Here is a 114460-nt window from a genome sequence, read left to right as displayed (position 1 = left end):
TCTATGCAACAAAGCGTTTGCTGCAACTTCTGGTCTGCGAAATTGGTGGGATTGTTTTAAGACAATACGTAGTGTCGGTTATGTCTGCTTTGGACAAACTTGCCTCAAGAAAATACTTTGCTCCTGCAGCAATTCTATTGCTGCGAGCGCGCGCAGTGAAAAATACCAATTCACAGGTAGGGCTCAATGCCGACATTCTCCGCATCCACGCGGCCCGATCAACATATACCCCAACCGGCCCGCTTAAGCGTACACCACTCCCCCTTCCCCTCCCCTGCCCCGCTGGCTAGATAGGATCTCCAACCTATCTGGGAGAATTCTTCTTGGACCGTATCGCCCGCACCATCGCCGCCGAAATCAATGCCCGCCCCGAACAGGTGGATGCCGCGGTCAAGCTGCTGGACGAAGGCGCCACCGTGCCCTTTGTCGCCCGCTACCGCAAAGAGGCGACCGGGGGGCTGGACGACACCCAATTGCGCACGCTGGCCGACCGGCTAACCTATCTGCGCGAGCTTGAGGCGCGGCGCGAGACGATCCTGGGGTCGATCCGCGATCAGGGCAAGCTGACCGACGAGTTGTCGCTGATGATCGCCCGGGCCGAGACCAAGGCGCAGCTCGAAGATATCTATCTGCCCTACAAGCCCAAGCGCCGCACCAAGGCGATGATCGCCCGCGAGAACGGGCTGGAACCGCTGGCCGAGGCCATACTGGCCGACCGCAAAGCCGAGCCCGAGACGCTGGCCCAGGCCTATCTCTCCGAGGGGGTGCCCACGACCAAGGACGCGCTGAACGGGGCTCGCGATATCGTGGCCGAGCGCCTGACCGAGGATGCAACCCTGCTGGGCGAGCTGCGCGCCTTTCTGCACCGCGAGGCGATGCTGAGCGCCAAGGTGATCGAAGGGCAGGAACAGGCGGGCGCCAAGTTCTCTGACTATTTCGCCCATTCCGAGAAATGGGCCACCACACCGTCGCACCGGGCGCTGGCCATGCTGCGCGCCCAGAAAGAGGGCGTCGTGACGCTGGATATCGCCCCCGATGCCGAGGGCGCGGCGCGCGCCGAAACCATGGTGGCCTCGCGGCTGGAAACCCGTGGGTCCGGCCCCGGAGACGCGTGGCTGCGCAAGGTGGCCGGCTGGACCTGGCGGGTGAAACTGTCGCTGTCGATGATGGTCGACCTGATGGGCGATCTGCGGGCCCGCGCGCAGGAAGAGGCGATCCAGGTCTTTGCCCGCAATCTCAAGGACTTGCTCTTTGCCGCCCCGGCCGGGGCGCGGCCCACGCTGGGGCTTGATCCCGGCATCCGCACCGGGGTCAAGGCAGCGGTGGTCGATGCCACCGGCAAGCTGGTGGCGACCGACACGCTCTATCCGTTCCAGCCCAAGAACGACCTGCGCGGGGCGCAGGCCAGCATCGCGCGGCTGATCGCCCAGCACGGCATCGAGCTGATCGCCATCGGCAATGGCACCGCCAGCCGCGAGACCGAACGGATGGTGGCCGACACGCTGAAACTGCTGCCGAGTTCGGTGAAGGCCCCCACCAAGGTGGTGGTGAGCGAGGCCGGCGCCTCGGTCTATTCCGCCTCGGAACTGGCGGCGCGCGAATTCCCGGGGCTCGACGTCAGCTTGCGCGGCGCGGTGTCGATCGCCCGGCGGCTGCAGGACCCGCTGGCCGAACTGGTTAAGATCGAACCCAAAAGCATCGGGGTCGGCCAGTATCAGCACGATGTCGACCAGCACCGGCTGGGCCAGATGCTGGAGGCGGTGATCGAGGATGTGGTGAACGCGGTCGGGGTCGACCTCAACACCGCCTCGGCGCCGCTGCTGGCGCATGTCTCGGGGCTGGGGCCGGGTCTGGCCGAGGCCATTGTCGCCCATCGCGACATGAACGGCGCGTTTGCCGCGCGGCGCGACCTGCTCAAGGTGGCCCGCCTCGGGCCCCGCGCGTTCGAGCAATGCGCAGGCTTCCTGCGCATCCGCGACGGCAAGGAACCGCTCGACGCCTCAGCCGTGCACCCTGAGGCCTATGAGGTCGCCCGCCGCATCGTCGGCGCCTGTGGCCGCGATATCCGTCAGATCATGGGGCATGAGGGCGCTTTGAAAGGTCTGCGGGCGGAACAGTTCGTGACCGAAAGCTTCGGCCTGCCCACCGTGCGCGACATTCTGGCCGAACTGGAAAAGCCCGGCCGCGACCCGCGCCCCAGTTTCGTGACCGCCTCTTTTGCCGACGGGGTCGAGGACATCACCGACCTGCGCCCGGGCATGGTGCTGGAAGGCACCGTGACCAATGTCGCGGCCTTTGGCGCCTTTGTCGATATCGGGGTGCATCAGGACGGGCTGGTACATGTCAGCCAGCTGGCCGACCGGTTCGTCAAGGACCCGCATGAGGTGGTCAAGACCGGCCAGGTGATCAAGGTCACGGTGACCGAGATCGATGTGCCGCGCAAGCGGATCGGGCTGAGCATGCGCAAGGATGGCGGCGCCTCGGCCCGGCAGGAGAAGCCGGCACGCTCGGGTGGTCCCCGGGACCGCAGCCCGCGCGGGCCGATGCAATCGGGCCCCAAGGGCGGTGGTGGCTCTGGCGCGCTGGGGGCGGCGCTTCAGGACGCGCTGCGCAAACGCTAGGCGCCCGCTCCTCCGCCCTGCGGGCGTCCTCGCTGCCCCCCTACCCCGCCGCCTCGATCCGGATCGACCGGATCGAGGGGTCGATGCGCGAATAGGCGGCCAGCAGCCGCCCGCTCCACTGAGCGGCGATGTAATCGGCCATGAACCGGCTGGGCGCCATCAGCACCGCGCGCCCGCCGCCGCGCTCGACTTCGCTGAGATGCTGGAACCAGCTCGACCAAAGCTCGGGGTCGCGCCCGTAGAGCGCGGCCTGCACCTGCGCCCAGACCGGATCGTCACTGCTCTCGCCAAGCGGAGGCGGCACATGCAACGGCACCACATTGCCCGCCGTTTCGGCTTGCGGCGTCTCGTCCAGCCGTGCCTCGAAATCGGGGCCGATCACCGCCCAGCTGGTGCGCGTGTCCAGCAGCATCTGTTTCAGATCGAGCTCATAGACGCTGACCCGGCCTCGCACCCCGGGACGTTTCACCGTGACCCAGCCCAGCGTGCGCAGCCGCGCCATTTCGCGTTTCACGGTGCGTTCGTCCACCGACCACAGCCGCGCGATCTCGTCCCGGCCCATGGACAGCTCGTTACGTTGCCAGTTGTACCGGGTGGTGATCAGCGCCGAAAGCCGCAGGATCAGCCGTTGGCGATGCTTGTCACCGGCCAGGGCATGCACCGCCAGCGCCGACAGTATATCGTATTTCAGGGCCGAGGCATTGCGCCCGACCGGTTTTGCGATCTGCATTATCCAACTCTCTGCTCGTCTGCCTCGACGATGGGATCTGCTGTCCCGTGCCGTCGGTCCGGCGTCTTCCCAACGCTTTTCCCGATCTTGTGACAATTAGCGTCCAAAGCTTCGATTCTGTCAAGCAGCTTGGCGATCGGCCCCCTCCCCTTCCCCTTTTCAAAGAAAGAAAAAAGGTGAAGTACTGGTGAGGGGGGACATCCTGGCTGTCCCCGTATCGGCTCCTTTTGTCCCCCTATCAGGGGTATTCCGGCGACTAAGTGACCCCATATCTTGCGGAGCGCTACCAAAGAGACTCGGTCGAATCGCGGCGTTCTGTCTGCCCCGGCCCCGAATCGGAAGCCCCCTGTTTTCAAGGGCTTTCTTACCCGCGGGTAAGGTCGCATCCTCATGATATTTCCTTTTGCCATAAATGCAAATACAGCGTAAATGGGTAAGCATAGAAAATTAGCGTCCTGAGACAAAGGAAGCCCGAGGCATGTATACACACGAAGACCTGAGTCACCTGCGCAACCAGTCGCTGAAGCTGCAAGGCTGGATCCGGCAGCAGACCTTCAGCCCCGAGATGGAAAAGACGCTGCGCCGCTTTTCCAGCTGGGAGGTGAGCGAGCTGATCTTCAACGTCAACCAGTCGACCTTTCGTGGCAAGCTGGTCGCCGACCCCACCCTGCCCGGCGGCGAGGTCGAGCCCGATGGCCGCCAGCGCTGGTTCAGCCTGGAAGAGGTGAACGAACTTCGCCGCCGGCTCAAGATCAACCGCAAGTCTCTGATGCCGCCGCGCCCGGCGGGCAAGCGCGCGATCCGCGCGGCGGTGGCCAATTTCAAGGGCGGCGCGGGCAAGTCGACCGTCGCCCTGCATCTGGCCCATGCCGCCGCACTGGATGGCTATCGGGTGCTGGTGGTCGATTTCGACCCGCAGGCGACGCTGAGCCATTCCATGGGCCTGACCGATGTGGCCGAGGATTACACCGTCTGGGGCATCATGGCGCGCGACCTGATCCGCGAGACCGAGCGGATGAACAACCGCGCCGCCGCCGCCGAAAGCGGCACCACCCTGCCCCGCCGCCAGTTGCCCGCCTCGATCACCGGCATGGGGCTGGGCGATCTGCGGGTGGGTGATTTCATCAAGCCCAGTTCCTGGTCGACGATCGACGCGATCCCCTCCTGCGCCAACGCGGCCTTTGTCGAATTCGCCAGCGCGCAATACCGGCACCTGAACCCGGAATGGTCCTTCTTTGCCGCGGTGTCGCGCTATCTCGATCAGATCCCCGATGACGCCTATGACCTGATCCTGTTCGATTGCCCGCCCGCCATCGGCTATCAGTCGATGAACGCGGTGTTTGCCGCCGACATGCTCTATATCCCCTCGGGGCCGGGCTATTGGGAATACGATTCCACAACCTCTTTCATCGGACAGCTGGCCGAGGCGTTGGAGGATCTGTCGCACGGGTTCGATGGCGTCTTACCCACGGGTAAGATTGGCCTGCCCAAGACCTTTGCCGAGATCCGCTTTATCCTGACCCGGTATGAACCGGGCAACGCCCTGCACCAGGCGATGTACGAGGCGTTCCGCAAGGTGTTCGGCCATCACGTCACCGACCACCCAGTCGAGATGACGCGGGCGGTGGAACAATCGGGCCGCTTCCTCAATTCGGTCTATGAAATGGATTACCGCGAGATGACGCGGGAAACCTGGCGCCGCGCGCGCGGCACATTTGACAATGCCTATCGCGAGTTCCGCGAGGTGATGTTGTCGGCCTGGTCCAAGCTGGAGGATGACGCATGACCCGCAAGCGCAGAATCTTCGATATCGACATGCCGGCGATGGAGGACATTCCGGTCGGCAAGGTGCCCGACAAGGTGCTGGACAAACACCGGCGCGGCCCGATGGCAACCGCGATCTCGGAAAACGCCGACGCGCTGCGCGACCGGCAAGAGACCGAAGATCGCATTCGCGCCGAGAACGACCAGCTGGCGCATGAGCTGGTGCGGCTAAAGAAAGAGGGGTTGATCACCGATCTGGTGCCGCTGGACGCGGTTCATGCCGAGCGGCTGACCCGCGACCGCGCCGCCGGGCCGGACCCGGAGCTGGACGAGCTGAAAACCTCGATCCGCGAAATCGGGCTGTCGAACCCGATCCGGGTCGAAAAGCGCGCCGATGGCGGGTACGAGCTGGTGCAGGGCATGCGGCGCCTGTCGGCCTATCGCGCGCTTTACGAGGAAACCGGGGATGAACGGTTCGCGCGCATTCCGGCGGGCATCCTGGCCAATGCGCCGACGGATGATCAATACCGGCGCATGGTGGACGAGAACCTGATCCGCAAGGATATCTCGTTTGCCGAAATGGGCGCGCTGGCCCGCGCCTATGCCGAGGACCCGGCCAATGACTGCGCCGATGTGGACAAGGCGGTATCGGTCCTGTTCAAATCCGCCAGCTATACCAAGCGCAGCTATATTCGCGCCTTTGCCAGCCTGCTGATGATGCTGGGCAAGTCGCTGGAACACCCCAACGAGATTCCGCGCAATGTGGGTGTCGATCTCAAACGCAAGCTGGATGGCGATCCGGGGTTGGTCCGGGCAGTCAGTTCCGCCTTGCTGGCGCAGCCGGGGCGGAGTGCGGCGGACGAGGTGGCGATCCTGCGCGGGTTTGCCGAAGGGGCAGGGGTGCCGGAACCGCAGGCGCGCACAGCGGCGCCCAGCGGCGACAAGACCCGCCGGGCCAAGACAACCTTTCAGATCAGCCGCCCGAGCGGGATCGCGAAATGCTCGGCCTCGAACGGGCGGATTGACCTGCGTTATAACCTGGATTTCACCCGCATCGACCGGCAGAAGCTGGAACAGGCGGTGGCAAAACTGATCGACAGTCTGCAAGAGGACTGACGATATGCGGTCTTACCCACGGGTAAGACCGCCTTACCCCAGCAGATCGGTTGCGGGGTTTTCGACAATCTCAACATCGTCGTAATAGCGCTGCGCCTGCGCCACCGAGCGATGCAGGCTAAGCCGCATCGCCGCCTGGATCGGCGCGCCGTCCAGCGCTGCCTGGGTCAGAAAGCCCGAGCGCAGCCCGTGCGGCGAGGCGAAATCCTGCGGCAGCCCGGCAAGCTGCAACCGGTGGCGCACGATCTGATAGATCGCGTCCGGGGTCAGGCGGCGGGTCAGCACGCGGTCGGATTTCGACACCGGGCGGAACAGCGGCCCGTCCTCGATGCCCGAAACCTCGAGCCAATGCACCAGCGCCTGCGCGGCGCGGCCCTTGAGCACCAGGCGCGGGGTGGCGCCGCGCCGGGTGGTCTTGGTCTCGACCAGCATCAGCCAGGCGATCCCGTCGGCGGCGAAATCCCTGAGCGAAACATCCTCGACCCGAAGCGAGGCAATCTCGGAACGGCGGCGGCCGCCACTGGCCCAGCCCAGCATCAGCAGCGCCCGGTCGCGGCAATCGCGCCGCGAGCCACGGCAGGTTGCGAGCAGCTGTTCCAGAACCGGCCGGGTGATCGGGTTGCGCGACTTGGGCGCCGTGGGCCGCGCCGCAGCGCGCCGGGCCTTGGCGCGGGCCTGTTTCAGCAGCGGGCTGTCAAACGGGCTGTCGAGGTTCTTCATCCGGTGAAAGGCCTGCCACGAGGCGATGCGCCGGTTCAGCGTTGCGGGCGCCGGGCAGGCCAGCGAGCGGCGCAGGCCGCGCGCGATCAGCGCCTCGGCCACCTCGCGGGCGGGGCCGGTTGCGTCGCCCAGATCGCGGCTGTGGTCGAGAATGAAGCGCAGGGCGCATTCATGCTGTTCGGGCCAGGCCAGCGGCGCGCCAAAGCTGAGCTGTTTCCAGGCGGTGAGATAGAGCAGGTCCCGCTCGTAAGCGCGCAGGGTGTTTTCGGGGGTGCCACGCACATAGAGATCGTTGAGCGCCTGACGGTCGTTTTCCGAAAGGGCAGGGGGCGTGGCCGGTTGTGGTCTGACGGGTTTCATGGGCGTCAGAGTGGCATATTTTCGAGCATTCTCATAGACACATGATAAATGAAAGTTATCAGAACTAATTGTCGAAACCAGGCGAATCACATGTGGTGTGCAAAAGAGAGAATTTATGATCATTACGATTTCGAACCTCTGTGCAAAAAGAAGAATTCGAACTTGTAATCCGTTCCGGCACGGACCGATTGAACCGGGATTGATGAGCTTGCCGTTGTCTTGTCAGGATGTGGCGGGTCTGCTCGCAAAGCGCGGGATCACCGTTGACCGGCCCGTGGCAATTGTGACCGACAAGGCGCACTCATATCGAGGCGTCATTTGCGAAATCAATCATCGCTATGATCCGCATCTTGACCCTATCCGCCACGTCGGCAGAAAGTGGCGCAATAATCCGATCAATCCGATCCGAGAATCGCCGCCAAGTCATCCTGGGGCACCTGGCGCATGTCCATATCAAGACCGTTTTGAATGTGGTTGAGATGAGAAATAAGCAAGGTCTCGGCCATTTCCGGGTCTTGTGACTGGATCGCTTTCAGGATGTTGTTGTGTTCATCATCCGGGCAGCTGGCGTTTTCTGATGATCCAAACAGGCCGACGATCAGTGAAGTGCGCGTGACGAGCTCGCGCATCATGCGGAAGATGAACTTGTTTCCGGTCGCTTGGGCAAGCTTGGTGTGAAACTCACCAGACAGCCGAATGATCTCCGTGCGCTCTTTTCTCTCGCGGGCGGCATCTTCCAGGGCGATGTGTTCAGTCAGGATCGTCAGATCAATGTTGCCTGAGCTCTGAGCAAGTTGCCGAACGAGCGGTGGTTCGATCAACATCCGGGCCGCAAACACTTCGTTTGCCTCTGCCGTGTCGGGGCAGGCGACATATGCGCCCCGATTTGACTGCAGCTCGATGATGCCCTGACTCGACAACAGCAGAAGTGCGCGCCGAACGCGCATGCGGCCAACGCCGAATGTCTCGCAAAGGCGCGCCTCACTCAGTTTGGTCTTCGGTGCCAAACGTTGTTCCATGACGGCCTTATAGATCCGTTCAACAATGACACTTTCATCCGATCCCGACGGCCGGTCCGGTGTGGCTCTGCTGCTTTGCTGCGGATTGGAGGGCACAAGTACACTTTCTAGACGGGTGAGTCTTTCGACGATCTCTGGCTGCTAACGCTTAAACTCCGGGCAGTCTAAGGCCAAGTGCAGGAAATTGTCGACCCATTCGAAATTTTTGTTGACAAGAATTGTTAACAATCGTGAACTGACCCCACGGCATGTATGGGGATTCCATCGAGCTGCCGGACAAGAACGGCGCGAAAAGTGCCAGAACTGAATTCAACGGGAGTTTGAACATGCAACGAAGATCACTCATGAAAGCAGCAATGACGGCTGCAACACTGACCGCATTTGGCACAACTGCTGCTCTTGCGGAGAACCCGGTCCTGAAAATCGGCTTTGTTGGTGTGACCAGCGGCCCGGCTGCGGCATGGGGCATATCGAACCAGCGCTCGATGGAAACGCGGGCGGCCTGGATCAATGAAACCGGCGGTTACACCATTGGTGGCACGACCTATGACATCGAAATCGTGTCCTTTGACGACCAAAAGGACCCCAAGCGCGCGATTGCGGGCATGGAACGGATGGCTCAGGAAGGAATCCACTATGTCGTGGGCCCGAATGTCGACGACGGCGCCGCGGCTGTGCGCCCGGTGGCTGAAGCCAACGGGATCATGTACTTCCCATACGCCTTCCCGAAAGAGCTTTATCAGGCGCCTGCTTCGAACGCGGTTCTTGGTATGGTTGCCAACTACCAGTCTGGGCCGGCGATCTACAAATACCTGATGGAAAAAGAAGGTGTGGAAACGGTTGCGTTCATCGCGGCCAACGAATCTGATCCGCTGAGCCAGCGTGATGGCGGCGTGGCTGCGGCCGAAGCTCTTGGTCTGAAGGTTGTTTCTTCCAGCGTCACCTATCAGGTCGATACCACGGATTTCACGCCAGTTCTGACCCCTGTGATGCGCACACAGCCGGATTTGCTGGTGTTGTCGGGCGTGTCGCCGGCCAACGCCCCGCAGCTCATTCGATCTGCGCGTGAGCTTGGGTTCCAGGGCCTCATCTCGACAGAAACAGCACAAGATGCCGGTGTTTTGGCCGAAGGCGCTGGTGATCTTGCAAACGGCTTCATCTCTGTCGGTGGTGCATCCACACCAGAGCTTGCGTCGCCGATGATGAATGAATTCGTCAAGCGCTACACCGAGATGTTCGGGGAGTACAACGACGAGTCCAACACCAAGGTCTATGCGTTGGAATACATTCTGGAGACGCTGAAAGCCAATCCTGCCGCGATCGAGGATGTGGCCGCTTTCCAGGCCACCATGGACACATTCGAGGCGCCAAATCCCTACATGAACGGTGACGCAACACTCCGCTATGTCGGCATGACATCCTTCGGCCAGCGCCGCCAGGTTGCGGTGCCTTTGGTGGTGAATGTCTATCAGGATGGCGCGTTCGAAACGCTGTTCGTCGCCGCAGTCGACTAAAGACACCTCTTTCTGCTTGTGACCAGTCCCTGAGCAGACCCTCCCCGGGCCGCACATGGCCCGGGGCTTTTCCAGGAAAGAACACCACGATGGAACAGATTTTGGCCAATGGCGTCTATCTGGGGTCCCAATACGCGATGATCGCGCTTGGTCTGACTCTGATATTTGCCCTGATGAACGTCCTCAATTTTGCCCATGGGCAGATGTATGTGATCGGCGGCTTCGTCACTTACACCTTCTACGGTCAATGGGGCATCCCGTTTGTCCTGGCGCTGGTGATGTCTTGCGTCACGCTGGCCATCCTTGGTGCATTGATCGAGAAATTTCTCTTTGCGCCGGTGATCAAAGGATCGGCGCGTGAAGAAAGTACGATGCTGCTGGCCGCCGGCATCGCCTTTTTCCTCGATGCGTTGATCCTGCTGATCTTCGGGGAAAAGCAGCGCGGTGTTCCCAAGATCGTCGACGGCGTGTTCAACTGGGATTTCCGGATCATCATGCCCTATGACCGCATTCTGATCTGTGTGCTGGCGATCCTGTCAATCGTCGCCTTCATCGGACTGATGCAATACACGAAGACGGGCCGCGCCTTGCGCGCGCTCGCCCAGGATCGGACAGCGGCCCAGCTGATGGGCGTGAATGTGGATCGGTACTCGATGATCGGTTTTGCGCTTGGCGCGATGCTTGCCGGCCTCGTCGGTGGCCTGCTGGTCACGATCACAGGGGTTAACCTTGGTATGGGCGGGCCCACGTCGATCAAGGCCTTCATGATGGTCATGATCGGAGGCGCAGGTGTGATTTCCGGCGCGATCTGGGGCGGCATTATCCTGGGCTTCATGGAGGCGATCGGCCTCGCTCTGCTCTATCAGTACGGAGATATCACCTATCTGCTGATCTTCGTCTCCCTGATGATTTTCCTCGCCATCAGACCGCAAGGCCTGATGGGCAAGCCCTGGGGTTGACGTGATGCTCGGATTTTCTTCAAAGCAACTGATCGGCACCGGAATATTCCTGTTCGCGATCTTCATCGGCGTTCCGCTCGTCATCGGGGCAACGGGACGCTGGGACTTCTACTTCACCCTGACCTCGGTCGCCCTGCTGGCAATCGCAAGTGCGGGAGTGTGGCTGACATTCTACATCGGCCGGATCAACATCGGCCAAGGCGCGTTTGCGCTGATCGGCGCGTATGTCTCCGCCATTCTGGTGGTCAAGGCGGGATGGTCCTTCTGGATAACACTGCCTGCTGCCGGCTTGTTTGCAGCCATCGTGGCGATCCTGGTCGGGCTGCCGATCTTGCGCCTGCGCGGAGTCTATTTCGCGATGATCACGCTGGTTCTGACCCAGGTGGTGACACTGACAGCCTTGGCGCTGCCCATCACCAACGGCGCGAAGGGCATATCGAACATCCCCCTGCCTTCCGGTCTGTCGATCCTTGGCATCCCGCTGATCCCGGATTTCGGCGCGATGGAAAACACCAAGCTGGCCTTTTACCTGACCGCCTGCATTCTGATGGTCGCGACCTATGCAGCGCTATACCGGCTGGTCAATTCGCGTCTCGGGCACCTGTGCCGGTCGATGCAGCAGAACGAGGAACTGGCAAGTTCCATCGGTGTGAACATCGCCTACATCCGCATCGTGATTTTCGCGATTTCCAGTTTCTTTGGTGGCATTGGCGGGGCGATGTTCGGGGCGATCGCGCAGTCGGTCTATCCCTCCACCTTTGTTGTCGCTGATTCCGTCAACTTCATGCTGAACTGCTTTCTGGGCGGCCTTGGCTATGTCTTTGGCCCCATGCTTGGCACGCTGGTTCTCTACTTCGGATGGGACCTTTTGTTCGAGATCGGCAAGTATCAGATGCTCGTCTATTCGATGATCCTGATCGCCGTGATCCGCTTTCTTCCCAACGGATTGCTGAGCGTCCGCTTTGACAAAGGGGACAAGAAATGAGCCCTCTTCTCCAGGTCAGGAACGTCACCAAGAAATACGGTGGTCTCACCGCGAACAACGACGTCAGTTTTGATGTTGCCGAAAACGAGATCTTGTCGGTTATCGGTCCGAACGGTGCGGGCAAATCCACGCTGTTCAAGATGATCTCATCATTCACATCCACGACATCCGGCGAGGTGCTGTATCGCGGAGAGCGTATTTCGAACCTCAGGCCCCATATCGTTGCCAGAAAGGGTGTCGTGCGGACCTTTCAGGAGACAACGATCTTCAAAAGCATGACGGTCCGCGAAAGCGTCGTTGTCGCGCAGCACCTGCGGGCAAAGGCCTCTTTGGCCGGGTATTTCCTGGGGTCAAAGGCCGCAAAAGACGACGTGTCAGCCTTCGGCAAATACGCCGACGAATTGCTGGAATTCCTCGGCATGTCGGAAATCGCAAATGAATTGGCCAGCAATCTTCCTCAGGGAAACCTGCGGGCCCTTGGCATCGCGATCGGCCTTGCAACGGATCCCAGGGTGCTTCTGCTCGATGAGCCTTTCGCCGGGATGAACCATGATGAGACGATGAACATGGTCAATCTCGTGCGCGCTGTCCGGGACGACCGTGGTGTGACGGTCATGTTGGTCGAGCATGACATGCCGGCCGTCATGACAATTTCGGATCGGATCGTCGTGTTGAACTTTGGCGAAAAGATCGCCGAAGGCACGCCGGCTGAAATCCAGAACAACGAAAAAGTCATCGAGGCCTATCTGGGCAGCGTCGACGATGAGATCGGGATGTAAACCATGACGGCCATGTTGGATTTCAAAGACGTCGAACTCTACTACGACCATGTTTACGCGCTCAAAGGTGTGTCTCTGCATGTGAACAAGGGCGAAACCGTCGCGTTGATCGGGGCCAATGGCGCGGGCAAGTCATCTATCCTGCGCGCCATTACCGGCCTGGCCAAGCCGAAAAGCGGCTCTGTGACATTCGAACAAGCGCGCGTGGACGGCACCGATCCGTCGGCAATCGTCAAGCGCGGCATCGCCATGGTGCCCGAGGGCCGCCGCGTATTTCCGTTCATGTCCGTCAAGGACAACCTGTTGATGGGGGCCTTCACCCGGAGCGATAAGGCCGACATTCAGAAAACGCTCGACAATATCCTGACCCGCTTTCCCCGTCTCAAGGAACGCTATACCCAGGCGGCAGGCACCTTGTCGGGTGGTGAGCAACAAATGATGGTGATCGGCCGCGCATTGATGGCCAAACCCAAGCTTTTGTTGCTGGATGAACCCAGCCTCGGGATCGCGCCCAAGCTGGTGCAGGACATTGCCCGGTCCATCGTCGCCATCAACCGCGATGAAGGTGTGTCGGTGCTGCTGGTCGAGCAGAACTCACGCATGGCACTCAGCATTTCACACCGTGCCTACGCCATGGCGACGGGGAACGTTGTGATCGAGGGCAACTCCAAAGAGCTGTTGCACGATGACCGGATCAAGGCTGCGTATCTTGGCGGTGAGGTGTGATCTGACATGAAAATTCTGGTCGTCAACCCCAACACCACCGCATCAATGACCAACAAGATTGCACGGGCGGCGCGCGCCGTTGCGCGCCCCGACACAGAGATCGTGGCAGCAACCTCACAAGCCGGCCCGGCCAGCATTCAGGGTTTTCTGGACGTCGCAACCTGTGTGCCCGGCCTGCTGGAGGAGGTCGCGCGGCACAAGGACGTCGACGCAATTGTCATCGCGTGTTTTGATGACACGGGGCTGGATGCGGTGCGAACGCTGGTGTCTGTACCGGTGTTGGGGATCGGCGAAGCGGCCTATCATGCAGCCAGCATGATCGCGAACAAGTTCAGCGTTATCACGACCTTGTCCCGTTCGGTGCCAGGGCTGGAAAACAACCTCATGCGCTATGGGCTGGCCCAGAAATGTGCGCGTGTGCGTGCAACAGATATTCCCGTTCTGAAACTGGAAGAGGGCGATCCGGCGACGCTCTCCAAAATCAGATCCGAAATCAGCGCGTCCATCGCGCAAGACAATACAGAAGCAATCGTTCTGGGCTGTGCCGGGATGGCGGACCTTATGGCACAGCTCAGCGCAGAATTCGGACTACCGGTGATCGATGGTGTTGCGGCAGGTGTCACCTTTGCCGAGGCGCTGGTGAACAACCGGCTGGGTACTTCGAAAATCGGGGCCTATTCGCGCAGTTAACAGTGTGGCCAGCAGAGCCTCATCGCATTCGATCCCTGGCGGGCTTGGCAAATGAGGAGCCGTTCGTTCAGCCAAGCAGCCCATGGCGCAAGCGTAGCCAAACGGGCTGTGTCCGCATCTCGGGCATATGGCGGCCTGGTCATCTTCTGGCTATGAGTCCTTACTCTAGCTGATTGTCCGATGTTCAGGGATCGATCCGCCGATCCGCTATTCGCATTTCTGCAGCACGAGGAATGTCATCATACCCATTGGGGGCAGCGACTTTCGTTCGATCACCGTAAGATCGGGTTGCTTGAGAACCGAGCTGATTTCAAAATCCGGGTGCCAGCCAAGCAGGTTGGCAAATGGTGCAGCGAAACGTTCGACCCTGGCGAGCATGCCCGAATCTCTGGCGAAATGATTGGTGATCACGATCAGCCCGCCCGGTTTGCATACGCGTGCCATCTCGGCCATGACGCGCTCGGGCTCGGGGACAACTGAAATGATGTGCATCGCCGCGACGACATCAAATGACGCGTCCGCAAAGTCGAGATCGCGGGCATCCATCTGTCTGAGACTTTGCACATGGCCCAGCCCCAGGCTTTCAACCTTGGCCCTGGCCTTGGCCAGCATCTCTTCGCTGAAATCTATCCCCGTTACCTTCAGCCCCGGGCGATAGTTCGGCAGGGAGAGGCCGGTTCCAACGCCAACTTCGAGAAGCTCTGTGGCGTCATGTGCGTTGATGTAATCCACTGCGGCATGGCGCCCGACATTAGTGATCGCCCCAAACGTTTTGTCATAGATCGGCGCCCAGCGGGCATACGAGGATTTGACAGCATTAAGTTCCAAGAATCTATCCTTTGGTTTTCTTCAGCTTCCGGGAGGAGCGGTACACCCAGACAAGGCAACCGGCATAAGCCAGGATGATGAATGTCAGAGTGATCCATAGATAGGTTAACAGCGCGGCGCTCAAAATTGTCGCACCCAGCAGGAAGAATTTCGCGTTGGAACGATCTATGGCCATGTTCTTAAAAGAATATGTCGGCATTCGGCTGATCATCAGAATTCCGATCACGCAAATGTGCAACGCGACAATGGCGGGCGGGGCGACGGGCATGTCCGAGACTGCAAATGAGACAACCAGCGGCAGCAGGACCAGCAGCGCCCCGGCGGGGGCGGGCACGCCAACAAAGAAATCCGAAGGCGCGCTTTTGGGGTCCAAGCGGCCGCTGACATTGAACCGGGCCAACCGCAGGACGCAGCAGATCGAATAGAACAGAACGGCGATCCAACCGATGCCCGAAAAATCCTGAAGGGCCCAGCTGTGCAGGATCAGGACGGGGGCAACCCCGAAGTTCACAAAATCGGCCAGCGAGTCGAGCTCTGCCCCCACTGCGGTCGAGTGGTTCAGGAAACGGGCAACCCGCCCATCCAGACCATCCAGAACACAGGCCACGAGAACGAGGCGAACAGCCATCTCAAAATTGCCCTCATAGCCGAACCGGATCGCGGTAAGCCCCGCGCAGATCGCAGCAATGGTGAGCAGATTGGGCAGAAGATGGATCAGGCGAACTTTTGATTGCTCTTCATTATCCAACGGATCAGTCATCGTTGAATGCGCCCGGGCTGTTCAAGCGGGTTGTGTCACTGAAGATCAGCAAGAACGGTCTCTCCTGCGATCATGGTCTGGCCAAGATCGACCATCGGCTCGACCCCTTCGGGCAGGTACACGTCCAGGCGCGACCCAAACCGGATCAGGCCAAACCGTTCGCCCGTGCGCAAGGTGTCGCCGGTGGACGAGAAGCAGACGATCCTGCGCGCGACAAGCCCGGCGATCTGCACCACGGCAATCTGGCGGCCATCAGCCATTTCGATACACAGGCTGTTGCGCTCGTTATCGGCGCTGGCCTTGTCCAGCGAGGCGTTGAAAAATTTCCCCGGACGATAGGCAATCGCCGCGATGCGACCGGCGATCGGGGCGCGGTTCACATGGCAATTGAACACGCTCATGAACACGCTGATCCGCGTCAACGCCTGGTCGGGCATGCCCAGCTCGGCGGGGGGAACCGATTTTTCAATCATCGAAACGATTCCGTCTGCCGGGCTGACGATCAGCCCTTCACGCGCGGGTGTGACGCGCTCGGGGTCGCGAAAGAAGTAGTAGCACCAGACCGTCAGGCCGACTCCGATCCAGCCCAGGACGGACCAGATCAGGAACAGGATGACGGTGATTGCCGCAAAGATGCCGACAAATTTGCGCCCCTCGGGGTGCATCGGCTTCAGAAATGTGTCGCGCATCTTCATGGGTGTACCGCAGATAGGTTGTACTTAGGCGCTACCTATCCCGATAGGTGTCGCTCGCGCAACGCGATAGAAAGGGATATGGGCCGGAAACGGCAGAAAAAAGGGCCGAGCCGGCCTTTGGCACGTCAGCAGCGCAAGCCCGCTTTGCCCCACCGAGTTTGCGTTCGACCCATCCTGACTTTGCTGGTGCCGCGATCGGTAGGAATGAGCGACCACCGTGCAACTGACGCTTTCCAACCATGCGCGCGCCGCCTAGGGTCTGGGTCGAATACAGCAGTCAGGACCATCAGATGACGACCCCCCAACCAGAGACCGCGCCGCGCACCACCCATGACGCCGAGGCCGACGCGCGCAACCGCGATATCCTGATCTATGTGGATGGCGATCTGGTGCATCGCGACGAGGCCAAGGTCTCGGTCTATGACAGCGGCTTCATGCTGGGTGACGGCATGTGGGAGGGGATGCGGCTTTATGACGGCGAATGGGCGTTTTTCGACGCGCATATGGATCGTCTCTTCAACTCGTGCAAGGCGGTGGCGCTGGAGATCGGCAAGACACCCGAAGAGATCCGCGCCATTCTGGACCGTACGGCGGCGGCCAATGGCATGACCGGCGATGCCCATTGCCGGCTGATGATCACGCGCGGGCGCAAGGCGAAACCGTTCCAGCATCCGGGCCTGTCGAAATGGGGGCCGACCATCGTGGCGATTGTCGAACATTCGGTGCCCTCCGAGCGGGTGCAGGGAACGGGCATCCGGCTCGCCTCGGTGCCACAGGTGCGCGGGTTGCCGCACAGCCAGGACCCCAAGTTCAACAGCCATTCCAAGCTGAACTGCGTGATCGCCTGTTTGCAGGCCGAACAGGCGGGCGCCGACGAGGCGCTGATGCTGGACCCGCATGGGTTCGTGAACACCACCAATGCCTGCAACTTCTTCATCGTGCGGCGGGGCGAGGTTTGGACCTCGACCGGGGATTACTGCATGAATGGGGTGACGCGGGCCAATGTGATCACGCTGTGTCGCGAGGCTGGGATCCCGGTGTTCGAAAAGAACTTCTCGCTTTACGAGGCCTATGGCGCGGACGAGGCGTTTCTGACCGGCACCTTTGGCGCCCAGACCCCGGTGGCCGAGATCGATGGGCGGGTGATCGGGGCGGGCGGTGGCGCCGGGCCGGTGACCCGGCGGTTGCGCGCACTTTACAAGGCGATGGTGGCGCAGAACGTGGCCGAGCAGAAGGCGCGGCGCGGGTGAGCCGCGGTTTGCGGGCGCGCGCTGCGGCGCTATGATCGGGGCATGACACGCAAGCCCGACCCATATGACGCGGCCGAGGGGATAGCTGGCCCCTATGACAGCGACCCGGTCGAGGAGGACGACCTGTGGTTCCTGCCCGCGCAAGAGCCGGGCGAGGACGAGGTCGATCCGCTGTTTCCCACGCCGCGCGCGGCGCAGCCTTTGTTGTTCGATCCGCTCGAATGGCGCGCGGCGCAGGATGCGCTGTCAGCTGATCTGGCCGATCTGGCGCTGGGTTTCGGGGCGCTGGACGAACGGCTGCGGGCCGGGCCGCGCCAATGGGTGCAGCGGCTGGCACTTTTGGAGGTGGCCGATCTGGGCTGGTGGGCCGGAGACCGCATCGGGGCCGAGCGGCTGGCGCTGTGGACCGGGCTCCGGCTGGGCGCCACCAGCGAGGATGTGCAGGCGCTGGCCCGGGCCGGTTGGGCGGTGCGCCGGCTGAGCGGTGGTCCGGCGCCCGATACCGGCGGCTGGGCCGAGGGGCTGGCCGGGTTTCTGGACCGCTCCGGTGCCGAGGGCGACACGGTGCCCGAGACGGTGGCCGATCTGGGCGATGTGATGGCGGCGGCGGCGGCGCTGCATCCGGCGACGCGGGCGGCGATGCTGTTTCACTGCTGGATCATGCTGGGGCAGGGGCCTTCGGCCGGGCTCGAGGCGGCGGTGATGGCGGCGCGCCACGGTGCCGCGATGGGGCGCGGTGGGGCGCTGTTCCTGCCGCTGGCGCTGTCGGGGCCGGGCGCGTTGCGCGGTGCGGGCGCGGCAGAGCAGAAGCTGACCGCCTGGCTGCGCGGGGCGGCGCAGGCGGTGACGGCGGCATTGCTGCATCTGGACAGGGTGGCGGCCTGGAGCGCGCGGGCAATCGAGAAGACAAGCGATCTGAGCGGGCGGACCCCGCCCGCGCTGATCGAGGTTCTGACCGCCTGGCCGATGGTGACCGCGCCGCTGGCCGAGGCACAAAGCGGCGCCTCGCGCGCGGCGGTGCAACGCAACCTCGACCTGTTCGCGCGCCGTGGATTGGTGCGCGAGGTCACCGGACAAGGCCGATACCGGGTCTGGACGGCTGCGGTGTGAGCCGTTTTCCGATCCGGAAAACGGCCCGGAAAACGCGACGTTTTCCGGCCCCCCCTCAGCCGTTTGCGCGCAGGCCTCTGGGGGGTTGACCGAACCGGGCGCGAAAGGCGCGGGTCAGGGCGCTGGCATTGTCATAGCCGCAACGGGTCGCGATCTCGGATACGGGCAAGTCGGTTTCGGTCACCAGCTTGCGCGCCAGGTTCAGGCGCAGCCGTCGATAGACGGTCTGCGGCGTCGCATCGAAGGCCGCCCGCATCCGGGTTTCCAGCGTCTTTTGCGTGCAGCCGGCGCGCCGGGCGATCTCTGCGATGGGCAGGGGCTGTTCCAGCGTGTCCTGCATCACCATCACCGCCCGGTTCACCTGCCGGGTCCCGCCACCCGCCGGGGCGTCATGGGAACGCGCCGAATCCCGCGTCATGAACAGCTGCGCCACCTCCAGCGCCAGCAATTGCCCATGGTCGCGCCCGATCAGGTGCAGGATCAGGTCAAAGGCCGCCATCGCCCCGGAACAGGTGATGCGCGGCCCGTCCAGAACGAAGCGTTCGCGCAGGGTCTCGACCTGGGGAAAGGTCTCGGCAAAGCGGGTCAGCTCCTCCCAGTGGATGGTGGCGCGGTGCCCGTCCAGCAGCCCCGCCCGCGCCAGCAGCCAGCTGCCGGTATCGAGCCCGGCCAGCACCGGATAGCGCTGCGCCGCCGCCCGCAGCGCGCGCAGGGTGGGCCAGCCATCCAGAGTGCGAAACCCATAGGAGGGCATCACCAGCAGCATCGCGCCCCGGCCCGCCGCAAGCCGGTCATGCGGCGCCACCTGCAGGCCCGAGGAGCTGTGCACCGGCGCCCCGTCCGGGGTCAGGAAACGCCAGGCATAGAGCGGGCGGCGCGACAACATATTGGCCGCGCGCATCGGCTCCACCGTGTTGGCCAGGCAGTGGTTCGAAAAATTGTCAAAAAGCAGCACATCGTAAACCTGCGTCTGTGCCGAAGTATTTGTCCGATCCTGCATGATGAATGACTAACTCTGCATGATATGGGGGCGCAAGCCGGGATTTCCTGTCTGAAACCTCAGCAGGAGCCCGTGCCATGCATTTCGGATTGAGCGAAGAGCAGGAGATGATCGTCTCTACCGTCCGCAGCTTTGTGGAGAAGGAGATCTATCCCCACGAGACCGAGGTGGAGCGCACCGGCGAGGTTCCCAAGGAGATCGCCGACGAGATCAAGCGCAAGACGATCGAGCTGGGCTTTTATGCCTGCAATTTCCCCGAAGAGGTGGGTGGCGCGGGGCTGTCGCATCTGGAATTCGCGCTCGTTGAACGCGAACTTGGGCGCGGGTCGATGGCGCTCAATCACTTCTTCGGACGGCCGCAGAACATTCTGATGGCCTGCGAGGGTGAGCAGAAGGAACGCTACCTGCTGCCCGCCGTGCGCGGCGAGCGGATGGATGCGCTGGCGATGACCGAGCCCGGTGCCGGGTCGGATGTGCGGGGGATGAAATGTTCTGCCGTGCGCGATGGCGGCGACTGGGTGGTGAACGGGACCAAGCATTTCATCTCGGGCGCCGATCATGCCGATTTCATCATCGTCTTTATCGCGACGGGTGAGGACATGACGCCGAAAGGCCCAAAGAAACGCATCACGGCGTTTCTTGTCGACCGGGGCACGCCCGGTTTCACCATCCGAGATGGATACCGGTCGGTCAGCCACCGGGGCTACAAGAACATGGTGCTGGAATTCGACGATTGCCGCCTGCCGGATGCGCAGGTTCTGGGCGAGGTCGATGGCGGGTTCGCGGTGATGAACGAGTGGCTCTATGCCACCCGGATCACCGTTGCCACCATGAGCGTGGGCCGCGCGCGGCGGGTTTTCGACTATGCGCTAAACTATGCGGCAGAGCGGGAGCAGTTCGGGCAGGCCATCGGCAAGTTCCAGGGCGTCAGCTTTCAGATCGCCGACATGATCACCGAGATCGACGCCGCCGACTGGCTGACCCTGGCCGCCGCCTGGCGTCTGGATCAGGGTCTGCCGGCCAATCGCGAGATCGCCAGCGCCAAGGTCTATGCCAGCGAGATGCTGGCGCGGGTGACCGACACCACGCTGCAGATTTTCGGCGGCATGGGGCTGATGGACGATTTCCCGATCGAGCGGTTTTGGCGCGATGCGCGGGTCGAGCGGATCTGGGACGGCACCAGCGAGATCCAGCGCCATATCATCAGCCGCGACCTGCTGCGTCCCTTGGGGGCGTGATGGCGCGCGGTCGGGTTCGCGCCGAAGCGCGACGCCTATGGCGGGAGTATTTTCGGCAAAGTGAAAGGGCAGGGGGCCTGTCATGAGCAAGGGCTTGTCGCGCATGTTCCAGCCGCGCTCGATCGCTGTGATCGGGGGTGGTGCCTGGTGTCGTCAGGTGATCGTGCAATGCCGGCGCATGGGTTACGGCGGCGCCATCTGGCCGGTGCATCCCAAGGCCGTGGAGGTCGAGGGATACCCGGCCTTTGCCCGGCTGGAGGATCTGCCCGGCGCGCCCGATGCGGCCTTTATCGGCATCAACCGGCATGCCACCATCGAGGCGGTGGCGCTACTCTCGGCCATGGGGGCGGGCGGGGCGGTCTGTTTCGCGAGCGGTTTCTCCGAGGCACTGGCCGAGGATGAAACGGGGGGCGATCTGCAGGCCGCGCTGGTGGCGGCGGCGGGTGAGATGCCGATCCTGGGCCCCAATTGCTATGGCTTCGTCAATGCGCTGGACGGGGCGCTCCTTTGGCCCGATCAGCATGGGTGCAGCCGGGTTGAACGCGGTGTGGCGATCCTGACGCAAAGCTCGAACATCGCGATCAACCTGACCATGCAGCAGCGCGGCCTGCCCATCGCCTATGTGGTGACTTGCGGGAACATGGCGCAGACCGGTCAGGCGCGGATCGCCATGGCGCTGCTGGACGATCCGCGGGTGACGGCCATCGGCCTGCATATCGAAGGGTTCGGCGATCTGCGCGACTGGGAGGCGCTGGCGGCCAAGGCGCATGCCCGGGGCGTGCCGCTGGTGGCGCTCAAGGTCGGGGCCTCGGAACAGGCGCAGCAGGCGACGGTGTCGCATACCGCGTCCTTGGCGGGCAGCGATGCGGGCGCGCAGGCGCTGCTGGACCGGTTGGGGATTGCCCCGCTGCGGGCGCTGCCCGACTTGCTGGAGACGCTGAAGCTGTTGCATTGCAACGGTCCCTTGACGGGGGTCGATATCGCCTCGATCAGCTGTTCGGGCGGCGAGGCGAGCCTGATCGCGGACATGTCCGTTGGCTCGGCCTTGCGATTTCCGGCGCTGACGGCGCGGCAGCGGCAGGCCCTGCGCGCCGCCCTGGGGCCGATGGTGGCGCTGAGCAATCCGCTGGATTACCACACCTATATCTGGCGCGATGCGCAGGCGATGGCGGCGGCCTGGTCCGGCATGACGGGCGACGGGATCGCGCTGACCTTTTCGATTGTCGACTATCCGGTGACCGACCCGGCCGACTGGACCTGCGCGACGCAGGCGGCGTTGAAGGTGCGGGCCGAGACCGGGGCGCCCTTTGCCGTGGTGGCGACCCTGCCAGAGCTGATGCCGGCGGATGTGGCGGCCGAGTTGATGGCCGGTGGCGTGGTGCCGCTGATGGGCCTGCGCGAGGCGCTGGCGGCCGCCGAGGCCGCCGCCAGCCTGCACGCGCCCGACCCGGTGCCCGTGTGCCTGCCGGGGCAGGAGGACGCAACGCAACTGCTGGACGAGGGCGCGGCCAAGGCGGCGCTGGCGGCGCATGGGCTGGAGGTGCCGCGCAACCGGACGGCGCGCGCCGATGAGGCTGCGCAGGCGGTCGAGGGGATGTGCGGGCCCTTTGCGGTCAAAGGCGTCGGGCTGGCGCATAAATCCGAGCATGGCGCGGTGCGGCTGGGCGTGCCGGCGGCGGATGTGGCGCGCGTGGCAGCCGAGATCGGCACGCCCGAGGTGCTGATCGAGGAAATGGTGAGCGACGCGGTGGCCGAGCTGCTGATCGGCGTGATCCGCGACCCGGCGCATGGCTTCGTGCTGACGCTGGGGGCGGGCGGGGTGCTGACCGAGTTGATGCGCGATACGGTGTCCTTGCTGGTGCCCGCCGCGCGCGCCGATATCGCCGCCGCGCTGCAACGCCTGCGCATCGCGCCGCTGTTGGCGGGTTATCGCGGCAAGCCCGGCGCGGATATGGATGCGATCCTGCGCGCGGTCGAGGCGGTGCAGGACTATGTGCTTGCCCATGCGGGAACACTCGGCGAGGTTGAGATCAACCCGCTTCTCGTCGCGCCGGACCGTGCGGTGGCGGTGGATGCCCTGATCCGGCTGGAGTGAAAGATGCGCAAACTGGCCGCGGTTCTGTTCGAAGGCTTCGAGATGCTCGACTATTTCGGGCCGCTGGAAATGTTCGCCATGTTCCCCGACGAGATCGAGATCGTGGCGGTGGCCGAGCACGCCGCGCCAGTGCGCGCCTCGGGCGGGCCGGCGGTGATGCCGGACCGGGTGTTCGCCGATGGTGCGGATTACGACCTGCTGCTGGTGCCCGGCGGGAGGGGTACCCGGCGCGAGGTGGACAATCCGGTCCTGCTGGATTGGCATGTGGCGGCCTCGGCGCGGGCCGAGCTGGTCACCAGTGTCTGCACCGGATCGGCGCTGCTGGCGCGGGCCGGGCTGCTGGATGGGCGGGCGGCCACCACCAACAAGCTGGCCTTTGACTGGGTTGCGTCCCAGTCGGACAAGGTCGATTGGCGCGCTTCGGCGCGCTGGGTGGCCGATGGCCGGTTTCTGACCGCGTCGGGCGTGTCGGCGGGCATCGACATGAGCCTGGATGCGCTGGCGCGCCTGTTGGGTCCCGAGGCGGCGGAGAAGGCGGCCCACTGGGCCGAATATGTCGCCAATCGCGACCCCGAGAACGACCCTTTTGCAAGAATGGACAAGATGTGATGAGCGACAGCCCAGTCAGAACCCGCCGCGACGGCGCCATTTTCGAGGTCACCCTGGACAGGCCCAAGGCCAATGCGATCGACCTGGTCACCAGCCGGATCATGGGCGAGGTGTTCCGCGAATTTCGCGACGACACCGATTTGCGGGTGGCGATCCTGACCGGGGGCGGCGAGAAGTTCTTTTGCCCCGGCTGGGATCTGAAAGCGGCGGCCGATGGCGATGCGGTCGATGGCGATTATGGCGTCGGCGGCTTTGGCGGCTTGCAGGAGCTGCGCGACATGAACAAGCCGGTGATCGCGGCGGTGAACGGCATCGCCTGCGGCGGCGGGCTGGAACTTGCGCTGTCGGCGGACATGATCATCGCCGCCGATCACGCGACCTTTGCGCTGCCCGAGATTCGCTCGGGCACAGTGGCCGATGCGGCCAGCGTGAAACTGCCCAAGCGCATCCCCTATCACATCGCGATGGAGCTTTTGCTGACCGGGCGCTGGTTTGACGCGGACGAGGCGCATCGCTGGGGGCTGGTGAACGAGATCGTGCCCGGCACGCAGCTGATGGAGCGCGCCTGGGATCTGGCCCGCCTGCTGGCGAGCGGTCCGCCGCTGGTCTATGCCGCGATCAAGGAGATCGTGCGCGAGGCCGAGGATGCCAAGTTTCAGGACACGATGAACAAGATCACCAAACGGCAGCTGCGCACGGTGGATGTGCTCTATTCCTCCGACGATCAGCTGGAAGGCGCCCGCGCCTTTGCCGAAAAACGCGACCCGGTCTGGAAAGGGCGCTGAGGCGCCTGAAACCGGGACCGGCGCCGACGGGCCGATGAGGAGGCGCTAGGGGCGCGGCCCCTGAAACAGCGTGCAGATCCAGTCGGCAAAGGCGCGGACCTCGTCGCGTCGCTCGCCGCCGTCGCGTTCGACCAGGAAATGCGCCGGGCGAATGGCCAGACGGTCGGGCACCGGTGCGACCGCCGCCCCCCGCTCGAGGAAGGGTTGGGCAAAGCTCTCGAGCACGATGGCCAGACCCGAACCGGCGCTGATCGCCTGCAAGGCCATCAGCGAGGAATCGAACCGTGTCACCCGGGCGGCGACCGGCGGCGCCAGCCCCATCTGGGCAAACAGCCGGGGCCAGTCGGATTCCGAGCCGTGAATGGTAAAGATATGCAGGGCGGCAAGGTGGTCCAGTCTCGGCGCCGCGCCGAAGCCCGTCAGATAGTCCGGCGAACAGACCGGGATCGCGAATTCATGCCCCAGATGGGTCAGCCGCCCATCGGTCCAGTCGCCAAAGCCGAAGCGGATGTCGATATCGCTGATCCCGTCCTGAAACCGGTTCGCCCAGACAAAGGTCGACAGGTCGACGTCGATGTCGGGATGGCTGGCCAGAAACCCGTGCAAACGCGGTGCGATCACCAGCGCCGCGCATGAGATCGAGGCGCGAACCTTGATCTGCCGACGTCGGGTGGTGCCGAACAGGCCCGCGGTGGCGACCTGGATATCGTCAAGCCCCTTGCGCACCGGCTGGGCATAGGCCTTGCCCATGTCGGTCAGCGCAACGCCGCGCGGCAGGCGTTCGAACAGGGTGGTTTTCAGCTGCTTTTCCAACAGCCGCATCTGCTGGCTGACGGCGGCGGGCGTCAGCCCCAGCTCATCGGCGGCGGCCGAGAAACTGCCAAGACGGGCGGCGGCCTCGAAACTGCGCAACCAGGTCGGATTGGGAAGCTTCATCGGTGATCCAGCTGTAAAAATTTTAGGGCCAATGCAGAAATATCCGTTGTTTGATTTAAAAATCAACCTCTGTTCAAGCTGGCCTTGGTTTTGGCGGCCGCAGGGATGGGGCAGCGGGATGGACAGGTTCGATTTCATCATTGTCGGCGCCGGGTCGGCCGGATGCGTGCTGGCCGAGCGGCTCAGCGCGAGCGGGCGCCATACCGTGCTGCTGATCGAGGCCGGTGGCAGTGATCGACGCTTCTGGGTCAAGGTGCCGCTGGGCTATGGCAAGACCTATGACGACCCCTCGGTCAACTGGTGCTATACCGCCCAGAGCGATCCGGGGCTTGCCGGGCGGGCCGCCTTCTGGCCGCGCGGGCGGGTGCTGGGGGGGTCCTCTTCGATCAACGCGATGGCCTATGTGCAGGGCCTGCCGCATGATTTCGACGATTGGGAAACGGCGGGTGCGACCGGCTGGAACTGGCAGGCGGCGCGCGACACCTATGCCCGGATTGAAACCCGCGACCGGCCCGGCACGGACGGGCGCCGCCAGCTGAGCGGCAGCGGGCCGGTGCATGTCAGCGATGTCGGTGACCGGATGCACCCGTTTTCAGAGCATTTCCTGAGCGCGGCGGCACAGGCGGGCTGGCCCCTTCTGGACGATCTGAACGGGCCGGAGCGCACTGGTATCGCCCGCCTGCAAGGCACGGTGCGCAACGGGCGCCGCTGGTCGGCGGCCGACGCATTCCTGCGCCCGGCCCTGAAGCGGCCGAACCTGTTTCTGGTCAGCAACGCCCTGGTCGAGCGTGTCACCCTGCACGACGGCGCCGCGACGGGCGTCGAATACCGCGCGCGCGGGCAGCTGGTGCGGGCCAGCGCGACGCGCGAGGTCATCGTCAGCGCCGGCGCGGTGAACTCGCCGCAGCTGTTGCAGCTTTCGGGCCTTGGCCCCGCCGCCCTGTTGCAGCGCCATGGGATCGCGGTTGCGCGGGACCTGCCGCAGGTGGGTCAGGGCCTGCAGGATCATCTGGGTATCTCGTACCAGTTCACCGCCACCCAACCGACGCTGAACAACCGGCTGGGCAACTGGCCGGGCAAGTTGGCGGCCGGGCTGCGGTACCTGCTGACCCGGGGCGGCCCGCTCAGCGTGCCCATCAACCAGATCGGCGGGTTCGTGCCCTCGACCATCGGCGGCCGTGCCGACATGCAGGTCTATTGCAATCCGATGTCCTACTCGGTCCGCCCCGACGGCAAGCCGGACGTGGCCCCGATGGCGGGTTTCCTGATCTGCGCGCAGCCCTGCCGCCCGAGCAGCCGGGGTGCCGTGACGATCCGCTCGGCTGACCCCCGGACGCCACCCGATATCCGCCCGAATTCTCTCTCGACCAACGAGGATTGCGCCATGGCGATCGCCGCGGGACGGATTGCGCAACGTCTGGCCAGAACCCCTGCGATACGGGCAGTCACCCGCGAGGGACCGGATATCGCGGCGATGTCGGATGGCGATCTTCTGGCCGATTTCCGGCAGCGCGCCGGGTCGGTCTATCACGCCAGCTGCACCTGCCGGATGGGCAGCTCGGCGCGGGATTCGGTGCTGGATGCGCGGCTGCGGGTGCATGGGGTTGCGGGTCTGCGGGTGATCGACGCCTCGTCCTTTCCCAACGTGACCTCGGGCAATACCAATGCGCCGGTCATGATGCTGGCCGCGCGCGGGGCCGAGATGATCCTGCAGGACCACTGACGAGTGATCGCGGCCGTGTGGCGGCAAACCCTCTTTACCATCGTGGCGTGATGGCCCAGAACTGCTGCGATCCGGATCGCTACGCAGGAAAGGGACACCATGGCAAACCCCCTCTATGACCGTCTCTTCGGCGCCCATGCAGGGCAGGACACACCCTTTCTGTATCTTCCCGACGGGCGGGTGATCAGCCATGCGGCGTTTCTGGGGCAGGCGGCCCGGCTGGCCCATGTCGCCACAAATCTGGGGCTGAAGCCGGGCGACCGGGTCGCCGCGCAGGTCGAGAAATCGCCCGAGGCGCTGGCCCTTTATGCCGCCTGCGCCCAGGCCGGGCTGATCTTTCTGCCGCTCAACACCGCCTATACCGCCGACGAGCTGAGCTACTTCATCGACAACAGCGGTGCCGCGCTGATCGTCTGCGACGGGCGCAACCGCGACATGCTGGCCCCGATCGCCGAGGGTCTGGGGGCCCGGATCGAGACCCTGAACGCCGACGGATCGGGCAGCCTGACCGAGCGCGCCGCCACGATGCCCGACCGGTTCGACACCGTTGCGCGGGGCGGCGGTGACCTGGCGGCCTTTCTCTATACCTCGGGCACCACGGGCCGTTCCAAGGGCGCGATGCTGACGCAGGACAACCTGCTGTCCAATGCCGAGACGCTGGCGCGCGAATGGCGTTTCACCGCTGATGATGTGCTGCTGCACGCGCTGCCGATCTTTCACACCCACGGCCTGTTCGTGGCCACCAATATCGCGCTGATCACCGGCGGCAGCATGATCTTTCTGCCGAGGTTCGACCTCGACCAGATCATCGCGCAGATGCCGCGCGCGACCAGCATGATGGGGGTGCCGACCTTCTACACCCGGCTGTTGGGCGATGCCCGGTTCACCCGCGAACTGGCGCAGCACATGCGGCTCTTCGTGTCGGGATCGGCCCCCTTGCTGGCCGAAACCCATGTCGAGTTCGAGGAGCGCACCGGTCACCGCATCCTGGAACGCTATGGGATGACCGAGACCAACATGAACACCTCGAACCCCTATGAGGGCGCGCGCCGTGCCGGCACGGTCGGCCTGCCGCTGCCGGGGGTCGAGCTGAAGGTGACCGACCCCGAAACCGGTGAAACCCTGCCCCAGGGCGAGATCGGCGTGATCGAGGTGCGCGGCCCCAATGTGTTCAAGGGCTATTGGCAGATGCCCGAGAAGACGGCGGCCGAGCTGCGCGCCGACGGGTTCTTCATCACCGGCGACCTGGGATTTGTCGATGAACAGGGCTATGTCACCATCGTCGGGCGCGGCAAGGACCTGATCATTTCGGGCGGGTTCAACATCTATCCCAAAGAGCTGGAACTGCTGCTGGACGATCAACCCGGCGTGCTGGAAAGCGCGGTGATCGGGGTGCCCCATCCCGATTTCGGAGAGACCCCTTTGGGCCTGCTGGTGCCCCGCCCCGGCCAGACCCCCGATACGCAGGCAATCATGGCCACGGTGGAAACCGCGTTGGCCCGGTTCAAGCATCCCCGCAAGCTGATCGTGCTGGAGGAGTTGCCGCGCAACACCATGGGCAAGGTGCAAAAGAACATCCTGCGCGACCAGTTCAAGGCGCTGTTCGAGAAGCAATAGCGCCGATGTGAGGCACCGTCCGGTCAGAGCGCGTTCCATACCTTCTGGCCGGTCTCGTCCAGCCGGTCGCGCGAGCAGAACAGCGACAGGGTCAGTGGCGCCTGCCAGTCCGGGCCGCCGATGATGGTGACGCGCCCGGCGGCCAGTTCCTCGGCAATCACGCTTTCGGGCAGCCAGGCCATGCCGCTGCCCGAGAGCACCCGCCGCTTGATCGCCTCGGTCAGTGCATCCATGTAGCGGATCGCCAGCGGCGGGGTGCGGGTGCCGATGGTCTGGTCGACCACGGTGCCCAGGAAGCTGCTCGGATCGTAGCTGAGATAGGGGATGGGCTGGCGCCCGTCGCCGTCCAGGTCCCAGCCGCCGGCCCGCGCGGCGCCGGTCTCTGCCACCGGATACATCAGTTCGACCCCGATATCCTTGCGCGCGAACTGTTTCTCCTCGAACACCGGCTGCACATCCTGATGCCGGTAATAGAGCAGGAAATCGCAGGTGCCGTCCGACAGCAGCTGACAGCAGGTGCGCAGGTTGTCGGAGTAGACCCGCACCCGCAGGTTGGGGATCAGGTCCTCGAACTCGGCGATGCGCCGGGTCAGGTAATTGACCGAGATTGTGTGCAGCACCGCAAAGCGCTGGAACGCGGTCACCCCCTGTTCCTGCGCGCGCAGCACCTGGCGGATATCGGTCAGGCTGGCGATGGTTTCCTGCGCCACCGGCAGGAACTGCTGCCCTGCCTCGGTCAGCTGCACCGGGTAGGTCGACCGCTTGATCAGCGGGATGCCCAGCCAGTTTTCCAGCGACTTGATGCGGCGGCTGAAGGCGGATTGGGTGATGTTGCGCTCTTCCGAGGCGCGGGTGAAATTCAGCGTCCGGGCCAGGCAAGTGAAATCGCGCAGCCAGTTGATATCCATCATCGCGCCCCTGTTTTCATCATAATTATCTGATTTCGCTTATTTATGCAACATTCGCATAGTTTAATGATGTATTTGAGTTGGCCTTGTCTACCCTCTGGTGGCTAGCCTTTTCCCAGCATCCGACTGTCACCCCAAGGGGGCGCGGAGCACATATGCGGGGCAGACGGCGCCAAGAACCGAACCATCCCCGCCCATCCAACCGGGAGACCCTGAATGTATCTGAACCTGAAAACCGCAACGGCAAGCGCGCTGGCTCTGGCCTGTGGTCTGGCGGCGGGCACGGCCTCGGCCGAAACCACGCTGCGTCTGAGCACCTATGTGAACGAAGCCGATATCCGTTATGCGGGCTTTACCCATTTCGCCGATCTGGTCGCCGAAAAGACCGGCGGCTCGGTCAAGGTCGAGGTGTTCCCCTCGGCCACGCTGCATGGCTGGTCCGAGGGCGTCGATTCCGTCCAGGGCGGCGTGTCCGATATCAGCTGGATCAACGCCGACAACCGGCTGCCCTGTTATGCGGTTACCTCGCTCTATCCTGCCGAGGTGAGCCTGGAGGATCAGACCGGGCTGGACGCCGCCTATGCCGCGCTGATCCGGGACGAGGCCGCCAATGCCGGTCTGGTGCCGCTGTTCAACTCGAACTACTCCTACGATCAGGAATGGTGGTTCGAAGAGCCGGTAGCCGATATCGGCAATCTGGACGGCAAACTGGTGCGCTCGATCGGGCCGCTGGTCAGCATGATGATCGAGACCTGGGGCGGCGAGCCGGTCTTTGTGGCCCCCAAGGAGGTGTTCCAATCCGCCGAGCGCGGCGTGGTCGACGGCATCAACATGGGCGTGGCCACCTATTCCTCGTGGAAGCTGTGGACCGTGATGCCCTATATGGTCAACGCCAACCTGTTCTATGGCAACATCCAGTACATGATGAACAAGGCCAAGTTCGACGCGCTGAGCGCGGATGAACAGGCGGCACTCACCGCTGCGGCGGCCGAGACCGAAGCCTGGCTGCAACCGCGCTACGAGGCCTGGGTCGACCAGCAGGTCGGCAATGCCGTCATGCAAGGCGGCGGGGCGGCCGTATCCATCTCGGACGACCAGCGCGCCAGCCTGATCGCCAGCGTCAAACCCAAATGGGACGAAACCGTGAATGCGGCCTGCGGTGGCGAACTTGCCGACAGCATCCGCGCGCTGCTGGCCAGCCACGCGCCCTGATCGGCGGATAATTCCTGTGGCCCCGCCTGACCGGGGCCACAGTTGCCGCTTATTCAAAACCTGAGAGGTCTGTCATGAATGACGGAATCGACCGCCTGATCCGGGGTGTCGAGCGCGGCGTCGTATGGCTCGCCGGGCTGGGGGCCGTCATCGTTCTGGTCCAGATGGTCTGGATCACCTACGGCGTGTTTGTCCGCTATGGTCTGGGCAAGCCCGACCGGATGGTGACCGAGGCCACGGCGCTGTTGCTGTTCCCGGTGGCCTTTGCCGGGCTCGCCTTTGCCCTGCGCGAGGATGCCTTTCCCAAGGTGACCATGCTGACCGACCAGCTGCGCCCGGGTGCGCGGCGGTTCTTTGACATCCTCAATCACCTGCTGATGCTGGGGGTCGGGGGCTTTTTCGCCTATGCAGGTGTCAGCGCCACGATCCGTTCGTTCAACTCGGGCGTGGCCTCGGAGATCCTGCACTGGCCCCGCTACATGTTCTGGGCGCCGGGCGCGGTCGCGCTGGTCCTGTTCACCCTCTACACCGCATTGCGCCTGATCCGCCTGATCATGCGCCCGGCCCCGACTGGAGACCTCTAATGGAATGGTATGTTGTCGGCCTGGGACTGCTGGGCCTGTTGATGCTCTTCATCTCCATCGGGTTGCCGATCCCCTTTGCGCTGGCCGCCGCGTCGCTGCCGTTTCTCTGGCAGATCCAGGGCTGGAAAACCTCGATCGTGTCCTCGGAGTTGAAGCTCTGGGGGGTCTGGATCGACTATATCCTGCTGGCGGTGCCCCTGTTCGTGTTCCTGGGTGAGCTGATAGGCAAATCGAAGATCGGGCCCAACCTCTATCAGTTCCTGCATCAGGGCGTGCGGTTGCGCGGTTCTGCCGCCTATGGCTCGATCGGGGCGAGCGCCGGGTTCGGCGCGGTCTGCGGCTCGTCCATGGTGGGGGCGCTGACCATCGGCGGCGTGGCCCTGCCCGAGATGCTGCGGCTGGGCTATGGCAAGCGCCTGTCCTCGGGTGTGCTGGCCGCCGGCGGCACCCTGTCGGTGCTGATCCCGCCCAGCCTGATCCTGCTGTTCTACGGCATCGTCACCGATCAGAGCATCGGCGATCTGTTCATCGCCGGTGTCATCCCCGGCATCATCCTGGTGTCGAGCTTTGTTGTCGTGGTGCTGATCTGGGGCATCCTGCGCCCGGAGGATATCCCCGGCAGCGAGGATGCGGCCAAGATGCCGATGCGGATGATCGTGGCCACGGTTGGCCCGGTCATGCTGATCGGGCTGGTGATCACGGTCGCGATCTATGCCGGTATTGCCACCCCGACCGAGGCCGCCGCCGTCGCCGCCTCGCTGACGGTTCTGCTGGCCTTCTGGGTCGGCGGGCTGACTTGGCAGGGGTTCAAGGAGGCGATCTTTTCCACCATGCGGACCATGGGCTACCTAGGCCTGCTCTTGTCGGCGGGGGTGCTGTTCGGCTTTGTGCTGACCTATTACCGGGTGCCGCAGCAATTCACCGAGCTGTTTCTGTCCTTCGATCTGTCGCCCTATACGGTGCTGGCCATCGTGCTGGTGTTCTACATCATCCTGGGGATGTTCCTGGAGCCGGTGTCGATGACCTTCATCACCCTGCCGACGATCTATCCGTTGATGAGCGCTGCGGGCTTCGATCTGATCTGGTTCGGGGTGGTCTACACCATCACCATGGAAATCGCGGTGCTGACGCCACCGGTCGGGCTGAACCTTTACGTGATCCAGGCGATCAGCCGGGATCAGGTCACCATCGGTGATGTGATCATGGGCTGCCTGCCCTTCATCGGGGCGATGATCCTGCTGATCGCGGTGCTGATCGTGGCGCCCGACGTGGCGCTGTGGCTGCCGGAGCAAATGCGCTGATGCCGGGCCTGCCATATCTGCGCGCGGGGTCGGGGCCGGCTCTGGTCTTTGTCCACGGCTATCTGGGCGGTGCCGCCCAATGGGCGCAGGAAATCGAACGGTTCAAGGACGCGTTCGACGTGATCGCGCCCAACCTGCCGGGTTTCGGCGCCGCCGCCGACCGACCGGGATGCGCCAGCATCGAGGAGATGGCGGCGGCGGTGCTGGGTCTGCTCGACGAGCTGGGCATCGCCGAGTTCCTGCTGGTCGGCCATTCCATGGGCGGTATGATCGCCCAGCAGATGGCCGCCGACCGGCCCGATGCGGTCAAGCGGCTGGTGCTTTACGGCACCGGGCCGCTGGGGCTGATGCCTGACCGGTTCGAGCCGATCGACACCTCGCGCGAACGGTTGCTGGCGGATGGGGTCGATTGCACCATCCGCCGGATCGGGGCCACCTGGTTCCGGGCCGGCGCGGCGGCGGCGGCCTATCCGCTGCTGGTCGAGATCGGCGCCCGGGCCAACCCGCAGGCGGCAATGGCCGGGCTGGGGGCGATGGCCGCCTGGGACGGGCGCGCGGCGCTGCCCCGCCTGAGCATGCCGACCCTGGTCCTGTGGGGCGATTGCGACAAATCCTATCGCTGGCCGCAGATCCACACGCTCTGGTCCAACATCCCCGATGCGCGCCTGTCGGTGGTGCCCGGCACCTCGCATGCGGTGCATCTGGAGAAACCGGGTTTCTTCCACTCGATCCTGGCCGATTTCCTGACCGAACCCTGACAACTCTGGCCAATTCCGCCGGTTTGCGCTGAGATGCCCGCGTATCGAACCAAACGGGGGTGGTGATGATCCTGTGCTGCGGCGAAGCGCTGATCGACATGATCGCGGCCCCCACCATCGGTGGGGGTCACGGTTTTCTGCCGCAGCCGGGGGGCGGGGCGCTCAACACCGCAATTGCGCTGGGGCGGCTGGGACAGCGGGTCGGGCTGGTCACCGCGCTGTCACGCGACATGTTCGGCCAGCGGCTGGCCGAGGCCCTGACCGCCAGCCATGTGGACCTGTCGGGCGCGGCGCGGGTGGATCGGCCGACCACGCTCGCCTTTGTCCAGCTGCGCGACGGCCAGCCCGAATATGCCTTTTACGATGAGAACAGCGCCGGGCGCATGCTGAGCGCAACCGAGCTGCCGCCACTGCCCCCGGAGGCCTCCGCCCTGTGTCTTGGCGGGATCAGCCTGGCGTGCGAACCCGGCGCCGATGCCTATGCCGATCTGCTGGAGCGTCACGGGGCCGGGCGGGTGGTGCTGATCGACCCCAATATCCGACCCGCCCTTGTCGGGGACGAGGCGCGCTATCGCGCCCGGCTGGGCGCGATGATAGCGCGGGCCGATATCCTGCGGCTGTCGGACGAGGATCTGGGCTGGCTCTGTCCCGACGCGCCCGATCTGCGTGCCGGGGCGCGGACCCTGCTGGCGCTGGGTCCGGCGCTGGTGGTGGTGACGCGCGGCGCGGCGGGCGCGACCGGCTATCTGCCCGAAGGTGCCGAGGTTTCGGTGCCCGCGCCCCGGGTCAACGTGGCCGATACGGTCGGGGCAGGGGACACGTTCATCGCCGGGATGCTGAGCGCCCTGGCGGAACAGGGCCTGCTGACACCGGCGGCGCTGGCGGGGTTGCGTGCCGAGGCCCTGAAACCGGCCCTGACCCATGGCGCGCGGGTGGCGGCGCTTGCGGTGTCACGCCCCGGCGCCAACCCGCCCTGGGCCCATGAGCTGGCGCCGCCGCCGGGCTGAGACCGGCGCGCCCGATCAGCCGATCCCGCCCAGGCAGAGATATTTCAGTTCCAGATAATCCTCTATCCCGTGACGCGAGCCTTCGCGGCCAAGGCCCGATTGCTTGATGCCGCCGAAGGGTGCGACCTCGGTCGAGATCAGCCCGGTATTGACGCCGACCATGCCACTTTCCAGTGCTTCGGCCATCCGCCAGACCCGCGCCAGATCGCGGCTGTAGAAATAGGCGGCCAGACCGAACTCGCTGTCATTGGCCATGTCGATCACCTCGTCCTCGCTCTCGAAGCGCACCAGCGCGGCCAGCGGGCCAAAGGTCTCTTCGCGACAGACCAGCATGTCGCGGGTCACGTCACGCAGCACGGTTGGCGCAAAGAAGGTGCCGCCCAGCGGCGCGCGGGTGCCGCCCAGCACCACTTCGGCCCCGCCAGCCAGCGCATCGGCGATATGAGCCTCGACCTTGGATACCGCCGCACTGTTGATCAGCGGTCCGGTGGTGACCCCGGTGTCAAAGCCGTTGCCGACCCGCAGCTGGGCGGCCTTGGCGGCCAGCTTGTCGGCGAAGGCGTCATAGACGCGGGCCTGCACATAGATCCGGTTGGCGCAGACGCAGGTCTGGCCGTTGTTGCGGAACTTGGCGATCATCGCCCCGTCGACGGCGGCATCCAGATCGGCATCGTCGAACACGATGAAGGGCGCGTTGCCGCCCAGTTCCAGCGACATCTTCTTGATGGTGGGGGCGCATTGCTGCATCAGCAGGCGGCCCACCCGGGTCGAGCCGGTAAAGGTGATCTTGGCGACCTTGGGATTGGCGCAAAGTTCGGCCCCGACCCCCGCCGCATCTTGCGAGGGGATCACGTTGAACACCCCCGCCGGGACACCCGCCCTTTCGGCCAGCACCGCCATGGCCAGCGCCGATAGCGGCGTCAGCTCGGCAGGTCGGGCCACAAAGGTGCAGCCCACCGCCAGTGCCGGAGCGACCTTGCGCGCGATCATCGCGTTGGGAAAGTTCCAGGGCGTGATCGAGCCGACCACGCCAACCGGCTGTTTCAGCACCACGATCCGCTTGTCGCGCTGATGGCCGGGGATGGTCTCGCCATAGACCCGTTTGGCTTCTTCGGCGAACCATTCCAGAAATGAGGCGCCATAGAGGATCTCGCCCCGCGCCTCGGCCCAGGGCTTGCCCATTTCGGCGGTCAGGATGGTGGCCAGATCGTCGGCATTCTGGATCATCAGGTCATGCCAGCGGCGCAGGATCGCGCCGCGCTCCTTGCCCGTCAGCGCCGCCCAGCCCGGGCCCGCAGCATGGGCCGCATCAATCGCGGCGGCGGTGTCGGCGGCGCCCAGATCGGCCACTTCGGCGATCAGGTCGCCGGTGGCGGGATCCTGCACGGCAAAGCGCGCGCCGCCCTCGATCCAGACCCCGTTCACATAGGCGCGGGTTTCCAGCAGGCCCGGATCGTTCAATGCAAGCGTGGTCATCTCAGCCCCCTTTCACGGCAAGGATCGAGGTTTCGAGGATTTCCAGCGCCTCGGCGAACACATCCTCGGGGATGGTCAATGGCGCGAGGAAGCGGATCACATTGCCAAACACGCCGCAGGTCAGCAGGACCAGACCGCGCGACAGCGCTTGGGCGCGCACCGCATTGGCGAAATCCGGGTTTGGAGCGCCGCCATCGGCGGTGTTGAATTCAGCCGCGATCATGAAGCCGGGGCCGCGCACATCGACGATTTCGGGAACCCGCTCGCGGACTTGGGTCAACCGCTGCTTCAGACGCGAGCCCAGTTCGTTGGCGCGGTGGCACAGGTCCTCTTCGTCGATCACGTCGAGTACCGCATGGGCTGCGGCGATGCCCAGGGGGTTGCCTCCATAGGTGCCCCCGAGCCCGCCCGGCGCGGCGGCGTCCATCACCTCGGCCCGGCCGGTGACGGCGGCCAGCGGCAGACCGCCCGCCAACCCCTTGGCCATGGTGGTCAGGTCGGGGGCGATGTCATACCCTTCCATCGCAAAGAGATGCCCGGTACGGGCAAACCCCGTCTGGACCTCGTCGGCGATCAGCAGGATGCCATGGCTGTCGCACAGCGCGCGCAGCCCGCGCATCAGCGCGGCGGGCGCGGGGTAGAACCCGCCTTCGCCCTGTACCGGTTCGATGATGATCGCCGCCACCCGGCCCGGGTCGAGATCGGTCTTGAACAGTTTGGCGATCCCCGCCAAGGCCTCGTCGGTGGTGGTGCCGTGCAGCTCGACCGGGAAGGGCACGTGATAGACATCCGGCATCATGGCGCCAAATCCCGTCTTGTAGGGCATGACCTTGCCGGTCAGGCTCATCCCCATGAAGGTGCGCCCGTGAAACGCGCCGCCGAAGGCGATCACCGCGGGCCTTCCGGTGGCGGCGCGGGCGATCTTGATCGCATTCTCGACCGCCTCGGCGCCGGTGGTTACAAACACGGTCTTCTTGTCGAAATCGCCCGGCACCCGGTCATTCAGCCGCTCGGCCAGACGGATGTAGCTTTCGTAGGGCAGCACCTGGTGGCAGGTATGGGTAAAGGCCTCCGCCTGTGCGCGCACCGCCTGCATCACCCGGGGGTGGCAATGGCCGGTGTTGACCACCGCGATCCCGGCGGCAAAGTCGATGTAGCGGTTGCCCTCGACATCCCAGACCTCGGAACCGGCGGCGCGTTCGACATAGATCTGGGTCTGCATGCCGACGCCCCGGGCAATGGCGGCGTCGCGGCGGCGGGCAATCTCGGCGTTCTTCATGGGCCTGTCCTGTGCTGGGGCGGCGCCCCGGTTTCAATCTTCGGCGCAGGATAGGGCGTTGCGGGTTTTGCAAAAGTCTGTTTTTCATTTTACGCAAACCATTGTATTAATTGTGTTGAGAAAAAGAATTTTGCGGATAATGAACATGTCCAACAGCACAGATGAAGATGCCGAGCTGGGCCAGCGGCTGCGTGTTATCCGCGAGCGGGCCGGTCTGTCGCAACGCGCGCTTGCCAAGCGGAGCGGCATTCCCAATTCCACCATCTCGCTGATCGAGGGGGGCAAGATCAATCCATCGGTCAGTACCCTGCGCCGGGTGCTTGGCGGCATTCCCATCGGCCTGTCCGATTTCTTTGCCTTCGAACCCGAGCAGGAAAAGGCCAGTTTCTACGCCGCCGAGGATCTGACCGAAATCGGCAAGGGCAAGCTGTCGCTGAAACAGGTCGGGTCCAATCTGGTGGGCCGGGCGATGATGATCCTGTACGAGACCTATCAGCCCGGGGCCGATACTGGCCGGGTCATGTATGGCCACGAGGGCGAGGAAGGCGGCGTGGTGCTGTCAGGCCGGGTCGAGATCACCGTCGGATCGCAGCGCAAGATCCTCGGGCCGGGTGATGCCTATTACTTTGACAGCCGGGCGCCGCACCGGTTCCGGCAGGTCGGGCCCGAGACCTGCACGATCGTCAGCGCCTGTACCCCGCCGACCTTCTGAGAGCAGGGTGGTCCGGCGCCCATCATTCGGGCGCCGGGATTGGGTCAGTACGTGGCTGTAACACCAACCCGCGTTTAGGCTTGAGGCCGAACTTGCGCCGCGCGCGAGAACTGCATTGTCCAGTTGGTCTCCCAGCTCGCGCCGCCATCGGTGGAGAACGCCTGCTCCCATCTGCAGCTGTCGGCGTCCTGACGGAGCCAGATGAATCGCACCTTGATCGGCTTGCCCTCGAAACTGTCATCAGACAGGAACGTTCCCACGCCATTTTCGAAGCGGCCGACCACCGGCACATCGAGGTGATGCGGATTGCGCTGATCAAGCCACCAGATCGCCCATTGTCCCGATGCCTTGTCGAATGACCGAAATGCAACTGCGCGGTAGGCACCGCCGGGAAAATCGATCCAGTTGTCTTCTATATTGCCATTACCGCCCAACACCGGGCGGGTTGAACTGGTACCGTCAAACTCCTCCCATTGGTCGCTCCCTGCCAAACGGACTGTCAGGCGGCGATGACGGACTTTCCAGTCGCCAAGCACAAAATCGAAATCACAGCAGGCCTCATCACGCATGGTTTTCTCCCGAAGATCAGTTGGCACGATCGCCATCAAGTGTTCCTCTCTGATAGCATCAGAACAAAACATGAACACACCTATTTTTGTGTACGCCCCTTCACGGAATTTGATGGATCCACAATAAAGAACGGTCTCGCAACCGCGCGCCATGCCGCGAAACTGAAAAACCGTTCATTATCAACCATAGCAAGCAGATCCGGGATTGAATCCGATCGGAAGGTCATTTCAAAACCCGTTACGTATACATCTTGCGACTCCCGGAGCGCGCAATATCAGTCAGTACACGACGACGGAGCGGATGCTTTCGCCTGCGTGCATCAGGTCGAAGCCCTTGTTGATCTCGTCCAGGCTCAGCGTGTGGGTGATCATCGGGTCGATCTCGATCTTGCCGTCCATGTACCAGTCGACGATCCTGGGCACGTCCGTCCGGCCCTTGGCGCCGCCGAATGCGGTGCCCTTCCACACCCGGCCGGTGACCAGCTGGAACGGACGGGTCGAGATCTCGGCCCCCGCTGGCGCCACGCCGATGATGATGCTCTCGCCCCAGCCCTTGTGCGCGCATTCCAGCGCGGTGCGCATCACACCCACATTGCCGGTCGCGTCGAACGAGTAATCGGCGCCGCCCCTGGTCAGCTCGACCAGATGGGCCACCATGTCGCCCTCGACCTCGGCCGGGTTGACGAAATCGGTCATGCCAAAGCGCGTGGCCATCGCCACCTTGTCGGGGTTCAGATCGACGCCCACGATCTGGTCGGCGCCCGCCAGGCGCAGCCCCTGGATCACGTTCAGACCGATGCCGCCCAGCCCGAACACCACCGCGCGGCAGCCGATCTCGGCCTTGGCGGTGTTGATCACCGCGCCGATGCCGGTGGTGACGCCGCAGCCGATATAGCAGATCTTGTCGAAGGGCGCGTCGGGGCGCACCTTGGCCAGCGCGATCTCGGGCAGGACGGTGTGGTTGGAAAAGGTCGAGCAGCCCATGTAATGCAGGATCGGCGTGCCATCGAGCATCGAGAACCGGGTGGTGCCATCGGGCATCAGGCCCTTGCCTTGGGTGGTGCGAATGGCCTGGCACAGGTTGGTCTTGCCGCTCAGGCAGTATTCGCACTGGCGGCATTCGGGGGTGTAGAGCGGGATCACATGGTCGCCAGGTTTCAGGCTGGTGACGCCTTCGCCCACTTCCAGCACCACGCCCGCGCCCTCGTGGCCCAGGATGGCCGGGAACAGCCCCTCGGGGTCGGCACCCGAGAGGGTGAATTCGTCGGTGTGACAGATGCCGGTGGCCTTGATCTCGACCAGAACCTCACCGGCCTTGGGCCCTTCGAGGTTCACCTCCATCACTTCCAGAGGCTTGCCCGCCTCAACCGCTACCGCCGCACGCGTCCGCATATCCGTGGTCTCCTTAGGTCAGAAATTGTATCAGAAATTGTCGGGTGGGTGGCTGCGCGCCTCGGCCACGAGGCAATCAAGCCCCTCCGAGGTGAGCGCCATAAGAAAGGCCTGGATATCTGCCAGTTCGTCAGGGCTGAGGCCCAGCGGGCGGATGCGCGCATCCTGTCCGGGATGCCCGGCGCCGCCCGCGTTGTAGAACTCCAACACGTCCCCCAGCGTGGTCAGCGCGCCGTCATGCATATAGGGCGCAGTCACCGCTAGGTTGCGCAGGCCGGGGGTGCGGAACGTCCAGCGATCCGCAGGGTCCTCGGTCACCTCGTAGCGGCCCAGATCGGCCTCGCGCGGGGCGCTGACCGAACGGATGCGAGAGAAATCGACCTGATGCACCACGCCGGGCGCCACCTGGACCGGGTGGCTGGCGGGCGGGTTCTGGCGCCGCTCTTCACGCATCCGGCCATAGCCGGTGTCGTGGAAGGCCTGATCGGTGAACAGCGCATGGTCCGTTTCGATCACGTGGCACGAGGCGCAGCCGGCCGTGCCGCTAAAAAGCGCAAATCCCCGCTGCGCCGCCGCATCCAGTGCGGTCTCGTCACCACCGTAGTACCAGCGGTCAAAGGCGCTGTTGCCCAGCGTCAGGCTGCGCTGATAGGCGCCAAATGCCTGACCGATCCGGTCGAGCGAGGCGGGCGCGGCAAAGGCCGCGTCAAAGAGGCGACGGTAATCGGGCAGGCGGTTCAGCTCGGCCACCACATGGCCGATCGAGGGGTTGGCCATCTCGTTGCGCGCCACCAGGGGCGCGACAAACTGGGTTTCCAGCGCCGGATCGCGACCATCGTGAAAGAGCGGGGTCAGAAAGCCCACATTGATCACGCTGGGCGCGTTGCGCTTGACGCTGCGCCCCTCGACCCCGATGGCGGTGGCCAGTTCCCAGTTGGCAAAGCCCTGCTCGGGCACATGGCACATGGCACAGGACATGGTGCGGTTGATCGACAGGCGCCGGTCGAAGAACAGCTTGCGCCCCAGTTCGATCTTGGCCTCGGTCGGCGGATTGTCCGCCGGATGCGGTACCAAGGGCAGGCCCAGCTGCGCTGTCAGGCTGCGCTCGAGCGCGGCCTTGGTCCAGCTTTCGGGGTCCGCCGGGCAGGTCTCGGCGCTGATCGGCGCGGGCAGGGCAGTGCCATAGTCCCCGGCCAAAGCGGCGGGGGCAATCAGGGCCAGCACTGTCGCAAGGGCACGGATCATGCGCCCGCTTCTTCCATCAGCAGGGTTTCGATATCGGTCAACAGCAGGCGCGGGTCGAGAAAGCCCAGACCATAGACATTGCGGATGTCGCCCTGCCGGTCGACCAGAAAGAGGCGCAGCAGGTGGCTGATCGTCTCCTGATCCTCGGACCGGTCGACCACCTGGCCATAGCCATCCAGAATCGGGCGCAGTTCCTGCGGCCCCGAGGTGGTCAGCACCTGCCAGTTCAGCTTGTCACCCGCCTGCTCGTCCGAGGTGATGGGATAGGCAAAGGCCTCGATCGCCTCGACCGTGTCGCGGGCGGGATCAAAGCTGATGGTCAACAGCTGCACATCCTCGTTGAGGCCGGGCAGGTCGCCGCTGGCATCATGCACGTCGAAGAAAACCGACATCGCCAGCGGGCAGCCATTCACATCGCCGCAGGTGAGATAGACGAAGCTGACCAGGGAAATCTTGCCCCGTGTCAGGTCGTGCAGGCTGTGTTCGGTGCCCGCGATATCCAGCACCCGGCCATCGGGCGCGCGCTTGATCCGGTTCAGGCGGTAGCTGCCCGGGGCGGGCGGGTCGAACTGATAGGCATCGCTTGCCTCGAAGACCGAGGACATCGGGCTGGGCCGGGCGGGCGGCACGGGGCTCCAGACCTGCCAGCCGACCACCGTCGCCGCTGCCACAAGTGTCAGCCCGGAAAGGAGAAAGCGCTTGCGCATGGGCCATCCGTCCGTGTCGAGGGAAAAGCCGGGGCAGCGCGGAGCCGCCCCGGAAGTCAGGGAGGGATCAGGACGAATAGAGCGCCGAGCTGCCAAAGCGCATGATATGCGCGCGGCCCAGGCCCAGTTCGTAGAAATCGACGGCGAAATCCTCGACCAGTTCCTTGCCGTCCCAGTTATAGGCCTTCAGGTACTGGGCGTCGTCCTTGCCCTTCTTGTCCCAGTTGGCGAGCAGCGAGGACGAGAAATAGACGCGCTTGCCGTCCCAGCTCTGGCTGACCATGTTGACCTGGCGGTCGATGACCTTTTCGTAGATCTGGAACGGTTTGTGCGGGTCGGAGATGTCGAACAGCCGGGTCTTGCCATCCATGAAGCTGTTGATCCACAGCGTCTGGTCGTCGGCGGCGATCGAGATATCGACCGGCAGCGGGATATCGGCCGGGTTGCCGATATCGGCCACCGCCTTGGCCTGCCACTCGCCCGCGTCATCCTCGTAGATCAGCCAGAGTTGTGAGGTCAGCGCCGTGGTCGAGAAGGCATAGTTGGCGTTCGACCCCCAGGGAAAGCGGATTTCCAGCGGCGCGCCGGGGACGTTGAACACCTTTTTCGGTTGGCGGGTGTGCAGATCCCATTGCACGATGGTATTGCCGAACCGCTTCATCGCCTCGGCGTCCTGCAACATCTGGCCGAAATCCATCATGTAGTTGGACCAGCCGGTGAAGGACGAGGTCAGCATGACGTTCTTGCGGATCAGCGCGCGGATGTCATAGCCGTAACCATCGGCCACCGCATCGCCCACGGCCACCGCACCCTGCATGTCGTCGGCGGTGGGCATCCAATAGGTCGCCACATACTCGCCGTCGTCATTGTACTCGACCAGCGCGGTGCGCCCGCCATGGTCGTCATCGTTGCTGAGGCCGGTGATCATCATGCTGCCGGGCAGGGCAAAGAAGGTATGCGGCCCGACCACCCCGCCGCTGTCCTTGACGAATGTGTCGATGGTCTTGTGCAGTTTCGGGTTCGACGGATCGGAATGCACGTCGAAGATGAAGATGCGGTTGGTATCCAGCCCGCCGGTCCAGAAAAAGCGCCGGTCCGCCGAGAACCCGCCGTGATGCGCCTCGTTGCGGCCACCGACCGAGACCGAGTTGATCACCTGACCACGGGTTGCCGAGCCGGGGCGCAGGTCGATGGTGACCAGCTTGTCCTGTTCGTCGCCCATGCCCTCGACCCCCAGGGTCCAGACATAGACGAATTCCTCTTGCCCGGTGATCTTGGGCATATAGGGCGATTGACAGGTTTCGTCGGCAAAGGCCCGAAACGGCAATCCCATCGCCAGGGCACCGGCGGCCAAAGCTCCAAATTCTCTTCTTTTCATGACTTTCCTCCCGTTTGGATCGTTAATGCGTCTTGTTCAGCCCTTCTCTTGCGTCGGCCAGGGCCTCGGCATTGGTGGTTTCGGCATCGACCACCGAGCAATGCTGGATCGCCGCCGCCGCACGCACCGCTTCGGCGCTCAGCACCGGCAGGATGCGGTTCTGGACCATCGGCTTGATCCGGTTCGACGGGCCGACGACCCCCATGGAAAAGATCGCGCCCAGCCGGTCCACATTGATCGGCACCGCGACGCTGCTGACCCCTTCGTCGATCTCGCCGTCGCAGATCGCGTAGCCATAGCGGCGCACCTGGTTCAACTCGCGCTGGATCTGATCGGGATCGGTGATGGTGTTCTGGTTGAAGCGCATCGGCTGGATGTCCAGCAGTTCGTCGCGCAGTTCGGGGGTGATGAAGGCGGCGATCGCCTTGGCCGAGGAACAGGCATGCGCGGGCCGGGGCCCGAGCCCGGGATAGATATAGGAGAGCGACGGATCAGCCGGTGTCTCGATATGGATCAGATCGACCCGCCCGCCGCGATAACGGGCCAGGAACCCGGTTTCGCCCGAGGTTTTCACAACCTGCTGCATCATCGCAGAAACCGCGTTGATCACATGCATGTCCGACTTGCCGGTCAGCGCGATTTTGACAAAGCGCATACCCAGAACATAGCGGCTGCCGCAGTCGGTCACCTCGACAAAGCCGCAATCGACCAGAGACGAGATATTGCGATAGATGGTCGCCCGCGGCAGGCCGGTCAGTTGCGCCAGATCGGTGGCGTTCGGCGGATTGGCGGCACCAGCGATGGCTTCGAGAAGGCGGATCAGGCGTTCTTGCATGGCAGTCTCACATTTCGGACATATTCACCGTAATGTGAGAATCACTTTTGTGACAAGTTGTTTCTGACCGGGATTGGCAGTGATGCCAGATGTGATGGTCGGAATCACTGGATGACCGCAGCGGGCGCGGATGCCAGGTGCGGCTGAGCGGCTGCGATGAACACGGCCAGGAACAGGCCGCCCGCCATTTCCATTCGGAAAATTTGGGTAATTCCGGGCGATGCAGCGTGTTCGAAATTTTTTGTGGATTCTGTATCCAAAATCCAATATGAAAATCGAGAAACCCAAACGTGAGCCTGCTTCGCCCCAGGAAATACGCCTCTAGCCGCTGCGTTCGTCCCGCTTTTTCAGGGGCGGAAACGCGGCGCAGCAACAAACACGGCTCGAAAACGGGCCAGTCCAGATTCGAAGGAAACGACCATGTCCAATATCTTCACCGGAACGATGCCCGCGCTCATGACGCCGTGCAGAGCCGACCGCACACCCGATTTCGACGCATTGGTCAGGAAAGGAACCGAAATGATCGCGGCTGGGATGTCGGCCGTGGTCTATTGCGGTTCGATGGGGGACTGGCCGCTGCTTTCGGACGAACAGCGGATGGAAGGTGTCGAAAGGCTGGTAAAGGCGGGCATTCCCGTCATTGTCGGAACCGGCGCCATCAACACCAGATCCGCAACCGCCCATGCCGCGCATGCCCAGGCGGTTGGCGCCGCCGGCCTGATGGTCATTCCCCGGGTTCTGTCGCGTGGGTCATCGCTTGTCGCGCAGAAGAACCACTTCAAGTCGATCCTGAGCGCGGCGCCGGAATTGCCTGCTGTCATCTACAACAGCCCTGTTTACGGATTTGCCACCCGCGCCGATCTGTTCTTTGCGCTCCGGTCCGAGCATCCGAACCTGATCGGCTTCAAGGAGTTTGGCGGAAAAGACGACCTGAGATATGCGGCCGAGCACATTACCTCGCAGGATGATCAGGTCACATTGATGGTCGGCGTCGATACCGAGGTCTTCCATGGCTTTGTCAATTGCGGGGCCACCGGGTCGATCACGGGGATTGGATCGGCCCTGCCCAAAGAGGCACTGTTGCTGGCGTCGCTGTCACAGAAGGCGGCCGCTGGTCATCCCGAGGCCCGCAAGCGGGCGCTGGAACTGGAAGACGCCCTGGGCATTCTGTCCAGCTTCGACGAAGGCACGGATCTGGTGCTGTTCTACAAATATCTGCTGGTTCTGAACGGCGAGGAAGAATACCGCCTGCATTTCAACGAGACCGACGCATTGTCGGACGCGCAGCGCAATTATTGCGAGCAGCAGTATGCCTTGTTCCGGACCTGGTTTGCCGAATGGTCCAAGCAGGGCGGAGTGCTCGCCGAATGCATGTGATCGACAGCCATACGGGCGGAGAGCCGACCCGCGTGATCCTGAGTGGCGGTCCCCATCTTGGATCGGGCCCGCTATCTGAACGCGCCGCGCGACTGGCCAGAGAATCCAGGGCGTTCTACCGGTCCGTCATGCTCGAGCCGCGCGGGCAACCGGCCATGGTTGGCGCGCTGCTGGTTGAGCCCGTCGATCCCGATTGCATTACCGGAGTGATCTTCTTTGACGCCGAAGCGGTGCTTGGAATGTGCGGACATGGCACGATCGGCCTGACGGTGACGCTGGCCCATATGGGAAGGATCCGGGCCGGCACCCACAAGATCGAAACCCCTGTGGGCATTGTCGAGGTCTGTCTGTCCGATGCGAATACGGTCACCATCACCAATATCGAAAGCCGGCGCGTGCATCGCGCCAGGCAGGTTGACGTCGACGGGTTTGGCCCTGTCACCGGTGATGTGGCCTATGGCGGGAACTGGTTCTTCATCGTCGACCCCAGCCCGATCCCGATCGAACGCACGAATATCCGGGCCTTGTCGGATGCGGCGCTGGCCATCCGTACGGCCGTGATCGCCAATGGGATCGGCGGCGAAGAGGGGCAGCCGATCGATCATGTGATCTTTTACGAGATGTCGCCCAGATCCGCCGTCCACAGCCGCAGTTTCGTCTTTTGCCCCGATGGCACTTACGACCGGTCGCCCTGCGGCACCGGAAGTTCCGCGCGGTTGGCCTGTCTGGCGGCAGAGGGTCTGCTGAACGCCGGAGAGGAAATCATCCAGGAAAGCGTGATCGGCAGCACCTATCGGCTTTCGTACCAACCGGGGCCAAACGGCGGAGTCATCCCGAAAATCACCGGCCAGGCACATGTCATGGCGGAATCCACGCTGCATTTCCACACGGACGATCCCTACAGAAACGGGATCTGCCATGCGCCTCAATAAGTGGGACCGGAGCCAACCGGGCCTTACCAAAAGCGCACGCGCCAAAGGGGCCGTGCTTCACCGTTCAACAGCTCAGAGGAAAACATGAAGATATCCAGCTTTCTTACCGCAGGCGCGCTTGCCCTTGCTCTCTCAGGTCCGGCCCTGGCGGCTGAAGTCGAATGGAAAATGACCGCCGGCGTTGGCGAAGGTTCGTTCCTCTACCAGAACTTCATGGAACGGTTCGTCGGAAACGTCGCAACGCTTACGCAGGGCCGCGTCGAGATCACCTCGTTTGGTGCCGGCGTTCTGGCACCGGCCTTCAAGGCCTATGAAGTGGTGCAGGATGGCATCGTCGAGGCTGGCCATTCGACACCGTCCTATCTGGTCAATCAGGACGCCACCAACGCCATTTTCGCCAGCTTCCCGGGTGGTATGTCGGCAGAGGCGACGTTGCACTGGGTCTATGAAGGTGGCGGCGAGGAGATGTTGCAGACGTTCCGTCGCGAAGAGATGGGATTGCACAGCATCGTCGTCGGCATCGGCACCTCCGAGATCATGGCGCATTCCAACGTGAAGATCGAAACGGTCGAAGATCTCGCAGGGCTGAAATACCGCACCTCAGGGGCTTTTGCGGCTGTCCTTCAGAACGAATTTGGCGGGGTGCCGACGGTGGTGCCGGGCAACGAAATCTACACTTTGCTGCAACGCAAGGGCGTGGACGCAATCGAATGGTCAACGCCGGGGGCAAACATCACCGAGGGGTTCCACGAAGTTGCGCCCTATATGATCATGCCGGGGGTCCATCAGCCGTCCTTCCTGTGGGAAGTGTTCGTAAAGCAGGAAACCTGGGACGCGCTGCCCGCGGATTTGCAGACACTGATCACGGCGGCGGCAAAGCTCACGACCTATGAGGGCTATACACGGTTTGGCGACAGTGACGTCAAGGCGATGGCCGATTTCCGCAACACCAACGTCGAACTGGTCGTGATGGCGCGAGCGGAATCCGAGAAAATTCGCGAAGCGGGCCGAAACTGGGCGCAGACCCAGGCCAAGACCCAGAGCGAGGCCGGCAGCCGGCGCATGCAGGACATCCTCGACAGCTATCTGGCCTATCAATCGAATTGGGCGGCGAACTCTGGCTACCTCGTTCGCGACGGTGCCGAGTAACGCATGAAAACCCGGATGGCGGGCAGAACTGCCTGCCATCCTGTCAGGAGGCCCACATGATCCCCTTTCAAACCTTGTGCGAACGCTTTTCGAAAGCGCTGGGTTTTCTTGGCCGGATGGCCATTTTTTCCCTGATCGTCGCGATGCTTTACGAAGTGGTGGCGCGATACGCCTTCGGCGCACCGACCCTGTGGGCATTTGACATCTCTTACATGTTGAATGGCTCGATCTTTCTTCTTGGCGCGGCCTATTCCCTGCAAGAAGACGCACATGTGCGGATCGATTTCTTGTCGCAAAGGTTTCCGCTGCGCATTCAGCAGCTTCTGAACGGGGCGGTGTATCTGCTGGTCATGGCCCCGATCACATTTGCATTCACCTGGGTCGCGGCAACCAAGGCGCTCAAGGCGTTCTCGACCGGAGAGGTCGAAAGCGTCAGCCCCTGGGCCCCGTTGGTCTGGCCATTCTACGGGGTGATTGCGCTGGGGCTGATTGCCTTTGCATTGCAGTTCGTTGTCGAAGCTCTGAAATACCTGTCCGGCCAGAAACAACCCGGGACCGCCGAGTCCGAAATCACCGAATTGGAGATCTGACAGATGGCCCCCCTGCTGATGTTCGCCGCGCTCTTCGTTCTGGTTTTTGCCGGAGTTCCCGTCGCCTTTTCCCTGATCATCATCGCCGTGGTCTTTGGTTATACGGTGTTCGGAGATCTCATTTTTCTGCAGCTCTATGGCCCCTTGCTTAGCACCGCATCGAATTTCGTGCTGGCCGCGATCCCGCTTTTCATCTTCATGGGGGCGGTCCTGGAACGATCAGGCATCGCGCGGAGATTGTTCCACGCGCTGCAGCTTTGGCTGGGCGGGTTTCCCGGTGGCTTGTCGCTGTCGACCATTGCGATGTGCGCGATTTTTGCAGCGGCGTCCGGTGTTGTCGGTGCGGTCGAGATTGTCGTGGGGCTGATGGCGATCCCGCCGATGATGAAAGCGGGCTATCGCAATGACCTGATCGCGGGCACGATCTGTGCCGGCGGGTCGCTGGGCACCATCATTCCGCCGTCGGTCATCGTTGTGGTCTATGCCTCTATCGCGCAGCTTTCGATTGGCCAGCTTTTTGCGGCCTCGATCATGCCGGGCTTCCTTATGGTGGTCTTTTTTGTGGGCTACATCCTGATCCGCAGCTTGCGAAATCCAGCCGATGCGCCGCCCTTGCCGATCCACGATCGCGCCATACCCCTAAAGGAAAAGATGACGATTTCGCTGACGGCGATGCTGCCGCCGCTTGCGCTGATTGTCATGGTGCTTGGCTCCCTTTTGGCCGGGATCGCCTCTGCCACCGAAGCCGCCGCCGTGGGCGCGGCCGGTACCTTGCTGCTGACGCTGATGTTTCGCGAACTGACCCTGAAGCTGGTGATGGACTCGTTGGGGGTGACCCTGCGCATCACGGCGATGATCATGCTGATAGTTGCGGGCGGAACCATGTTCACAAGCATCTTCGCCGTGACCGGTGGTGGTGGGCTGGTTCGTGACGCGGTCGAGTCGATCGGCTATGGCAATTTCGGGATCATTGCGTTCTTTCTGACCGTGGTTTTCTTTTCCGGTTTCGTGTTGGATTGGGTGTCGATCGTCTTGATCTTCGTTCCGATCTTTGCCCCCATCGTCAAAAGTGCCGGCATCGATCCGATCTGGTTCGCCATGATGGTTCTGGTGGTGATCCAGACCTCGTATCTGACCCCCCCGATGGCGCCGTCGATCTTCTATCTGCGCTCGATCGCGCCGCGCAGTATGACCTATGGGCAGATGTATCGCGGCGTGCTGCCGTTTGTCGGCGCGCAGATGCTGGTGCTGGTGGTGATCGTGTTCTTTCCGGCCACGGTGACCTGGCTGCCCTCGATCCTGGTCGGACTTTGATGGAGGGGCGCGATATCATCGTTGTCGGCGCGGGTATCATCGGCATCAGCACGGCCCTGAGGCTGCAAAGCTGTGGTTTCAAGGTGCAGGTGCTGGATCGTGCCGGCGTCGCGGGCGAAGCGTCAGCAGCAAGTGCCGGTGCATTCGCATTTGCGGACGTGGTGCCTCTGGCAACGCCGGGGATCATGAAGAAGGCGCCGAAATGGTTGCTCGATCCGCTCGGGCCGCTGTCTGTGCCACCGGCATACGCGCTCAAGATCGCGCCATGGATGCTGCGGTTCTGGCGGGCAAGCTGGCGCGACCGCTTTGCCGCCGCGCTTGATGCGCAAGCGCGGCTCAACGGGTTTGCCAAGGAAGCCCTGGAACGTCAGATCGCCGAGGTCGATGGCGAGCCATTCATGCAGCGGGACGGGCAGTTGCAACTCTATGAAGGCGCGCGTGAATTTCACGCCAGTCTTGAGGGTTGGGAGCACCGCCGCCGTCGTGGTGTCATGTTCGTGCATCTGCACAGCCCCGAGGCCATCGCCGAAATCCAGCCCGGATTGGCGCCCCGGTTTACCCATGCAGGATACACGCCGGATTGGCTCAACACCGTCGACCCCCGTCGTTGGGCGGAACATCTGGCGCATCGTTTTCAACAGCGCGGCGGGGTGATTGGGTCAGCCGATGTTCGGTCGATTGAACGACACGGTGCAGGGGCCAAGCTGAAGACCGCAGCCGGGGATATTCTTGCATCCCGGGTTGTTGTGGCGGCGGGGGCGTGGTCCCATCATCTGGCGCGCACATTGGGTGACCGGTTCCCGCTGGAAACCGAGCGCGGCTACAATACAACGCTTCCCGCGGGCGCGTTCAATTTGCGCACCCATCTGACATTCAGCGGTCATGGTTTCGTCGTCTCCCGCATCAACGGTGGGGTGCGGGTGGGCGGGGCGGTCGAACTCGGCGGTCTTGATCTGCCGCCCAATTTCAAGCGCGCGGATATTCTTTTGCAGAAAGCCGCCCGGTTCCTTCCGGGTTTGACGACACAAGGCGGACAACGCTGGATGGGATTCAGGCCCTCGATGCCCGACAGCTTGCCGGTGATCGGGGCGTCTGCGCGCTTGCCGAATGTCGTCTATGCCTTTGGTCACGGGCATCTTGGCTTGACCCAGTCCGCAGCAACGGCGGAACTGGTTGCGGACCTGGTGTCAGACAGGGTTCCAGCGCTGCCGATGGCGCCATATGCGCCATCGCGGTTCTGATCAGCCGACGTTTGCGCGGTTTGACCACTTGGCCATGCAACGCTAAATATGGATAATGGATACGCGTATCCCGGAGCCACCCCGACCGCATCTGACGGACACTTCGGGCAATGGTTTCTTGGAAAAACAACAGGGAACGGATATCTGTATCCGAAATTCGGAACTGCAAGAGAGTTTCAGATGGGCGGCAAACGAGCGATCAAACGACAAAGCCTTCCCGATGTGATTGCTGACGATATTCGCGAACGTATCCTGAACGGCGATCTGACCGAGGGAATGACCATCCGTCAGGAAGCATTGGCCGAAGAATACACCGTGTCCCGAATGCCGGTGCGAGAAGCGCTCAAGCGGCTGGATGCCGAAGGATTGGTGCAGCTGACCAATAATCTTGGCGCGACCGTCACCAAGCATTCACTGGATGAGATAAGCGAGATTTTCGACCTGCGCATCTTGATCGAAGTGGATTTGTTCCGGCGTGCCATACCGGTCATGGCCAAGGCGGACATCGAACGCTGCGAGCGGATTCTCGAGGCGATGGAATCCTCGTATGACGCCGATGACGTCGCCAAGTGGGGGGCGTTGAACTACAAGTATCATGCGGCGCTCTATGCCCCCGCGCGCCGCAGTCTGACCAATGACGTGTTGCAACGGGTCAATCTGCAATCGGATCGCTATGTCCGGATGCATCTGAGTGTCATGAGGCAACGCGACCCAGCGCGGAAAGAGCATCGCGAGCTTTTGGAGCTGGCCCAGGCAGGGAAGGTGGATGAGGCCTGCGCGCTGCTGACCCGCCACATTTCGCAGACCAAGCAGAATCTCCTGACGCTGATGGCTGCCAAACGCGCCAGCGATACGGCCTGACTCCGGCTTCATGGCAATTGGGTGATTGTATCTCTCCAAATTTTGGATACATTATCCAATAAGATGTATCAGAATGCTTCACAGCTGAAAATGAGAGTTCGATGATGTTCAAACCACATGGAAGACACCTGATCGCGGGCAAATGGGTCGATGGTGACGATAGCTTTTCGTCAGAGCCTGCGCATGGGCCATCGCACCGCTTTGCGGTTGGACGCGTCGCCGATGTGGACGCGGCAGCAACCGCCGCCGAAAACGCCTTCTGGAGCTTTGCCAGCTCGACCCGGGCAGCGCGCGCCGACCTGTTGACTGCCATCGCTGACGAAATCGACGCATGCGGCGGTGCGATCACTGAAATCGGCACCCAGGAAAGCGGCCTGCCCGAAGCGCGCCTGATCGGTGAAAGAGGCCGGACCACGGGGCAGCTGCGGCTGTTTGCGACCCATATTTTGAAGGGCGATTATCTTGATCGCCGTCACGATGCGGCGCTGCCGGACCGCCAGCCTTTGCCCCGCCCCGATCTGCGGATGATCCAGCGACCGATCGGCCCCGTTGCCGTGTTCGGGGCGTCGAACTTCCCGCTTGCCTTCTCGACAGCGGGTGGCGACACCGCCGCTGCGCTGGCGGCCGGCTGTCCTGTTGTGGTCAAGGCACATGGCGCACACCCGGGCACCAGCGAGATTGTCGCCGAGGCGGTCAAGGCTGCCATCGAGAGATGCGGGTTTCACCCTGGTGTCTTTGGTCTGATCCAAGGCGGCAACCGTCAGGTTGGCGCGGCCCTGGTACAGCACCCCCTGATCAAGGCCGTCGGGTTTACCGGATCCCTAGGCGGCGGGCGGGCGCTGTTCGATCTGTGCGCGGCCCGTCCCGAACCTATCCCGTTCTTCGGCGAGTTGGGTTCGGTCAATCCGATGTTCATCTTCGCGGGGGCGCTTGCGAACCGAGGCAGCGCCATTGCGCAAGGATGGGCAGGTTCCTTGACGATGGGCGCGGGCCAGTTCTGCACCAATCCCGGCGTCGCGGTGATGTTGGCAGGACCCAACGCCGACGCCTTTGCCCAAAGCGCAGCCGAGGCCCTGGCACAGGTGGCTCCGCAGACGATGCTGACCGATGGTATTGCCGAGGCCTATCGCGCCGGTCAGAGGCGCATGGGCGCGGCAACCGGTGTGCGTGAGCTTTTGAGCACACCCTGCGATCAGCGCAGCGCAGCGCCGAGCCTTTATGCAACCACGGCAAAGGCTTGGCTGGCCAACGAAGAACTGGCCGAAGAGGTCTTTGGCCCGCTTGGAATGATTGTGACCGCGGACTCGGTCGAAGAAATGCTTGCGATCGCGCGCGATCTGCAGGGTCAGCTGACATGCACCGTTCATGTGGATGCAGAGGATGCCGCCGCCGCCACCCGTTTCATGCCGGTTCTTGAACGCAAGGCGGGCAGGATACTGGCCAACGGTTTCCCGACCGGTGTCGAGGTCAGCGATACGATGGTTCACGGCGGCCCCTATCCGGCCTCGACCAACTTTGGCGCAACCTCCGTCGGAACCCTGTCCATTCGCCGGTTTCTTCGGCCTGTTTGCTATCAGGACATGCCCGAGGGTCTGCTACCTGCGGATCTTTGATCCGACAGGACCGGGGGTGTTGCAGTAGCTGGCTGCTGCTGGTCGGCCTGCAGCTCGATCCCGTTCTGACTGGATAGCGGGCAGAGTTGGAATCAACCTACAGCGCAAAGGATGATGTCAGACGGAAAGCGATGGTGCATGAACGGGGATTTGCGCGGTGCTCTCGACCTCAGAAGCCGCGCCGAGCAGGGCGCGCGCAGGGGGAGGCAGGGGTCTATTCCAGTTGGGAGCGGACGGTCGAGCCGGGGATGAGCGTGAAACCAACGTCCTGAGACCTTCGGCGCGCCTCGCCGTTGATCTGGGACAGAACCATTTCGGCCGCGATCATACCGATCCGCAGGTGGGGAACTGCGGTTGAGGTGAGCCGATAGGGTAGAATTGACGCGATCGGCAGATCTCCCCAGCCCGCAATGCCGATATCGCCCGGGATGGAAAGCCCGCGCTTTTGACAATAGTTCAGGCCGCCAACGGCCATATTGTCGTTCTGGTAATAGATCACCTCAACATCACTGTTTGCGGCCAAAAGCTGTTCGGTGCCGTAGTAGCCGGTATAGAACCCCGGCGCATCTTTCAGGAGGAGTTGCTTTTTCAAGGACCCCCCTGAATCGCCAATCACCTTGGCATATCCCGCCAGGCGGGCACTGGCGGCATTTGCGGTGTCGTGCGAAGTGCCGACATAGCCGAATTGCCGATACCCGAGGCCCGTCAGGTAGCGCCCCATACTGTAGCCGCTGTCAAAGTGGTTCAGCCCGACCGACATATCCAGCGGACTGGAATTGAAGTCCCAGATTTCGACCAGCGGAATACCCGCGCCGCTCAGAAGCTGAATTGATTTCGGCGTATGAGAGCGCCCCGTCACGATCAGGCCCGCCGGTTGCCAGGAGAGCACGGTTTCAAGCCATTTCTCTTCCTGTTCGAGGGCGTGTTCGGTCATCCCCAGAACGGTTTGATGCCCGAAGGCCCCCAGTTTCCGGTCGATCCCTTCAAGGACCTGGGCAAAGATCTCGTTGCCCAGTTCGGGGATGGAAACGCCGACAAAGGTGGAGCGCTGATCCCCCGCAAAAACCGTGGCAAGGCGATTCGGAACGTAGCCAAGCCGGTCTATCTCAGCCATGACCCTGGCGCGGGTGCTTTCGGAAAATCCGCCCTCGTCCCGCAAGACACGACTTGCCGTCATCTTGGACACACCGGCCGCCTTGGCGATCTGCGCAAGGCTTACCTTGTTGTTTTTGTTTGGTTTATTCTGGGTACTGCTCATCTGGATTAAATTTGGGTTACGGGTAACTCTTTTGTGTTGACAGCTCCAAGCTTCGGAAGAATGCTAACAGAGCGTTACGGGTAACTCAACGAGGATGTTGGAGAGCATCGAGTTATCTTTTCACTGGGAGGACTGCGCGTGTCGGGAGCTTTGCAGAGCAATCTGTTCTTTGATGGCATTCAAAAGCACTTTGGCGGCACCTATGCGCTGCGCGACGTTTCGCTGAACATCGAGCGCGGAGAAATCGTTGCCCTGTTGGGAGAAAACGGGGCTGGGAAATCCACCCTGATCAAGATTCTCGGGGGCATTCACAAGCCAGACGAAGGCCGGGTCCTGATCGATGGCCAAGCCTATGAGCATCGCCCGGGTGGCTTTGGCGAGCGCCAGTCGGTGGCCTTTATCCATCAGGATCTTGGCATGATCGAATGGATGACCGTGGCCGAGAACATCGCCCTGGCCCTGGGGTATTCCAGGAAGGCGGGGCTGATCAGTTGGCGGTCGGTCGATGCCTTTGCGCAGCAGGCGCTGGACAAGGTGGGCTGCGACATCGATCCCACGACACGTGTGCAGGATCTGTCGAGAACGGAAAAATCTCTGGTGGCGATTGCACGCGCCCTGGCGGTGGACTGCGACTTTCTGGTTCTGGATGAACCGACCGCCTCGCTTCCGGCGGATGAGGTCGAAAGACTGTTCGAGGCGCTGCGGCCGCTCAAGCAGCAAGGCGTCGGGATGATCTATGTGTCGCACCGTCTGGACGAGATTTTTCAGATCGCCGATCGGGTCGCCGTGCTGCGGGATGGTGAGCTGGTCGGGATGCGGAGCATCAGCCACACCACCCCCGAAGAGCTGGTCTTCATGATCGTCGGCCGCAAGACGCGACAGGTGATCAAGCCACAGGCCGCGCCGGGCGATACCATTCTGGATGTGCAAGAGTTGCAGGTCGATGCCGCCGGGCCGGTTGATTTCAAACTCCGCCGCAATGAGATCATCGGTCTTGTGGGTCTGCGGGGTGCCGGGCACGAACATGTTTCGCGCGCCCTGTTTGGCTGCGAACCCTTTTCCGGGTCGGTTTCGCTGAATGGGCAGGTGCCTGATTTGACCTCGCCGCAGGGGGCCTTGAGTTCGGGCATCGGTCTGGTCGCCCGGGATCGCACGGCTGAATCCGTTGCCATGTCCCTGACCATTCGTGAAAACACCTTCCTGAACCCTGCGGCTGTGGGCCGTTCGCTCTTTTCTTTCCTGACCCCTCGGCAAGAGACCGCCCTGGCGGAACAGATCGGTTCCGACGTGGCCCTGTCTCCGAATGATCAAAGCATGGCGATCGAAAGCCTCTCTGGCGGCAATCAGCAGAAGGTTGTCATTGGCCGGTGGCTTGAGACCAAGCGACAGCTGTTGATCTGCGAAGACCCGACTGCCGGAGTGGACGTGGGCGCCAAGGCGGAGATCTACGCCTTGCTGAACACCGCCCTGGAAGAGGGTGTGGGCATCATCGTGGTTTCGACCGATTTCGAAGAGGTGGCAGCCATTTGCCATCGCGCCATCGTCTTCAGCCAAGGAAAAATCGCCGGAGAGCTTACCGGTACCGAACTGACAACCGAAAACCTGATCCAGGTTGCATCCGCGTCAAACGTGGCGACGAACTGAGGAACCAACCCATGCAATCGCTTGAATCCAATGCGCTCGAACCAACCAAAGCCGAGTTGAAGAATGCCAGCTCGCGCACGCGACTGCTGAGGCTGCTGCCTGTCTATGGTCTGGTTATTCTGACGGCGTTTCTGATCCTGCTCTTCTCGATTCTCTTGCCGAACACCTTTCCGACAATCCTGAATCTTCGGGCGATCATCTCGGACAAGGCGATTATCGCGCTGCTCTCGTTGGGGGCAATGATCCCCATGGCAGCCGGACGTATCGACCTGACGGTCGGTTACGGCATCGTGCTGTGGCATATCTTGGCGATCTCCCTGCAAACTCTTTACGGTCTGCCCTGGCCCATCGCCGTCGCGCTTGTGCTTGCACTTGGTCTGCTGACCGGTTTCCTGAATGGCCTGCTGGTGGAAGTGGCCAAGATCGACAGCTTCATCGCGACCCTGGGTACCGGAACCGTCCTTTATGCCCTGGCCCTGTGGCACACCGGCGGGCGCCAGATGGTCGGCGCGCTGCCTGACAGTTTCTATGCGATCAACGGCACTTTTGTCTTTGGTCTGCCGATCACCGGTTTTTACGTGCTGGGGATTACCGTCGCCATGTGGCTGGTGCTCGAATACACACCGGTTGGCCGTTATCTTTACGCGATCGGCGCGAACCAGCGTGCGGCCCAGCTTAATGGCATTCCCACCCGCAAGTTTGTCATCGGCGCCTTCATGTCCTCCGGTTTCATCACCGCCTTTGCCGGTGTGCTGCTGGCGTCCAAGCTGCGGATCGGTCAGGCCTCGGTCGGACTGGAGTTTTTGCTGCCCGCACTGGTCGGGGCTTTTCTGGGCTCGACAACAATCAAACCCGGGCGGGTGAACGTCTGGGGCACCATCATTGGTGTAACGATCCTGGCGGTGGGGATCTCTGGCATTCAACAATTCGGAGGATCCTTCTGGGTGGAACCGATGTTCAACGGCGTAACCTTGCTGATCGCGATCGGCATTGCCGGTTACGCCCAACGGCGCAAGGGCGCCAAAAAGTGAAGCCAAGCATAAGGAGGAGATTATGCTTAAACGGACTTTCATGGCGGTATCAACTGCCGCACTACTCTCCGGTCTGGGTGTACCGGTTTTCGCAGAAACACCCTTTGACGGCCCCACCACGGGCCCAGCGGCGGCAGAGGGAAAATCCATCGTCGTTGTTGCCGGTGACCTGAAGAATGGCGGCATTCTGGGGGTTACCAACGGGGTGAAAGAGGCTGTTGAGGCCATCGGATGGGAACTGCGCATCCTCGACGGTGCGGGTTCGATCCAGGGGCGCACGGCGGCCATCGGTCAGGCCATGGCGCTCAGGCCTGATGGCATCATCATCAACGGGTTTGATGCGGTTGAACAGCAGGCAGCCCTTGAAGGTGTCGTGAGCGCCAGCATCCCGATGGTGGCCTGGCATTCCGGCCCCAAGATTGGCTGTGATGCGCCCGGCGGCATTTTTGCGAATGTCTCGACCGATGCGATGACCGTTTCCGAGGTCGCCGCAAAATGGGCGATGGAGGAAGGCGGCAGCAATGTCGGCGCTGTGATCTTTACCGACAGCACCTATCAGATCGCCATCGACAAGGCCGACCGCATCAAGGAAACCATCGAAGCGATGGGCGGTACGGTTCTGGAATATGTCGATACGCCGATCGCGGATACGTCATCCCGCATGGGGCCGCTGACAACCAGCCTGCTTCAGAAATACGGTGACCAGTGGACACATGCGCTGGCGATCAACGATCTCTACTTCGACTTCATGGGGCCTGCCCTTGCGTCGGCCGGAATCAAGAGCGCGGATGGTCCGCAGGCGGGTTCCGCAGGTGACGGCTCCGAGGCGGCGTTCCAGCGTATTCGCTCGGGCAACTATCAGGCGATCACCGTGGCGGAACCGCTGAACCTGCAAGGCTGGCAGTTGGTTGATGAGCTGAACCGCGCCATCCAGGGCGAGGCATGCTCGGGCTATGTCACAACACCTGCACTGGTGACCAAAGACGGTCTGGAGAAGCTGGGCGAGTCAAACCAGTTCGACCCGGATAGTCCCTATCGTCAGGCCTATCAGGCGATCTGGGGCAACTAGGCCCTGATCCAAAGGCGGCTCTTTCCAGATGTCCCTGAAAAGAGCCGCCAAAACGCAAACGAATTAGCGCAAGCCCGTTCGCCGGCCCATGGCCCGGCCTGGCGGAGCTATGCGCGGGGGAGAAGATATGAGCGATCAGCCATTGGTGCGGATGCGCGGAATTACAAAGCGGTTCGGGGGCGTGACGGCCCTGCAAGATGTAGACCTAGAAGCCTATTCCGGAGAGGTCCTGGCCATTGTCGGAGACAACGGCGCCGGAAAATCCACCCTGATCAAGATCCTGACCGGGGTCTATCAGGCCACCGAAGGCGAGATCTTTCTCGATGGCAAAAGGCTGGAGATGTCCAGCCACTCTGACGCGATCAAGGTGGGTATCGACGCCGTGTATCAGACCCTCGCGCTGGCCGATCATCTGACCCCGGCGAACAACATGTTCCTGGGCAACGAACTGACCAAACGTGTGCTGGGCATTCCGATGCTGGACAATCGGCGCATGAAGTCCGAGGCGACCCGCATTCTGGACGAACGTCTTGGTGTCAGGCTGCGGTCGATGGATGTGCAGACTGACAGCCTTTCAGGCGGTCAGCGCCAGGCCGTCGCCATTGCCCGTGCGGTCTATCACGAGGATCTGCGGCTGCTGGTGATGGATGAGCCGACGGCGGCTTTGGGCCCGCAGGAAACCGCCCGAACCCTGAAACTGATCAAGAGCCTTCGGGATCAGGGTCTGGCCGTGATCCTGATCAGCCACTCGCTCGATGATGTCTTTGAGGTGGCCGATCGGGTGCATGTGCAACGCCGGGGCCGTGCTGTGGGTGTTGTGAACACCGCCCAAAGTTCGGTGCAGGAGGTCCTTGGCCTCATCGTCGGCGCGCAAGACGCCGCCGCCTGAGGAGAGAGAGAATGACGACCACAACAACCAACCTGCAAAGCAAGACTCTCATGGAGCGGCTTGAACCCTATCTGGCGATCATCGGCCCCATGGTCATGATCTTTGCCATTCTGCTGTTCATGGGTGTTGCCGAACCGGCGCGCTATTTCCGCCTGTCAAACCTGAACCTGATCCTGCTGGATGCGGCGCTTTACATGCCCATGGCAATGGCCATGACATTTGTGATCACGCAGCGCGGGATCGACCTGTCGATCGGTTCCATCGCGGCCCTCTCGGGCATTCTGATGGCCTTTCTGATCAAACAGTACGGCTTTCCGGCCTGGGTGGCCATGCCCCTGGCGATTGTCCTGGGCGCCACGATGGGCTTGATCAATGGCTTGATCATTACCCGTTTCAAGGTGCCCGACCTGATCGGCACCCTGGCGATGGACCTTGTCTATCGCGGGCTGGCGCTGGTCATCGCCAAGGGTCTGGTTCTGGCGCGTTTCCCCGATCTCATCACCGAAATGGGCCGTGGTCAGATCCCTGGATTCATCCCGGTGCCGGTGGTGATCGGGCTGTTGACGATGGCTCTGGGCTATTGGGCACTGACCAGAACCCACTTTGGCCGCTACACCATCTCGATCGGCTCGAACCCCGAGGCCAGCGAGATGACCGGCATCGCCGTCGATCGTCACAAGATCTATGCCTATGTCCTGATGGGCGCCAGTGCCGCGCTGGCCGGGGTGATGCTGACCGGCAAGCTGAACGCTATCCAGGCAACATCAGCGCCCTATTTCAACCTGCATGTGATCGCGGCGGTTGTGGTTGGCGGGACGTCTCTCTTTGGCGGGCGGGCCTCGATGCTGGGGTCGCTGGCGGGTGTTCTGCTGTTGTCGATGATGATCAACGCCCTGGTGACCCTGCGGATCGAGTTCTTCTGGCAATCCGTTGCGTCGGGCGCCGTGATCGTCAGCTCTGTCGCGCTTTATACCTGGATGCAGAAGAAGGACCGTGACGGCTCGCGGAGCCTGCTGGCGGGTCTGCGGACATCCGAAGCGCAAAAACTCATGAAATTCTCAGCCCTGCTTATCGGGTTGTTGATCCTGTTGCTGGCGGTTGGAGCCGGGCTGGCAACCGATCCAAAGCCAACCGGCTAGGGATCAAGGTGGTGCGCCCGAGGTAGGAGCTCGGGCGCACCTGCAAGGCTCCACGATTTTCGCGAAAGGGAGGACTTACCGTGAAAAGATTCAACAAACTGCTGATGGCGACAAGCGCATTCTGTGCCATTTCTTCAGCTGCCCTGGCCGATGGTGGCCAAACCAAACTGCCCCTGCTGGAATTGCCGGGCATCGAAGACCGAGATTATTGGGTTCCCGGCGAGGTGAATGTCGAAGGCAAGCTGGAAGCCATGCAGGCGGTTGTCGGCGCCAAGGCGGTGCCCTTTGCCGGGACACAGGCAGAGCCTATTCAGATCGCTATGATCTATCCCTCGGCGGATACGTCCGATTTCTGGGCGCGCAACTACATCGCCATGACCAAGCGCCTGGAAGAGCTGGGCATTCAGTTTGAGACGACCGAATTCGCAAGCCGTCAGATCGAACATTCGCTGCAATCGACTTATGCCAACCAGGTTGTGCAGGATGCCGATCTTTATGACTTTGTGATCTTCGGCCCCTCTGAACTGGCAATCCAGGCGGACAATATCGACAAGATGGCGGCGAGTGAGGGGTTTTCGACCTTTGTCTGGGCTTTCCATACGCCGCTGAAGGATCTGAAGAACCAACCGGACGGCTGGTTCGATTTCAGCTCGGCGGCCGGGGCCCTGACCATGTGCGACTATATGCTGGGTCGGCTGGGCAATGATGTGACCATGGCGATGAACCGCGGGATTCCGGGGATCACCGACGACCAGCGGTCAGGCGACTTCAAAGCCTGCGTCGAGGAAAAGGGCAACTGGACCACGATCTATGAACACTATGGCGAGTATCAGCGGGAAGGGGGCTTTGAGGGCACTTCACTGATCCTGCAAGCCTATCCCGAAGCCACGGTCATTCACAACGCCAACACCGCCATGGCCATGGGTTCGGTCGAAGCACAGATCTCCGTCGGCAAAGAGAAGGAAGTCTTCTCGACCGGATGGGGTGGCACCGGCCTGGAGCTTGACGCGATCCGCCGTGGAGAGCTTGACGCGACCCCGATGCGGATGGGCGACGATGTTGGCGCGGCCACGGCAGAGGCGATCAAGGCGCATCTGGAAGGACGCTCGGATGAGTTGCCGTTTGTTTTCCTGGGGCGGATCACTGTCGCTCATGACCAGATGTCGGCCGAAGAGATCGACGCACTGGAGGCGGAAGCATTCCGTTTCTCGGGGGTTGGCGCTCTGGAACGCTAAGAGGCTCGGGGCGGGACCATCCCGCCCCGGCGCTGATCTCAGGTGGAGTTTCCACGTTCAAGGGTGATCGGCTCGACCTGGATTTGGGGCACCTGTTCACCGGAGTAGAGGGCAATGACGCCCTGGGCCGCTTTGCGACCAATGTTTTGATAGGACATGCTGATGGTGGTCAGTCTGGTGCGCACCGAATGGACATAAGAGGTTGCGTTGAAGCCGCCAATCTTGAGCTGATCCGGCACAGAGATGCCTCTTTCGAAAGAGACCCGCATCCCGCCCAGGGCCATGGCGTCATTCAGAAAATGAATCCCCTGAATGGTCGGGTGATGATCCAGCAGCCGCCGGGTCAGGATCTCGCCGCCTTCTGCCTGACGGGGAAGGTCCTCGGCCACGCTGCGGATCAGTTGCACGCCATGGGCATTCAAGGTGCGCTCGAAAGAGTTGGCACGCACCGCCGCACAGATGTCCAGTTCCATCTCGGCGCCAACGTAACCGACCCGTTCCAGCCCAAGAGAAAGAAAATGCTCTGCCATCAGACGGCCCGCCTCTACGTGCGAGGGGCCGATACTGATGTCGAAGTCGGTGTTTTCCACATCCCAGATTTGAATGACGGGGCAATGCTGTTTCTTCAAAAGCTTGAGCGTCTCGGCTTTTCGGGTGATCCCGCCATGCAGGATCAGCGCGGCGGGGCGTATCGACAGAAAAGAAGAGACCTGTTCGAAATCCACATCGGAATCGAAATAGCTTTCCCCGATGAAGGTCCGCAGCCCGGCAGGGCGAAGTTCGGAGTTGATGGCGCTCAGGATGTCGGAATAGACCACGTCGCGGGCCGTCGGGATAAGCACCCCGACCATATTGCTGCTCGCCCCGGCCAGAAGGCTGGCAAGCTGATTGGTCACATAGCCCAACTCTTGGGCCGCAAGCCGGACCCTCTTGCGGGTTTCTTCTGGGATTCGCCCGGTGCCGCGCAGAACCTTGGAAACGGTCATTGCGCTCACGCCGGCCAGTTCACCAACATCTGTAAGGGTCACTTTGTGACCAATCTTCTTGTTCTTTTTCAAGCTCATATCCCCCGCCCATCTGCCTTTGTAAAAAGGATACTACAATATCGTGTTGACCTTAAGCCAGATTGGGTTATCGTTAACTCAAATTGCGATTACGCTGCAACAATACAGGCGCCTCGGGCGTCAGGGTATCCAAAACGCGGTCGGTGGGGAGGCCGATACACATGTTGAACTGGCTTTGGAAAAGTCTGGATTGGCTCATAGCCGGGCTAACGATTGGCATGATCGGTCTGGTCTTTGCGAACGTCGTCTTGCGCTATGGCTTCTCATCAAGCCTTCGCCCTTCGGTGGAGCTTTCCCGCCTGGGGCTGGTGTGGGTCGTCATGATGGGGGCAGTCGTTGCGCTGCGCCGAAATGAACACCTGGCCGTGACCGAATTCTCCGAGACCCTGTTCCCGCGTCTTGTGCCTGCGCTGCGCCGGATCGGTTGGGTAGTTATCCTGGTCTGTGTGTCGATGCTGTTTGTCGGCTCTTTCAATCAGATGAATGCCAACTGGGGGAACATCTCCCAACTGACCGGTTTGCCCTCGGCGCTCTTCTACCTCGCCGGCGCTCTTTCTGGGGCGTTGATGATCCTAATCTCGGTTGTTCGCATCTTTTCCCTGCAAGCCTTCCAACACGAACTGGGGGAGTGATCATGACCCTTGCTCTCTTCCTTGGCGTTCTGTTGGTTTCGATCTTTCTCGGACTGCCTGTCGCCTTCGCGCTCTTGCTGGCGTCGATTGCCCTGATGTTCCAGCTGGATACGTTCAGCACCGATATTCTTGCTCAATCCTTGATCAACGGGGTCGATAGTTTCCCCTTGCTGGCGATTCCCTTCTTTCTGGTCGCTGGCGAGGTGATGTCCGCCGGCGGGCTGTCGCAACGGATCGTGCGTCTGGCCACCAGCCTTGTCGGGCATCGCCGTGGCGGCCTGGGATATGTGGCGATCTTTACCTCGATCCTGCTTGCCGGTCTGTCAGGATCTGCGGTTGCCGATGCGGCTGCATTGGTCAGTATTCTTTATCCGATGATGAAGAAGGCCGGCTATCCAGAGGGCCATTCGATGGGATTGCTCGCATCGGGCGGTATCATCGCACCGGTCATTCCGCCCTCGCTGCCCCTGATCCTTATCGGTGTCGCTGGTGGTATTTCGATCAAAAGCCTGTTCCTGGGCGGGATCGTGCCCGGGCTCTTGATGGGGCTGACTTTGGTCCTGGTCTGGGGCGTTCTGATGCGCAAGGAAGACCTCGAGGTTGCGCCGCGCGCCACCGCGGGTGAACGGCTGCGCGCTGTCAGAGAGGGTTTCTGGGCCTTGCTGCTTCCGGTGATCATCATTGGCGGTATTCGCTTCGGCGTTTTCACCCCGACCGAAGCGGCGGTTGTGGCGGCAGTTTACGCCATTTTTGTTTCAACTTTGGTTTATCGTGAACTCAACTTGAAAGCCTTGTTCCATGTGCTGGTCAGTGCAGGGCGGGCGACGGCGATGGTGATGTTCCTTGTGGGGTGCGCCATGGTTGCGGCTTGGCTGATCACGATCGCACAGTTGCCCCAACAGCTTGCCGCGATGCTCGGCCCGCTGGTCGATCATCCCCGGCTGTTGATGGCCGTGATCATGCTGATCGTGCTGGCCGTGGGCATGGTGATGGATCTGGCCCCGACGGTTCTGATCCTGGTCCCCTTGCTGATGCCGGTGGTCAAGCTGGCGGGGATCGACCCGGTCTACTTCGGCCTCATGTTCGTCATCAACACCTCGATCGGTCTGATCACACCGCCCGTGGGGAATGTACTGAATGTCGTGTGTGGCGTGGGGCGGGTGCCGATGTCTGCTGCCGTCAGGGGCGTCGCGCCCTTCATTCTCGCCTATCTCGCGCTGCTCGCTCTCTTTGTCGTTTTTCCAAACATCATCATCACCCCGATGAAATTCATCATCGGATAACACCCGGAGGAGAACCAATGAACACCCTTAAACTGCTTGCAGGTGCCGCCGCAGCCCTGGCCATGAGCCTTTCTGCCGCTGCCGCCGAAACCACGCTGAAGCTGGCCCATGCGGCGCCAGAGACCGATCTTCAGCAAGCCATGTCGCTGTTCTTCAAAGAGCAGGTCGAAGCCCGCTCAAACGGCAGCGTGAAGGTCAATATCTTTCCGTCCGGCCAGTTGGGCAATGACGCGCAGATGATTGACGGAACGCGGGCAGGCATCATCGACATTTCGATGGTGGGTCTGAACAACTATTCCGGCCTGATGCCTGAATCCGCAGCTTTTACGCTGCCCTTCATGTTCCCGACGCGGGACGCGGCTTACCGGGTTCTTGACGGAGACGTCGGCCAGGGCGTGCTGGCCGATATGGCGCAGTTTGGCCTGAAGGGGCTTGGCTTTCCCGAAAACGGTTACCGTAACATGACCAACAACCGCGGCCCGATCAAGGCGCCCGCCGATGTTGCCGGGCTTCAGATGCGGGTGAACAACTCCAAGGCGCTGAATGACATGTTCGCCGAGCTCAGCGCCAACCCGCAGCAGATCCCGGTGGCCGAGCTTTACACCGCCCTCGAAACCGGCGTGGTGGATGCGCAGGACCATCCGATCGGCGTGACGCTGTCCTTCAAGTTCTACGAGGTGCAGAAATACCTCAGCATGACGCGGCATGCCTATTCCCCGCTGGCCCTGACGATGAACCACAAGGCCTTTGAGGGCCTGTCGGACGATGAACAGAAGATCGTTCTGGATGTCGCAAAAGAAGCGGTCGACCTTCAGCGCAAGCTGAGCATCGAGAAAGAGGATGGCATGATCGCCGATCTTGAAGCAGCCGGCATGACCGTCAACGACGATGTCGATGGCGCGGCCTTCCAGGCGGCAATCACCCCGGTTTGGGACAGCTTTGTCGCGCAGCATGGCGACGGCCTGATCAAGGCAATCCTTGCCGCATCCAAGTAATCGGCCGGATGGCGCAGAGCCCGCAGGCTGCGGGCTCTGCCTCGGCTCTGTCATGAAACGCATGCGGGTCTGTGCGGACCCCTCGCAATAGGCGGAAAAATGGAAAACACGATCAAGACCCGGGCTTTGACGCACAAGGGCACTATGAAAATGCTCGAGGCTGCCATTGCCGAGGCCGAAAAGATCGGCCAGCCGCAGTGCATCGTCATTGTCGATGCAAGCGGCGAACTGCTGGCCGAGGTGCGCATGTCCGGCGCCAAGTTCCTCAGCCGGAAATCGGCGCGGAGCAAGGCGCTGACGGCTTCCTCGATTGGCGCGCCGACCACAAACATTCCCGAAGCGGTCCGCCCCTTCATCGCAAGCGCGACGGGAGGCGATGTCACCGGGTTGCCTGGCGGGCTTCCGATTATCAGCGAGTCAACCTTGCTGGGCGGCATCGGCGTCGGCTCTGGCAGTGGCAATCAGGATATCGCCGTTGCCAAGGCGGCATTGGCTGCAATCGGGGCGGAAACGGACTTCGCCTAAGGGCAATCACACTGCGGTCATCAAGGGCGGAACACCTTGGCCAGGGATTGACTGCGCCTTGTCCGGCCCATAACGATGTGACCGGTCACATATCTGGAAATCAGGAGATTTCATGTCTCAAACCATGATGCTCATCGAGAAATCTAGCCACTGTGTCAGTTGGTATGACACCGAGACTGGCGCTTTGCAGGGGCGTCTGGCCTTGCCGGATTTCCCGCATGAGTTTGTCGTCGATCAGGACAACCACTATGCCTATGTGGGGCATTACGGTGTCCAGAACTCGGGCGTTGAGGGTACCGATGGCCGCTCGGTGATCGTCATCGATATCCGCAAGCAAGAGATCGTGCACCGCTATGATCTGGGAGAGCACGCACGCCCCCATGGCATCAGTCTGGATGCCCAGGGCCGTCTTTACGTTCTGTCGGAATGGTCCGGGCATCTCTTGGTCAAGGAAAACCCGCGTGCCTTCGATCAGGGCTGGGATCATGTGACACCGGTCGGTGGCGAGAAGCCGCATCTCTTTGCGCTCACGGGTGACGGGCGAACCGCCTATTCGATGAACCTCAATTCCGGGGATGTGACGGTTCTTGATCCCTATGATCCCACCCGGATCCCGGTTTCGATCAAGACCGGCGAGAAACCGGAAGGGCGCTGCCTGCGCGAGGAGGCCGGTGTACTTTATACCTCACAGCGGATTTCCAACACGGTTGCGGTGGTAGACACCAAGACACTGCAGGTTCAGCGCATCTTTCCAACCCCGCAGGACCCTTGCCGAGTCTACTATGACGCCAAGCGCAACCGCCTTGTGACCATGAACCATCACGGCGGCTCGTTCAGCGTCTTCGACGAAGCCACCGGCGAAATGCTTCACGAACAGAAGACCCCGGCGAACCCGCTGGCGCTCTGCATCGATGACGAAGCTGCCTATGCCTATATCGCCATTGATTGCGAACAGGTGCAGCGGTTCAACCTCGATACTTTCGAAGTTGTTCAAACCTTTGACACCGGGAAGGAACCAGATGTGATGGTTATCCTCCCGGAGGGATATTCCAAACATTGGGAGGTAAACGCATGAGCAAACCTCGTATTGCTATCGTACCGGGCGACCCGTCGGGCATCGGACCGGAGTTGATCGCAAAGCTGCTGAATGACGAAGGTGTTCTGGAGGCGGCCAACGTGCTCTTGGTGGGGGATCGCCATCTTTGGGAGCAGGGTGCGGCCCAGGCCGGGCAAGAGGTGCCGTTGAACAGCCTCGATCCGCGCGCCATTCCAATTCAGACCGGGTTGGCTCATCTGAACATGCAGACCATTGACCCGAGCGAGATCAGCATCGGCGAAGTGACGGTTGCCGGTGGCACGACCTCGTTGCGTTGCCTCGAAAAGGCACTCGACCTTGCGCAGGCGGGGCTGGTGGATGGGGTGCTTTTTGGCCCCTTCAACAAGGCGGCGATGACCGCTGCGGGACTGAACGCAGAAGATGAACACAAATACATGGCCCGCTATCTTGGCTTTGCGGGTTATCATTCCGAAATCAACGTCCTTGACGATTTGATGACCACCCGTGTCACCTCGCACATCGGGCTGAAGGATGTCGCCGCCAATATTTCCCAGGAAGGCATCCTGCGGGCGGTGAACCTTGCCAATGACACCCTGCGCAAAGCCGGCAAAGCCCGCCCAAGGATCGCTGTGGCGGCGCTTAATCCTCATGCCGGAGACAACGGGAAATTTGGCCGGGAAGAGATAGACATTCTCGAACCCGCTGTCAGACAGGCACAGGAAAAGCAACTGGATGTCACCGGGCCCTGGCCGTCTGACACGGTCTTTCTCAAGGCAAAACGGGGTGAGGTCGATGCGGTCGTGACCATGTATCACGACCAGGGTCAGATCGCGATCAAACTGATGGGATTTGAGCGCGGGGTCACCGTGGCCGGCGGCTTGCCGATCCCCGTCGCGACCCCTGCCCATGGCACCGCCTTCGATATCGCAGGACAGAACAAAGCAAATGTTGGCGCAACCCGTCAGGCCTTTGACCTGCTGGTGCGCATGGCAAAAACCCACCGCGCCGACCGCGAAGCGGCATCAGGAGACACTCAATGAGCAAGATCAAATCTGTACGCACCCGCGTCTGGAACTGGACCGGCCCGACCGTGCCGCCCACCGGAAACTTCTGCACCAATGCCTCGGACGTGCTTTGGGACAAGGGCGATGCCATGTCCTCGTTCCGTTTCCACCAGTGGCTGACCTGCGAGGTCGAAACCGATGACGGCACTATAGGCATCGGCAACGCGGCCCTAGCCCCCACGGTTGTGAAAAAGGCCATCGACGACTGGTTTGCACCCATGGTGATCGGCGAAGACCCGTTCGACTATGCCTATCTCTGGGAAAAGATGTACCGCCGCTCCCACGCCTGGGGCCGCAAGGGTATCGGGATGACCGCCATTTCTGCCGTCGATCTGGCGATCTGGGACCTGATGGGCAAGCTGACGGGCAAGCCTGTCTTCAAGCTGCTCGGCGGGCGCACCAAAGAGAAGATCCCGGTTTATTATTCCAAGCTCTACTCTGGCCCCATCGACACCATGCAGGCAGAGGCCGAAGAAGCCAGGAAGAACAACTATCCCGGCTACAAGATGCGCTTTGGCTGGGGTCCCAAGGATGGCATGGCCGGGATGCGCGAGAACCTCAAGCGGGTCGAGGCCGTGCGCGAGGTGATCGGCTATGACGTCGATCTGATGCTGGAATGCTATCAGGGCTGGAATCTTGACTATACCAAGCGGATGCTGCCGAAACTGGTCAAGTATGAGCCGCGCTGGCTGGAGGAACCGGTCATCGCCGACGATGTCGAGGGCTATCGTGAACTGAACGCCATGAACATCGTTCCGATCTCCGGGGGCGAGCACGAGTTCTCGGTGATCGGGTGCAAGGACCTGATCGAGAAGAAGGCCGTTTCGGTCCTGCAATACGATACCAACCGGGTCGGCGGCATCACTGCGGCGCAGAAGATCAACGCCATCGCCGAGGCCTTCCAGGTGCCTGTCATCCCCCATGCCGGGCAGATGCACAATTATCACCTGACCATGGCCAATGCGAATTGCATGATCAGTGAATACTTCCCGGTCTTTGACGTCGAGGTCGGAAACGAGCTGTTCTACTACATCTTCGAAGGCGATCCCGCTGCTGTGGACGGCTTCCTTGATCTGGATGACAACATCCCGGGTCTGGGCATCTCGATCACCGACAAGTATCTGAAACACTTTGAGATTCAGGAGTAATCATGTCGACCAGATATACTGGCATATGGCCCGTTGCGCCGACGCCGTTCCACGATGACGGCTCGCTTGATCTCGACGGCATGAAGCGCGTTCTCGACTGCCTGATCGACCAGGGGGCCGACGGGATCTGCATTCTCGCCAACTTTTCGGAACAGTTCCTGATTTCGGATGCGGAACGCGAAACCCTGACACGCCTCTGCCTGGAACATGTTGCGGGCCGGGTGCCGATGATCGTTACCATCAGCCACTTTGCCACGCAGATCGCCGTGGAACGGGCCAGGTTCGCCAAAGGTCTTGGCGCGGACATCGTGATGATGATGCCGCCCTATCACGGCGCCCTGTTGAAGGGCACCGCTCAGCAGACATTCGACCAGTTCAAGGCAGTGGGCGAGGTCGGCATTCCGATCATGGTGCAGGACGCCCCCCTGTCGGGCGTCGATCTGCCGGTACCCCTGCTGGTCAGGATGGCGCAGGAAATCGACATGGTGCGGCTTTTCAAGATCGAATGCCCGCGTGCGGCCAACAAGCTGCGCGCCCTGATCGAGCAAGGCGGGGCCGCCATCGAGGCACCTTTTGACGGTGAAGAAGCCATCACGCTTCTGGCCGATCTGGATGCGGGCGCGACGGGGTCGATGACCTCGGGCATGATCGTTGATCAGATCAAGCCGGTGCTCACCCACTATCATGCCGGTCGCCTGGATGAAGCGACGGCAGCCTATGGCCGGGTCGCCATGGCCATCAATCATGAAAACCGCCAATGCGGATGGCAGAGCTGCAAGGCGGCCATGGTCGAGGGCGGGGTCATTCGATCCGATTTCTGTCGCCACCCGATCGACCCCCTGCACCCGGCGATCCGGGCCCGGCTAATCGACCTTTTGAGACCTCTGGACCCGCTGGTCCTGAACTGGGGAAAATAGAATGATAAATGGAAAGAACCTGATTGACGGCGTTTGGGTCGGATCGGACAACGTGGCGCATTCCGCCGATCTGGCGGGGCAGAGCTTTGCCCTGGCGACCAAGGCCCAGGTGAACGCGGCCTGCCAGGCCGCGCGCCGCGATTTTCGCGCCTATAGCAAAACTGCCCGGGGCGAGCGGGCGGCCTTTCTCCGCGCGATTGCGGAAGAGATAGACAAGCTTGGGGACGAGATCACCCGCACCGGTATGGCGGAAACGGGCCTGCCCGAGATGCGCCTCATCGGTGAACGCGGCCGGACAACAGGCCAGTTGCGGATGTTTGCCGACCTGATCGAAGGGACCGACTATCTTGATATTCGCAAGGATGGCGCCTTGCCGGATCGCGCACCACTGCCACGCCCGGATTTGCGCCTGACGCACAAGGCCATCGGGCCGGTCGTGGTCTTCGGGGCCTCGAACTTTCCCCTGGCCTTCTCGACGGCGGGCGGTGACACGGCCTCGGCCCTGGCGGCGGGCTGCCCGGTCATTGTCAAGGGCCATAGCGCCCATGCAGGAACCGCCGATCTGGTTGCGCAGGCGATCGAGACGGCAATTCTTGCCTGCAACATGCCCAAGGCAACCTTTCAGATGCTGCAAGGCTCCGGCCGCGAAGTTGGCTCGGCGCTGGTTCAGCATCCCGAGATCACGGCCGTCGGGTTTACCGGCTCACTCGCCGGCGGTCGGGAGCTCTATGATCAGTGCCACGCACGTCCCCATCCGATCCCCTTCTATGGTGAATTGGGTTCGGTGAACCCGATGTTCTGCCTGCCGGCAGCCATGGACGCCCGCGCCGCAGAAATCGGTGCAGGCTGGGCCGCGTCCCTGACCATGGGGGCGGGACAGTTCTGTACCAACCCCGGCATCGCGGTCATGGTCAAGGGCGATCCGGCTGACGCTCTTGAGGCTGCCTGTGTCGATGCGCTGCGCAAGACGCCGGAACAAAAGATGCTGACTGACGGCATCCACAAAGCCTTTGAGAGTGGCGTCAAGGGAGTGTCCGGCCTGATAGAAGAAGTGGCTGGCTGTGGAACAGCAAAGGCGGCCCGGTCCGGCTTGCCTGCGCTGTTCAAGGTGACAGCAAGGGCATGGATGGCGAACCCGATCCTGCAACAGGAGATCTTTGGCTCTGCCGGGATCATAGTCCTGTGCGACGATGTTGCGGAAATGGTGGAACTGGCCGAAATCCTGGAAGGCCAGTTGACCGTAACGCTTCACCTGGATGACGCGGATGCTGATCTGGCCGCGGTGCTCATGCCAATTGTCGAAGAGAAGGCCGGGCGCATTCTGGCAAATGGTTTTGCAACGGGTGTCGAAGTCTGTTCGTCCATGATGCATGGTGGCCCATATCCGGCCAGCACAGATGTACGTGCGACCTCGGTCGGTACATTGGCAATTGCGCGTTGGCTGCGTCCGGTTAGCTACCAGAACATCCCGAGCGCGCTGCTGCCTTCGGAACTCAGAGAGTAACAAGCAAGATTGTGACCGGGTTTGGGCTGCTTTAGTCTCTGAGCGAAACAGAGAAGAACAGCGAGCGATGGACAGCAGGAAACCCGGTCACAGACCCGTCACGATGCGCGATGTCGCCAAGGCGGCGGGTGTATCCAGAATGACGGTCAGCCGTGCTTTGAAGAAGGACAGCCCGATTTCTTCCGAGACGCGGGAGCGCATCCTGAAGGTTGTCAAGGACATGAACTATGTCCCGGATCAAGTCGCGGGCTCATTGACAACAAAAAGGTCAGGGTTTGTCGGCCTCTTGTTGCCCTCGCTGAACAACCTGCACTTTGCGCAGACAGCGCAATCCCTGACCGATGTACTTGAACAGGGCGGACTGCAATTGCTCCTGGGCTATACCGCCTATTCACCCGAGCGAGAGGAGCAGCTTGTCGAAACCATGCTACGGCGCCGTCCCGAGGCGATGGTTCTATCTTATGACGGTCACACCGAACAGACCATCCGGTTGCTGCAACGCGCCTCGATCCCCATTGTTGAGATCTGGGAGAAACCGGCCCATCCGATCGGCCACACCGTCGGCTTCTCCAACGAACGTGCCGCCTATGACATGACGAACGCGCTGTTGGCACGGGGCTTTCGCAAGATCGTTTTCCTGGGCGAAAAGGATGATGACTGGACCCGAGGAGCCGCCAGGCGGGCCGGTTTCAAGCGCGCTATGCGCGAGGCCGGTCTGAACCCCGACCAAGAGATCCGTCTTGGCGCACCGCCCTTGTCGATCGAAGATGGTGTCGCCGCGGCAGAGCTTATCCTGCAGGAATACCCCGATACGGATTGCATATTCTGTGTCTCTGACATGCCTGCATTTGGCCTGTTGAGTCGGCTGAAAAGCATCGGGGTCGCCGTACCCGAACAGGTCTCTGTGGTCGGTTTCGGCAATTTCGAGGTCTCCCGTTTTGCCTCGCCCGAGATCAGCACCGTGCGGGTCGATCCCATTGCGATCGGTCGTGAAACCGGCTCGCTGATCCTTCGTCTCCTGGACCCGAAACAGAGATCTCCCCAGACGGCCCAACATATCACATTACCGCCCGTGCTAGAGTTTCGCCCGAGTCTGAAGAACCTCTGAAAAAAAATATCCCGAATGCCCGAAAGATATGGGTCCGAGCTCTATTGTGACCGGTCACAAAGTTGGTAAGATGCCCCCAACCAACGCTTGAACAAGCGAACCCTGTAATGCCAGAGGAGGACAGTTTTCCATGTTTGGAGTCTTGGAAGGCACCGGTTTTGAGACCATCGAACTTGAGTTCAACGCCTGTTTCATCGGTCATGCCCGGGTCGAGCGGCTCTGGACCGGCGCGCGATGGTCAGAAGGGCCTGCATGGTTCCCGGCTGGCCGCTATCTGATCTGGTCGGATATCCCGAACAATCGGATCATGCGCTGGGATGAAACCGATGGATCGGTGTCCGAGTTCCGGCGCCCGTCAAACAACAGCAACGGCAATACCGTGGATGGCCAGGGCAGGCTGGTTTCCTGCGAACATCTTGCCCGACGGGTCACGCGCACGGAACATGACGGCGAGATCACCGTCATTGCCGAGGCAGTGGCAGGCAAGCGGCTAAACTCGCCAAATGATGTCGTAGTGAAATCCGATGGCTCCATCTGGTTCACCGATCCCGCCTACGGGATCATGATGGACTACGAAGGCGACCGCGCCGAGAGCGAGATCGGGGCCTGCCATGTCTACCGCTGGGATCCGGAAACCTTGCGGGTCACCGCCGTGGCCACAGATTTCGTCAAGCCGAACGGGTTGGCCTTTTCCGCTGACGAAAAATCGCTCTTTGTCTCCGATACCGGGGGCACCCACCAGGAAGGCGGGCCGGCCCACATCCGCAAACTCACGCTTATGCCTGACGGCAAAGGGGTCTCGGGTGGCGAGGTGTTTGCCGAATGCAGCAATGGATTTTTCGATGGCTTCCGGCTCGACCGCGACGGCCGTATCTGGAGCTCTGCTGCCGATGGCGTGCACTGCCTGAACCCCGAAGGCAGGCTGATCGGCAAGATCCACATACCCGAGATCGTAGGTAACCTTTGCTTTGGCGGCGCCAAACTGAACCGCCTATTCATCGCGGCGACCAGCTCTCTCTACGCGGTCTATCTGAATGTGAACGGTCTGAAGTAGCGACTCGAGCCGCGATTGGCGAGGCGTCGCGACGCGCCCGCCTATGTGCAAAGCGTCAACGGATCACCCAAAACGTCCATCGCAAGATCAGTTTGCGCCTGACCGACCCGGGCCGGAAGCGCTTGGTGCAGAGCTGGCCTGCGCGAGGGGTGGTTTCCTTCCCACCCCTCGCGCAAGCCAGCCGATTGCATCTGTTGCACCGTGTGTGAACCCGCCGAGGGTCAGACTTGCCCCGGCAGCCATAGGACGATTTGCGGGAAGGCGACGAGGAGGGCGATGGTTACGGCGTCGGCGACGAAGAAGGGCATCACGCCGCGGAACACGTCCTGTACGCTGAGATCCGGGCGCACGCCGGCCACGACGAAGCAGTTGAGCCCGATCGGCGGGGTGATCAGGCAGAACTCGGCCATTTTCACCACCAGGATGCCGAACCAGATCGCGCACATCGGGCCCGACATGCCGAATGCGCTGTCGGCGGCGCTGACCGCCTCGCCGCCGTTCAGCGCCATCACCGCCGGATAGACCACCGGCAGGGTCAACAGCAGCATGCCGATCGCATCCATGAACATGCCCAGCACCGCATAGGCCAACAGGATGCAGACCAGGATCAGCATCGGCGACATCTGCAGGCTGGTGATCCAGTCCGAGAAGGCGCCGGGCAGGTCGGCAAAGCCCAGGAAGCGCACATAGATCAGCACCCCCCAGATGATGGTGAAGATCATCACCGTCAGCTTGGCCGTCTCCAGCAGCGCGCTCTTGAACTCGGCCCATTTCATGCCCCTGAACACCGCCATGCAGAACACCACGAAGGCCCCCAGCGCGCCGCCCTCGGTGGGCGTACCCCAGGCATCGCCGCCAAAGGGGTTGTAGACAAAGGAGATGATGATCACGACCACGAACACGATGGGCAGCGCGCCCGGCAGCGATGCGAACCGCTGCCGCCAGGTGAAGCCGGTCACCGGCGGGCCCACCGATTTGAACACCACCGCGATGCCCACGATCAGCGCCACATAGATCACCGCGCTGAAGGCGCCGGGCACAAAGCCCGCCAGCAACAGCTTGCCCACATCCTGTTCCACGATGATCGCATAGATCACCAGGATCGCCGAGGGCGGGATCAGCGAGGCCAGCGTGCCCGCCGCCGCCACCACGCCGGCCGCAAAGCGCTTGTTATAGCCGATCGCCAGCATCTCGGGGATGGCGATGCGGGCAAACACCGCCGAGGTCGCCACCGATGCCCCGGACACCGCGGCAAAGCCCGCGGTGGCAAACACCGTCGACACCGCCAGCCCGCCCGGCACCCAGGCCATCCAGCGCTTGGCCGCCTCGAACAGCGCCCGCGTCAGCCCGGCGTAATAGGCCAGGTATCCGATCAGGATGAAGGTCGGGATCAGGCTCAGCGCCTGGCTCGACACCTTGGAATGAGGCACCTGCCCGGCGGTCTTGACCGCCACCGTCAGCGCCTTGCCAAAGCGGTCGGGGTCATAGCCGAACTTGGCCCAGAAGATCCAGACCAGCCCCACCAACCCCGCCAGCGCGGCGGCAAAGGCCACCCGCATGCCGGTCAGGACCAGAACCAGAAGGCCGCCGGTGACCCAGAGGCCGATATCGATACTATCCATTGTCATGCCCCGCCAATTGTTCCGCCTCGGCCGCCGCCTGGGCGGCCACGTCCTGGATCAGCGGCACCGCCACCGGCGCCTCGAGCCCCAGCACAAAGGCCCGCCCATAGCCCCAGACCTGCAGGCCCAGACGCAGGCACAGCACCGAAAACGCCACCGGCGCCAACAGCTTGGACGGCCAGAGCGGGATGCCGATATCGATCGAGCTGTCGCGGCTCCACAGCGGCGCCCCCATATCAAAGGCCCGCAGGAAATGCGCCCAGCTGCCCCAGACCAGGAGCATCATCAAGCCCAGGATCAGCAGCACCGAGATCAGCTCGAACAGCCACAGCGCCCGCCCCTTGAGCTGCCCGATGACCAGGTCCATCCGGATATGGCCGCCCTCGCGCTGCACAAAGGCGATCCCCATGAAGGCGATCAGCGGCATCGCCTGCTCGATCCAGTCCACATAGCCCGGCAGCGGCGCGTTCATCGCGTTGCGGCCGCCCACCGAGACCACCGCCAGCAGCATCAGCGAAAACACCGCCAGCCCGCTGATCAGCGCCAGACCCCGTTCCAGCCGCAACAGCGCCCGGTCCAGCCGGCTCAGCGCGCTGCCGTCCTGCAATACTGATGCATGCCCTGCCATGGCAAAGCCTCCCTAGATTCCGGATCGCAAAGATGAAACGGGCCGGACGACAGCGCCCGGCCCCTGTCGCGGCCTCAGCTGCCGCGCGCCGCCTTCAGCGTCGCATGCACCAGGTCCAGCAGCTCCTGCCCCGGCAGGCCCTGCGCAGTCATGTCCTCGACCCATTTGGCGCTGATCGGGCCGGCCACCTTGGCGCGGAACTCTTCTAGCACCGCGTCCGAGATCATCACCTTCTCAACGCCCTTCTCGGCCAGCACATCGTCCCACTTCTTCAGCAGGGCGCCGTAATTGGTCAGGTAATGGGCAATCGCCTCGTCCACCGAACTGTCCAGCGCCGCGCGCTCGTCATCGCTCAGCGCCTCATAGGCGTCGATATTGACCACCACCGGGCAGTTCACCGTGCCCGGGTTCAGGTTGGCGGTCCACCAGTCGGCCTTGTTGATGGTGCCAAAGCTCAGATGCGCGTGCTGGGCAAAGGCCACCGTGTCCACAACACCCGATTCCATCGCGTTATAGGCCTCGGTCGCCGGCACCGAGGTCGGCACCCCGCCCACCGCCGAGAAGGCCGCGCCCAGACCGCCGGTGGCGCGCACCCGCATGCCCTCGAACTCGGCCAGCTCGTCGCGCGGCGCGCCGGTGCCCACCAGGTTGTACTGCGGCATCGGCGAGGTCATCAGCAGCCTGGCGTTCCACTGCGCCATCTCCTGCTGCGCCGCCGGATGGGCATAGACCGCGTTCGAGACCGCCACTTCCTCGGCCAGCGTGTTCACCCCCAGAAACGGAAGCTCCAGCACCGTGATCGCCCGGTTCTTGTCCGCATGATAGCCCGCACAGAACTGCGCCATCTCAAACGCCCCGATCGAGATCCCGTCCAGGTTCTCCTTCGGCTTGGACAGGCCGCCATAGCTCACATTGATGGTGAACGCGCCCCCCGTCTTCTCGCTCACCAGCTCCGCAAGCTTCTCGACATGCTCCGTAAACGCACGACGCTTACCCCAAACCGACACATTCCATTCAGTGGCTCCAGCCTCCCCCACAAACGATACCGTCAGCGCGGCAATGGCCACCCCCTTCAAAGTGTTTTGCATAAGGCTCCTCCCAGAGTTTGCGAATTTGATTGCACTCTCAGTATCGTGAGCCCTTTCAAAGCTGCCTATGAAGGAAATCGCGTGGGCGAAACCAACCGGCCTGCGGATTTCCGCAGGGCAGGGCGGTCAGAGCAACGCGCCCTTGTCGAGCCCGAGCTTGACGATCTTTTCGTTCAGTGTCCGCCGACCGATCCCCAAGGCTTCGGCGGCGGCATCCATGCGGCCTTCATGCGCCTGGATCGCCTTGCTGATCAACTCGCGCTCGAAGACGGCAACCGCCTCGCGCAGGGTGCCGGGAACGTCGTCAAGCTGCTGATCGGCGGCGATGGCCCTTGCCATGGACCCACCTCCGCGCCGCGCGGCCAGCACCCGGCGTTCGCACACGTTGCGCAATTCGCGCACATTGCCGGGCCAGTCATGGGCCAGAAGCGCCGCCATATCGTCTTGCGACATCTTCGGCACCGCCAATTCGTAGACATGGGCGTAATGTTCCAGGAAATGCCGGGCCAGCAGCATCAGGTCGTCGCGCCGATGCCGCAGGGACGGAAGACCAAGAACAACGGTGTTGATGCGAAACAGCAGATCTTGGCGCAACCGTCCCGCGCTCACGGCGTCCTGGACATCCTCGCTGGTGGCGGAAATGACCCGGAACTCGGCTTTGATTGCGCTCGATGCACCGACCGGCAGAATTTGCTTGTCCTCGAGAACGCGCAACAGCTTGGCCTGCACCGCAGCGGGGCAGGAGCAGATTTCGTCCAGAAACAAGGTTCCGCCCGAGGCCTTGGCCAACCGTCCTTCACTTTGTCCCGCGATCCCGAACATTTCGGTTTCGAACGTGTCCTGCGACAGCGCCGCGCAGTTGAGCGCCAGAAATGGCGCCTGACCATCGCCGCCTAGATCATGCAGCGCATGGGCCACCAACTCTTTGCCGGTGCCGGTTTCGCCGGTGATCAGCACCGTCGCGCGGGTGCCGGCGAGGTCCAGAATATCCTGCCGCAGCGAGACGATCTCTGCGGTTTGCCCCAGCAGGATGCGGTCGAGGCCGGATAGGCGGATCAGACGTTCCTTCAGCCGGGAATTGTCCTGCTGCATCCGGTTCTGTTCCGCCGCATGGGTCAGAATGCTCAGCAAACGGCGCGGCTCGTAAGGTTTCTCGACGAAACTATAGGCCCCGTCCCGCATCGCCTGAACCGCCATGGGAATGTCCCCATGGGCCGAGATCAGCACCAGCGGCGGCGCGCTGGCGTGGTCCAGGCTCGACAACAGTTCCAGCCCCGTCATGCCGGGCATGCGTATGTCGGACAGGATCACATCCGGCGGGTTGTCGTCCAACTTGGCGGCCACCAATGTGGCGCGTGCAATCGCCTCGACCTGCCAGCCAGCCGCCTCAAGCAGGTCGACCAGCGACAACCGCATGGATTTGTCATCGTCGATGACCAGAATGCTGTAGGGGCGTCTTTCTTCCACGCTTTCTATCCATCCTCTGACGCAGTGAGGGGGAAGGTGACCCGAAAGACAGCCCCGCCGGTGTCGCTGTCGCAGGCCGACATCTTGCCATCATGGTCTTTCACGATACTCGCCGAAATCGCAAGACCCAGCCCCATGCCGCGCCCGCTTTCGCGGGTGGTCACAAACGGCTCCTGCAAATCGGCCAAGGTGGCAGTGCCCAGACCATGCCCGTTGTCCTTGATCTCTACCCAGGCGTCATCGCTGTCTGTACCGGCGCGGATCCGGATCATCGGGTCGGTGCTGTCTTCGGTCGCATCAATCGCGTTGCGCAGAAGATTGGTCATGACCTGCTCGATGCGGAGCCGAATGCCGCGGATATGCACAGGGGTGTCCGGAAGATCGAGGCGAACACCGGTTCCGGACTGTTCCAGATTGGGCGCGACCAGGTCGAGCGATACCCGAATGGCGTCGCGCAGGTCGATTGCGGTGAACTCCTCGGTTGTCGAGCTTGCAAAGAACTTGAGCTGGCGGGTGATGCCCTCCATCCGCTCGACAAGACCGGCGATGTTTGCCGCCAATCTGGTCTGCGCGCCGCCAGCCATCTCGGTCGCGACAAGATGATTGCGCATGGCCGCGATGGGTTGGCCCAACTCATGGGTGACCGAGGCCGCCAGCCGGCCAAGCGCGGCCAGCCTGCTGGCGCGTTCCAACTCACTCTGGGTTCGCTTGAGGCGGCGTTCGGCGGTCATGCGTTCCTGTATTTCCTTCGCCAACTGTTCGTTGGCCAGGCGCAGTTCGGCCTCCTCGCGCGCCGAGCGCCGCAATTCGGCATCGACGCGGCGGGCGCGCTGAATCTGAAAGGCGATAAATCCGATCGCCGCAAGAATGACGACAAGCGCCGTCACCAGCCAGGAACGGGTAAGGGCCTGATCATCGCTGGCAAAGAAATGCAGCTCCCAGCCATGGGGCAAATCGCTGCCCACCAGGTGCAGACGCTCGGACCCGGCAATCCGGGCCCGCCGGTCCGGCAGGACCGCCCAGTCCAGCGGGTCGAGTTCCTGGCCCGAGAACTGTCGCGCGGCCTTGATCTCTTGCCGGCGCATGTCCGAAAGCGGCGACAGGGTCTTGTACCGCCATGCGGGATCGGACGCGAGCAGGACAACGCCGTCCTGATTGGCCAGAAAAACCTGTTCACCAGAGCCCAGCCAGCTTTCTTCCAGCTTGGTCAGACTGATCTTGATCGCGATCACGCCCGCAGGTGTTTCGGGATCGCCATGGACCGCGTCGGCGATAAAATAGCCCGGCAGACCCGTGGTTGCGCCTATGGCGTAGAACCGCCCCTGTTGCCCGGCCAGCGCGTCCTGAAAATACGGCCGAAAGGCATAGTTCTGCCCGACAAAGCTGCCCGGTTCACGATGATTGGACGCGGCGATGGTAAAGCCATCGGGCTTGATCAGATAAATGGCGTCCAGCCCCGCCTGCTTGGCGAATGCCTCCAACCGAATATTGAGATCCCTGCGCGCCCCGCCATTTGCCGTCTCGATCACCACGGGATCACGCGCCAGCACATAGGTCAGATGCGAGAACCGCTCCAGCTCGCCCGAAACCGAGGTCTGATAAAGCGAAAGCCGACCGCGCGCTTTCGTGCGTTCCTCGGATTGGAAATACCCATAGGAAACCTTGAAAACGCTGATCGCGACGACAGCCGTCGCAATCGTCGGGAATACAAAGGATCGCAACCGCATGGAATTCGATTGGCCAGAATCCAACGAGAAGGCAAGCGTTTTGTCTCCTACAGCCGCGTATCGTTGAGGGTGCAGACGCATCTGGCCTCTGTCCGGGTGCAGTTCTGTCGCGCCCGGTCATGCCCCCATCCTTCAAGGTCCAGGTTGTGAAAGCACGAGACAGCGCGCTCAGGACTCAAGCAGGACGGGGGCACATTTTGCCGTGACGAGATCAGGCATCCCGCGCGCGCGCAGAGATGGCCTTGGCACAGACGCAGAGCATCTCGAACAGGATCGACGCACCCAGCCAGGCGGTGTTTCCCTGCGCGTCAAACGGCGGCGAGACCTCAACGAGATCCGCACCGATCAGCGTCAGCCCTGACAATTCGCGCACCACCTGCAAGGCCTGAAAACTGTTCGGCCCGCCGACCTCGGGCGTTCCGGTTCCGGGGGCATAGGCCGGATCGACGAAATCGATGTCAAAGGTGCAATAGGTTGGCTTGTCCCCGACGATGTCGCGCGCCTCGGCCATGACATCGGCCACGCCCCGGTCAAAGAATTCCTCGATCCTGATGATCCGGACGCCCTGCGCCTCGCCCCATTCCACGTCCTCGGTATTGTAGGCGGTGCCGCGAATGCCGATCTGCACCATGCGCCTGGGGTCGACCAGGCCCTCTTCGATGGCACGCCGGAACGGGGTGCCATGAGTGTATTTGTTGCCGCCGAAGTAGCTGTCGAACAGATCGGTGTGACTGTCGAACTGGATCAGACCGACCGGCGCGTCACTGGCCAGCCCGCGCAGCACCGGCAAGGTCGTAAGGTGATCGCCGCCAGCGGTGACGGGAAGGATGCCGCTGGATTTCAGGCCGGCATAAAACCGGGAAATCCGGTCCATGCAGTCCATGATGTCGATCGGGTTGGGGGCCACGTCGCCCAGATCGGCGCAATTGACCAGTGCAAAGGGATTGACCCCGGTCGCCGGGTTGCCCGCCCTGATCATGGTGGAGAGGTCGCGCAGCTGGCGCGGGCCATGGCGCGGGCCGGGGCGGTTCGTGGTGCCCGCATCCCAGGGCACACCGACAAGGCCAATCTGGACCTGATCGTAAGCCGCATGGTCGGGCGTCACATGCGGCAGGCGCATGAATGTCGGCACCCCGGCAAAGCGCGGCAGATCCATCCCCGAGACCGGCTGAAAGAACTCCGTATCCTTCTGGCTCATGTGCCTGCTCCCCTGGCTTGATTGGCAATGTTTTCGGCCACCATCGAGATCATCTCGAACATGACAGCCCCGGCGGTCAGGGCGGTGATCTGATTCGGACTGTCCTTGGTCGGCATCATACAGACGATATCGCCGCCAATGATGTTGAGCCCACGCACCGCGTTCAGCAGGCCGATGGCCTCATCGATGTCGAAACCGCGTTCGCCGGCCTCGATGTTGGACACCCCCGGTGCGATGGTCGGGTCCAGGCAATCCAGATCGAAGGTGATATAGACAGGCCGCCCGGCCAGCACCTCGCCGATTTGCGCCACCACATCGGCAAGCCCGCGCTGGCGGAACTCTTTCATGGTCACCACATTGTAGCCGTAGTCATAAGAGGGTTGCAGCCAGTCCAGCGTCCGGGCATGGCCCCGCAGCCCGATCTGCATCGAATGGCCGGGGTCCACCTTGCCCTGATCCGCCAGATAGGCACCCCAATGGGCGGCGGATTTCCGGGCGCCCAGAAAGTGGTCCACCTTGGTGAACACATCCGTGTGCGCATCGAGGTGCAGAAGACAGACGGGTTGCCCCCTGGTGATGGCACCACATCCCAGCGCCTGAATGATGCCGCCGGTGATCGAATGGTCGCCCCCGACCGAGATCGGCCGCGCGCCTGCCGCGTCGATCTCGCGGAAGAACCGGGTGATCTGTTCGATGCAGTCTTCGTTGTCATTGGCCCTGGGAAAGGGCACATCGCCAAGATCGGCGATCTTGGCCGCCGACCACGGGTCGAGCCCGAAACCGCCATGCATGCGCCGCTGCATCGAGGAGACGTTACGCAAGGCGCGGGGACCCAGATGCTGGTCACGCTCGGTGGTGCCGTTGCCCGTGGAATGGGGCACCCCGACCAGGGCGATATCCTGACCGGCGGGCGGCAGGTTGGGGCAACGGAAAAGGGTTGGAATGCCCCACCAGTACAGGTTCTCCATCATGGAATTCAGATGTGGGTCAGACATGGTGTCGCCTTTCACGAAAGCTGCGGTATCGGTCATTGGGATAGCGGTCGGCCGTCAGGCGCCGCCGACCCGCTTGCGGTAGATGCCCTGCGCAATCCGGTCGATCACCATGGCACAAAGCAGGATGGCAAGCCCGCCCAGCAGGCCCTGGCCCTTGGCCGCGTATTGCAGGGATTCCAGGATCAGCGCCCCCAGCCCGTCGGCCCCGATCAGCGAGGCGATAACCACCATCGAAAGAGACATCAGGATGGTCTGGTTGATGCCCGTCATGATCGAGGGCAGCGCCAGCGGCAATTCGACGTTGAACAGCAATTGCCAGGGCGAACAGCCAAAGGCGATCGCGGCCTCCTTGGTGGTTTCGGGCACGCCGCGCATCCCCAAGGCGGTCAGGCGAACCACGGGCGGCATGGCAAAGATCAGTGTCGCCAGAACGCCCGGCGGCTTGCCGGTTCCGAAAAAGGCGATGATCGGGATCAGATAGACAAAGGCCGGCATGGTCTGCATGAAATCCAGCACCGGCTCGGCAATCGCATAGGCGCGTCGGGACTTGCCGAACCAGATGCCAAAGGGCACGCCGATGAGGATGCACAGGATCGCGCCCGTACCGATCAGCGCCACCGTGATCATCGACAATTCCCACAACCCCATGAAGGCCAGATAGGCCAGCGAGGCGGCCGTGAAGATCGCGACGCGCAGGCCCGCCAGCCGGCTGGCCGCGACGACGATCACCAGCATGACCACCGGCCAGGGCGTTTGCAGCAACAGGATCTCCAACCCGTCCAGAAACCAGCGAATGCCCGCCGTGATGCCGTCGAACGCATCCGAGAAATTGTCAGCGGCCCAATCGAAGCCCGCGTCTCCCCGTTTCGAAAGCGCCGAGAAATACTCTTTTTCGACGGGAAAATGCGTCACCGGGATGGTGTCCCCGAACAGCCCGCCCGTCAGCCGGGCCAGAACCTGATCGGGATTGGTCACCGTAAAGCGCAGCAGGGTCAACGGAACGATCGCCAGTACCATGACCACCCCAAAGACGATGCTCGAGGTCCTGATCCCGGCCTGCTGGCTTTGCGGTTTCGCGCGCCATTTCAGATAATGCGCCTCATAGGCGATATTGGCGTAAAACCCTTCCAGCAGCTTCACCAGCAGCAAAAGCGCCAGTCCGATCAACAGGATCGACGTCGCCTCGGCAGCGGCCAGATCGGCCTGTTCCTGTGCACGGGCGGCGACCTTCTTGAGGTTCTCCGCAATCTTCAGCTTGGCCTCGGCACCTGCCGCGTCGCCAGCGGCCTGCAACTCTGCCGCCTGCGCCTCGCGCTTGGCGATATTCGCAAGCGCCCGGTCCAGTTTGGCCAGCTGTTGCGATCCAAGCTCTCCCCACAGACCCCGCCCGAGTTGGACCAGCGCAAACAGCTCCAGCACCAGGAACATCCAGAAAAAGCCCCAGACACCACGGGCCGCACCCCAGATCGGGCCAAACAGGGCCGCCATCGTATTCCATGACCAGGCAAATCCCGTGGTGTCCTGAATGCGCTTGAAGGCCGCCGAGTAATAGGCGCCGTTCTGACCCGCAAAATCGCCGACCGCCGTGCTGGGGGCGACAGGGCCGCCCTGCATTCCCATATCGCTCATGCCTTGCCCCCCTGAATACCCTTCAACAGTGTCGGCTTGTCGATCACCCCAACATCCGTGCCGTCATCCGCCGTGATCACGATCGGCTGTTCCGTGGCGGTCGAGACATCGATCAGGTGGTCAAGGTCGGTGGCATGCGAAACCCGGATGCTTGCATCCAGATTTTCCCAGTGCTTCGCCCGATACTGCGATATCGGCACCATGATCGAATGGGCGAAGACGAGCTTCAGCTTGGAAATCCCGTCCACGAAATCCCGCACGTAATCGTCTGCCGGTCTGGTCACGATCTCCTCGGGCGTGCCGATCTGGACGATCCGGCCGTCCTTCATGATGGCAATGCGAGTGCCGATACGGATCGCCTCGTCCAGATCATGGGTGATGAAAACGGTTGTCTTGCCCAGTTCCGCCGACAGCGCCATGAACTGGTCCTGCAGCTGCCGCCGAATGAGCGGGTCGAGCGCCGAGAACGGCTCGTCCATCAGCAACACATCGGGGTCCGAGGCCAGCGCGCGGGCCAGCCCGACCCGTTGCTGCATGCCGCCCGAAAGCTCGCGCGGGAACCGGTCCTCGTATCCCTGAAGATCGACCATCTCAAGGCAGCGCTGCGAGACCTCCCAACGGCGCGATTTCGGCTCGCCGCGCACCTGCAGAGGAAAGGCGACATTGTCGCGCACCGTGCGATGCGGCAACAGCGCCATATGCTGGAACACCATCCCCAGATTGGTGGCGCGCATCTTGCGCAGCTGGTCGGGCGACAGCGCCAGAACATCCTGGCCCAGCACCGTGATGGATCCGGCGGACGGCTCGATCAACCGGTTGATGTGGCGGACCATCGTGGACTTGCCCGACCCCGACAGACCCATCACGCAAAAGATCTCTCCCTTTTTCACCGAGAAGGAACAATTCGCGATGCCTACGACGCAGCCGAACTCGCCAAGCACCTCGGCCTTGCTCAGCCCTCGGGCCTGGATAGCGGCGATGGCGTCCTCGGCCTGCTCGCCAAAGACTTTCCACACTCGCTCCAAACGGATGACCTCGTCTGTGCCCATGGTGTTCGTCCTGTGTGTTCGTCCTGTTCGAAAAAAGGGCAAGTGTGGGATTTGTCAGCCCAACACTTGCCTTGGCCCCGCGACGTTCAGACACGCACAGAGCGGGAGATTTCTAGTTCAGCCAGCTGTCGACCTGATCTGCGTTCTCTTCGACCCAGTTTCGGGCAAAGGCTTCGGCGTCCATCCCGTCGACGATCAGGGCGTAAACCATGGCCGAAACCTGGTCGGATGTCAGATCCACTTTCGCCAGCACGGCGGCGGCGGCGGGGTCCATTTCGGCCTGATAATGGATGTGCAGATAAGCCTTGTCCCAGGCGACTGCGGCAGAGGAGTTTTCCAGCCAGTTGGGATCGTCTGTGGGCTGCGCCACCTTCCATTGCGCCGGATCATGCGGCGGCTCTTCCAGCAGGACCAGATCGTACAGCTGGAACATGTGGTGCGGCGTGTAGCAGAAGAAGGCGATGTTTGTGTCCTGATCGGTCGCGGCATCGACCTCGGCCAATGCCAGAGTCTCGTCCATTTCCTTGAGCGTCATGGTCTGATCGTAGCCATAGGATTTGGCGCGGATTTTCTCGACATTGGTCGAGGCCCACCCTGCCGCGCCGATCCAGATTTCGCCCAGCCCATCGCCATCTGAATCGAACTTGGCCGCCATGTCCGGATCGCTCAATTCGGACAGGGCCTTGATGCCGGTACGCTCGGCCGTGCCCCTGGTCACGCACATCGCTTGATCGGCCGCGATCCCGTTGGGGTTCATCGCAACCGTGCCCTTTTCTTTGACGAAGGTGTTGTGAAGGTTCGACTGGTTCGGCAGCCAGACCTCGGGGTGCACCTGCATGGCGCCCGCATCCATGGCCTCGAAAATGATCGGGTTGCTGCCGTTCTGCAGCTCGACCTCCAGGCCAAGATTGTCCTCAAGCACGATCTTCAGGACATGTGCCGTCGCGCGGACCGACGGCCAGTTGGGCACGCCGATCACGACATCGGCGGCAAACGCGCTGGTTCCCAGCGAGAGCATTACGGTCGTGGTCATCCATCTGGTCAGGTTTTCCATAGCTTCCTCCGAGGTGTATGTCGCTTTGATACGAAGCGATCCTTGGCCGGGCCGGGTGCGTGGCGGTGTGACCCGGGCGGCTTTCATGGGATGACTATGGACGCGTTACAGGTGTATTAAATTACAATGTTCAGGATTGAACTTGCATCATTATGCAAGGATGATGGCGCATGGTTGCGAAACAGATTTCAAAGGCCGACATCCACCTGCTGCGGGTGTTCTGCATCGTGGTCGACTCTCAGGGTTTTTCGAACGCTCAGGTCGCCCTGAACGTCGCCACCTCGACGATCTCACGTCAGATTTCCGAGCTTGAAACCCGGTTGGGTATGCGGTTGTGCGATCGCGGGCGTTCGGGCTTTCGCGTCACCGAGAAGGGCGAGACGGTCTATCAGGCGGCGCAAAAGCTGTTTGGCGCCCTTGGCGAATTTCAGGAAACGGTGGATGGCTCGCGCGGCCGGCTGTTCGGACATCTCGCCCTTGGCATCATCGAGAACTGGGCCTCGAACACTTCCGCGCCCATCGTGCAGGCGTTGTCGAGGTTCACCGATCTGGCGCCGGATGTGACGATTGAATTGCATTCGCTTGCCCCGGATGACATCGAATTTGCCGTGCTGGATGGAAGGGTACCGATCGGGATCGGCGTCTTTCACTCGCCAAAGCCCGGCATTCTATACACCAAGGTCTGCGAAGAGCGGGTCTGCCTCTATTGCGGCTCTGGCCACCCGTTGTTCCACATGACCAACCTGGAAGACGAAGAACGGGTCCTGCGCCAGGCCCAATTCGCCAAGCGGGCCTATCTGAACGAAGACGTCGTGGCCCCAAAGACGCGCAACCTGCCCTCGAATGCGACCGCGCACCAGATGGAGGCCATCGCCTTGCTGATCCTGACCGACAAGTATGTCGGGTATCTGCCGTCCTATTTTGCCGAAGAATGGGTCGCCAAGGGCCGCATGAAGATCGTTGCCGGCGGCTCGTTCGACCGCCCGGTAAGCGTCCAGACCGCGACACGCCGCGGCATGAAGCTGAATTCGGTCGGCAGAACCTTTTTGGATATCCTGACTGCCGAGGCCGTGAAACAGGGCGGCTGACCAGCCGCGCTCCAGATTGCGCTCGGGGGCAGGGTGCGCCCTGAGGGCGCTTAGCTCTCTGCCTCGTCCAGCAGGCGCCGCAACCAGCGCCCGGCCAGCCAGCTGGCCGGAATGCCCAGCGGCAGCGACCAGAGGAGCGCCGCCACCGGCCCCAAGGGCGTGCCCCCCAGCACGCGCAGCATCAGCGCCGCCATGAACAGGTTGATCGCCACGGTGGCCGTCACTGCCGGCCACAGCAGCAACGCCAGCTTCCAGACCGGCCAGCGCCCTCCGGCGCCCGGCTCAGTGGCTGGTGCCTTCCGAGAAGGTGATCTTGTTCCAGACATTGTATTTCCCCGAGGGTTTCTTCATCGGCAGGCGGCGCAGCTCTTCCAGCGTTGCGGCGTCATAGACGATGACCGCGCCATCCTCTTCCCAGACAGAGACCAGCGCATGTTTGCCGTCACGGGTGAACTCCACATGCGCCACCGTCTTGCCCGGCGCCGGGCGCAGGGTGCGCACGATTTCCAGGCTCTGCTTGTCGATCACATGCATCGCGTCCTTGTTGGGGCCAAAGAACACATCGGCCCAGAAATAGGGGGTGTTCTCGTGGCTGCGCAGGAAAAACCCCGGCCCCTCTGTCTCGATCGTCGCGATGCGGGTCCAGCTTTCGGTGTCGATGACGCTCAGCTTGCCCTCTTTCAGATGTGGCGTCGCCATCACCCGGCGCCCGTCGCGTGCCCAGCTGATGCCCGAGCCCAGATGCGGCATGCCCTCCAGCGGCAGTTCGGCGATCTCGCGCCCGACGTTCAGGTTCACCACCACCCCGCGCACCCCGTCGCGCGCGGCGCCGATCAGGTTGCGGTAATCGTCGGAAAAGAAGAAATCGTCGAGCGGCTCGGATATTTCGATCCGGCGCCGGGCGAACAGACCCTCGGACGAGGCGATCGCCTCGACCATGCCCTTCTCTCGCGAATGAATGAAGCCCTCGTAAACCGGGTGGGCATCGGGGTCGGTGGCCACCTCCCAGATCTCTGGCGCGTCCTTGAGCGCCAGGATGAAGCTCTGCCGTTGCGGCGCCTGATAGACGGCCGAGACCCGGCTGGGCGTGCCATCCTTGGCGGTCACCTTCATGACCTTCGCCACCGACAGGTCCTCGGTGCTCAGCAGGGTCAGCGACATCGGCAGGTAATTGGCCACCGCCAGCCATTTGCCGTCATGGCTCATGGCGATGTTGCGGCTGTTGAGACCGGCGCGCACCCGGCCCACCTGTTGCAGCGACCAGAGGTCGTATTTCTGCACCCAGCCGTCGCGCGACATGATGAAGACATAGCGCCCGTCGGGGCTGAACTTGGGTCCGCCATGCACGGCGAACGGTGTTTCGAAGCGGTCGAGAACGTCGAACGTATCGCCATCCAGCACGCTGACATGATGATCGCCGGTTTCCACCACCAGGGTGATGTTCATCGGATCGGCGTCCCAGACCGGCGCGGCGGCGGCCACATAGTCGCCGTCCAGCACCCGGCTCGCCATGATCTCGCCCTCGCCCCAGGCGGGGATCTCGGCCAGTGGTTCTTTCACATACTCCGCCAGCGCGGCGATGGCCGCTTCGTCCAGCGTGTCTGAGAACCCCGGCATCTGGGTTGCGGTGCGGCCCTCGCGGATCACGGCTGCCACTTTCGGCCCGCGCATCCGGCCCAGCGTCTCGGGGATCAGCGCCGGTCCCAGCCCGCCCAGCCGCGCCGCGCCGTGGCAGCTGGCACAGTATTCGGCATAGTCCTCGGCCGGCCCCGCCACCACCGGTCCGGCCAGCATCAGGGCACAGACCCCGTATTTCACTTTGCTCCAAATACTCCCGCCGGAGGCTCCTCCGCTAGCGGCAGGCGCAGCGGATGCGGCCCCAAGATGACAGGAGTCAAAAGAACTGATGCGCCGGGTCATGTTTCTTTCCTCGGAACGGGGTGACGGTCAGGCGGTCCGAACCCGTCACGCCGATCTCGGCATCGGACAGGTAACAGGCCGGGTCCTCGGCCCAGGGATCGCCGGTCAATTGCAGGGCGCGGATGCGGGTATTGCCGCCGCAGACATCCTTGAGCGTGCAGGCGCCGCAGCGGCCCTTGAGCGGGCGGGGCCGGGTGCGCAGCAGCGCCAGCATCGGGTCATCCCCGGTCCAGAGCTGGGAAAACGGCGCCGTCTTCACATTGCCCACCGTGTAGTCGGACCAATAGGTATCGGGATGCACCCGGCCCAGGTTGTCGATATTGGCCACGCCCAGCCCGCTGGAATTGCCACCCCAGGCGGCCAGATGGGCGCGGATATGCGCCACTTTCGCGGCATCGAAATTGCGCCGCACCCAGTCCAGGAAATAACCCGCGTCGGCGTCGTTGTTGCCGGTTACGATATCCAGAGGCATGTCCTCGGCCGCGGCCACCCAGGCGCGGTCCAGCAGCAGGTCCATTGCGTGGCGTGTGCGCAGATGCGCCGCATCCTCGCCCCGGTTCTTGTCGCCGCGCCCGGCATAGACCAGGTGGCTGAGATAGAACTTGTCCACGCCCTCGTCGTCGCAGAGCTGAAGCAGGTTGGGCAGATGGTGCTGGGTGCCTTCGGTCAGGCAGAAGCGCAGGCCAACCTTGATGCCGCGCGCCTTGCAGGCGCGGACCCCGCGCAGGGCGTCGGCGAAGGCGCCCTCGACGCCCCGGAACCAGTCATTGGTGGCGCCGATCCCGTCGAGCGAGATACCGACATAGCTGAAGCCCACATCGGCGATGCGGTCGGCGGTTTCACCGTGGATCCTGGTGCCGTTGGTGCTGAGCGCCAGCATCGGCACCATTTGGCGCGCGCGCATGGCGATGTCGAAGAAATCGAACCGGTCCAGCGGCTCGCCTCCCGACAGGATGATCGCGGGCACCTTGAACCGGCCCAGATCCTCCAGTGTTTCCATGGCCTGTTCATGGCTCAGCTCGCCGGGAAAATCCACATCCGCCGAGACGGTATAGCAGTGGCGGCATTTCAGGTTGCAGCGCCGGGTCAGGTTCCAGATCACCACCGGTTTCACCGGGCCGGGACGGCGCTGGCGCACCGGGGTCGGTGCGATCAGCTGGTGCATGTATTCGGTGAGCCGGAACATGTCAGGTCCTTTCCTTCAGGCGCAGCCCGGTCTTTTTCAGGATGCGGGTGGAATAGAGGATGTCATGCCCCCGGCAGGCGGTGCCCAGCAGGGCGGCGATTTCGGCACGCTTGGCCTCGACCTCGTCCCGGTCGGCGCCATGCACCATGGCAAACAGGTTATAGGGCCAGTCGGGCAGGGCGCGGGGGCGTTCATAGCAATGGGTGACAAAGGGCAGCGCGCCCACGCGCGCGCCCAGATCGGCGATGCGGGCATCGTCAACGTTCCAGACGGTCATTCCATTGGAGGTCATGCCCAGCTTGTAGTGGTTGGGCGCGGCGGCGATGCGGCGGACCACACCGCGCGCCTTCAGGGCGGCGATACGCTCCATCAGTTCGGGTTCGGGCAGGGCCAGGTCGGCAGCGACCCGGGCAAAGGGGGCGGGCACCAGCGGCAGGCCCTCCTGCATGGCCGCGATGATCCGTCTGTCTGTCTCGTCGATCATGCCGCCACCCGGAAGCCGATGAAGAATTCCTGCAATTTCGGAAAGCGCAGGACCGCGATCCCGGTTTCCGTCTCGATCGCATCGGCGGTGGCCGCGATCCCCTGGGGGGTTTCGGTGGCCAGCACGAACCACATGTTCAGCCGGTGCGTGCGTTCATAATTATGCGCCACCTCCGGGTGGGCATTGACTTTGGTCAGGACACTTTCGAATTCCGCCTCGGGCACCGCCATCGCACACAGGCAAAAGGCCCCGCCCATGGCGGCCGCGTCGAAGAACGGGCCGAAACGGGTGATCAGCCGCGCCGCCTTCATCCGGGCCAACCGCTCCAGCAGGTCATCTTCGGTGAGACCCAGTTCGGCAGCTACGGCGGCATAGGGATGCGCCGTCAGCGGCAGATCCTCCTGCATGCGGTTGAGGATGCGGCGGTCGGTTGCGTCGGGGGTCATGCGGCCTCCTCCTTGCGGGGTTTGATCAGCGCGCCGGTCTGTTTGAAACAGCGGGTCGAGAACAGCACCTTGTGCGGCGTGTCGGCCAGTTCGGGCAGGGCCTTGGCGCTGTCCAGCACCGCCAGCGCCTCTCGGCGCGAGCGGGCATGGATCATGGTATAGAGCCGGTAGGGCCAGACACCGGGCACCGGACGGCGCTCGTAACAGAGGGTCACGCCGGGATGCGCGGCCAGCGTCGGCCCGGCGCTGTCGATCCGTTCGGAGGGCAGGTCCCAGACCACCATCGCGTTCGATGACCACCCCAGCGCGCGGTGGCGCACGATGACCCCAAGGCGCGAGATCACCCCGGCCTGCTGCAACAGCGCGATGCGCGCCATTGCGGCGCTGGGGGTCAGGCCCAGCCCCTCGGCCAAAGCCGCATAGGGTGCGGGCACCAGCGGCAGGCCCTGGGTCAGCGCTTGCAACAGGTCGGTATCGCCGGGACGCAGCACGCTGGCATCGACCGCCCGCCGGGTCGGCACGCGCGGCGCGCCCGCGCCCATGCGAAAGCCCAGATCGACGTTGAAGGGCCGCAGCAGCCGCAGGTCGAGCACCCGCAGCCCGCTGGCCGCGCCGATCCGTGCCAGCGTTGCATCCACATGCGCGCGGTCGGGGCCGGTGGCGACGAACCACAGGTTCCAGTCGTCCTCGCGCTGGTAATTGTGGTTCACCCCCGGCTCGGCGCCGATCATCCCGGCGATCTCCTCGATCCGGTCCTCGGGGGCGGCAACCGCAGCAAGGGTGCTGGCCGAGGCGCTGCCGGGCGCGATGGTGGCGCCCACCCGGGTGATCCGCCCGGCCGCCTGCATCCGGGCAAGGCGGGTGATGACCTCGTGCTCCGAGATGCCCAGCTGTTCGGCCAGGCCCAGGAACGGGCGGTCGGTGATCGGAAAGTTGCGCTGCCAGTCATCCAGCAGGGCGCGGTCGACGGGATCGGTGATCTGGCACATGGTGGTTACAACCCCGTCCGATGCGCGCGCACGGTAAAGAAGATGCCCGAGGGGCTATCGGCCTCGATCTCGCGCAGTTTCTCGAAGGTGCGGGTGTCGTAGACCATCACCTTGCCCGCGTCGCGGACGCTGATCCAGACCTCGTGCCCGCGTGGTGTGAATTCCATATGCAGCACGGCGGGGCCGGGTTTGAACTGATGGATCACCTCTTTGCTGACCGTGTCGATCACCTGAATGGTGTCGTTCAGCGGATGGGCGAAATTGACCCAGACCTGACGCCCGTCGGGTCGCGCCATGGCGAATACCGGCTGGCCATGGGTGGCGGTGCGCCCGGTCTCGGTCAATGTGTCGGCATCGACCCACAGGACCTGCGCATGCCCCACGGCGGGCAGCACGAATTCGCGGCCTGTCAGCGCCCAGCCTTCCAGATGCGGCATCTTGTAGACCGGCATTTCCTGCTGGCCCCGGCCATAGCCTGGCAGCACGCGGATCGGCTGGGGCGTCTCGTCCCACAGGTCAAGCGCACTCAGCCCGTCCTCGCCAAATAGGCCGGTGATATAGGTGCGGCCGTTGCCGGTGATCAGCGCGTCATAGGGGTTCTTGCCCATGCCGGGGATAGTGGTCAGCATCGGCTCGGGCGAGGTGAAGTCGGCGATCCAGGTCTCGCCCGTATCCCAGACGGTAAAGACGAACCGGCGGCCCGGCGCATCGACCAGTCCGATGGTCTTGCCGCCGGTGGGGATGTCGGCGACCATCTCCAGCGTGTCGGCGTCAAAGACGCGCACCCCGCCGGGGTCATAGTTGGACACGGCCACCAGCCGCCCATCGTCGGAAATCGCTCCGCCGATGGCATTGCCCGATTGCAGGACACGGTTCACGATCTGGCGGGTGGTGATATCGAGTTTGGTCAGACCGCCGTCGCGGCCGAACACATAGGCAAAGCGTTCATCGGGGGAATAGACCAGCGAGGCATGCGAGAGATCGCCCAAGCCCTCGATCCGCGCCAGCGCGGCGCGTTCGGACTGGTCGACCAGCAGGACCGAGCCGGTGGCCCGTTCGATCACCAGCCCCAGATCGCCGGTGGCGACGGTCTGGGCGCCGGCGGTACCTGCCATCAGCGCGGCGACAAGGGTCAGGACAAGCGGTTTCATCTGGCCTCCGGGTCTTGCAGGTAACGGGCGATCCATTCGGCCTCTTCCTCGGTCAGAAGCGGGCGCCAGGGGGGCATGGCGGTGTCGGGGATGCCGTCCAGAATGACGCCGGTCAGAACCTCGCGGTCGAAATGCCCGAGCGCCTCGGGCCGGATATCGGGGCCGAGACCGCCCTTGAGCGTCAACCCGTGGCACGAACCGCAATCCTGCTGCACCAGCCGCCTGAGCGCGTCCGGGTCGAGGGTTTCGGCAGCAAACGCGGTGGTGGCCAGAAACGCGGCGATGGTCAGCAGCGCCTTGCCGGTGCCCAGTGCGGTTCCGGCCTGCAAGCGGGGGAAGAAAGCGGTGTCAGCCATGGGCCACCGCCTGTTCCAGCAGATCGGTGACCGGCTGCTGTGCATAAAGCGAGACCACCTTGCCGATGATGAACAGGGTCGGCGCCTCAAGCGCCTCTGCCCGCGCATCCGCCGCGATCCGGTCGAGCCGCGACAGCAGGCGGCGTTCACCCGGTGTGGTGGCGCGGCTGATCGCCAGAACCGGAGTGGTGGCGGGCAGGTTCTCGGTCATCAGGCCGATGGCGATCTGGCCGATATTGGCCACGCCCATATAGACCACCAGCGTGGTGTCGGGGTCGGCGAGCCGTTTCCAGTCGAGGTCCAGCACCTGGCCCGCCTGCCGGTGGCCGGTGACATATTGCACGCCCGTTGCCAGACCACGATGGGTCAGCGGCACGCCGGTGGCGCTCGAAGCCCCCTGCGCGGCGGTGATGCCGGGGGCGTAATCGACCCGCACCCCGTGGGCCATGAGAAAGGCCGCCTCTTCCGAGCCGCGGCCAAAGATCATCGGGTCGCCGCCCTTGAGCCGGGCCACCACATGGCCCGCGCGGGCCTCGTCCAGCAGGATCCGGTTGATCCGGTCCTGCGGGACGGGATGGCATTTCGGCGATTTGCCCACCGGGATCATCCGGGCCCCTTCGGGCGCCATGGCGACGATGCGGGGATCGACCAGACGGTCATAGACCACCACCTGGGCCTCTTGCAGCAGGCGCAGCGCGCGCAGGGTAAGCAGGTCGGGATCTCCCGGTCCTGCTCCGATCAGGTGGACATGTCCGGCGGGTGTCATGGCGTGCTCCGTCAGGTTGGGGCTGGCGAGAGAGGGAAAGGGGTGGGCGGGCCCCGGGACGCAACCGGGCCCGCCCGCGAACCGGCGTCAGTAGACGTCGGCCCGGGTGTTATAGACGTTGAACTTGCCGGTCGGAGTGATCAGGCGCGGGTCCTTGATCACGGCCTTGAGTTCCAGCGTCTTGTCGTCAACCACGACGATGGCGCTTTCCAGATCCTTGGCGTTCCAGACCGAGAACCAGATCTCGTTGCCTTCCTGGTTGAACTCGCCTTGCACGACGCGGGGCTGGCCCTCGCCGATCTCGGCCCATTCGACGATCGGAAGCACGGTGTATTCCGGCTCTTCCTGGGCAAGATCACCCAGTTTGAACACCGCGACCGAGCCCGAGATTTCCGCATCCGGGTTCAGCGGTGCATCGACATAGAGATGCTCCGAGGTCGGGTGCGATTTCACGAAGAGCGAACCGCCGCCCTGCGCATAGAGGGTCTGTACGACCTTCCAGGCGTTGTCGGGGTGACCCTCGGGGTCGGTGCCGATCAGCGCGACGGTCTCGTCGCCCAGGTGCGAGGTTGCCCAGACCGGACCATAGGTCGGGTGCATCAGGTTGGCGCCCCGGCCCGGGTGCGGTGTCTGGCCGCCGGTCTCGACCAGCGCGGTCAGGGTACTGTCCTTGGTATCGACCACGGCCACCTTGCCACGGGCGTTGGCCGCGACCAGGAAATACCGCTTGGAACTGTCGAACCCGCCATCGTGCAGGAAGCGTTCGGCCTCGATCTCGGTCACCTTCAGGTTCTTGATGTCCGAATAGTCGATCATCAGGATCTTGCCAGTCTCCTTGACGTTGACGATGAACTCGGGGTTGAAGTGGCTGGCCACGATGGACGCCACGCGCGGTTCGGGGTGATAGCTTTGGTCGTCATAGACCATGCCGCGGGTCGACTTGATCTTGAGCGGCTCCAGCGTGTCGCCGTCCATGATCACGTATTGCGGCGGCCAGTAGGAACCGGCGATGGCGTACATGTCCTCGAACCCTTTGAACTTCGAGGTCTCGATCGAGCGCGCTTCGGAGCCGACCTTGATCTGGGCCACGGTGGCGGGGGTCTCCATCCACAGGTCGATCATGTTCACAAGCGCGTCGCGACCGATCACGAACAGATAGCGCCCCGAGGCCGAGATCCGGCTGATATGCACCGCGTAACCGGTGTCGATCACCGCGTGGATCTTGTAGCTGGCACCGTCGATAAGCGCCACCTGACCGGAATCGCGCAGCGTGACCGAGAACAGGTTGTCGATGTCGATATCGTTCATCTTCTCGGTCGGGCGATCCGCGGGCGCGACCAGCACTTTCCAGGTCTCGCGCATCTCGGCCATGCCGAATTCAGGCGGCGAGGCCGGATCGAGCAGGATGTAGCGCGCCATGATGTCGATTTCTTCTTCGCTCATCTCGCCCGAGGTGCCCCAGTTGGGCATGCCGGCAGGAGAGCCGTAGGTGATGAAATCGCGCAGGTATTCATAGCCCACGTCGCGGGTGATGTCGGTGGTCAGCGGCTTGCCGGTGGCACCCTTGCGCAGCACGCCGTGGCAGCCGGCGCAACGTTCGAAATAGATCTTGTTGCCGATGTTGTATTCTTCCTGGGTCATCACCGGGTCGCCTTCGCGACGGCCGGGGATTTCCAGGTTCAGGGCACCAAGGGTGGTCATGCTGGGCTGATAGGCGGCGCCGGCATCCGACCCGTGGCTGTCCTGAGCGGCAACCATGGGTGCGGCCAGGCCCAGGGCCATGGCGGCGCTGGTCAGAAGCAGGGTTCTGCGAATGGCGGGGGTTGGTTTCATAACGGTATCTCCGTCGAAGGCTGGTGAGGCATGGCCGACTCTGGCAGCCCGCGCCGGAGGTCGCCTTGACTTTCGTTAAGGTCGCGCATCGCGGCCGCCGCTAGCGTGGTCGAACTGAGCGAACGGATCCCGCGCGCATGTGGCGGGCGGGCAGGAGGCAAGAGATGACCGCGCTGGCGCGACTGTTTTCCGAAGGGTATCGGGTGTTCTTTCTGGCGGCGGGACTTTACGGCCTGTTCGCCGGGGCGATCTGGGTGCTTTATCTGGCGGGCGACGGGCCCGCGCTGGCGCAGGTGCCCAGCCAGTGGCACGCCCATGAGATGGTGTTCGGCTATGCCACCGCCGCGCTTGGCGGGTTCTTTCTGACCGCGGTGCCCAGCTGGACGGGCGCGCCCGGCGCGCGTCAGGGTTTCATCGCGCTGGCGGCGGGGATGTGGCTGGCCGGGCGGTTGGCGGTCTGGTACGCGGGCGTGTTGCCGCCGGTCTGGGTAGCGGTGCTGGATCTGGCCTTTCTGCCGGTGCTGTCGCTCAAGATCGTGACCCAGCTGCTGAAACGGCCCAAGCCGCAGAACCTGATGTTTCTTCTGTTCCTGGCCTATCTCTGGGCCGCCGACCTGTGGCTGCATCTGGACTGGATCGGCACGGGCTATGGCGACACCGAAACCGGGCTGCGCGCCGGTCTGGCGGTGCTGTGTGCGCTGATCTCGGTGCTGGGCGGGCGGATCACCCCGGCCTTTACCCGCAACGCGATGAAACGCGCAGGCGTGGCCGAAACGCTTTGGCCGGTCAGCCGGGCACCGCTTGAACGAGCGGCGGTGGTGCTGGCCCTGCTGCTGCCGGGAATGGTGCTTGGGGGCGCGCCTGCCGGGCTGAGTGGTGCGGTTGCGCTGGCCTTTGGCGCGGTGCAGGCGCTGCGGCTGATGCGCTGGGGCGGGCTCTGGTGCCTGTCGCAGCCGATTCTGTGGGCCCTGCATCTGGCGCTGGCGATGCTGGCGGCGGGCATGATCCTGTGGGGGTTGGCCGGGCTGGGACTTGGCAGTGAACTGGCGGCGCTGCATCTGCTGGGCATCGGCTGTGTGGGCGGCATGACGCTGGCGGTGATGAGCCGTGCGGCACTTGGTCATTCCGGACGCCCGTTGGTGGCGCCGGGGCCGATGGTGCTGGGCTATGGGCTGATGGCGGCGGCGGCGTTGACGCGATGGGCGGGCTCCGGCTTCGAAGCGCTTTACCTTCCGGCGATGCTGCTCGCCGCGGCGCTGTGGACGGCCGCCTTTGCCACCTATCTGGCCGCCATGTGGCCGGCGCTGATCGGTCCGCGCGCGGGCGCCGCCGGATAGGGCGGGCGGCTCACAGCCATTTCAACAGCCGGAACAGCAGCACGATGGCCAGACCCAGCAGGGCCGAGGCACCAGCCAGCAGCCAGAAGGCCAGCGGCGTGCCGGTGCCCGGCATTCCGGCTATATTGACCCCGAACAGGCCGGTCAGAAACCCCAGCGGCAGGAACACGGCGGCCACCACCGACAGAACGAAACTGTTGCGGCCGAGCAGGCGCACCTGTTCCGAGGCGATCTGATCCTGCACCGCGGCCAGCCGGTCGCGGGTGGCGTCCAGCTCTTCGATGGTGCGCCGGGTGCGGTCGACCGCCTCGCGCAGCAGCACCAGACCGGCGGAATCGAACAGCCCGGCCTCGTTGCGCAAGAGCGCATCCAGCGCCTCGCGCTGCGGATGCAGGTAGCGGCGCAGCTTGATCACCGTCAGGCGCAGGGCGCTGAGCCGGTCATGCATGTCGCCGGCGCCTTGCAGCGCCTCTTCCTCGATCCCGTCGGTGCGGTCGTCCAATTCCAGAGAGACGGTTTCGATCCGGTGCGACAGGCCATGCAGCAGCTCGGATAGGAACAGGGCAACGCTGCCCGGGCCGCGCCCGCTGTCGGATTGCTGGCGCAGCTCGTCGGTGGCCCGAATACGGCGGATGCGCGCGGTGACGACTAGCGCGGGCGTCACCCAGAGCCGCAGCGAGACCATGTCCTCGCGCGCCGAGCCGGGGTTCAGGTTGACGCCGCGCAGGTTGAGCAGGATGCCATCGGCCAACGGATCGCAGCGGGGGCGGGTCTCGGCCTGGGCCAGGGCGCTGGCGGCGACCGGCGGGATATGCGCGTGCAACCAATCGGCGCTGGCGGGGTCGGAAAGATCGAGATGCAACCATCGAAACCCGGCGCCCGAGGCGGGCGCGGCGGCGGGCCAGTCTTCGGCGACGGGGATGGCGCGACCGTCCTCGAAATCGAAGATGCAGATGGGTGTCAGGCTGTGAGCGCGCATGATGACCGGCCCCATTTTACCCCGAGAGTGACCTGCGCCTACCTCGCTGTCCAGCGCAAATCCGGGCGGCTCTTCCGCCCTTGCGGGCGTCCTCGCCGAGCATCGCGAAGAGGCCCGCAAGGGCCGATGAGCGGTATTCGGCGCCAGTCTTGACTTTGGTTAAGGCATCTTTCGCCCCGCCCGCCATTGTCGCCCCATCAGAAACGCGGCGCAAAGGAGAGCGCGATGCGCGAAGTCATGACCAAAAGCATGGCCCGCAACATATTCTATGGCGGGTCCCTCTTCTTCATCCTCATCTTCCTGGCCCTGTCGGCCCATTCCCACATGTATATCAGGTCGACCTCGACCAATGCCGAAACGCTGACCGCCAGTGTCGCAGACGGCAAACATGTCTGGGAGAAACACGCCTGCATCAACTGCCATTCGATCCTTGGCGAGGGCGCCTATTTCGCCCCCGAACTGGGCAATGTGATGACGCGTTGGGGGGTGCAGGACGATCCCGATGCCGCCTTTGAGATGCTCAAGGGCTGGATGGAGGCACAACCCACCGGCATCGAAGGCCGCCGCCAGATGCCGCGCTTCGACCTCAGCGATACGGAAATGCGGAACCTGTCCGATTTCCTGCTGTGGACGAACACGATCGACACCCAGGGCTGGCCCCCCAACGACGCCGGCTGAGAAGGGAGCACAGACATGAAATACGAATCCCAGAAAATCGCCCTCGTCTACTTTGCCGTAGCGATGGGCCTGTTTGCGATCCAGGTGCTGGGCGGTCTGCTCGCCGGCTGGATCTATGTGGCCCCCAACACGCTGAGCGAGCTGTTGCCGTTCAACATCGTGCGGATGCTACACACCAACTCGCTGATCGTCTGGCTGATCCTCGGTTTCTTCGGGGCGGCCTATTTCCTGATCCCCGAAGAGGCCGAGCGCGAGATCCACTCGACCAAGCTGGCCTATATCCAGCTGGCGATCCTGGTTCTGGGCACGCTGGGCGTGGTGGTGACCTATGTGTTCAACCTGTTCGAGGGCCACTGGCTTTTGGGCAAAGAGGGGCGCGAGTTCATCGAACAGCCCAAATGGGTCAAGGCGGGCATCGTCGTGGCCGCGCTGATCTTCCTCTACAACGTTTCGATGACGGTGCTGAAGGGCAAGAAGACCGCGATCACGAACATCCTGCTGCTGGGCCTTTGGGGTCTGGCACTGCTGTTCCTGTTCAGCTTCTACAACCCCTCGAACCTGGCGCTGGACAAGCAGTACTGGTGGTACATCGTGCACCTCTGGGTCGAAGGCGTGTGGGAGCTGATCATGGCCTCGATCCTGGCCTATCTGATGCTGAAACTGACCGGCGTAGACCGTGAAGTGGTCGAGAAATGGCTTTATGTCATCGTCGCCGCCGCGCTGTTCTCGGGCATCCTGGGCACCGGCCACCACTATTACTGGATCGGGACGCCGGGGTACTGGCAGTGGATCGGGTCGATCTTCTCCTCGCTCGAGGTCATTCCCTTCTTCGCGATGATGGCCTTTGCCTTTGTCATGGTCTGGAAGGGTCGCCGCGACCATCCCAACAAGGCCGCGCTGCTGTGGTCGCTGGGATGCGCCACGCTTGCCTTCTTTGGCGCCGGGGTCTGGGGCTTCCTGCACACGCTGCACGGGGTGAACTATTACACCCACGGCACCCAGATCACCGCCGCCCACGGGCACCTGGCGTTCTTTGGGGCCTATGTGTCGCTGAACCTGGCGATCTTCAGCTATGCGATGCCGATCCTGTTGAACCGCGATCCCTATAACCAGGTGCTCAACATGGCCTCCTTCTGGCTGATGAGCAGCGGCATGGTCTTCATGACCTTTGTGCTGACCTTCGCCGGTACCATCCAGACCCACCTGCAACGGGTGCTGGGCGAGTATTTCATGGACGTGCAGGACCAGGTGGCGATCTTCTACTGGATGCGCTTCGGCTCGGGCCTGGTGGTGGTGATCGGTGCGCTTCTGTTCATCTACGCCATGTGGGTGCCGCGGCGCGAGATCATCGAGCGCGGCACAGCCGAAACACCGGCCGAGTGATGCAGATGGACGGATCGAAACATATGGGAACGGGGGCGGCAGACGCCCCCTTCTACCTCGCACAGGGCGATGAATGCGATATCTTCACCGCCGCGTATGACAACAACCTGCCGGTTCTGCTGAAGGGGCCGACCGGCTGCGGAAAGACCCGGTTTGTGGCCCATATGGCGGCAAAACTGGGGCGGCCGCTCTATACCGTGGCCTGCCATGACGATCTGGCTGCCGCCGATCTGATCGGGCGCTACCTGCTCAAGGGCGGCGAGACGGTCTGGGTTGACGGGCCATTGACCCGCGCGGTGCGCGAGGGGGCGATCTGTTACCTCGACGAGGTGGTCGAGGCGCGCAAGGACGTGACCGTTGTGCTGCACCCGCTGACCGACGATCGCCGCATCCTGCCGATCGACCGTACCGGCGAAGAGCTGGAGGCCATGCCCGGCTTCATGCTGGTGGCCTCCTACAACCCGGGTTATCAGAACATCCTCAAGACCCTGAAACCCTCGACCCGGCAGCGCTTTATCTCGCTGGAATTCGACTTTCCCGCGCCAGAACTCGAGGCGCGCGTGGTGTCGCAGGAAAGCGGCCTGCCGCTGGAGCGGTGCAAGCCGCTGATCCGGCTGGCGGGCAAGCTGCGCGGGCTCAAGGGGCAGGATCTGGAGGAGGGGGTCTCCACCCGCCTCGTGGTCTATGCCGCGACCCTGATCGCGCAGGGCATGCCGACCGAACGCGCCATCCTGGCCGCCATGGTCGAACCTCTCACCGATGACGAGGATATCAAACGCGGGCTCCTCGATCTGACCACCGCCGTCTTTGGGTGAGGCCGGCGATGGTTCAGATCGACTTCGAGCCATGGGAACCCGAGGAGACAATCGGGAAACTGTGGCATAGCCTTGCCAGCCGTCTCGACGCACCATTGGTGCACGAAGGAGCCGCGGTCGACCTGTCAGAGGTCGCGGGGCGGCTGGCCGTTCTTTTTCGGGGCCTCGGCGGCAGCGCCGGGGTCGAGCTGCGCCCGGTCTCGCCCGAGATCTCGCGCCACCGGCTGAGCTGGCGCCGCCGCCTGGGCACCGAGGCCGAGGCGCTGCCACGCGCCAGTTTCGACGGCGAGGTACTGCGCCTGCCGGACCGGCTGGCAGTGTTCCCGATGCGTGCGGCCAACGGGGCGCTTTATGTCTGGCTGGCCGCCGCCGCCGCCCATGCCGGCACCCGTGTCGAAGAGGATGACCCGCTGCGCGCCGATCTGCGGGCGCTGTCAGCGGCACGGGCGATGGTGGCGGCAACGCTTGCCGACGCACCCGGCCTGCGCCCGCTTTACGCCGAACTCTGTAAGGGTCTGTTGCAGCAGCGCGACCTGCCGAACCTGCCCCCCGCCGAGGCCGCGGTCGAAGAGTTGATCCGCCTGATGCTGGGCGACCCGCAACCGCTCTCGGCGCGGGCCGCGCAGTTTCAGGCGATGGACGAGACCCTCACCGCCCCGCACGGCTATCAGCCGTTTCGCCCGGTGCCGCTCTGGCCCGAGCTGCGCGCGGTGGCCCTGTCCGAACATCACGAGGCCGAAAGCCGCGATACCGAGGGGCCGCCCGAGGACTCGGGCGAAAAGACCCACCGCGCCCGGCGCCGCAAATCCGACATGGCCGCGCGCCACGACAGTTTCATCCTGCACAAGTTCGAAGCGATCCTGAGCTGGGCCGAGTTCCTGAACCTCAACCGCCGGGTCGATGACGATGACCCCGACAATGCAAAGAAGGCCGCCGACGATCAGGACGAGATCGGGCTGGGCCAGATTTCCAAGGCGCCGCCGACGCGGCTGAAACTGCATCTGGATCTTGCACCCGAGGATGTGGATCGCGAGCGGCTGTCGGGCCGGGTGCTCTATCCCGAATGGGATGTGCGAACCGGCGCCTATCTGACCGATCATGTCAATGTGCTGACATCCGAGGCCGAGATCCGTGACGGCGCCGAGGCCTTTACCCACGACCCGGCCACCGCCCGCCGCATCCGCGCGGTCAAGCGCCAGTTCGAGGCGCTGCGTCCGGGCCGGATGATGACGCGCGGCCATCTGGACGGCGACCAGCTCGATATCGAGGCCGCCGTGCGCGGCCATCTGGACCGGCTCGCCAATGGCGAGGGCAGCGAGCGCATCTGGATGCAGTCGCGCCCGGTGGCGCGCGATCTGGCGGTGTCGATCCTGCTCGATGTTTCGCGCTCGACAGAAAGCGCGGTCTCGGGCCGCGCGGTGATCGATATCGAACGCGAGGCGCTGGCGGCGCTGGCCTGGGGGCTGGATGCCTGCGGCGACGATTTCGCCATCCACGCTTTCAGCTCGCTGAAGCGCGCGCGGGTCTATGTGCAGCGCTGCAAGGGCTTCGGCGAGATGATGAGCCCCCAGGTCGAGGCCCGTATCGCCTCGCTGCGACCCGGCTTCTACACCCGGCTTGGCGCGGCGATCCGCCATGCCTCGGCCGATCTGGCCGGCCAGGGGCGCAAGCGGCGGCTGCTGTTGGTGATCACCGACGGCAAGCCCAACGATCTGGACCATTACGAGGGTCGCCACGGCATCGAGGATACCGCCATGGCAGTGCGCGAGGCGCGCCGCGCCGGGCAATCGGTATTTGGTGTCACCATCGACAAATCCGGCAAAAGCTGGTTTCCCCGAATGTTCGGACAGGGTGGTTTTGCCGTGATCCCCGACCCCAACCGGCTGACATTGGCCCTGCCGCAGATCTATCGGCAACTGGTCGGGGCATGAACGAGCGCGCGCTGATCGACGAGTTGCCGGGCGAACTCATGATGTGGGTTCTGATCCTGTCCGAGCTTTTGGTGTTCGGCGCCGGGCTGGTGGCGTTGCTGGCGGTACGGCTGAGTGATCCGGCAGGCTTTGCCGAGGCGCAGGACCATCTTTACCGCACGGGGGCCGCGCTCAACACCGTGGTGCTTGTGACCTCGGGCTTCCTCGCCGCTTGCGCGCTGCGCTGGCGCCGCTCGGGCCGGCGCGCGCGGGCCCGTTGGGCCCTGCTGCTTGCGGCGGGGCTGGGGGCGCTGTTCCTGGTGATCAAGGGGGCGGAATTTGCCGGCAAGGCGGCCCAGGGGATCAGCTATGACACCCATCCGTTTTTCATGTTCTACTATCTGCTGACCGGGTTTCACGCGGCGCATGTGCTGGCCGGGGTCGCGATCCTGCTGCTGGTGGCCTGGCGCGATGCGCCCCGCAATATCGAGGCGGGCGCGCAGTTCTGGCATATGGTCGATCTGGTCTGGGTCCTGCTCTACCCGGTCGTCTATCTGGCGGGGTAAGGGTATGCGCGCATTTCTCTGTGATCCGCTGAGCCGCGCCTGGCTGGCGCTGTTGGGGTTGAGCCTCGCGGGCGCGCTTTTGACACTGGCGCCGGTACCTCAGGCGCTGATCGGCTCGGGCGTGCTGATCCTGGCGCTGATCAAGGCGCGTCTGATCCTGTCGCGCTATCTGGAGCTGGGGCAAAGCCCGGCCTGGATGCGCGGCATCGGTACGGTCCTGACCGGCTTTGTGCTGCTGTTGCTGGCGCTGTCGCTGCTGTGATCGCCGGATAGTGACCGTCTTTGCCCGAAAAATACCGGTTTTGTGGGTTTGCCCATTGCCAGTTTGCGCGAACAGAGGCAGCTTGGGTCAATTCAAGACCCCAGCCAATTGAGTCTCACATCATTCCAAGAGCGGCGGGGCCATAACGACACAAGAACAGGAGCCCGCCACGTTGAACCGCCCCCTGAACCCCCGCGCGACCTGCCCCGAAAGCTGAGCCATGGCGATCTTTTCCTTTCTGATCAGCCTGGCGGGCGCGACGATGCTGCTGCTGTTTGCGGTGCGGATGGTGCGCACCGGGATCGAGCGTGCCTATGGCTCGTCCTTTCAGCGGGTGATGACCGGCAATAACGGCGTGATGCGGGCCGGGGCGGTGGGGTTGGTCATGGCGGTGGTGCTGCAAAGCTCGGCCGCGGTGGCGCTGCTGACCTCGGGCTTTGCCGGGGCAGGGTTGATGGGGTTCGGTCAGGGGCTGGCGATCGTGCTGGGCGGCGATCTGGGCTCCGCACTGGTGATCCAGATCCTGTCCTATCGGCTGGACTGGCTGGTACCGCTGCTGCTGGCAGTGGGCGGCTGGCTGTTCGTCAAGACCGAACAGCGCAAGGCGCGTCAGTTCGGGCGCATCCTGATGGGCATCGCCTTTATCCTGATCTCGCTGCGGTTCCTGCGCGAGGCGATGGACCCGATCCGCGACAGCGCCTTTCTGCCCGCCATCGCAGATTATCTGGCGCGCGACTATGTGACCGCCTTTATCGTGGGCGGCGCGCTGGCCTTTGTCATGCATTCCTCGGTCGCGGCGATCCTGATGTGCGTGACGCTGGTTCAGATCGGCGCGATCCCCTTTTCTGCTGGTCTGTCACTGGTGTTGGGCGCGAATTTCGGCAGCGCTTTCATTCCGGTCTGGCTGTCGCGGGGCATGACCATGCCCGCCCGGCGCATTCCATTCGCCAATCTGGCGCTGCGCGGCACCTGGGCGGTGCTGTGCCTGTTTGCTGTCAATCTGGCGCTGCGCAACGGCTTTGCCCCCGGCCCCCATGGCGGGCAGGAGCTGGTCTATGCGCATCTGGCCTTCAACGCCTCGCTGTTGGTGCTGGCGCTGCCGTTCTGCAACCTGCTGGCGGCACCCTTTGCCCGGCTGTTGCCGGACCCGGCGCAGCCGGTCGACGCGGACACATTGGCGCGCCCGGCCTCAAGCCTGGACCCCGCCCATATCGGCAGTCCGGCGCAGGCGGTGTCGAGCCTGAAACGCGAGCTTTTGCGCATGGCCGATCTGGTCGAGGCGATGTTCCGCCCGGTACTGGGTCTTTACCGCGATGGCGACAAGACCCGGATCAAGGCCGTTCAATCGCTGGATAAAGAGGTGAATGCCTGCCTGTCGGGCATCCGCCGCTATGTCGCCGCGCTGCCCGCCGATCAGATCGGGCGCGAGGCGGCGCGCAGCGCGCGTGACATGCTGGAATATGCGGTGCGGCTGGAAACCGCCGGCGATGTGGTGGCCGGGCGGCTTTGTGTGCTGGCGGGTGATCTGCGCAAGACCGGCAACCAGTTCTCGAAAGAGGGCTGGTCGGAATTGCAGCACATGCACGAAACCATTCTGGCCAACATGAAACTGGCCTCGAACGTGCTGATCTCGGACGATCTGGAAAGCGCGCGTCTGCTGAGCCTGGAAAAGACCGAGCTGAAACGCGCCGAGCGCAGCAGCCGCAAGCGGCATTTCCGGCGGTTGCAGAATGGCGAGGTGCAGAGTTTCGACACCAGCGACTGCCATCTGGAAACCCTGCGTGCCCTGCGGGAATTCAACAGCCATATCTCGGCTGTGGCCTATCCGATCCTTTACGCCAACGGCCAGCTGCTCGAGACCCGCCTGATCGAAACCCTGCCCGCCACGCAGGACGAGGACTGAGATGTCGGCGGGCATCGTCGCCATCATCCTGTCGGCGGCCCTGTTGCACGCGATCTGGAACGCAATCGTCAAAAGCGCGGCGGACCGCACCACGATGCTGGGCCTTGTCGCCTCGGGCCATGTGCTGGCGGGCGCGGTCATGGTCACGCTGCTGCCGCTGCCCGCGCCCGAAAGCCTGCCCTATATCCTGCTCTCGACGGTGATCCATTTCGGCTATTACTACATGCTGGGGCAGGCCTATCGTCACGGCGATCTGAGCGTGGTCTATCCCATCGCGCGCGGCATCGTGCCGGCGCTGGTGGCGCTTTGGGCGCTGCTGTTGCTGGGCGAAACCCTGCCGGCGCAGGCCTGGGTCGGAATCGCCACCATTGCCGCTGGTATCCAGCTGAGCAGCTGGTCTGCGCTGCGCCACGGGGTCGGGCGCGCGGCGCTGGGATTCGCGGTGGGCACGGGCCTGTGTATCTCGGCCTATTCCGTGGTCGACGGGATCGGGGTGCGGCTGTCGCAGAACACGCTGTCCTATTGGGCCTGGGGGGCGTTCCTGCATATCTTCATCGCGGGCTTTGTCGCGATCCGCAAACGGGGCACGCTGGCGGGGTTGAAGCCAAAGGTCTGGGCCACCGGCATCCTGGGCGGGCTGGTGTCGATGGCGGCCTATGGGCTGGTCCTTTATGCGAAGAACTTCGCCCCCCTCGGCGCGGTCTCGGCCCTGCGCGAAACCTCGGTCATCTTCGCAGCGCTGATCGGCTTTGTCTTTCTGGGCGAAGGCAACTGGAAACGCCGTCTGGGGGCGGCGGCGCTGATGGCGGCAGGGGTGGCGCTGATCGGCACGGCGGGCTGACATAACGGTCGATCAAAAATTTGATCATATCTGGAAGCCCCCCGGATTTGCTGCTATAGCAGGCGGCGAAACAGGGGATGAGATGATGGACCTGCTGACCGTAAACGACCGCCCCGGGCAATACCCGCCCTCGTATTATGCTGCGCATGCAAGCACGCTGGACCCGTTCCCCCGGGCCGCAGGCGCGCTGACTTGCGATGTCTGCGTTGTGGGCGGCGGATTCACCGGGTTGTCGGCGGCGCTGCATCTGGCGCAGCGCGGTTATGACGTCGTCCTGCTCGAGGCGCAGCGGGTCGGTTTCGGCGCCTCTGGCCGCAATGGCGGCCAGGTCGGTCAGGGCCAGCGGCTGGACCAGCAAGAGCTGGAAAAGATGCTGGGGCGGGACCATGCCCATGCCCTGTGGCAGGTGGCACGGCAATCAGTCGATCTGGTGCGCGACCTGGCGGCCTCGGATCTGGTGCATGCCGATTTCCATCCAGGCATCATTCATGCCGATCATCGCGAACGCTTCGTGTCGCACAGCCACGACTATGTGCGCCATATGCACGAGGAATACGGCTATACCGCGATCCGGGCGCTTGACCGGGACGAGATGCGGCATCTGGTGGCGTCGGATGCCTATCACGGCGGTTCTATTTACGACGATGCGGGCCATATCGACCCGCTGGAACTGGTCCTGGGCCTGGCACGGATGGCGGTGGCCGCCGGTGTGCGCATCTTCGAGCGTTCCAAGGTCAGCACGCTCACCGAGGGCGATCCGGCGCTTCTGCGTACCGATGACGCCGAGATCACAGCGCGCCATGTGGTGATGGGCTGCAACGGCTATCTGGGCCGGCTTGACGACCGGGTGGCGGCGCGGGTCATGCCGATCAACAACTATATCATCGCCACCGAACCGCTGGGGCCCGAGCGGCAAGAGGCGCTGATCCGCAACAACCATGCGGTGGCCGACAGCAAGTTCGTGATCAACTATTTCCGGTTCTCCGACGATCACCGGCTGCTGTTCGGCGGCACCGAGAGCTATGGCTATCGCTTTCCCTCCGACATCGCCGCCAAGGTGCGCAAGCCGATGCTGGAAATCTTTCCGCAGCTGGCCGATGTGCGCATCGACCATGCCTGGGGCGGGACGCTGGGCATCACCATGAACCGGATGCCGCATTTCGAACGACTGTCGGGCAATGTGTTGAGCCTGTCGGGGTTTTCCGGCCACGGCGTCGCCCTGGCGACGCTGGCGGGGCAGATTGCGGCGGAAACCATCGCCGGACAGGCCGAACGCTTTGATCTGATGGCACGCGTTCCGGGGCGCCCGTTTCCGGGCGGTCCGGCCCTGCGCACGCCGCTCTTGATCCTTGCCATGCTGTGGTTCAGCCTGCGCGACCGGCTCTGACATTTGCGCCAACCAAGGCGAGCCGGATCAGAAATTTCGACCTAAACGTGAGAAGCGATTGCAAAGTGTGGGGTCGCTCTTCTACGATGCCCCCAGATATTCTCAGTTTAGGACATAGCCGTGCTTTGGTATGATAGTCGTGCGCAACGTTTGCGTGAAAGATCCGCAGTTTGGGCCCAGAACCAGAAGACCGATCCGGATTTCGATGGCCTCCCCCCGAAATACGCCGAAGAGCTTCAGAAGAACATCCTGGGCACCGTGGTGTTGCCGGGCGATCCCGAATACGACACCGACCGGATGCTGTCGAACCCCCGGTTCTCGGCCTATCCGCAGGTCATCGTCTATTGCGAGGTCGAGACCGACGTAGCCGAGTGCCTGCGGGTGGCGCGGGCGCTGTCGATGGCGGTCGTGGTGCGCTCGGGCGGGCACAGCACGGCGGGCTTCTCGTCGCAGAACGGGTTCCTGATCGACGTCAGCCGAATGAACGATGTCTGCATCAGCCCCGAGGCGCTGCGCGCCTGGGTCGGGCCGGGCACCAATTTCGGCAAGTTCAACGCCAAGCTTCTGCCCTATGATCTGCACACGCCCGGCGGCGCCTGCCCCGATGTCTGTGTCGGCGGGTATATGCAGGGCGGCGGCTATGGCTTTACCGCGCGCATCTTCGGCATGAACTGCGACCAGGTCGAGGAAATCCGCGTGATGATGACCGACGGTCGCATCGTGCATGCCAATGCCGAGCTGAACCCCGACCTGTTCTGGGCGGTGCGCGGCGGCACCGGCAGCAACTTTGGCGTGCTGTTGGGGGTCAAGTACCGGCTGTATCGCGGCTCGACCTTCGCGGGCTTTTCCGTGCGCTGGTCGATGCAGACCGACGCGGGCGTGCAGGATACAGCGACCTCGCTGGCCTGGCTGCAAGAGAACTTCATGCGCACCGGTGCGCCCGACACGATGGGCTATCAGATGATCTGGGCCTTCGAGGGGCCCGAGGGGCAGGCCAAGGAACCGGTCCTGCTGATGCGGGGCATGTATCGCGGCACCCGTGAGGAATTGCAGGAGAAGCTGGCCCCGGTGCTGGCGCTGCCGGGCGCGACCTTGCAGGCGATTTACGATCCGCAGCAATATATCGACCTCAACCGCATCCTGCTGAGCGAACCCTACGAGGTACCGGAATTCCCCGCCGACATGACGCCGATGCCGCCGCCAGAGGCAAAGATCAGCCGTTATGTCGCCAAGCCGATCGACGCGGCGGGCTGGAAGGCGCTGCTGGACTATTTCCGCACCTCGCCCAGCCCCTATACGATCGCCGCGATGGAGATCTATGGCGGCGCGATCGCCCGGATGCCAAAGGGCGAAAACGCATTCTTTCACCGGGATGTGTATTGCGACCTGTTCTTCGACGTGTTCTGGCTGACGGAACAGGAGAAGGAAACCATGCTGGCGTTCATCGCGGGTTGGGAGGCAGCCTTTGCTCCGCATTGGACCGGGCAGAGCTATCAGAACTATCCCAGCCCCGATAATCCCGGCTTTGCCGATGAATACTGGGGCGATACCTATTGGCTGTTGCGTCTGATCAAGCACAAATACGACCCGATCAACCTGCTGCGGTTCCCGCAGAGCATCCAGCCGCTGGAATGGCATCCGCCGGGGCCGGGTTTCCCGCCGGGTTTCCGTGGGTTCGAAGATCCGATCCAGGCGATCGCCGGATAAGGGAGAAATGACCGACATGTCCCGAACCATCGGCTCTGTCACCTCATGGCTGGCCGATATCGGCCTGGAGGTATACGCCGAGCGGTTCGAACAGGCCGATATCGACCTGGAGGTGCTTGAGCATCTGTCGGATCAGGATCTGACGGATCTCGGGGTGACTTCTCTGGGGCACAGGCGCAAGATCCTGGCCCGCATCGCCGATATGCGCGATGCGGAATCCATTGTTGCGCCGCCCGCCCCGGTCGAGGAGGATCAGAGCGAGCGGTTGTATCTGACGGTGGTGTTCTGCGATCTGGTCGGCTCGACCCAGCTTGCCCATACGCTGGGCGAGGAGCGGTTCACCGATCTTCTGGGCGAGTTCTATCGCGCCGTGGATGGCGCGGTGGACCGCTATGGCGGGCATGTGGCGCAGTATCACGGCGACGGTGTGCTGATCTATTTCGGCTATCCGCAGGCGCTGGAGGATGCGGCGCTGCGCGGCGTGATGGCCGCCTGTGAATCCTGCCGGCAGGTCGGTGCGATCGCTGTTCCCGGCGCGCTGCCGATGCAGGTGCGGGTCGGGGTCGCTTCGGGGCCGGTGGTGATCGGTGACCGGCAGCTCAGCCAGAACGCGCGCGGCGGGCGGGCCTATGGCGCCGTGGTCAACCTGGCCGCGCGGCTTCAGGCCGAAGCGCAGCCGGGCGGGGTGGTGGTCTCGGACACCACGGCGGCCTTGGTCAAACATCATTTCGACCTGAATTTTCTCGGCCTCCGGCATCTCAAGGGGATCGACGAGCCCGCGCCCGTCTATGCGGTCGAGGCGCGCCGGACCCCCGATCTGGGCGTGGCGCTGCTGGCCCGTCCGAACCGGGTGCCCTTTGTCAACCGACGGTCCGAGCTGGCACGGCTGTCGGCCTGCTGGAACGCGGTGGCGATGGGCGCCTTCAACCTGATCACCGTGGCCGGAGAGCATGGCATCGGCAAATCGCGGCTGGTGGGAGAGTTCCTTGACCGGTTGCGCCGCGAGGATCGCCCGGTGCGCCATGTCAATTGCCCCCAGCAGGGACGCGACACACCCTATGGCGCGTTCCGGCTGCTATTGGATCACGATCCCAACCTGCCCGCCGCAACAGCCTTGCTGGCCGAGCTGGAGGCGGTGCCCAAGGCCACCCAGGCCGAGCGGCGCCAGCGCCGGGCGCGGGTGATCGGGTTGCTGGCCGATCATTTCGGCCAAACCGAATCCGGCCCCAAGGTGCTGTGGATCGACGACCTGCAATGGGCCGATCCCTCGACCATCGAAGTGCTGCTGACGTTGGCCTCGCGCCGACCGCCGGGCCTGATGCTGATTGTCAGCGCCCGCAATGCGCTGCCCGATCAACGTCTGATGAAGGTCGACGGGCTGGTGCCGATCTCCTTGGGTCTGATGTCGCCCGAACATACCAACAGCATCGTGCGCGAGGTGCTGGGTGACGTGCAGGGCGCCGAGGCGCTGGTGGCGCCCTTGGTGGCGCGGGCCGAGGGCATCCCCGTCTTTGCCGAGGAACTGGCGCTGGAGATGCGGGCACGGCTGGCCGGGCCCGAGGATGTCGATGCGGAAAACCTGCCCGATATGTCGGTGCCCTCCAGCCTGCAACAAAGCCTTCAGGCACGGATCCGGCGGCTGGTGCGGGCGCGGCCGCTGCTGCGGCTGGTGGCCAGCATCGGGCGCGAGGCACCGGTGCCGCTGCTGCGCGATCTCTGGTCTGGACCGGGTTCCATCGAAGAGGCGCTGGACGAGCTGATCGCGGCGGGCCTGGCCGAGCTGCACCTTGCCCGTGACAGCCAGCACGAGAACCGTCTGATCCTGCGGCACCAGATCCTTCAGGACTGTGCCTATGACATCATCCTGACGCGCGACCGCGAGCGCATCCATACCGCCATTGCCGAGGCGCTGGCGCGGCGCCGCGCGGCGGGGCAGGCCGTAGAGCCGACCTTGATGGCCGATCAGCTGGAACGGGCCGGGCGCCTGCGCCCCGCGGCCGAGCTTTGGGCCGAGGCCGGGCGCGCCGCCGCCGCGCAATCGGCCGATGCCGAGGCGGTGGCCCTGTTTCGCCGGGCGCTGGCACTGGTGCCCCGGATCGGCGCCACCGAAGGCGACTGGAGCGACCAGTTCGAGGCCGACACGCTGCTGGCGCTGTTCCCGGCGCTGATCGGGGCCAAGGGTTATCGCGCGGCGGGTGAGGATGTACTGAACCGGATCAACGCGCTGATCGAGCGTACCGGCGGCAGCCAGCGGGTGTTTTCGACCATGTTCTTTCGCTGGATCGACATCTGCGTGCAGGGCGATATCGACGCGGGCCACGAATTTGCCGCCGGTCTGGCCGATATCGCGCACGCTGACCCGACCGGGCTGCATGCGCTGGTGCTCGACCGGATGCTGGGGTCAAGCCATATGTTCCGGGGCGAGTTCGACGATGCCCGTGGGTATCTGGACCGGTTCCTGGCCACCTATGACCCGGCCCGCCATGCCGACCCGTTGCGGCCCTTTGGCGCCACCGACAATCATGCGACCGTGCTGTGCTGCGTGGCTGCGATCGAGGCCTTTACCGGCACGCCCGAGACCACGCGCGCCGCCACCGCGGCGGCGCTGGCGGCAGCGCGCGCGACCGAGCTGACCCATACGTTGTGCCATACGCTGACCTTTGGCGCGGCCTTTCCGGCGGCGATCCGGCGCGACTGGTCCCAGTTCCGGATCCATGCCAGCGAGCTGCGCCAGCTGGCGCAGGAGAAAGAGCTGGCCTTCTGGCTGGTCTATGCGCGGATGCTGACCGGCATCGGCGATATCGCCGCCGGCCGGGTAGACGAGGGGCAGGCCGAATATGCCTATGGCAGCAATGTTCTGGGCGCGCAGGGGTTCGAGTTCCTGCAACCCACCTTTCGGGTGATCCATGCCCTGGCCGAGGAAGCGGCGCAACGCGACGGGCCCAGCGGCGATCTGGCGTCATTGGAACGGGCGGTGCGCTCGGGCGAGCGCTGGATGCTGCCCGAATGTCTGCGGCTCAAAGAGCGCTGGGGCGCATCATAGCCCTTCGAACAGCTGCTCGATATCGGCGATCTCAAGCCGCCGACGCCCGGTTTCGATGACACCTGCGGCAGAGAGCCGTGCCATCACGCGGCTGACCGCCTCTCGCGTGGCGCCGATATAGTTGGCGATCGCATCATGGGTGGGGCTGGGATCCAGCACGCCGCCCGGTTTCAGCTGCCGCGCCGCCTGCGCCTGCTGGATCAGCAGCGCGCGCACCCGTTTGTCCACGTCATGCACCACCAGGCCGAACACCCGTTCGGTCAGCACCCGGTTGCGCTCGGCCAGGTCGATGGCCAGGTTATGGGCCAGCCGGGGTTCGCGCGCCATCCAGTCGAGCAGGCGCTGCGCCGGCATCCGCGCCAGAACCGTGGTTTCGGCAGCCGAGATGGTCAGCGAGCGGGGTCGCCCGTCGAGCGCCGACAACTCTCCGAAATAGCGCCCGGCGGTGATCTCGGTAAAGGCGACCTCCTTGCCGTTGGGCGACAGGAGCAGCCCGACCAGGCGGCCCCGGACCACCACATACATCTCGGTCGAGGTTTCGCCCTGTTCCATCACGGTCTGGCCGGTATGCACCGTCACCAGCTCCAGGTCGGCGGCGAACCGGGACAGTATCTCGGCCTCGAGCCCGGCCAGAAGCGACACCCCCGCAAGCACTGTTTCAAGGGGAGGGAGGGCGTTTCGGCTGGTGGGGCGCATGCGGCGCTTTCCCTTTCGAGCGAGCGGTGAAATCGGGATACTGAAAAGAGTCAGGCAGAGGAGTACTGCCTTGCTTGGCGAATGCCAAGACCCTGAGCCCCGTCCGCCCCATCATGCGTCGAACACAACGCAAGGTAAAGCCGGGCGTTCATATGCCCGCACCGCGAGAGGGTTTTTCTTCTTTTTCCGGCCCGCCGGTGCTAGGCTGAGGGGATAGTTGATATGCATTTTCTGTTTCGCATTTGGAGGAGACCGCCATGCTTGACCTGTTGAAAGCCGCGGCACGGGTGGCGACGCCCACCGGGCAGGAGGCGCTGCCCACCGACATCCTGTCCTTTACTCTGGAATACCCCGAACCGGTTACTGCCGAGGCCGCGCGCGGCGCCATCGCCGCGCTGCTGGAAGGGGACCGGTTCGATCTGTTCCCTGCCACCCAGGCCGATGACGACATGTTGATCCTGCAGTTTCCCGGCGTGCCGATCGAACAGTCGCCCGGATATCTCTTTGCCGAGGCGGCTGCGCTGAAAGAGGCGCTGGATCTGGTCTCGGTCACGCCTGATATCCTGCCGCCCTTTACCGATGCCGAAAGCGT

The 114460-nt window shown here is 63.1% G+C and carries 103 protein-coding genes and 1 pseudogene (1 of these 104 only partly in view); 63 read left to right on the top strand and 41 right to left on the bottom strand.

The features are described from left to right. Positions 1-323: 323 nt before the first annotated feature. On the top strand, positions 324-2621 hold the full coding sequence (locus SPO_RS21370) for a Tex family protein (protein ID WP_011242085.1): 2298 nt from the start codon (positions 324-326) through the stop codon (positions 2619-2621). Positions 2622-2661: 40 nt separating this feature from the next. On the opposite strand, the gene SPO_RS21365 is transcribed toward SPO_RS21370, so the two are convergent. After that, positions 2662-3351 carry a DnaA N-terminal domain-containing protein gene (locus tag SPO_RS21365; RefSeq protein ID WP_011242084.1) on the bottom strand — a complete coding sequence of 230 codons (690 nt, stop codon included), beginning with the start codon at positions 3349-3351 and terminating at the stop codon, positions 2662-2664. Positions 3352-3829: 478 nt separating this feature from the next. Here SPO_RS21365 and SPO_RS21360 point away from each other — a divergent pair, with 478 nt between their 5' ends. Together SPO_RS21360 and SPO_RS21355 are read left to right on the top strand one after the other, a co-directional pair. After that, on the top strand, positions 3830-5137 hold the full coding sequence (locus SPO_RS21360; protein ID WP_011242083.1) for an AAA family ATPase: 1308 nt from the start codon (positions 3830-3832) through the stop codon (positions 5135-5137). Next, the gene (locus SPO_RS21355) at positions 5134-6231 is read left to right on the top strand and encodes a ParB/RepB/Spo0J family partition protein (protein WP_011242082.1); all 1098 of its coding nucleotides are present in this window, start codon (positions 5134-5136) and stop codon (positions 6229-6231) included. Before SPO_RS21360 ends, SPO_RS21355 begins: the two co-directional genes overlap by 4 nt. A gap of 33 nt (positions 6232-6264) precedes the next feature. On the opposite strand, the gene SPO_RS21350 is transcribed toward SPO_RS21355, so the two are convergent. Then, positions 6265-7311 carry a tyrosine-type recombinase/integrase gene (locus tag SPO_RS21350; protein WP_011242081.1) on the bottom strand — a complete coding sequence of 349 codons (1047 nt, stop codon included), beginning with the start codon at positions 7309-7311 and terminating at the stop codon, positions 6265-6267. 256 nt (positions 7312-7567) lie between these two features. Between SPO_RS21350 and SPO_RS23545 the strand changes: the two are divergent. Next, a pseudogene (locus SPO_RS23545) lies at positions 7568-7708 on the top strand (IS6 family transposase); the annotation flags it as partial. Here SPO_RS23545 and SPO_RS21345 read toward each other — a convergent pair. After that, positions 7707-8330 (bottom strand): GntR family transcriptional regulator, encoded by a 624-nt coding sequence (locus SPO_RS21345; RefSeq protein ID WP_230981819.1) that lies wholly within the window; start codon positions 8328-8330, stop codon positions 7707-7709. The pseudogene SPO_RS23545 and the gene SPO_RS21345 overlap by 2 nt on opposite strands. A gap of 326 nt (positions 8331-8656) precedes the next feature. On the opposite strand from SPO_RS21345, the gene SPO_RS21340 reads away from it, so the two are divergent. From SPO_RS21340 to SPO_RS21315, 6 genes are all read left to right on the top strand, one after another. Next, the gene (locus SPO_RS21340; protein ID WP_011242079.1) at positions 8657-9844 is read left to right on the top strand and encodes an ABC transporter substrate-binding protein; all 1188 of its coding nucleotides are present in this window, start codon (positions 8657-8659) and stop codon (positions 9842-9844) included. Between the two features lie 89 nt (positions 9845-9933). Then, positions 9934-10803: a branched-chain amino acid ABC transporter permease gene (locus SPO_RS21335; protein ID WP_011242078.1), complete on the top strand. Its 870-nt coding sequence runs from the start codon at positions 9934-9936 to the stop codon at positions 10801-10803. Positions 10804-10807: 4 nt separating this feature from the next. After that, positions 10808-11788 (top strand): branched-chain amino acid ABC transporter permease, encoded by a 981-nt coding sequence (locus SPO_RS21330; protein ID WP_011242077.1) that lies wholly within the window; start codon positions 10808-10810, stop codon positions 11786-11788. Further along, the gene (locus SPO_RS21325; protein WP_011242076.1) at positions 11785-12567 is read left to right on the top strand and encodes an ABC transporter ATP-binding protein; all 783 of its coding nucleotides are present in this window, start codon (positions 11785-11787) and stop codon (positions 12565-12567) included. Before SPO_RS21330 ends, SPO_RS21325 begins: the two co-directional genes overlap by 4 nt. 3 nt (positions 12568-12570) lie before the next feature. Next, positions 12571-13293 (top strand): ABC transporter ATP-binding protein, encoded by a 723-nt coding sequence (locus SPO_RS21320; protein WP_011242075.1) that lies wholly within the window; start codon positions 12571-12573, stop codon positions 13291-13293. A 6-nt stretch (positions 13294-13299) separates the two neighbouring features. Then, a complete protein-coding gene (locus SPO_RS21315) occupies positions 13300-13983 on the top strand; it encodes an aspartate/glutamate racemase family protein (RefSeq protein WP_011242074.1) in 684 nt (227 codons plus the stop codon). 207 nt (positions 13984-14190) lie between these two features. Here the strand turns inward: SPO_RS21315 and SPO_RS21310 are convergent, their stop codons facing one another. The 3 genes from SPO_RS21310 to SPO_RS21300 are packed head-to-tail and all read right to left on the bottom strand — an operon-like array spanning position 14191 to position 16266. After that, positions 14191-14811, bottom strand: coding sequence for a class I SAM-dependent methyltransferase (locus SPO_RS21310; protein WP_011242073.1), 621 nt, complete (start codon positions 14809-14811; stop codon positions 14191-14193). Positions 14812-14815: 4 nt separating this feature from the next. Further along, a complete protein-coding gene (pssA, locus tag SPO_RS21305) occupies positions 14816-15571 on the bottom strand; it encodes a CDP-diacylglycerol--serine O-phosphatidyltransferase (protein ID WP_011242072.1) in 756 nt (251 codons plus the stop codon). Positions 15572-15606: 35 nt separating this feature from the next. Continuing rightward, entirely contained in the window at positions 15607-16266 is a 660-nt protein-coding gene (locus SPO_RS21300; RefSeq protein WP_011242071.1) for a phosphatidylserine decarboxylase, read from the bottom strand. Positions 16267-16556: 290 nt separating this feature from the next. Between SPO_RS21300 and SPO_RS21295 the strand changes: the two genes are divergently transcribed. Together SPO_RS21295 and SPO_RS21290 are read left to right on the top strand one after the other, a co-directional pair. After that, complete coding sequence (locus tag SPO_RS21295; RefSeq protein ID WP_011242070.1) at positions 16557-17516, top strand: aminotransferase class IV; 960 nt, start codon at positions 16557-16559, stop codon at positions 17514-17516. A 42-nt stretch (positions 17517-17558) separates the two neighbouring features. Next, positions 17559-18626, top strand: coding sequence for a helix-turn-helix domain-containing protein (locus SPO_RS21290; protein ID WP_011242069.1), 1068 nt, complete (start codon positions 17559-17561; stop codon positions 18624-18626). Positions 18627-18681: 55 nt separating this feature from the next. Here SPO_RS21290 and SPO_RS21285 read toward each other — a convergent pair whose 3' ends face one another. Then, positions 18682-19626, bottom strand: a complete 945-nt coding sequence (locus tag SPO_RS21285; RefSeq protein WP_044029543.1) for a GlxA family transcriptional regulator — start codon at positions 19624-19626, stop codon at positions 18682-18684. 77 nt (positions 19627-19703) lie between these two features. On the opposite strand from SPO_RS21285, the gene SPO_RS21280 reads away from it, so the two are divergent. From SPO_RS21280 to SPO_RS21265, 4 genes are all read left to right on the top strand, one after another. Beyond that, positions 19704-20864 (top strand): acyl-CoA dehydrogenase family protein, encoded by a 1161-nt coding sequence (locus SPO_RS21280; protein WP_011242067.1) that lies wholly within the window; start codon positions 19704-19706, stop codon positions 20862-20864. 82 nt (positions 20865-20946) lie between these two features. After that, positions 20947-22959 carry an acetate--CoA ligase family protein gene (locus tag SPO_RS21275; protein ID WP_011242066.1) on the top strand — a complete coding sequence of 671 codons (2013 nt, stop codon included), beginning with the start codon at positions 20947-20949 and terminating at the stop codon, positions 22957-22959. A gap of 3 nt (positions 22960-22962) precedes the next feature. Continuing rightward, a complete protein-coding gene (locus SPO_RS21270) occupies positions 22963-23568 on the top strand; it encodes a DJ-1/PfpI family protein (RefSeq protein ID WP_011242065.1) in 606 nt (201 codons plus the stop codon). Next, positions 23568-24353, top strand: a complete 786-nt coding sequence (locus tag SPO_RS21265) for a carnitinyl-CoA dehydratase (protein WP_011242064.1) — start codon at positions 23568-23570, stop codon at positions 24351-24353. Before SPO_RS21270 ends, SPO_RS21265 begins: the two co-directional genes overlap by 1 nt. Before the next feature lie 45 nt (positions 24354-24398). Here the strand turns inward: SPO_RS21265 and SPO_RS21260 are convergent, their stop codons facing one another. After that, positions 24399-25289 (bottom strand): LysR substrate-binding domain-containing protein, encoded by an 891-nt coding sequence (locus SPO_RS21260; protein WP_011242063.1) that lies wholly within the window; start codon positions 25287-25289, stop codon positions 24399-24401. Between the two features lie 118 nt (positions 25290-25407). Here SPO_RS21260 and SPO_RS21255 point away from each other — a divergent pair, with 118 nt between their 5' ends. Both SPO_RS21255 and SPO_RS21250 read left to right on the top strand, forming a co-directional pair. Further along, the gene (locus SPO_RS21255) at positions 25408-27012 is read left to right on the top strand and encodes a GMC family oxidoreductase (protein WP_011242062.1); all 1605 of its coding nucleotides are present in this window, start codon (positions 25408-25410) and stop codon (positions 27010-27012) included. 99 nt (positions 27013-27111) lie between these two features. Beyond that, on the top strand, positions 27112-28629 hold the full coding sequence (locus SPO_RS21250; protein ID WP_011242061.1) for a malonate--CoA ligase: 1518 nt from the start codon (positions 27112-27114) through the stop codon (positions 28627-28629). Positions 28630-28652: 23 nt separating this feature from the next. On the opposite strand, the gene SPO_RS21245 is transcribed toward SPO_RS21250, so the two are convergent. After that, positions 28653-29537, bottom strand: coding sequence for a LysR family transcriptional regulator (locus tag SPO_RS21245; RefSeq protein WP_011242060.1), 885 nt, complete (start codon positions 29535-29537; stop codon positions 28653-28655). A 216-nt stretch (positions 29538-29753) separates the two neighbouring features. Between SPO_RS21245 and dctP (SPO_RS21240) the strand changes: the two genes are divergently transcribed. The 5 genes from dctP (SPO_RS21240) to SPO_RS21220 all read left to right on the top strand — a co-directional run bounded on the left by dctP (SPO_RS21240) (position 29754) and on the right by SPO_RS21220 (position 34399). After that, positions 29754-30749 (top strand): TRAP transporter substrate-binding protein DctP, encoded by a 996-nt coding sequence (gene dctP, locus SPO_RS21240; protein ID WP_011242059.1) that lies wholly within the window; start codon positions 29754-29756, stop codon positions 30747-30749. Between the two features lie 74 nt (positions 30750-30823). Then, positions 30824-31333: a TRAP transporter small permease gene (locus SPO_RS21235; protein WP_011242058.1), complete on the top strand. Its 510-nt coding sequence runs from the start codon at positions 30824-30826 to the stop codon at positions 31331-31333. Further along, the gene (locus SPO_RS21230; RefSeq protein ID WP_011242057.1) at positions 31333-32634 is read left to right on the top strand and encodes a TRAP transporter large permease; all 1302 of its coding nucleotides are present in this window, start codon (positions 31333-31335) and stop codon (positions 32632-32634) included. Before SPO_RS21235 ends, SPO_RS21230 begins: the two co-directional genes overlap by 1 nt. Then, positions 32634-33392: an alpha/beta fold hydrolase gene (locus tag SPO_RS21225; protein ID WP_011242056.1), complete on the top strand. Its 759-nt coding sequence runs from the start codon at positions 32634-32636 to the stop codon at positions 33390-33392. Before SPO_RS21230 ends, SPO_RS21225 begins: the two co-directional genes overlap by 1 nt. A 65-nt stretch (positions 33393-33457) precedes the next feature. Then, entirely contained in the window at positions 33458-34399 is a 942-nt protein-coding gene (locus tag SPO_RS21220; RefSeq protein ID WP_011242055.1) for a carbohydrate kinase family protein, read from the top strand. A 15-nt stretch (positions 34400-34414) separates the two neighbouring features. Here the strand turns inward: SPO_RS21220 and SPO_RS21215 are convergent, their stop codons facing one another. After that, a complete protein-coding gene (locus tag SPO_RS21215) occupies positions 34415-35875 on the bottom strand; it encodes an NAD-dependent succinate-semialdehyde dehydrogenase (protein ID WP_011242054.1) in 1461 nt (486 codons plus the stop codon). Position 35876: 1 nt separating this feature from the next. Then, a complete protein-coding gene (locus SPO_RS21210; protein ID WP_011242053.1) occupies positions 35877-37154 on the bottom strand; it encodes a 4-aminobutyrate--2-oxoglutarate transaminase in 1278 nt (425 codons plus the stop codon). 145 nt (positions 37155-37299) lie between these two features. Between SPO_RS21210 and SPO_RS21205 the strand changes: the two genes are divergently transcribed. Next, a complete protein-coding gene (locus SPO_RS21205; protein WP_011242052.1) occupies positions 37300-37866 on the top strand; it encodes a cupin domain-containing protein in 567 nt (188 codons plus the stop codon). Positions 37867-37940: 74 nt separating this feature from the next. Here SPO_RS21205 and SPO_RS21200 read toward each other — a convergent pair whose 3' ends face one another. The 6 genes from SPO_RS21200 to SPO_RS21175 all read right to left on the bottom strand — a co-directional run bounded on the left by SPO_RS21200 (position 37941) and on the right by SPO_RS21175 (position 43992). After that, positions 37941-38471, bottom strand: coding sequence for a DUF1579 domain-containing protein (locus tag SPO_RS21200; protein ID WP_230981818.1), 531 nt, complete (start codon positions 38469-38471; stop codon positions 37941-37943). A gap of 243 nt (positions 38472-38714) precedes the next feature. Beyond that, positions 38715-39827 (bottom strand): S-(hydroxymethyl)glutathione dehydrogenase/class III alcohol dehydrogenase, encoded by a 1113-nt coding sequence (locus tag SPO_RS21195; RefSeq protein ID WP_011242051.1) that lies wholly within the window; start codon positions 39825-39827, stop codon positions 38715-38717. Positions 39828-39857: 30 nt separating this feature from the next. After that, a complete protein-coding gene (locus SPO_RS21190; protein WP_011242050.1) occupies positions 39858-41072 on the bottom strand; it encodes a cytochrome-c peroxidase in 1215 nt (404 codons plus the stop codon). Beyond that, positions 41069-41779: an SCO family protein gene (locus SPO_RS21185; protein ID WP_011242049.1), complete on the bottom strand. Its 711-nt coding sequence runs from the start codon at positions 41777-41779 to the stop codon at positions 41069-41071. The genes SPO_RS21190 and SPO_RS21185 overlap by 4 nt, the downstream gene beginning before the upstream one ends. A 67-nt stretch (positions 41780-41846) precedes the next feature. Continuing rightward, the gene (mtoX, locus tag SPO_RS21180; RefSeq protein ID WP_011242048.1) at positions 41847-43157 is read right to left on the bottom strand and encodes a methanethiol oxidase; all 1311 of its coding nucleotides are present in this window, start codon (positions 43155-43157) and stop codon (positions 41847-41849) included. A gap of 22 nt (positions 43158-43179) precedes the next feature. Then, positions 43180-43992: an IclR family transcriptional regulator gene (locus tag SPO_RS21175; RefSeq protein ID WP_011242047.1), complete on the bottom strand. Its 813-nt coding sequence runs from the start codon at positions 43990-43992 to the stop codon at positions 43180-43182. Positions 43993-44412: 420 nt separating this feature from the next. Here SPO_RS21175 and SPO_RS21170 point away from each other — a divergent pair, with 420 nt between their 5' ends. From SPO_RS21170 to SPO_RS21135, 8 genes are all read left to right on the top strand, one after another. Further along, positions 44413-45369 carry a dihydrodipicolinate synthase family protein gene (locus tag SPO_RS21170; protein WP_011242046.1) on the top strand — a complete coding sequence of 319 codons (957 nt, stop codon included), beginning with the start codon at positions 44413-44415 and terminating at the stop codon, positions 45367-45369. Then, positions 45360-46301: a 4-hydroxyproline epimerase gene (locus tag SPO_RS21165; protein WP_011242045.1), complete on the top strand. Its 942-nt coding sequence runs from the start codon at positions 45360-45362 to the stop codon at positions 46299-46301. The genes SPO_RS21170 and SPO_RS21165 overlap by 10 nt, the downstream gene beginning before the upstream one ends. 84 nt (positions 46302-46385) lie before the next feature. Beyond that, positions 46386-47450 (top strand): TRAP transporter substrate-binding protein DctP, encoded by a 1065-nt coding sequence (gene dctP, locus SPO_RS21160; RefSeq protein ID WP_011242044.1) that lies wholly within the window; start codon positions 46386-46388, stop codon positions 47448-47450. Positions 47451-47506: 56 nt separating this feature from the next. Further along, positions 47507-48040: a TRAP transporter small permease subunit gene (locus SPO_RS21155; RefSeq protein ID WP_011242043.1), complete on the top strand. Its 534-nt coding sequence runs from the start codon at positions 47507-47509 to the stop codon at positions 48038-48040. Positions 48041-48043: 3 nt separating this feature from the next. Next, positions 48044-49354, top strand: coding sequence for a TRAP transporter large permease (locus SPO_RS21150; RefSeq protein WP_011242042.1), 1311 nt, complete (start codon positions 48044-48046; stop codon positions 49352-49354). Beyond that, a complete protein-coding gene (locus SPO_RS21145) occupies positions 49354-50595 on the top strand; it encodes an NAD(P)/FAD-dependent oxidoreductase (RefSeq protein ID WP_011242041.1) in 1242 nt (413 codons plus the stop codon). The genes SPO_RS21150 and SPO_RS21145 overlap by 1 nt, the downstream gene beginning before the upstream one ends. Before the next feature lie 180 nt (positions 50596-50775). Then, on the top strand, positions 50776-51456 hold the full coding sequence (locus SPO_RS21140; protein WP_011242040.1) for a GntR family transcriptional regulator: 681 nt from the start codon (positions 50776-50778) through the stop codon (positions 51454-51456). A gap of 104 nt (positions 51457-51560) precedes the next feature. Beyond that, on the top strand, positions 51561-53069 hold the full coding sequence (locus SPO_RS21135; protein ID WP_011242039.1) for an aldehyde dehydrogenase (NADP(+)): 1509 nt from the start codon (positions 51561-51563) through the stop codon (positions 53067-53069). Between the two features lie 214 nt (positions 53070-53283). On the opposite strand, the gene SPO_RS21130 is transcribed toward SPO_RS21135, so the two are convergent. Further along, a complete protein-coding gene (locus tag SPO_RS21130; protein WP_011242038.1) occupies positions 53284-54327 on the bottom strand; it encodes a LacI family DNA-binding transcriptional regulator in 1044 nt (347 codons plus the stop codon). A 138-nt stretch (positions 54328-54465) separates the two neighbouring features. On the opposite strand from SPO_RS21130, the gene SPO_RS21125 reads away from it, so the two are divergent. The 6 genes from SPO_RS21125 to SPO_RS21100 all read left to right on the top strand — a co-directional run bounded on the left by SPO_RS21125 (position 54466) and on the right by SPO_RS21100 (position 61334). Further along, positions 54466-55971 carry a sugar ABC transporter ATP-binding protein gene (locus tag SPO_RS21125; protein WP_011242037.1) on the top strand — a complete coding sequence of 502 codons (1506 nt, stop codon included), beginning with the start codon at positions 54466-54468 and terminating at the stop codon, positions 55969-55971. Between the two features lie 11 nt (positions 55972-55982). Next, a complete protein-coding gene (locus SPO_RS21120) occupies positions 55983-57002 on the top strand; it encodes an ABC transporter permease (protein WP_011242036.1) in 1020 nt (339 codons plus the stop codon). 22 nt (positions 57003-57024) lie between these two features. Then, a complete protein-coding gene (locus tag SPO_RS21115) occupies positions 57025-58071 on the top strand; it encodes a substrate-binding domain-containing protein (protein WP_011242035.1) in 1047 nt (348 codons plus the stop codon). A gap of 127 nt (positions 58072-58198) precedes the next feature. Continuing rightward, the gene (locus tag SPO_RS21110) at positions 58199-58960 is read left to right on the top strand and encodes an ATP-binding cassette domain-containing protein (RefSeq protein WP_011242034.1); all 762 of its coding nucleotides are present in this window, start codon (positions 58199-58201) and stop codon (positions 58958-58960) included. Positions 58961-58971: 11 nt separating this feature from the next. Continuing rightward, positions 58972-60099 carry an ABC transporter permease gene (locus SPO_RS21105; RefSeq protein WP_011242033.1) on the top strand — a complete coding sequence of 376 codons (1128 nt, stop codon included), beginning with the start codon at positions 58972-58974 and terminating at the stop codon, positions 60097-60099. Between the two features lie 104 nt (positions 60100-60203). Beyond that, the gene (locus tag SPO_RS21100) at positions 60204-61334 is read left to right on the top strand and encodes a substrate-binding domain-containing protein (protein WP_011242032.1); all 1131 of its coding nucleotides are present in this window, start codon (positions 60204-60206) and stop codon (positions 61332-61334) included. A 38-nt stretch (positions 61335-61372) separates the two neighbouring features. Here the strand turns inward: SPO_RS21100 and SPO_RS21095 are convergent, their stop codons facing one another. Continuing rightward, entirely contained in the window at positions 61373-62398 is a 1026-nt protein-coding gene (locus SPO_RS21095) for a LacI family DNA-binding transcriptional regulator (RefSeq protein ID WP_011242031.1), read from the bottom strand. Between the two features lie 161 nt (positions 62399-62559). On the opposite strand from SPO_RS21095, the gene SPO_RS21090 reads away from it, so the two are divergent. The 11 genes from SPO_RS21090 to SPO_RS21040 all read left to right on the top strand — a co-directional run bounded on the left by SPO_RS21090 (position 62560) and on the right by SPO_RS21040 (position 73685). Next, a complete protein-coding gene (locus tag SPO_RS21090) occupies positions 62560-63030 on the top strand; it encodes a TRAP transporter small permease (RefSeq protein ID WP_044029538.1) in 471 nt (156 codons plus the stop codon). A gap of 2 nt (positions 63031-63032) precedes the next feature. Further along, positions 63033-64313: a TRAP transporter large permease subunit gene (locus tag SPO_RS21085; RefSeq protein WP_011242029.1), complete on the top strand. Its 1281-nt coding sequence runs from the start codon at positions 63033-63035 to the stop codon at positions 64311-64313. A gap of 17 nt (positions 64314-64330) precedes the next feature. Then, positions 64331-65308: a DctP family TRAP transporter solute-binding subunit gene (locus tag SPO_RS21080; RefSeq protein WP_011242028.1), complete on the top strand. Its 978-nt coding sequence runs from the start codon at positions 64331-64333 to the stop codon at positions 65306-65308. Between the two features lie 99 nt (positions 65309-65407). Further along, positions 65408-65833 (top strand): GlcG/HbpS family heme-binding protein, encoded by a 426-nt coding sequence (locus SPO_RS21075; RefSeq protein WP_011242027.1) that lies wholly within the window; start codon positions 65408-65410, stop codon positions 65831-65833. 112 nt (positions 65834-65945) lie between these two features. Then, on the top strand, positions 65946-66908 hold the full coding sequence (locus SPO_RS21070) for a hypothetical protein (RefSeq protein WP_011242026.1): 963 nt from the start codon (positions 65946-65948) through the stop codon (positions 66906-66908). Further along, positions 66905-67930 carry a 4-hydroxythreonine-4-phosphate dehydrogenase PdxA gene (locus SPO_RS21065; protein ID WP_011242025.1) on the top strand — a complete coding sequence of 342 codons (1026 nt, stop codon included), beginning with the start codon at positions 66905-66907 and terminating at the stop codon, positions 67928-67930. The genes SPO_RS21070 and SPO_RS21065 overlap by 4 nt, the downstream gene beginning before the upstream one ends. Then, positions 67927-69102: an L-rhamnonate dehydratase gene (locus SPO_RS21060; RefSeq protein WP_011242024.1), complete on the top strand. Its 1176-nt coding sequence runs from the start codon at positions 67927-67929 to the stop codon at positions 69100-69102. Before SPO_RS21065 ends, SPO_RS21060 begins: the two co-directional genes overlap by 4 nt. A gap of 2 nt (positions 69103-69104) precedes the next feature. After that, positions 69105-70019 (top strand): dihydrodipicolinate synthase family protein, encoded by a 915-nt coding sequence (locus SPO_RS21055; RefSeq protein WP_011242023.1) that lies wholly within the window; start codon positions 69105-69107, stop codon positions 70017-70019. Position 70020: 1 nt separating this feature from the next. Beyond that, a complete protein-coding gene (locus SPO_RS21050) occupies positions 70021-71523 on the top strand; it encodes an aldehyde dehydrogenase (NADP(+)) (RefSeq protein ID WP_011242022.1) in 1503 nt (500 codons plus the stop codon). 103 nt (positions 71524-71626) lie between these two features. Next, the gene (locus SPO_RS21045) at positions 71627-72631 is read left to right on the top strand and encodes a LacI family DNA-binding transcriptional regulator (RefSeq protein WP_144084104.1); all 1005 of its coding nucleotides are present in this window, start codon (positions 71627-71629) and stop codon (positions 72629-72631) included. 130 nt (positions 72632-72761) lie between these two features. Further along, entirely contained in the window at positions 72762-73685 is a 924-nt protein-coding gene (locus SPO_RS21040; protein ID WP_011242020.1) for an SMP-30/gluconolactonase/LRE family protein, read from the top strand. A gap of 221 nt (positions 73686-73906) precedes the next feature. On the opposite strand, the gene SPO_RS21035 is transcribed toward SPO_RS21040, so the two are convergent. From SPO_RS21035 to SPO_RS20990, 10 genes are all read right to left on the bottom strand, one after another. Further along, positions 73907-75307 (bottom strand): TRAP transporter large permease, encoded by a 1401-nt coding sequence (locus SPO_RS21035; RefSeq protein WP_011242019.1) that lies wholly within the window; start codon positions 75305-75307, stop codon positions 73907-73909. Then, positions 75300-75935, bottom strand: a complete 636-nt coding sequence (locus tag SPO_RS21030) for a TRAP transporter small permease subunit (RefSeq protein WP_011242018.1) — start codon at positions 75933-75935, stop codon at positions 75300-75302. Before SPO_RS21030 ends, SPO_RS21035 begins: the two co-directional genes overlap by 8 nt. A gap of 74 nt (positions 75936-76009) precedes the next feature. Next, positions 76010-77023, bottom strand: coding sequence for a C4-dicarboxylate TRAP transporter substrate-binding protein (locus SPO_RS21025; RefSeq protein WP_011242017.1), 1014 nt, complete (start codon positions 77021-77023; stop codon positions 76010-76012). 126 nt (positions 77024-77149) lie between these two features. Further along, positions 77150-78490 (bottom strand): sigma-54-dependent transcriptional regulator, encoded by a 1341-nt coding sequence (locus tag SPO_RS21020; protein ID WP_011242016.1) that lies wholly within the window; start codon positions 78488-78490, stop codon positions 77150-77152. Positions 78491-78495: 5 nt separating this feature from the next. After that, positions 78496-80217 carry a sensor histidine kinase gene (locus tag SPO_RS21015; protein ID WP_011242015.1) on the bottom strand — a complete coding sequence of 574 codons (1722 nt, stop codon included), beginning with the start codon at positions 80215-80217 and terminating at the stop codon, positions 78496-78498. A 211-nt stretch (positions 80218-80428) separates the two neighbouring features. Then, complete coding sequence (gene speB / locus SPO_RS21010) at positions 80429-81415, bottom strand: agmatinase (protein ID WP_011242014.1); 987 nt, start codon at positions 81413-81415, stop codon at positions 80429-80431. After that, positions 81412-82410: an arginase family protein gene (locus SPO_RS21005; protein WP_011242013.1), complete on the bottom strand. Its 999-nt coding sequence runs from the start codon at positions 82408-82410 to the stop codon at positions 81412-81414. Before SPO_RS21005 ends, speB begins: the two co-directional genes overlap by 4 nt. Positions 82411-82464: 54 nt before the next feature. After that, positions 82465-84039 carry an ABC transporter permease gene (locus SPO_RS21000; RefSeq protein ID WP_011242012.1) on the bottom strand — a complete coding sequence of 525 codons (1575 nt, stop codon included), beginning with the start codon at positions 84037-84039 and terminating at the stop codon, positions 82465-82467. After that, positions 84036-85088, bottom strand: a complete 1053-nt coding sequence (locus tag SPO_RS20995; protein WP_011242011.1) for a quaternary amine ABC transporter ATP-binding protein — start codon at positions 85086-85088, stop codon at positions 84036-84038. The genes SPO_RS21000 and SPO_RS20995 overlap by 4 nt, the downstream gene beginning before the upstream one ends. A gap of 112 nt (positions 85089-85200) precedes the next feature. After that, positions 85201-86121 (bottom strand): glycine betaine ABC transporter substrate-binding protein, encoded by a 921-nt coding sequence (locus SPO_RS20990; protein ID WP_230981816.1) that lies wholly within the window; start codon positions 86119-86121, stop codon positions 85201-85203. A gap of 191 nt (positions 86122-86312) precedes the next feature. Here SPO_RS20990 and SPO_RS20985 point away from each other — a divergent pair, with 191 nt between their 5' ends. Next, positions 86313-87230, top strand: coding sequence for a LysR family transcriptional regulator (locus tag SPO_RS20985; RefSeq protein WP_011242009.1), 918 nt, complete (start codon positions 86313-86315; stop codon positions 87228-87230). A 50-nt stretch (positions 87231-87280) separates the two neighbouring features. Here the strand turns inward: SPO_RS20985 and SPO_RS20980 are convergent, their stop codons facing one another. The 10 genes from SPO_RS20980 to SPO_RS20935 form a co-directional block, all read right to left on the bottom strand. Then, positions 87281-87472 carry a hypothetical protein gene (locus SPO_RS20980; protein ID WP_011242008.1) on the bottom strand — a complete coding sequence of 64 codons (192 nt, stop codon included), beginning with the start codon at positions 87470-87472 and terminating at the stop codon, positions 87281-87283. A 40-nt stretch (positions 87473-87512) separates the two neighbouring features. After that, on the bottom strand, positions 87513-89024 hold the full coding sequence (locus tag SPO_RS20975; RefSeq protein ID WP_011242007.1) for a nitrite reductase: 1512 nt from the start codon (positions 89022-89024) through the stop codon (positions 87513-87515). 100 nt (positions 89025-89124) lie between these two features. Next, complete coding sequence (gene nirJ, locus SPO_RS20970; protein ID WP_011242006.1) at positions 89125-90336, bottom strand: heme d1 biosynthesis radical SAM protein NirJ; 1212 nt, start codon at positions 90334-90336, stop codon at positions 89125-89127. A gap of 1 nt (position 90337) precedes the next feature. Then, a complete protein-coding gene (locus SPO_RS20965) occupies positions 90338-90820 on the bottom strand; it encodes a siroheme decarboxylase subunit beta (RefSeq protein WP_011242005.1) in 483 nt (160 codons plus the stop codon). Beyond that, positions 90817-91266, bottom strand: coding sequence for an Lrp/AsnC family transcriptional regulator (locus tag SPO_RS20960; protein WP_011242004.1), 450 nt, complete (start codon positions 91264-91266; stop codon positions 90817-90819). Before SPO_RS20960 ends, SPO_RS20965 begins: the two co-directional genes overlap by 4 nt. After that, on the bottom strand, positions 91263-92255 hold the full coding sequence (locus SPO_RS20955; protein WP_011242003.1) for a siroheme decarboxylase subunit beta: 993 nt from the start codon (positions 92253-92255) through the stop codon (positions 91263-91265). Before SPO_RS20955 ends, SPO_RS20960 begins: the two co-directional genes overlap by 4 nt. A gap of 5 nt (positions 92256-92260) precedes the next feature. Beyond that, positions 92261-93406 carry a cytochrome D1 domain-containing protein gene (locus tag SPO_RS20950; protein WP_011242002.1) on the bottom strand — a complete coding sequence of 382 codons (1146 nt, stop codon included), beginning with the start codon at positions 93404-93406 and terminating at the stop codon, positions 92261-92263. Next, positions 93403-93762: a c-type cytochrome gene (locus SPO_RS20945; protein WP_084791086.1), complete on the bottom strand. Its 360-nt coding sequence runs from the start codon at positions 93760-93762 to the stop codon at positions 93403-93405. Before SPO_RS20945 ends, SPO_RS20950 begins: the two co-directional genes overlap by 4 nt. Continuing rightward, positions 93755-94528: a uroporphyrinogen-III C-methyltransferase gene (cobA, locus tag SPO_RS20940; RefSeq protein ID WP_011242000.1), complete on the bottom strand. Its 774-nt coding sequence runs from the start codon at positions 94526-94528 to the stop codon at positions 93755-93757. Before cobA ends, SPO_RS20945 begins: the two co-directional genes overlap by 8 nt. A gap of 87 nt (positions 94529-94615) precedes the next feature. Then, entirely contained in the window at positions 94616-96361 is a 1746-nt protein-coding gene (locus tag SPO_RS20935) for a cytochrome D1 domain-containing protein (protein WP_044029534.1), read from the bottom strand. Positions 96362-96525: 164 nt separating this feature from the next. Between SPO_RS20935 and SPO_RS20930 the strand changes: the two genes are divergently transcribed. Beyond that, positions 96526-97698 (top strand): NnrS family protein, encoded by a 1173-nt coding sequence (locus SPO_RS20930; protein WP_011241998.1) that lies wholly within the window; start codon positions 96526-96528, stop codon positions 97696-97698. 10 nt (positions 97699-97708) lie between these two features. Here the strand turns inward: SPO_RS20930 and SPO_RS20925 are convergent, their stop codons facing one another. Further along, entirely contained in the window at positions 97709-98677 is a 969-nt protein-coding gene (locus SPO_RS20925; RefSeq protein WP_011241997.1) for a zinc transporter ZntB, read from the bottom strand. 225 nt (positions 98678-98902) lie between these two features. Here SPO_RS20925 and SPO_RS20920 point away from each other — a divergent pair, with 225 nt between their 5' ends. The 11 genes from SPO_RS20920 to SPO_RS20870 all read left to right on the top strand — a co-directional run bounded on the left by SPO_RS20920 (position 98903) and on the right by SPO_RS20870 (position 113172). Beyond that, positions 98903-99355, top strand: coding sequence for a c-type cytochrome (locus SPO_RS20920; RefSeq protein WP_011241996.1), 453 nt, complete (start codon positions 98903-98905; stop codon positions 99353-99355). Positions 99356-99370: 15 nt separating this feature from the next. Then, positions 99371-100738 (top strand): cbb3-type cytochrome c oxidase subunit I, encoded by a 1368-nt coding sequence (locus SPO_RS20915; protein WP_011241995.1) that lies wholly within the window; start codon positions 99371-99373, stop codon positions 100736-100738. Between the two features lie 5 nt (positions 100739-100743). Continuing rightward, positions 100744-101553: a CbbQ/NirQ/NorQ/GpvN family protein gene (locus SPO_RS20910; RefSeq protein WP_144084103.1), complete on the top strand. Its 810-nt coding sequence runs from the start codon at positions 100744-100746 to the stop codon at positions 101551-101553. A gap of 8 nt (positions 101554-101561) precedes the next feature. Next, entirely contained in the window at positions 101562-103484 is a 1923-nt protein-coding gene (locus tag SPO_RS20905) for a nitric oxide reductase activation protein NorD (RefSeq protein WP_011241993.1), read from the top strand. Continuing rightward, positions 103481-104029, top strand: coding sequence for a cytochrome c oxidase subunit 3 (locus SPO_RS20900; protein ID WP_044029533.1), 549 nt, complete (start codon positions 103481-103483; stop codon positions 104027-104029). Before SPO_RS20905 ends, SPO_RS20900 begins: the two co-directional genes overlap by 4 nt. Before the next feature lie 4 nt (positions 104030-104033). Further along, positions 104034-104291 carry a cytochrome C oxidase subunit IV family protein gene (locus tag SPO_RS20895; RefSeq protein WP_011241991.1) on the top strand — a complete coding sequence of 86 codons (258 nt, stop codon included), beginning with the start codon at positions 104034-104036 and terminating at the stop codon, positions 104289-104291. A 220-nt stretch (positions 104292-104511) separates the two neighbouring features. Continuing rightward, complete coding sequence (locus SPO_RS20890) at positions 104512-106194, top strand: Na/Pi cotransporter family protein (RefSeq protein ID WP_011241990.1); 1683 nt, start codon at positions 104512-104514, stop codon at positions 106192-106194. A gap of 1 nt (position 106195) precedes the next feature. After that, complete coding sequence (locus SPO_RS20885; RefSeq protein WP_011241989.1) at positions 106196-107035, top strand: EamA family transporter; 840 nt, start codon at positions 106196-106198, stop codon at positions 107033-107035. An 85-nt stretch (positions 107036-107120) separates the two neighbouring features. After that, positions 107121-108422 carry an NAD(P)/FAD-dependent oxidoreductase gene (locus SPO_RS20880; RefSeq protein ID WP_011241988.1) on the top strand — a complete coding sequence of 434 codons (1302 nt, stop codon included), beginning with the start codon at positions 107121-107123 and terminating at the stop codon, positions 108420-108422. 150 nt (positions 108423-108572) lie between these two features. Further along, positions 108573-110129, top strand: a complete 1557-nt coding sequence (locus SPO_RS20875; RefSeq protein ID WP_230981832.1) for an FAD-binding oxidoreductase — start codon at positions 108573-108575, stop codon at positions 110127-110129. 16 nt (positions 110130-110145) lie between these two features. Continuing rightward, positions 110146-113172 carry an adenylate/guanylate cyclase domain-containing protein gene (locus SPO_RS20870; protein ID WP_011241986.1) on the top strand — a complete coding sequence of 1009 codons (3027 nt, stop codon included), beginning with the start codon at positions 110146-110148 and terminating at the stop codon, positions 113170-113172. Here SPO_RS20870 and SPO_RS20865 read toward each other — a convergent pair. Next, complete coding sequence (locus SPO_RS20865; protein WP_051420474.1) at positions 113167-113814, bottom strand: Crp/Fnr family transcriptional regulator; 648 nt, start codon at positions 113812-113814, stop codon at positions 113167-113169. The genes SPO_RS20870 and SPO_RS20865 overlap by 6 nt on opposite strands. A gap of 311 nt (positions 113815-114125) precedes the next feature. Between SPO_RS20865 and SPO_RS20860 the strand changes: the two genes are divergently transcribed. Continuing rightward, positions 114126-114460 carry the start of a S8 family serine peptidase gene (locus tag SPO_RS20860; RefSeq protein WP_011241984.1) on the top strand. Its footprint extends 2431 nt past the window's final position, so the window shows 335 of its 2766 coding nt (coding positions 1-335); the start codon lies at positions 114126-114128; its stop codon lies off the right edge, out of view.

Source organism: Ruegeria pomeroyi DSS-3, assembly GCF_000011965.2.
GTDB classification, from domain to species: domain Bacteria; phylum Pseudomonadota; class Alphaproteobacteria; order Rhodobacterales; family Rhodobacteraceae; genus Ruegeria_B; species Ruegeria_B pomeroyi.
This window is presented reverse-complemented; position numbering and strand designations above follow the sequence as displayed.

Bases quoted from the DNA above. Each gene is read 5' to 3' on its own strand.
- SPO_RS21365 (WP_011242084.1), bottom strand. From the start codon at position 3,351: ATGCAGATCGCAAAACCGGTCGGGCGCAATGCCTCGGCCCTGAAATAC.
- SPO_RS21360 (WP_011242083.1), top strand. From the start codon at position 3,830: ATGTATACACACGAAGACCTGAGTCACCTGCGCAACCAGTCGCTGAAG.
- SPO_RS21355 (WP_011242082.1), top strand. From the start codon at position 5,134: ATGACCCGCAAGCGCAGAATCTTCGATATCGACATGCCGGCGATGGAG.
- SPO_RS21350 (WP_011242081.1), bottom strand. From the start codon at position 7,311: ATGAAACCCGTCAGACCACAACCGGCCACGCCCCCTGCCCTTTCGGAA.
- SPO_RS21345 (WP_230981819.1), bottom strand. From the start codon at position 8,330: ATGGAACAACGTTTGGCACCGAAGACCAAACTGAGTGAGGCGCGCCTT.
- SPO_RS21340 (WP_011242079.1), top strand. From the start codon at position 8,657: ATGCAACGAAGATCACTCATGAAAGCAGCAATGACGGCTGCAACACTG.
- SPO_RS21335 (WP_011242078.1), top strand. From the start codon at position 9,934: ATGGAACAGATTTTGGCCAATGGCGTCTATCTGGGGTCCCAATACGCG.
- SPO_RS21330 (WP_011242077.1), top strand. From the start codon at position 10,808: ATGCTCGGATTTTCTTCAAAGCAACTGATCGGCACCGGAATATTCCTG.
- SPO_RS21325 (WP_011242076.1), top strand. From the start codon at position 11,785: ATGAGCCCTCTTCTCCAGGTCAGGAACGTCACCAAGAAATACGGTGGT.
- SPO_RS21320 (WP_011242075.1), top strand. From the start codon at position 12,571: ATGACGGCCATGTTGGATTTCAAAGACGTCGAACTCTACTACGACCAT.
- SPO_RS21315 (WP_011242074.1), top strand. From the start codon at position 13,300: ATGAAAATTCTGGTCGTCAACCCCAACACCACCGCATCAATGACCAAC.
- pssA (WP_011242072.1), bottom strand. From the start codon at position 15,571: ATGACTGATCCGTTGGATAATGAAGAGCAATCAAAAGTTCGCCTGATC.
- SPO_RS21300 (WP_011242071.1), bottom strand. From the start codon at position 16,266: ATGAAGATGCGCGACACATTTCTGAAGCCGATGCACCCCGAGGGGCGC.
- SPO_RS21295 (WP_011242070.1), top strand. From the start codon at position 16,557: ATGACGACCCCCCAACCAGAGACCGCGCCGCGCACCACCCATGACGCC.
- SPO_RS21290 (WP_011242069.1), top strand. From the start codon at position 17,559: ATGACACGCAAGCCCGACCCATATGACGCGGCCGAGGGGATAGCTGGC.
- SPO_RS21285 (WP_044029543.1), bottom strand. From the start codon at position 19,626: ATGCAGGATCGGACAAATACTTCGGCACAGACGCAGGTTTACGATGTG.
- SPO_RS21280 (WP_011242067.1), top strand. From the start codon at position 19,704: ATGCATTTCGGATTGAGCGAAGAGCAGGAGATGATCGTCTCTACCGTC.
- SPO_RS21275 (WP_011242066.1), top strand. From the start codon at position 20,947: ATGAGCAAGGGCTTGTCGCGCATGTTCCAGCCGCGCTCGATCGCTGTG.
- SPO_RS21270 (WP_011242065.1), top strand. From the start codon at position 22,963: ATGCGCAAACTGGCCGCGGTTCTGTTCGAAGGCTTCGAGATGCTCGAC.
- SPO_RS21265 (WP_011242064.1), top strand. From the start codon at position 23,568: ATGAGCGACAGCCCAGTCAGAACCCGCCGCGACGGCGCCATTTTCGAG.
- SPO_RS21260 (WP_011242063.1), bottom strand. From the start codon at position 25,289: ATGAAGCTTCCCAATCCGACCTGGTTGCGCAGTTTCGAGGCCGCCGCC.
- SPO_RS21255 (WP_011242062.1), top strand. From the start codon at position 25,408: ATGGACAGGTTCGATTTCATCATTGTCGGCGCCGGGTCGGCCGGATGC.
- SPO_RS21250 (WP_011242061.1), top strand. From the start codon at position 27,112: ATGGCAAACCCCCTCTATGACCGTCTCTTCGGCGCCCATGCAGGGCAG.
- SPO_RS21245 (WP_011242060.1), bottom strand. From the start codon at position 29,537: ATGGATATCAACTGGCTGCGCGATTTCACTTGCCTGGCCCGGACGCTG.
- dctP (WP_011242059.1), top strand. From the start codon at position 29,754: ATGTATCTGAACCTGAAAACCGCAACGGCAAGCGCGCTGGCTCTGGCC.
- SPO_RS21235 (WP_011242058.1), top strand. From the start codon at position 30,824: ATGAATGACGGAATCGACCGCCTGATCCGGGGTGTCGAGCGCGGCGTC.
- SPO_RS21230 (WP_011242057.1), top strand. From the start codon at position 31,333: ATGGAATGGTATGTTGTCGGCCTGGGACTGCTGGGCCTGTTGATGCTC.
- SPO_RS21225 (WP_011242056.1), top strand. From the start codon at position 32,634: ATGCCGGGCCTGCCATATCTGCGCGCGGGGTCGGGGCCGGCTCTGGTC.
- SPO_RS21220 (WP_011242055.1), top strand. From the start codon at position 33,458: ATGATCCTGTGCTGCGGCGAAGCGCTGATCGACATGATCGCGGCCCCC.
- SPO_RS21215 (WP_011242054.1), bottom strand. From the start codon at position 35,875: ATGACCACGCTTGCATTGAACGATCCGGGCCTGCTGGAAACCCGCGCC.
- SPO_RS21210 (WP_011242053.1), bottom strand. From the start codon at position 37,154: ATGAAGAACGCCGAGATTGCCCGCCGCCGCGACGCCGCCATTGCCCGG.
- SPO_RS21205 (WP_011242052.1), top strand. From the start codon at position 37,300: ATGTCCAACAGCACAGATGAAGATGCCGAGCTGGGCCAGCGGCTGCGT.
- SPO_RS21200 (WP_230981818.1), bottom strand. From the start codon at position 38,471: ATGGCGATCGTGCCAACTGATCTTCGGGAGAAAACCATGCGTGATGAG.
- SPO_RS21195 (WP_011242051.1), bottom strand. From the start codon at position 39,827: ATGCGGACGCGTGCGGCGGTAGCGGTTGAGGCGGGCAAGCCTCTGGAA.
- SPO_RS21190 (WP_011242050.1), bottom strand. From the start codon at position 41,072: ATGATCCGTGCCCTTGCGACAGTGCTGGCCCTGATTGCCCCCGCCGCT.
- SPO_RS21185 (WP_011242049.1), bottom strand. From the start codon at position 41,779: ATGCGCAAGCGCTTTCTCCTTTCCGGGCTGACACTTGTGGCAGCGGCG.
- mtoX (WP_011242048.1), bottom strand. From the start codon at position 43,157: ATGAAAAGAAGAGAATTTGGAGCTTTGGCCGCCGGTGCCCTGGCGATG.
- SPO_RS21175 (WP_011242047.1), bottom strand. From the start codon at position 43,992: ATGCAAGAACGCCTGATCCGCCTTCTCGAAGCCATCGCTGGTGCCGCC.
- SPO_RS21170 (WP_011242046.1), top strand. From the start codon at position 44,413: ATGTCCAATATCTTCACCGGAACGATGCCCGCGCTCATGACGCCGTGC.
- SPO_RS21165 (WP_011242045.1), top strand. From the start codon at position 45,360: ATGCATGTGATCGACAGCCATACGGGCGGAGAGCCGACCCGCGTGATC.
- dctP (WP_011242044.1), top strand. From the start codon at position 46,386: ATGAAGATATCCAGCTTTCTTACCGCAGGCGCGCTTGCCCTTGCTCTC.
- SPO_RS21155 (WP_011242043.1), top strand. From the start codon at position 47,507: ATGATCCCCTTTCAAACCTTGTGCGAACGCTTTTCGAAAGCGCTGGGT.
- SPO_RS21150 (WP_011242042.1), top strand. From the start codon at position 48,044: ATGGCCCCCCTGCTGATGTTCGCCGCGCTCTTCGTTCTGGTTTTTGCC.
- SPO_RS21145 (WP_011242041.1), top strand. From the start codon at position 49,354: ATGGAGGGGCGCGATATCATCGTTGTCGGCGCGGGTATCATCGGCATC.
- SPO_RS21140 (WP_011242040.1), top strand. From the start codon at position 50,776: ATGGGCGGCAAACGAGCGATCAAACGACAAAGCCTTCCCGATGTGATT.
- SPO_RS21135 (WP_011242039.1), top strand. From the start codon at position 51,561: ATGTTCAAACCACATGGAAGACACCTGATCGCGGGCAAATGGGTCGAT.
- SPO_RS21130 (WP_011242038.1), bottom strand. From the start codon at position 54,327: ATGAGCAGTACCCAGAATAAACCAAACAAAAACAACAAGGTAAGCCTT.
- SPO_RS21120 (WP_011242036.1), top strand. From the start codon at position 55,983: ATGCAATCGCTTGAATCCAATGCGCTCGAACCAACCAAAGCCGAGTTG.
- SPO_RS21115 (WP_011242035.1), top strand. From the start codon at position 57,025: ATGCTTAAACGGACTTTCATGGCGGTATCAACTGCCGCACTACTCTCC.
- SPO_RS21110 (WP_011242034.1), top strand. From the start codon at position 58,199: ATGAGCGATCAGCCATTGGTGCGGATGCGCGGAATTACAAAGCGGTTC.
- SPO_RS21105 (WP_011242033.1), top strand. From the start codon at position 58,972: ATGACGACCACAACAACCAACCTGCAAAGCAAGACTCTCATGGAGCGG.
- SPO_RS21100 (WP_011242032.1), top strand. From the start codon at position 60,204: ATGGCGACAAGCGCATTCTGTGCCATTTCTTCAGCTGCCCTGGCCGAT.
- SPO_RS21095 (WP_011242031.1), bottom strand. From the start codon at position 62,398: ATGAGCTTGAAAAAGAACAAGAAGATTGGTCACAAAGTGACCCTTACA.
- SPO_RS21090 (WP_044029538.1), top strand. From the start codon at position 62,560: ATGTTGAACTGGCTTTGGAAAAGTCTGGATTGGCTCATAGCCGGGCTA.
- SPO_RS21085 (WP_011242029.1), top strand. From the start codon at position 63,033: ATGACCCTTGCTCTCTTCCTTGGCGTTCTGTTGGTTTCGATCTTTCTC.
- SPO_RS21080 (WP_011242028.1), top strand. From the start codon at position 64,331: ATGAACACCCTTAAACTGCTTGCAGGTGCCGCCGCAGCCCTGGCCATG.
- SPO_RS21075 (WP_011242027.1), top strand. From the start codon at position 65,408: ATGGAAAACACGATCAAGACCCGGGCTTTGACGCACAAGGGCACTATG.
- SPO_RS21070 (WP_011242026.1), top strand. From the start codon at position 65,946: ATGTCTCAAACCATGATGCTCATCGAGAAATCTAGCCACTGTGTCAGT.
- SPO_RS21065 (WP_011242025.1), top strand. From the start codon at position 66,905: ATGAGCAAACCTCGTATTGCTATCGTACCGGGCGACCCGTCGGGCATC.
- SPO_RS21060 (WP_011242024.1), top strand. From the start codon at position 67,927: ATGAGCAAGATCAAATCTGTACGCACCCGCGTCTGGAACTGGACCGGC.
- SPO_RS21055 (WP_011242023.1), top strand. From the start codon at position 69,105: ATGTCGACCAGATATACTGGCATATGGCCCGTTGCGCCGACGCCGTTC.
- SPO_RS21050 (WP_011242022.1), top strand. From the start codon at position 70,021: ATGATAAATGGAAAGAACCTGATTGACGGCGTTTGGGTCGGATCGGAC.
- SPO_RS21045 (WP_144084104.1), top strand. From the start codon at position 71,627: ATGCGCGATGTCGCCAAGGCGGCGGGTGTATCCAGAATGACGGTCAGC.
- SPO_RS21040 (WP_011242020.1), top strand. From the start codon at position 72,762: ATGTTTGGAGTCTTGGAAGGCACCGGTTTTGAGACCATCGAACTTGAG.
- SPO_RS21035 (WP_011242019.1), bottom strand. From the start codon at position 75,307: ATGGATAGTATCGATATCGGCCTCTGGGTCACCGGCGGCCTTCTGGTT.
- SPO_RS21030 (WP_011242018.1), bottom strand. From the start codon at position 75,935: ATGGCAGGGCATGCATCAGTATTGCAGGACGGCAGCGCGCTGAGCCGG.
- SPO_RS21025 (WP_011242017.1), bottom strand. From the start codon at position 77,023: ATGCAAAACACTTTGAAGGGGGTGGCCATTGCCGCGCTGACGGTATCG.
- SPO_RS21015 (WP_011242015.1), bottom strand. From the start codon at position 80,217: ATGCGGTTGCGATCCTTTGTATTCCCGACGATTGCGACGGCTGTCGTC.
- speB (WP_011242014.1), bottom strand. From the start codon at position 81,415: ATGAGCCAGAAGGATACGGAGTTCTTTCAGCCGGTCTCGGGGATGGAT.
- SPO_RS21005 (WP_011242013.1), bottom strand. From the start codon at position 82,410: ATGTCTGACCCACATCTGAATTCCATGATGGAGAACCTGTACTGGTGG.
- SPO_RS21000 (WP_011242012.1), bottom strand. From the start codon at position 84,039: ATGAGCGATATGGGAATGCAGGGCGGCCCTGTCGCCCCCAGCACGGCG.
- SPO_RS20995 (WP_011242011.1), bottom strand. From the start codon at position 85,088: ATGGGCACAGACGAGGTCATCCGTTTGGAGCGAGTGTGGAAAGTCTTT.
- SPO_RS20990 (WP_230981816.1), bottom strand. From the start codon at position 86,121: ATGACCACGACCGTAATGCTCTCGCTGGGAACCAGCGCGTTTGCCGCC.
- SPO_RS20985 (WP_011242009.1), top strand. From the start codon at position 86,313: ATGGTTGCGAAACAGATTTCAAAGGCCGACATCCACCTGCTGCGGGTG.
- SPO_RS20975 (WP_011242007.1), bottom strand. From the start codon at position 89,024: ATGCTGGCCGGACCGGTGGTGGCGGGGCCGGCCGAGGACTATGCCGAA.
- nirJ (WP_011242006.1), bottom strand. From the start codon at position 90,336: ATGTTCCGGCTCACCGAATACATGCACCAGCTGATCGCACCGACCCCG.
- SPO_RS20965 (WP_011242005.1), bottom strand. From the start codon at position 90,820: ATGATCGACGAGACAGACAGACGGATCATCGCGGCCATGCAGGAGGGC.
- SPO_RS20960 (WP_011242004.1), bottom strand. From the start codon at position 91,266: ATGACCCCCGACGCAACCGACCGCCGCATCCTCAACCGCATGCAGGAG.
- SPO_RS20955 (WP_011242003.1), bottom strand. From the start codon at position 92,255: ATGTGCCAGATCACCGATCCCGTCGACCGCGCCCTGCTGGATGACTGG.
- SPO_RS20950 (WP_011242002.1), bottom strand. From the start codon at position 93,406: ATGAAACCGCTTGTCCTGACCCTTGTCGCCGCGCTGATGGCAGGTACC.
- SPO_RS20945 (WP_084791086.1), bottom strand. From the start codon at position 93,762: ATGGCTGACACCGCTTTCTTCCCCCGCTTGCAGGCCGGAACCGCACTG.
- cobA (WP_011242000.1), bottom strand. From the start codon at position 94,528: ATGACACCCGCCGGACATGTCCACCTGATCGGAGCAGGACCGGGAGAT.
- SPO_RS20935 (WP_044029534.1), bottom strand. From the start codon at position 96,361: ATGAAACCAACCCCCGCCATTCGCAGAACCCTGCTTCTGACCAGCGCC.
- SPO_RS20930 (WP_011241998.1), top strand. From the start codon at position 96,526: ATGACCGCGCTGGCGCGACTGTTTTCCGAAGGGTATCGGGTGTTCTTT.
- SPO_RS20925 (WP_011241997.1), bottom strand. From the start codon at position 98,677: ATGCGCGCTCACAGCCTGACACCCATCTGCATCTTCGATTTCGAGGAC.
- SPO_RS20920 (WP_011241996.1), top strand. From the start codon at position 98,903: ATGCGCGAAGTCATGACCAAAAGCATGGCCCGCAACATATTCTATGGC.
- SPO_RS20915 (WP_011241995.1), top strand. From the start codon at position 99,371: ATGAAATACGAATCCCAGAAAATCGCCCTCGTCTACTTTGCCGTAGCG.
- SPO_RS20910 (WP_144084103.1), top strand. From the start codon at position 100,744: ATGGACGGATCGAAACATATGGGAACGGGGGCGGCAGACGCCCCCTTC.
- SPO_RS20905 (WP_011241993.1), top strand. From the start codon at position 101,562: ATGGTTCAGATCGACTTCGAGCCATGGGAACCCGAGGAGACAATCGGG.
- SPO_RS20900 (WP_044029533.1), top strand. From the start codon at position 103,481: ATGAACGAGCGCGCGCTGATCGACGAGTTGCCGGGCGAACTCATGATG.
- SPO_RS20895 (WP_011241991.1), top strand. From the start codon at position 104,034: ATGCGCGCATTTCTCTGTGATCCGCTGAGCCGCGCCTGGCTGGCGCTG.
- SPO_RS20890 (WP_011241990.1), top strand. From the start codon at position 104,512: ATGGCGATCTTTTCCTTTCTGATCAGCCTGGCGGGCGCGACGATGCTG.
- SPO_RS20885 (WP_011241989.1), top strand. From the start codon at position 106,196: ATGTCGGCGGGCATCGTCGCCATCATCCTGTCGGCGGCCCTGTTGCAC.
- SPO_RS20880 (WP_011241988.1), top strand. From the start codon at position 107,121: ATGGACCTGCTGACCGTAAACGACCGCCCCGGGCAATACCCGCCCTCG.
- SPO_RS20870 (WP_011241986.1), top strand. From the start codon at position 110,146: ATGTCCCGAACCATCGGCTCTGTCACCTCATGGCTGGCCGATATCGGC.